The organism is Providencia sp. Me31A, from assembly GCF_050487165.1.
GTDB lineage: Bacteria > Pseudomonadota > Gammaproteobacteria > Enterobacterales > Enterobacteriaceae > Providencia.
Genome location: NZ_JBKQGZ010000006.1, coordinates 57,672 through 173,014, shown reverse-complemented (window position 1 = coordinate 173,014; position 115,343 = coordinate 57,672). Strand labels below are relative to the sequence as shown.

Sequence of the window (115,343 nt, the reverse complement as noted above, 5' to 3'; positions counted from 1 at the left end):
TTAATTAAAAAACTGTGCTTAACTATTGGTCGAGAAATCCCAACCATGTCGCATTCTTGGAAAGCATCATTACCAATTAGCGAGCTAGCAACCTGCCCTGAGAGCACCACCATCGGAACAGAATCCATATAGGCGGTAGCAATACCTGTAATGGCATTCGTTGCGCCAGGGCCTGATGTAACAAGCACAACGCCGACATCCCCTGTTGAACGTGCATAGCCGTCGGCCATATGTACTGCGGCTTGTTCATGACGCACTAAAATGTGTTCTACCCCACCAACGGTATGCAGCGCATCATAAATATCTAATACTGCACCGCCTGGATAACCAAACACGTGCTTTACTCCTTGGTCAATCAATGACTTGACGACCATTTCAGCTCCCGACAACATCTCCATGAGTTTGCCCCCAGACATTATTTGCAAGTAAGAGGTATGAGTGACCTCTTTATTTTTATCGTTTAAATAGATTAATTCGTTCCATTAACATATCGCTCTGGCTGAAACGAAGCAAATATCATTTCAGCATCAAACTCACGAAAATCTCATATTATCTTGAAGAGGGATAAATGGCAGATAGATTGACTATATATAAAAAAAATGAAAGGCTGAATAACTAGTTTGAGTGAAAAAACAGTGAGTTTTTTCCACCTGAATAAAAATGAAAAATGATAGGAATCATCATCATCGAATAACCCAAGTTACATGTTAGACATATAACTTGGGCAACTACAATTGCAAAACCAATTAGTCTTGATACATGGATTCAATTTCTAGTTGGTAGCGTTCAGAAATAATTTTACGGCGTAGCTTTAGTGTTGGTGTTAATTCACCTTTCTCCATAGAGAAATTTGTAGGCAGTAAGGTAAAACGCTTAACCTGATGAAAATTTTCTATATTTTTTTGCAAATCTTTTAAGCGAGACTCGAATAAAGCGACAATATTCGAGTCCTTTAATAACTCTAGACGATCCCGGTACTTTAAGTTAATTGAGTTTGCATATTCTTCTAGACTATCATAACAAGGCACAATTAAAGCTGAAACAAACTTACGAGCATCAGCAATAACAGCAATATGCTCAATAAATGTATCTTGCCCTAAAACCCCTTCAATCATTTGCGGTGCAATATATTTTCCATTAGACGTCTTCATTAAATCTTTGAGTCTATCGGTGATATAAAGATTTCCCTGTGCATCGATTTGCCCTGCATCACCGGTTTTTAACCAGCCATCTGCTGTAAATGTATCTAACGTTTCGTTCGGTCTATTGTAATAGCCTTTCATGACCACAGGACCTTTGACTTGGATTTCATCATCTTTGCCAATACGTACTGATACCCCAGTTAGCGGAGTTCCAATAGAACCTAATGGATATTGCCCCTCTTCCCAACAAGACACTGTGGCGCACGTTTCTGACATGCCATAGCCATATTTGATGTTGACGCCAGCCGATAGGAAAAAAGCAATGACATCATCATCAAGACGAGCGCCTGCTGCTGGCATAAAGCGGATACGCCCACCGAGTCCTGCACGAATTTTACTTAGCACCAGCTTGTCTGCAAGTGGAAACATGGCACGGTTAAGCAACGATGGCTGACGGCCTTTCGCCATTGCGTTAACCCGTTTCTTCCCTAACAAAATGGCCCACTTGAACAGCATTCTATGAGGCCATGAGGCTTTTGCCGCTTTGCTCTGCACTGTGCTATAAACCTTTTCATAAAAGCGAGGCACTGCACACATAACCGTTGGTTTAACATCAGCAAGCGCTTCTCTTACGTAGTTAGTGTCTGTTAAATAAACATTTAGAGCCCCTACATGCATGACATAGAAGCTCCATGCACGTTCAAATACATGAGAAAGAGGTAAAAAACTTAACGAAATATCATCCTCGGTGAGTTTTAATCGTTGATCATGGAGATATAACTGTGCAGCCATGTTGTAATAGTCCAACATGACGCCTTTTGGTTCCCCTGTCGTTCCTGATGTATAGATTATTGTAAATAAATCACTGAGGTTATGAGTAGCAATGCGTTCGTTTAATTCAGATTGGTACTCAGGCTGAGCTTGAGACATAAATGTTGATAAATGTAGCGATTCAACAGCCCCTTCAATAAGTTCGACACTGTCATCCATCACTACTATCATTTTCAACTGTGGACAAAGTGCAGGTAACTGGCTAGCAACTTGGTACTGCGCGTCTTCCCCAACAAATAGCACTTTAATATTCGCATCATTGATAATATACGCAGCCTGCTCAAGACTACTGGTGGCATACAACGGTACAGTAACCGCTCTAATTTGTAGAGCAGCGAAGTCAACAAGTGACCAGTTCATACTGTTATGCGCAAAAAGGCCAATATTTTCCTGTATTGATACTTGTAACGATAAGAGATGACGAGAAATTGCCGAGGTGCGAACACCTATCTCGCTCCATGTTAACGAGCTTTGCTGCCCGTTATTCCATTGACTGAAAGCTATCCGGTTCGCTGATTCGTGAGCATCAACTCTGCTACGTAAGCGATTAACCAAGTGGTATGGATATAGATTTTCAGTAATCAAAGTGAATTCCCTATAGGTCATTATCGATATAAGTTGCTCGGTATATTCACAAGCACTTAACCATTGCAATTATTTCAGCTTACAAGTGTTAGCTGAATATTTGCAGTGTATCGGCTAAAGGGAACTCTGAAAAGTCTTTATATGTAAATTTTCTGCAAATGTTATCTCTATGACAAAACCAATCTGAGTAACTCACCCAAACGAGTGAGTTACCTTGTCATAATATGTGTTCTGCTATAGACAGACTTCTATTTGTTGTAGGCCAAAGGTAGCCATATTCACGAATGCCCTACAGCCCTAGGACCAATATATCCTATGCTGCGACTGCCTGTTCAGATAGCTCAGAGATCATTTGGTTAAACTGGGACTTCATCCATTGGTGGCCTCTATCCCTTACTGTTGATTCATGCCATGTTAAATAACAAGGGCGTGTGTTATTTTCCAAAGGTAAAGCCAATGAACGCACTTTAAGCTGACTTGAGTGGCGCTCAACTAACCATTTAGGTGCAATCGCTACGAGATCAGTCTGTGCAACGATATTTAATACGCTATTTAAATCAGTTCCTTGATAATTAATCGTATGGGATAAATCAGTATTATAATAATAAGGTTTACTAAATGAGCTAATATTATCCATTGCCATTATAGCATGGCGCTCATTATTCATTTCAATATTAGAAATAGTGTCTGAAATACGCGGATGATGATTTGCAACAACTAATACCAATTCATCATTAAATAAAACCTGATGTTGATATTCACTTTTTTCGAGTTGATTATAGCCAAGGAAAAAGTCTATTTCTTGATATTTTAATTGATGAGCAATATTGTCATCGATAAAAGAACGAATGGAGATATTAATATTAGGCGATATTAATTTAAATTTCTCGACAATAATCGCAGCTAAGCGTATGTCTAATGGAGAACAAATAGATAAATTAAACACTCTTTCACTGTGCAGAGGATCAAACCCGGCCCCCGGTAACTCATTATGAACCAATTGCAGTGCTTGCCTAACAGGCCCAAATAATTGTTTTGCGCGAGAAGTTGGCTGAATTCCACGGCCATAACGCACAAAAAGCTCATCATTAAACATTGATTTCAAACGAGAAACTGCATTACTAACCGCAGGTTGTGACATGCCTAATACTTGAGCTGCTTTAGTAACATTCTGCATCTGCATAACAACATCAAAAACCGTTAATAAATTTAAATCAACATTACGTAGATGAATATCACTACCGTCTTTCTTGCCTGTTGAAATCGTATCAAAATCAGTCATTTTTTACTCCACTAAATTTATTTATCATTTTTCATTAACGAAAAGACTCATTCATCTAAAAAACCGATGAATATATAAATTCATTAAATATTATTCTTAAAACAACTTATAGATAATAAGCTATTTCGCTTTCCCTGCATTTATTAAAACGACGTTATAATATTTTACCCATTAATTAGATTTACAGTATAGATATCATCATAAAACGCAAATATTCATCACGGCAATGGATGCCTTTTATTCATTAAGCACAATGTCAGCCTCCGTAAAAATAATAAAGCAATTTGCGCAAGAAATCATAATAAATCGCATGTAGATATCAATAAATATTCTCATAATCAGATTATTTTTTAATTATTCATTTATTAGATAATTAACTTAATTAAAAGAATTGACCAGTGTAATTCCTTTTCCACTTACCGTCTGCCCCACACACAAAAAAACAGATAAAAATCAAAAAAAACAATAAATTACATAAATACAAAACATCAAACATTTCACCGTAAGAATTTTACACTCAATTTTACCAACGAATATAGATAAAAACATCATAAAAAATATCAAAAATAGTCATAACCACCAAATAAAAATGGCAATTCATGATTGGTAAAAATATATGAAAAATCTCCGATTGACATTAACTTGGATATCACGTATCAATAAATACAGTTTAATTAAGTTACCTAGAGAGACAGTTTAAAATGACATTTTCTATCCGCCTACTAAGCCTACTACTACTCGCATTAAATTTGCGCGGTATGCTTATGGACGGAAAATAGAAAGACGCTGTCCACAAACATTAAAAGCCCGCGCAACCCGCGGGTTTTTTTATGCCTGCGGCTTGGGAAGAACATAACATTCGGTTTAATAAATAAAAATTCGAGATGAGGAATACAATATGAGCGACCAAGTCATTATTTTTGATACCACATTACGTGATGGTGAGCAGGCATTACAGGCAAGTTTGTCCGTAAAAGAAAAATTACAAATCGCATTCGCATTAGAGCGTTTGGGGGTTGATATTATTGAAGCCGGCTTCCCTGTGTCGTCACCCGGCGATTTCGAATCCGTTCAAACTATTGCTCGTGAAATCAAAAATAGCCGCATCTGCGCCTTAGCTCGTTGCGTGGAAAATGATATTGACGTTGCAGCGGAAGCATTGAAAATTGCAGAAGCATTCCGTATTCATATTTTCTTAGCCACCTCCAATTTACATATGGAGAAAAAATTAAATAAATCATTTGATGGCGTAATGGATATGGCAATCAACTCAATCAAACGCGCAAGACGCTACACCGATGATGTTGAGTTTTCTTGTGAAGATGCCGGACGTACTGATCCTGACAATTTATGTCGTATTGTTGAAACTGCGATCAATGCTGGAGCAACCACCATTAATATCCCTGATACTGTAGGTTATACAACACCTTATCAGTTTGGCGGTATCATCACAGATTTGTATAACCGAGTTCCAAATATTGATAAAGCCATTATTTCAGTTCACTGCCACGATGACTTAGGGATGTCTGTAGCAAACTCTATCAGCGCAGTTCAAGCTGGTGCTCGCCAAGTAGAAGGTACCATTAATGGATTAGGCGAGCGTGCTGGGAATACGGCATTAGAAGAAGTGATTATGGCTATTAAGTTGCGCGAACAAATGTTAAATGTGCACACCAATATTAATCACCAAGAAATTTACCGCACTAGCCAATTAGTTAGCCAATTATGCAATACCCCTATCCCAGCCAACAAAGCGGTTGTTGGTAGCAATGCGTTCTCTCACTCATCAGGCATCCACCAAGATGGTGTGTTGAAAAACCGTGAAACCTACGAAATTATGACCCCAGAGTCTATCGGCTTAAAAGCAGAGAAGTTGAATTTAACCTCACGTTCAGGCCGTGCTGCCGTTAAACACCGTATGGAAGAAATGGGCTATCATGAAGGTAAAGACTTCAAATTGGATGAATTATATACTGCATTTTTGAACTTAGCCGATAAAAAAGGTCAAGTCTTTGACTATGATTTAGAAGCATTGGCTTTCTTTACTAAGCAGCAAGATGAAACTGACCACTTCGTAATGGACTATTTTAGCACTCAATCAGGCTCTAGTATTGTCGCAACCGCAACAGTCAAAATGCAGTGTGGTGATGAGGTGAAATCGGAAGCTGCTACGGGGAATGGCCCAGTCGATGCGATTTATCAGGCCTTTAGTAATATCACCAATTACCCAATGAAATTAGTTTCTTACCAATTATCAGCCAAAGGCCACGGCGAAAATGCTTTGGGGCAAGTCGATATCGTGGTGGAATGCCATAACCGTAAGTTCCATGGTATGGGGTTAGCCACGGATATCGTGGAATCATCAGCCAAAGCAATGGTTCATGTATTAAATAGTATTTGGCGTTCAGAACAAGTTGAAATAGAAAAACAAAAAATAAACCAAGAATCACAATCAAACACAAAGGAAGCTGTTTAACAATGTCTAGCTATAAAATTGCCGTATTACCGGGAGATGGCATCGGTCCAGAAGTTATGGCGCAAGCGTATAAAGTTTTAGATGCGGTGAGTAAACGCTTTGCCATTGCTATCACCACAACCGAATATGATGTTGGTGGTGCGGCTATCGATAAACACGGTGAGCCATTGCCACAAGCCACCGTGAAAGGGTGTGAAGAAGCCGATGCGGTATTATTTGGTTCCGTTGGTGGCCCAAAATGGGAGCATTTGCCACCTGATAGCCAACCTGAACGTGGAGCATTATTACCTTTACGTAAACATTTTAAATTATTCAGTAACTTACGCCCTGCTCGTTTATATCAAGCATTGGAAGCATTTTGCCCATTACGTGCAGATATCGCCGCACAGGGCTTCGATATTCTTTGTGTCCGTGAATTAACCGGTGGGATTTACTTTGGCCAGCCAAAAGGCCGTAAAGGCGAAGGCCAAGAAGAATATGCGTTTGATACTGAAGTGTATCACCGCTATGAGATTGAACGTATTGCTCGAATTGCATTCGAGTCCGCACGTAAACGTAATAACAAAGTTACTTCAATTGATAAAGCCAATGTATTGCAAAGCTCTGTTTTATGGCGTGAAGTAGTTAATCAAATTGCGAAAGAGTATCCCGATGTTGACGTCAGCCATATGTATATTGATAACGCTACGATGCAAATGATTAAAGCACCATCCCAGTTCGATGTGGTGTTATGTTCAAACCTGTTTGGCGATATTATTTCTGATGAGTGCGCCATGATCACAGGCTCTATGGGGATGTTGCCATCTGCCAGTTTAAATGAAGCAGGCTTTGGTTTATATGAACCCGCTGGTGGCTCTGCACCGGATATCGCAGGGAAAAATATAGCCAATCCAATCGCTCAAATTTTATCGGCATCAATGCTGTTTAGATTTAGCTTGAACCAGGCGGATGCGGCTGATGCTATTGAGCGAGCAGTGAATAAAGCCTTAGAAGAAGGCTATAGAACATCAGATTTAGCTAGCACTGGCAAATCCATTAGTACCAGTGAAATGGGCGATATCATTGCTCGTTATATTGCACAAGGGGTGTAACATGGCCAAAACTTTATATCAAAAATTGTATGACGCCCACGTAGTTCGCGAAGTCGAAAATGAAATTCCTTTGATTTATATCGACCGTCATCTGGTACATGAAGTGACCTCTCCACAAGCTTTTGATGGATTAAGAACTAAAAATCGACCTTTGCATCAACCTAGCAAAACGTTTGCAACGATGGATCATAATGTGTCCACGCAAACCAAAGATATCAACGCGTGCGGCGATATGGCACGTATTCAGATGCAAGAGTTGATGAAGAACTGTAAAGAGTTTGGCGTTACTTTGTATGATTTGAATCACCCATACCAAGGTATTGTACATGTTATGGGGCCTGAGCAAGGAATTACCTTACCGGGGATGACCATTGTTTGTGGGGATTCTCATACAGCAACTCATGGAGCATTTGGTGCCTTAGCATTTGGGATTGGTACCTCTGAAGTTGAGCACGTTATGGCGACCCAAACGTTAAAACAAGCTCGCGCAAAAACGATGAAGATTGAAGTAGTCGGTAAAGCCCCTGCGGGTATTACCGCGAAAGATATCGTGTTAGCAATTATCGGAACCACTGGCAGCGCAGGGGGAACAGGGTATATTGTTGAGTTTTGTGGCGAAGCAATCGAGAACTTAAGCATGGAAGGTCGTATGACCGTCTGTAATATGGCTATCGAGTTAGGCGCAAAAGCGGGGATCATCGCGCCTGATGAAACCACTTTCGCTTATATGAAAGGACGTCAATTCGCACCAAAAGGCCAGCAATGGGATGATGCCGTCGCTTACTGGAAAACATTGAAAACCGATGACGACGCTCAGTTCGATAAAATCATTACTATTCAGGCAAGTAGCATTGCACCACAAGTGACATGGGGAACTAACCCTGGGCAAGTTATTGCCATAAATCAACCAATCCCTGCCCCTGAATCATTTGCTGACCCAGTTGAGCGTGCTTCAGCAGAAAAAGCGTTAGCGTATATGGGGTTACAATCTGGCATTAAGTTGTCAGATGTAAAAATTGATAAAGTCTTTATTGGTTCATGCACCAATTCACGTATTGAAGATTTACGTGCCGCCGCCGCCATCGCCAAAGGCAAAAAAGTGGCTTCTGGCGTTCAAGCTATCGTGGTTCCCGGTTCTGGCCCAGTTAAAGCCCAAGCAGAACAAGAAGGTTTGGATAAAATTTTTATTGATGCGGGCTTTGAATGGCGTTTACCGGGCTGCTCCATGTGTTTAGCGATGAACAATGACCGCTTAAACCCAGGTGAACGCTGTGCATCGACCAGTAACCGTAATTTTGAAGGCCGCCAAGGCCGCGCAGGTCGTACACATTTAGTGAGCCCTGCAATGGCCGCAGCAGCAGCCATTAACGGTCATTTTGCTGACGTTCGCGATATTCAAATTTAAGGGGAGAACCATGGAAAAATTTATTACCCACGTAGGCATTGTCGCCCCATTAGATGCCGCTAACGTTGATACCGATGCCATCATTCCTAAGCAATTTTTGCAGAAAGTCACTCGCACTGGTTTTGGTCAACATTTATTTAATGACTGGCGTTTTTTGGATGAGAACGGGCAACAACCTAACCCTGATTTTGTCCTGAACAAGCCCGTATTCAAAGGAGCGAGTATTTTGCTGGCTCGTGAGAACTTTGGTTGTGGCTCTTCCCGCGAACACGCCCCTTGGGCATTAACTGACTTTGGCATTCAAGTGGTTATCGCGCCGAGTTTTGCCGATATTTTTTATGGCAACTCATTTAATAACCAATTACTCCCTATAAAATTAAGTGAGCAACAGGTCGATCAGTTGTTTAACTATGTGAATAACCATGAAGGTTGCCAGTTTACGGTGGATTTAGAGGCTCAAACAGTCACCGCAGGTGATGAAACCTATCATTTTGAAATTGATAGTTTCCGTCGCCACTGCATGATGAATGGGTTGGATAGTATCGGACTGACATTGCAACACGTCAGTCAAATCAAGGATTATGAGAGTCAGATCCCTGCTTTCATGAACTAATCTCTTGACTACGCCTACTTCGGTGGGCGTAGTTCCGCTTTTAACTCTTATATCCCAATTAAATCGCCTATTTTTCGCCAAAAAATGCGAAATAACCCATCCCTGAAAATTTACAGTCCAAAACTACTTCCCCATTAATTTCTTCCTGTATAATTAACTTAAATATTTTTTGACGACACAAATATCACCACAAATTACAGACTTTTTGCTTTAAGATTTTTTCTAAATAGTTCGCACTGTAGCTAGGCGGTGAGAGAAGATATCTTGGGGAGCATACACCAGTATGTGACCCAAGTAGCTGAGCGAAACCAACAACGCTACAGTGCGAAATATGACGAAAAAACAAAAAAAAGCCGGTAAAAACCGGCTCGGTGATATAACACCATTACTCTAAATGGGGGAGTTGGTCCGCAATATACAGACCAAACGAGCTACTTACTGCTGTTTATTATCGTTAGATTTTAAAATATTAAAATTGATGCATTTTTTGCCGGAGTTCCTCTTTTATGTCAAATTCACGATTACAAACCCAATTTATTCGTCTCTGGCAACATTTTCAGGGGCAAGACAGTGAAACGACGCTGCAAGACATCGCTGATACCCTATTTTGCTCCAAGCGCCATGTCCGTACACTTCTTAATAATATGCAGTCTTGTGGTTGGCTAAACTGGCAAGCAGTATCAGGACGTGGAAAACGCTCAACCTTAATTTTTCATATTAATGGCTTAGAACTGCAACAAGCACAAGCAGAGCAGTTATTAAAAGAAGAAAGTATTGAAAAACTGGTCGCTCTCGTTGGTGATAAAGAAACTATTCGCCAAATGGTGCTATCTGAGTTAGAGCGAAGCTATCGGCAAGGCAAAAACTTATTACGTATCATTTATTATCGTGATTTCCCAACCCTTCTTCCCGGAGCCCCCATGCGCCGCTCTGAAATCCATTTAATGAGCCAAATTTTTAACGGACTCACCCACATAAATGAGGAAAAAGGGGAAGTGGAAGATGGCCTTGCCCATCACTGGCAATCAACCTGTGATACACAGTGGCGCTTTTATTTACGCCCTGCGATTTACTTCCATCACGGTCGGGAAATGGTTGCAGAAGATATTATTTGCTCTCTCATGCGTTTAAAAAATGGTTGGCCGTTATTTTCTCATATTCAGTCCGTCACCTCTCCCCTACCTTATGTCATTGATATCACGTTAAGTAAACCCGATAAGCAGTTACCTTGTCTACTAGGTAGCCACCACGCAGCTATCTTGCCGAAAGAATGGGAAAGCTTAAATAACTTTAGTCGCTGCCCTATCGGTACTGGTCCATATTTAGTTGATAAAAATTTACCTCAAAAGCTTACTATTAGTGCCTTTGATCGCTATTTTGGCTATCGCGCTTTACTTGATGAAGTCACCATTTGGGTGGTACCTGAATTATCAGAACAAATGGTATGCACTACATTAAAAATGGATGGGGATAAACATCATAATAGCGACTCATTGGAAAGCCGTATGGAAGAAGGCTGTTATTTCCTGTTGATCGATCAACGTTCTGAAATTGGTCAGCGACAAGATGTTCGTAAATGGCTGTGCAGCTTTTTAACCCCCGTAAATCTTCTTGCCCATTGTGACCCCTTTTACCAACGTCATTGGGCACCTGCTTATGGTTTATTACTTCATTGGCACCATAGCAAAATGCTCACTTTATACCCTAAACCTGAAGATTTAACTGAACTGACAGTAACTTTTTATCATAATCACCATGAGTTTTATGCCATCAGCCAAATTATGAAGCGTGTATTACAAGCGCAAGGCGTAGAACTTAAAATTAATATTATTGATTATGATGATTGGTTTAATGGTCAAGCTCAAAGCGATATTTGGTTGGCTACCGCCAATTTTTTCAAGCCACTCGAATTTTCAATTTTTGCCACTTTATATGAAATGCCATTACTTCGCCAATGTCTGGGTAATACCTTAGAAAATGAACTTAATTTGTGGCGCAATAAGCAGTTAGATGTTGAGTCATGGTGTGAAAGCCTAATTGACTCGCAACTCTTCCACCCTATATTTCATCACTGGCTAGAATTGCAAGGACAAAAAACCATGCGAGGAGTACGTATGAATACATTTGGATGGTTTGATTTTAAATCGGCTTGGTTTAAACCTGCTGAGGATAACCTTAACGATCTTCAATAGTTATAAACAGCTAAATTGAATAATAAGGATGTTATTCACTTTTTCTGTGGATATCTATGTGAACAACCTTATAGTAATCAGGGTATATCCCCAAATTGCGTTTTTACAAAAAAACAACCCAAGTCAATAAATACTTATAAATCAATAAATTAAAATCAAAAAAACGCGTTTACCCACTGGCTGTTTTTTTTACTAAGTTGTGCAAGACTTTAACTGAGCAAATATCAAACAACGATGTATTTATCCACAACATATGTGCTTAACTTACTCATTTCATGTGATGCGCGTCAAAAAAATCGTTTCGTCAAGGCTGTAAATACACACAGTAATCCCTGTTTTTCATAGTTATCCAGAAATCCTGTGGATAACCTAGTGCATGATCCTGTGATTATCTTGGGATGAACATGAATAACCTCTATTACAAATGATAAAACGAGTGAATAAATTGTTTTATTCGCCTATATATCATAGGGTTAAAAATAATAGGGGAAAAGTGTTATACTAATTAGATGATGTGAATTATTTTTGCTTGTTTTTTATACATTGATTTGCAAACTATTATGCCATTTATACCACCAGCACCACCCGATAACGAAGCCACCTTAATGAGTAGAGCTCAAGCACTCGCAGGCTATACTCTAGGGGAACTCGCGCAAATTGCAGCACTCCCGATCCCCCCAGATCTCAAACGAGATAAAGGCTGGGTCGGTATGCTATTAGAGTATTATTTAGGTGCAAGTGCGGGCAGTAAAGCCGAGCAAGATTTCGCTCATATTGGTGTTGAACTAAAAACCATTCCTATCGATCGTCATGGGACACCGTTAGAAACAACCTTTGTTTCTGTCGCACCATTAACTGGCAATAGCGGTTTGACGTGGGAAAATAGCCACGTACGACGAAAACTGTCCCGCATCTTGTGGTTCCCTATCGAAGGGGAAAGACAAATTCCTCTCGCACAACGCCGAGTCGCTAATCCATTGATTTGGAGCCCTTCAGTGTTTGAAGAACAATTGTTACGGCAAGATTGGGAAGAGTTAATGGATCTGATTGTATTAGGAAAAGTCGAAACCATCACGGCTCGTCATGGCCAAGTTTTACAAATCCGACCGAAAGCCGCAAACAATAAAGCGCTTACCGAAGCCATTGGCGAGTTTGGTCAACCGATAATGACATTGCCACGCGGTTTTTATCTTAAAAAAGATTTTACCGCCCCCTTGCTGGCTCGGCACTTTAACCTTGCTTAGCCTCAAGACTGTCGCCTGTACCAAAGCAGACGATAAATAATTATCCCTGTTTAATCTTTTGATTGATAAGGTACGCAGATGTTTGAGTGGATACTAGACCCGAATGCTTGGATGGCATTGGCGACACTAACCATATTGGAAATTGTATTAGGGATCGACAATATTATTTTTCTGAGTATTGTTGTCAGCAAGCTACCGGCCCATCAACAAAATAGAGCAAGGCGCACAGGACTCATGGCAGCGATGGTGATGCGCCTGATATTATTAGCTTCCATTGCGTGGTTAGCACAACTAACTACCCCTCTACTTACCTTGTTTGCTCACCCTATATCCGCACGCGATTTAATCCTTTGTGCTGGTGGTATTTTCTTAATTTGGAAAGCAAGCCAAGAGATTTTTGATACGATAGAAGGGGAATATGATGATGGTTTAACGCATCGTCACGTGAGTTCATTTTGGGGAGCTATCGCGCAAATTGCACTTTTAGATATTATTTTCAGTCTAGACTCGGTGATCACGGCGGTCGGTTTGTCTGACCACCTATTTATTATGATGGCGGCGGTTGTTGTCGCAGTGTTGATAATGATGATGGCAGCCAAACCAATTGGGGATTTTGTTGAGCGCTACCCATCGGTGAAGATTTTGGCCTTATCATTTTTAATTTTAGTTGGTTTTACTTTGTTACTTGAAAGCGTCCATGTCCATGTATCAAAAGGCTATATTTATTTTGCTATGTTTTTCTCTATGTCCGTGCAGGTGCTCAATATCTTACGCAGCAAAAAATGGAAAACGAAGCATAAAGCAGATTAGCTCCCTGCTTCAATCGCTTGTTTCGCCGCTTGGATAGCACCTTCAACCGCTTTTTTAGCCTGCGGGCTGTTTTTCCAGCAACTTGAGCCGGTTAGTGCAGCCCCAGAAATTAAAATTTCACTATAAGAAGCTTTACTCAATTGCGCTAATGATGCAAACCCCATCTGCTCCAAACGGCTGATCACCATAGGCCCTACCCCCTTAACCGCTAATAGCACTTGTTTTTCTGACTCGGAAAATGCCATATCATCCTCTATAAGCTAATTAACAGGTAATTGTTGAGCTAATATTTTGCAATTTACCTATTTAATACTTTAAAATTACATACATAACAATGCCAGTTTGAATAATAACTAACTGACCTATCTTATCACTCAGTCTGTACTTGCCTGTTGTAGGAATTCACCATGTATAATGCACCACTGTTAAACCCACATCAACACACTATGATGTTAACTGATGGCCGCCAATTTTGTTGGTTTGAGTCAGGCCCTAAAACAGGTTTTCCAGTTGTTTTCTGTACTGGTGCAGGTATGAGTGGCAATTTGGGTTTCGGATTAGATTTACTGGAAAAGCTCAATATCCGTTTGATTGTGCCTGAGCGTGCTGGACTTGGCGATTCAACGTTTGATGCACAGAAATCCCTAAAAAGCTGTGCAATGGATATTCAAGCGTTATTAGAACACCTAGCTATAGAACAATTTTCTGTGATTGGTTTTTCTCAGGGCGCTGTTTTTGCGATGGCTGTCGCACAATATTGCCATCCAGTTTCAGTCTCTATAGTATCTGGTCAAGACCAATTTGAACACGCTGCCACTCGGGCAATTCTGACAGCCGATGTTGTGAATATGCAAGAACAAGCTTTAAACGCCCCCGATAATTTATCTAATTGGCTATTAAAGAATGTGACTAGTGAATGGCTGCTGGCATTTATCCTCAATTGCAGCGCTGAGGTCGACCAACAACTTTACAATGAAGAGCGTTTCCTCGAAGCATACAGTCACTGTATCCGACGTGCTTTCGCCCAAGGTAACCAAGGGTATGTTCAAGACTTATTGATTGCGCTGCAAAAATGGGGTTTCACACCTGAAGATATCCGTGTGCCAGTCACGTTATGGTATGGAAAACTCGATATGAGTACCGTTCATTCCCCTGACTTTGGCAAAACATTAGCTACCCGTTTTCCTAATTGCCAACACCATTTACTAAGCAATGAAGGTGGCTCCCTACTTTGGACACAAGCGGGTGCTATTTTGGCCGATATTCAACAACAAGTTAAGTGATCAAAAAGGCCTCAGTGATACTATTCACTAAGGCCTTATCAAAGTAGAAACATTACTTTTTCGAATTAACGATAGACAATCCCACCGTCAGTCAAAATTGACTGTCCAGTAATGTAGTCAGAATCATCACTGGCTAAGAATGCCACTAAACTAGCAACGTCATCAGGGGTTTGCGCACGACCAAGCGCGATACCTTCGACATATTTTTTGTAAGTCTCGCCTTTTGGTGCCCCAGTAATTTCAGCGAAACGTTCATCAATTTCTACCCACATATCAGTACCAACAATACCTGGGCAATAAGCATTTACAGTGATCCCTGAACTTGCGTATTCTTTAGCCGCCGCTTGAGTTAACGCGCGAACCGCAAATTTTGTTGCAGAATAAACACCTAACATAGCAAAACCATCGTGGCCTGCAATGGAGGATGCATTGATGATTTTTCCTTTATGCTTACGCTCTTTGAATTTCTCGCTAGCCGCTTGAATCCCCCACATGGTGCCGTCCACATTGATTTTGAAGATTAAATCCATATCTTCTTGGCGTACATCAGCGATTGGCTTAACTTGAGCAATCCCTGCGTTGTTAATCATTACATCGAAACCACCTAACTCAGCTTCCGCATGAGCAACCGCAGCAAATACTTGGTCACGTTGACTAATATCCGCAGCAAATGTTGAAACTTTACGGCCTAATGCTGCAATTTCTTTAGCAACATCTTCAAGTTTGTCTTTTTTCAAATCTACCAACGCAATATCAGCGCCTTCTTTAGCTAAACGTAATGCAATACTACGACCAATACCTTGAGCTGCACCAGTAACTAAAACAACTTTATTATTTAACGCCATACTTATCTCCTACGGAATGATAGCCAAAATGACTAGTCCACCAATCTTAATAAGTTAACAATAATAACAATAAGTTACAAAATAATGATTTTTAACTATTATTTCTAACTAATAAAAAACATTTCACTATTGATGCAGTTAATGTATTTTGTTTGCCAAAGAAAAAGGCATGAATAATGAAATTCAAAGACGATCGTTAATAAAAACCATTCTCAATAGAATAAACAAAAAATGCTATTCTTTGGATTTTGTTTAATTAACAAACGACTGAGTGAAATTTAAACTTAAAAAGCCACCATAAATGAAGTGAACCCTATATATTGGACACTTTTCTTTAACTGGTGGCTTTAATGGGAGCATGCAAAATATAGCCGTTATTTCTTCGCTGCTTGGATATACAACATTTCTAATGCAATGGATGCTGCCGCAAGAGCCGTGATCTCAGACTGGTCATATGCAGGAGCCACTTCCACTAAATCCATACCCACGATATTTAATGACTGTATGCCACGCAATAATTTCAACGCGCGATCTGACGTTAAACCACCGATAACCGGTGTTCCTGTACCCGGTGCAAATGCAGGATCGAGACAGTCAATATCGAACGTCAGGTAAACAGGCATATCACCAACAATTTCTTTGATCTGCGCAATCATATCGTCCACGCTACGGTCATTAACCTGCGCCGCATCCAGCACAGTAAAGCCATTATCGCTGTCGTGTTCAGTACGAATACCAATTTGCACTGAACGGGTTGGGTCAATTAATCCTTCTTTTGGCGCATGGTAGAACATCGTTCCGTGGTCAAACTTGCTACCGTTACCATAAGTATCGGTGTGTGCATCGAAATGGACTAACGCCATTTTACCAAAATGTTTTGCGTGAGCGCGTAATAATGGCAGTGTCACGAAGTGGTCGCCACCAAAAGTTAAGCAGCGTTTACCCGACTCAATCAGTTTTTCAGTATGCGCTTGTAGTTTGTCACTCATATCTTGAGCATCACCGAATGCAAACACAAGGTCACCGCAATCGACGACATTTAAACGGTCAGTTAGTTTAAAGTTCCACGGCCAACGATGGCTTTCCCATGCAAGGTTAGTAGATACTTGGCGAATAGCGGCGGGCCCATGACGGCTACCAGCACGGCCAGACGTTGCCATATCAAATGGCACACCGGTGATCACCCACTGTGCATCTGAACTATATGGCTGAAAATTCAGTGGAAAACGTAGAAAACCAAATGCGTTAGAAACCAGTGAATTATCAACTTGATTGCCTAAAGTACTATTAATCATTTTTGTTCCTCAAAATGAGTTTGCTCGTTAGCAAACCCGTTTAATATTCGGTTCAAATAATTTTATCTGATCAACTTCATACAGTTTAAATAATAAACAAACTGCATTTTTTTGCATAAAATTATTATCTCTCCACTATACGATGCTCTATATAGATCGCACTGTCGCTAGGCGACAACAAAGTACGGCCACTGACGCTACAATGCGAAATATGACGATCATTTATTCGTCTTCTAAATAGGTATAACCATATAGGCCATTTTCGAACTCGTCGACAAAGTCTTTTTGCAGTTGCTCACTCAGCCCTGTGCCTTTTACTTGCTCAGTAAAACTTTCTAATAGCTCTTCAGGTACCAGTTTGACATATTGCAGCATGTCAGCCACCGAGTCACCTTCTTCACTTTGTAAATAACGTACGTTGCCTTGGCTATCAACCCAAACATCAATTGCGGCCGTGTCACCGAACAGGTTATGCATATTGCCTAAAATTTCCTGATACGCCCCAATCATGAAGAAACCTATCATTGGTGGGTTTTCAGGATCATACGCTGGCATTGGCATGGTGGTTTCGACACCATCACCATCCACATAATGGTCGATAATACCATCAGAATCGCAAGTGATATCCAGCAAGACAGCTCGCCGATCTAACGGTTTATCTAACCCTTCAATCGGTAAGACAGGGAATACTTGATCAATCCCCCAAGAATCAGGTAATGACTGGAACAATGAGAAATTAACATAGAACTTATCTGCCATACGTTCTTGCAATTCGTCGATGATCGGACGGTGAGCACGGTTGCTCGGGTCTAAATCCTGCTGAATACGACGGCAAATATTAAGGTATAGCTCTTCTGCCCATGCACGTTGTGTCAAATCTAACACACCATGAGCGTACTGGGTATGGGCTTCTTGTAAGTCGAACTGACTATCATGTAACCATTCACGTAATGAACGGCTATTGCCTTGATGCTGCATTGATTCCCATGTTTCCCATAAAGAAATCAGCGAACGCGGTGCATCTTCATCCGGCGCCGACGTTTTCGTGAATTCATTACGCTCAACGCCAATGACATTGGAGACTAAAACGGTATGATGAGCCGTGAGTGCTCGACCAGACTCCGTGATCACCGTTGGGTGCGGTAAATCAAATTCTTCGCACGCATCCCCAATCGCCCAAATCACGTTATTGGCGTATTCATTTAAGCCATAATTGACTGAGCAATCTGATTGAGAACGTGTGCCTTCGTAATCAACACCCAGCCCACCACCGACATCAAAGCATTGAATGTTAACACCTAAATGATGCAACTCAACATAAAAACGGGCAGATTCACGAACCCCGGTTGCGATATCACGGATATTCGCCATCTGAGAGCCTAAATGAAAATGTAGCAGTTGCAAGCTGTCTAAACGATTCGCATTGCGCAATATTTCCACAAGTTGCAGCACTTGTGTCGCAGCCAAACCAAACTTGGACTTTTCTCCCCCACTGGCCTGCCATTTACCAGAGCCTTGGGAAGCAAGGCGTGCGCGCACACCTAAACGTGGAGTCACATTTAAGCTTTCCGATTCTTTTAGCACCATCTCAATTTCAGACATTTTCTCGATAACAAGGTAGACCTTATGACCGAGTTTTTCACCAATTAAAGCGAGACGGATATATTCACGATCTTTATAACCGTTGCAAACAATCACCGTACGAGTACGGCCTGCGTTAGCTAAAACGGCCATAAGTTCCGCTTTAGACCCGGCTTCTAATCCTAAAGGCTCATCTGAGTTAACCAGTGATTCAATCACGCGGCGCTGCTGGTTTACCTTAATGGGATAAACAAGGAAGTAATCCCCTTTGTAGCCATAAGATTCACGAGCACGTCTAAACGCCGCATTTATCGAACGCAGGCGATGCTGCAAGATTTGCGGAAAGCAAAATAAAGCCGGTAAGCGTAGATGCTCCTGTTCTTCTTTAACTTGATTTACGAGATCAGCTAAATCGACAATGGTATCAGGGTGTTCAGGATTAGGGCAAACACAGACATTTCCGCGCTCATTCACCTGATAGTAGCCACCGCCCCAATACGCAATATTGTACGTCTGGCGCATTTTGCGAGCGATATTATCATTCATAATAAACTCCTATTGGAGGGGTGAGCGACGCGTTATCCTTTCTATCTATGTCAACAAATGCATGTCTATGATGACATCACACTGCCAAGCAGTTATGTCGGGGAAACGGTAATACTCAGATTTTAATAAAAAGTGCTTAGAACATCTAAACAGTGACAATATACGGCCTTAAGCTGACAAATTAATGACTTAGCCTTAAAGGTGTATGAGAGATGTGGCGGTAACTTCGTGAAGAAGTAAAAAATGACAGGAAAGTAAATGCCAATGTCACGCGGCGATCCGCATATGACGGTTGGATACTGTTATTCAGTAGATTATGGATCATTTACCATTAACCCCCAATATAACTGTTTATTTCTTTAAAACTTCAATGCGGTAGCACTATTTTGGCAGGTGAACCTGTTGATTTAAGCTATATCACCTTATATTTATTGAAATTTAAAAGTTTATAAACATTCCTGATAGATAGCAGGGTATTTCTTTTTGACCTGCTGGTATATAACGGGAACGAACAACCATCCGTTACGGTCGCAGTTTATACATCTATTGAGCTCAAAAAGCAAAACCAAAATGACAAAATTACGATAAAACTTTTAGAAGTTATTCTAAATTGCCATTTTATGCCCTATTCGACTTTTGTAAAAATACAGGTAGAATTTTTTACCGTATGGGACTAGAATAGCCGTCTAGATGTTAAAACATCCAATTATAAATCTGCGAATTCTTAAGGTATTAATCTCATGGCTACACACCTCTTTACTTCTGAGTCTGTATCAGAAGGGCATCCAGATAAAATTGCTGATCAAATCTCTGATGCAGTACTTGATGCTATTCTTGAACAAGACCCGAAAGCTCGCGTTGCCTGCGAAACCTACGTCAAAACAGGAATGGTAATGGTTGGGGGAGAAATCACGACCAAAGCTTGGGTTGATATTGAAGAAATCACACGCAAAACAGTTCGCGAAATCGGTTATACCAGTTCAGATATGGGCTTCGATGCTAATTCATGTGCTGTTTTAAGTGCTATTGGCAAACAGTCTCCAGATATTAATCAAGGTGTTGACCGTATTGATCCATCAGAACAAGGTGCGGGTGACCAAGGCCTTATGTTTGGTTATGCGACTAACGAAACTGATGTATTGATGCCTGCACCAATTACTTATGCGCACCGCTTAGTTCAACGCCAAGCGGACGTCCGTAAAAATGGCACATTGCCATGGTTACGCCCTGATGCAAAGAGCCAAGTTACTTTTCAATACGACAACAATAAAATTGTCGGTATTGATGCTGTTGTTTTATCTACTCAGCATTCTGAAGATATCCAACAAAAAGACCTGCATGAAGCGGTAATGGAAGAAATAATCAAGCCGGTTCTGCCTGCCGAGTGGTTAAGCTCCGCAACCAAGTTCTTTATTAACCCAACAGGCCGATTTGTGATTGGTGGGCCAATGGGTGACTGTGGTTTAACTGGTCGCAAAATTATTGTTGATACCTATGGCGGTATGGCGCGTCACGGCGGTGGAGCTTTCTCTGGTAAAGATCCTTCGAAAGTTGACCGTTCCGCGGCTTATGCTGCACGTTATGTTGCCAAAAATATTGTTGCTGCTGGCCTTGCTGACCGCTGCGAAATTCAAGTTTCCTACGCAATTGGTGTCGCTGAACCTACATCAATTATGGTAGAAACGTTTGGTACTGGTAAAGTTGATGAATCTCTATTGATCCAATTAGTTCGTGAATTCTTCGATTTACGTCCATATGGTTTAATCAAAATGCTTGACTTACTGCACCCTATTTATCAGCAAACTGCATCATATGGCCATTTTGGTCGAGCACAATTCCCTTGGGAAAAAACGGATAAAGCAGAATTACTACGTAGTGCTGCTGGGTTGTAACTTTGCCATTAAATACAGTACATAAAAAACCCATCAATGATGGGTTTTTTGTTTAATATTATATAGTTAGATTCGTACAGTTAACTTTTTTGACTAAATTGAAAAATCGCCATCCCAGCAATCATCGCTAACATGAATATTATCCCCTGAGTGATCCCCATCCCTGTTAATAGCAACGCCGGCCCCGGACAAATACCAGCAAGCCCCCAGCCAACCCCAAATAAGGCACTTCCTGCCACCAGCTTTTTATCAATTTTTTGATTTGATGGGATCTGTAACGGGCAATTGAGTACACTCACTTTACGCTTTTTAACCGATGCAAAAGCAACGCCACTGATCACCATAGCAACGGCCATTGTCACTAATAAAGAAGGGTCCCAGTTGCCAGTAATATCTAAAAATGCAAGGATTTTTGCTGGATTCCCCATCCCCGCTATCACCAATCCTAAACCAAACAAAATTCCCGAAATGAGAGCAATAATAATTGGCATACTGCTACCCTCTTAACTCAAAATGGTTAACAAGTGCGACGGTTACAAAAGCTATAATCATAAAAATCAACACAGCAACAATCGAGCGACGAGAGAACCTTGCCATCCCGCAAATACCATGACCACTGGTACAGCCGCTACCTAAACGGCTGCCAAACCCCACAAATAAGCCCGCTACAATTAAGATGGGGATACTTGCGTCGATATTAACTTCCGGAGTATAAGCAAACCAAATGAACAATACCGGAGCAATCATCAAACCTATAACAAAAGCAACTTTCCAAGCTGTATCACCTTTTATCGGGTTTAATAAGCTACCTAAAATACCGCTGATACCCGCAATACGCCCATTAAAAATCAATAAAATTACCACAGCTAAACCAATTAATATCCCACCTATCGCAGCAGATATTGGCGTAAAATTAGCCCAGTCAATCGTCATGTTAGTGCTCCTTTATTGGGCAATACAACTGATATAATGTATTAAGCAACGTAAATAACTTTTCATCTGCAATCGCATAATAGATGCGTTTGCCATCACGCCGCGTGGTGACTAACCCTTCGTTGCGCAGTACAGTCAGTTGTTGTGATAACGTGGGTTGTTTAATGCCTAAACGCTCTTCCAACTCGCTAACGCAAGCTTCACCTTGAGTTAATTGGCAAAGTAAAATTAAGCGATCTGAGTTGCCCAATGTTTTCAATAATGAAGCGGTCTGGTTTGCAGCTTGCTTCATCGCTAAAATTTGTTCTTCAGACGTGTTATTATTCATGCAGTAACTTTTTCTTTATATTATATGTAATGATAATATATGTTTTGATATAATGACTGTCAATTATCTCTTGTTTGACTCACTGACCCTCACGTATCTTTAAGCAATGAAAACGACTAGAGTCCCAATTTTTTTACAACAACGCGTTATGCGTACATTGCGAGAAAAACTCGTACTTGCAGAACAAAAGCTGGAGCAAACATTTCCAGAGCCCATTATTAACTATAAACAACGTGGTACAACCGCAGGTAGTGCCTACTTAAAAGAATGGGAAATTCGTATCAACCCCACATTATTAATTGAAAATAAAGAAATCTTCATTGACGAGGTCGTCCCCCATGAATTGGCTCATTTACTTGTTTTTAAAGTATTTGGTCGCCAAGGCATTGCTCCCCACGGCAAAGAATGGAAATGGATGATGCAGCATGTTCTTGAAGTAACAGCGAAACGGACTCATAACTTTGCGGTGGCTACCGTAAAAAGCAAAACATTCCATTATTATTGTGCATGTGAAGCACCCCACGAGCTGACTATACGTCGCCATAACAAGGTTGTTCGAGGTGAAACCCAATATTTGTGTCGCCGATGTAAAGGGATATTAAAACTAAGAGAAGAAACAGTCGTAGCGGCAGAAAATTGATTTTTCTGCCGCATCAGGTTTGAGCTAAACGCTTAAGCAAACTCCGTCATCACTAATTTTGCGATTTCAAAGTAAATAATCAGCCCAGTACCATCAATAAAGGTTGCAATGAAAGGTGCAGAAACAACTGCTGGGTCGACTTTCATTTTCTTTAACACCATAGGAATGATAGAAGAAACTATTGCACTCCATACGGTGATCGCAACAATGGTTAAACTCACCACAATGGTCACTTCATGACCTACACCTAAAATCCAAGCTCTAATTAAAGCAGCGCCACCGATAGTGATTGCAACTAAAAATGAAGTGGACACTTCTTTTTTCAATACTGTACCAAGGTTACGTAAGCTCACTTCACCAAGCGCCATCGCGCGAACTAGCGTCGAGGTAATCTGTGTGCCACTGTTCCCCCCTGTACCAATAAGTAAAGGTATAAAGAATGCCAGTGAAATGGCGGCTTCTAGTTGCTCTTCAAATGCCTTTAAAACAGTGCCGGTATAGGCCTCAGCGACAAATAGCATCAATAACCAAACAACACGTTTACGCCATAATGTCACAGGGCTTGTTGTTAAATAAGGTTCATCAAGCGGTGTGGTTGCGCCTTGTAATTGCGCATCAAGTGTATTCTCATCTTCAATTAATTCAGCGATATCTTGCGGACGCAACACACCCATTAATTTACCAAATTGCACCACGGGGATCATATCTAGACCACTATGATTAATCAGGTCATAAACGTCATGACGTGATTGTTCAGGCGCAACAGAAAAGTAATTGTGTCGCATAATATCTGACACTAATAAATTCTCTGGTGAGGCTAGTAAAGATTTAACTGAAATAATTCCATTTAAATAGTTGTCGTTATCAACAACAAACAAATAAGTGGGGATTTGTTCACCATCAAGATGTTCAATAAGATTTTGTTTTACACAATCTATTGAATCTGTGATAGAAACTGGCAGATATGATTGACTCATATACGCACTGACAGTTGCGTCATCAACTTTTGGTTGTTGTGTATTATTGTCTTTGCGGCGTGAGCCTTTCATCGCGGATTGAGCAATAGCAACTGCTCCCGCTTTGTTTTGGGTAGTGAAAGTCATTTTTATTAGTCCCTATTACTGTTGGTTACTCAAACAGTACTCACATAGGGGCGAAACCAGATGAGAGAATGCAAAAGCTATCTCTTCGTCTCGGTTTTAGCACTATACAACGTATCCTGTTTTTATCAGGAAGTTACATGGGGATATACCTTCGGTCGATATATCCTGTCCTAATCTTGGGCGTCTCTCGACGTCGTCAGATCAGCAACCTATGTTTGTATAGGAGCCTCGCCTAACGAGATACTGCACTTTGGATGCGGCGCGAATTATACCCTCTGCTGAATTAATTACCACCCTATATGTACGGTTTTTTACGCATCGAAAACTTATTGTTTAGGTTCCGTTTAAGTTTATATTTAATATAACTTCACTAGGTAACAAAGTGTAACAAATAATAAATTTCATTATTTTGTTATAAAAACATTATAGTAATAAAAAAATACCAACAATATTAATCTAAAAAACAAAAATTACATTTTAAATATTATTTAACAAAACTAACCAATTAAAAAATGAAAAAAACCGCTTAACCCCAGCTCTCAAAATAAATAAAACGCCACTATAAAAAGACAAAATCAAATATAAACGTTGACACCCTCCAAGGGTATATGTAACAGTATCTCACCCTATATAGTAGTATTTTATATTAAACATAGGTAAATACACCAATCTATAAATAAGAAAAAACACCTACATCGATATTAAATACTAAGCTATTATAGAAAAGTATTTTTTTAATTTTTAATTAAAGTTTTTTTATAACAATTTAGAATTAAATATTACAATAATTACCATACAATAACTCATATTTTATTTAACAGTGAAAATTTTATTATGGATAAAGTAATTGTTGGAATGTTAACCAGTTTAACATTTCGCGTAAATGATGAAATAAAAATCGCTGCAATTTCAGCATTAGGGGATTTTAAAGCAACCATTGAATACAGTGATGCAATCATCCGTATCATTGATTTATGCCAAGATCCAAATAAAGAAGTTGCAGTCTCAGCAATTAATACCCTAAGTAAGCTGTCAGTTTATTTTATGACTGACGTTAAAACAGAAAACTAACCTACATATATTCAGTATAATGAAAATATTTATTCACAAACACTTCGCAGAGCTGTCTCATTATTTTAGTAGTGAGACAGCCTATTTATTTTAAGTAATTATGCTATTTCAGTGTCACTGTGTAATTGGCAACTACAAGCTAAAACATACCCCTCAGCTATTTCTGCCTCAGTTAATGTCATGGTACTGGTTGTTGTATAATTGCCTGATAATATTTTTGTTTTGCAACTTCCACAGACCCCAGCTCGACAAGCCGCAATGACAGGTTGTTTATTCTGTTCTAATGCCGCTAGTAACGTTGTGCCAACAGGTACATTAAAGTTGAGCAAACGTTGACGAATTTTTAATGTAAGTATGTTTTCACTTTCTACCGCTTCTGGCTCTGTCGAGAAACGTTCCATAAAAAAATGCGCTGCGGGTACGCCTAAATTTGCTACATATTGCTGTACATTTTTCATGTAGGGTACGGGGCCGCAGGTCATTACAACACGAGAACGAATATCTGGCACAAGCGCTTTCAGTTTTTCTTCGGTCAGACGCCCTTGCGCTATATCACCATAATCAGGAGTTTCTGCCATCACACATAATTGTAATCTATCTGGATACAAGCTCGCTAAGTGCTGCCATTCCTGCGCAAAAATAACTTGTTTGTCATCACGAACATTGAATAAGACTTTAACGTTAGCTTGGGGACGATTGACCATTAGCCAACGCGTCATTGACATGATTGGCGTTACGCCACAACCAGCCGCTAACATTAAATATTGTTGGCATGTGACATTTGCGCAAGTAAATTCGCCTTGAGCTTCTGATAACCAAAGGTAATCCCCTTCTTTAACTGTACGAGTTAACCAGTTTGACCCTATTCCGTTTTCTAAGCGTCTCACCGTTATTGAGATAAAACGGCTTTGCCCTGGTGATGAGGACAGAGTGTAAGCACGCATGACTTCATCACTATTTTTGATACTAACCAGAGCATATTGACCGGGCGAATACATATAGAAATCGTGATTAATGAGATTGATTGTCCAGACATCCGAGGTTTCTTGGATAATCGAATGAATTTGCATCCTATTGGGACATAAACTCGTTGGCATTGTCATTGCATCACTCCCTTAAAGGGGAATACCCCCTTTTATATCAATATGTTAATCAGGTAAAATCGCTTAACTATTTATGCGGGTAAAATTTCAGCTAAATCTTGTTCAACTGTAGTAATACTGCGCATACCAAACTTTTCATTCAGTACATTCAATAGGTTTTCAGTTAGGAAGCCAGGGGCTGTTGGGCCGGTATAAATATTTTTCACGCCAAGTGCCAACAAGGTCAGTAGGATCACAATCGCTTTTTGCTCAAACCAAGACAAAATCAAGCTCAGTGGTAAATCATTAATACCACAGCCTAATTTTTCAGAGAGATTCACAGCAAGCATAATTGCAGAATAAGCATCGTTACATTGTCCAACATCCAACAAGCGCGGTAAGCCTTCAAGCGTGCCGAAATCCAGTTTGTTAAAACGGTATTTACCGCAAGCTAGCGTTAAAATTAGGCAATCTTCAGGTACACTACGTGCAAAATCAGTATAGTAGCTTCTTTCACCTCGGCTACCATCACACCCACCAACAAGGAAAACATGGCGTAGCTTTTTCTGTGCCACTAAATCAATCACCGCATCAGCTGCACCAAGTAAAGTTTGGCGACCAAATCCCACCGTAATTTTGTGTTCTATTTCTGTGTATGGGAAACCTGCAAGTGACTGTGCTTGAGCAATCATCGCTGAAAAATCATCACCGACTAAATGTTTTGCACCTGGCCAGCCCACAATACTACGAGTCCAAATTCGGTCTTTATATTGCCCTACATCTGGGTCAATAATACAGTTGGAAGTCATTAATACAGGGCCTGGGAATTTGGCAAATTCCACTTGTTGATTTTGCCAACCACTGCCATAGTTACCTACTAAATGCGCATATTTTTTTAGTTCTGGATAACCATGAGCAGGTAGCATCTCTCCATGAGTATAAATATTGATCCCTGTACCTTCCGTTTGCTCTAATAACATCTTCAAATCTTTTAAATCGTGCCCTGAAATCAAAATGCATTTACCCGCAACTGGGCGTACATTAACTTCAGTTGGAACAGGGTGGCCAAATTCGCCCGTTTCCCCTGCATCCAATATTTCCATGATTTTGAAATTCATCAAACCAATAGCCATGGAATTATCGAGTAATTCATTCATATCTGATGGTAATGTGCCTAACCAAGCCATAATTTTATGGTACTGCCCATAAACATCATTATCGTATTGACCTAATACGTGAGCATGTTCCATATAGGCTGCGGCTCCCTTCAAGCCATATAAGCACAACATCCGTAATCCATGAATATCTTCACCGACTTCAGCTTTATCAATGTCTAAAGAAAACTGCGCAGCTTGTGCTTGCAAAGTAGGAATATCTGCACCATTTAACTGTAAATTGATTAATGGATGGTTAAAAACGACCGCACTATTTACTGATTGGCAGTGTTTAATTAATTTATCACGTAAATAAATCGCTTCACGTGCATAACCAATAATGCGGTCTGAGTCGAAATTAACGTTCGTTAGCGTAGAAAAAAACGCACGTGGGGCAAAACTATCAATATCATGGTCAATAATGCCAAGTTCACGAGCCGCCACAGCACTGGCCGATAAACTTTGTAATACGGCGACTAATAAGTCTTGTAGATCTGATGTTTCTGCTGTTTTACCGCACATACCCTGCGCGTATGCACAGCCATTACCAGCCGGAGTTCTAATTGTTTGTTCACATTGCACACAGTACATGTTGTTCGCCTCTTAAAGTTGCATTTTAAATACAACATTAAGATTACGCTGTTTAAAGGAATAAAAAAATGGAATTATCAGCTATCTCACCGTTTATTGATCTAAATTAATATTTACTGAAAATGAGAACTATTCACAATAATTGAACTATGCTATTCGTACTGTTTAATCTCATTACGATATTTCTTTACTAAATAGGTTCCATTTCATATTTAATTTTTTCCATTGTGATGATCCTATGGCAACTCTTGTTATACTTACTTATAAGTGATTGTTCTTCTGTTATAAAAAGAGAGTCTAATAAAGATGACGCAGGTAAACTCAACAAGCCAGTCTGTGGTAAAAAAACGATTACGGATTTTTCAACGATTAAAAGAGTCCGATAAAACACCTCTAAAGATCTTATTGTTAGCTGCTCTCATTGGTGCTGCCGTTGGCCTTGTCGGCTCACTATTTGAACTAGGAACAACTTGGGTCAGCAACTATCGCGTGCAATCAGTGAATGAATGGGTCACGCCTAAATGGTTAATAATCATTGTGATGTTTTTCGTATCTGCCATTCTTGCAATGATGGGCTATTACCTTGTAAGGCGTTTTTCACCAGAGTCAGGTGGCTCAGGTATCCCTGAAATTGAGGGAGCATTGCAAGATTTGCGGCCTGTTAGATGGTGGCGAGTGATCCCAGTTAAATTTATCGGGGGCTTAGGGACATTAGGCTCAGGAATGGTATTAGGTCGTGAAGGCCCCACGGTACAATTAGGGGCTAACTTAAGCCAGATGTTTTATGACCTTTTCCGTCTAAAAGATAACGAATCGCGTCACACCTTACTAGCATCGGGTGCTGCTGCTGGCCTATCGACCGCTTTCAACGCTCCACTGGCAGGAATTTTATTCATAATTGAAGAAATGCGACCACAATTTAAATACAGTTTAATATCTATCAAAGCCGTATTTATTGGTGTTGTTACTGCAACAATTGTCTATCGCTTAATTAATGGTGAGTCTGCCATACTCAATATTGGGCAATTTTCCTCAGCCCCAATAAATACACTGTGGCTTTATTTAATTTTAGGTATGTTATTTGGTGTTATTGGTATTTGTTTTAATCGTTTTTTACTGTACCTACAAAGCTTATTTCTCGCCTTTTATCAAAATAAAATATCGCGTTTCGTATTAATGGGTGGACTTATCGGTGGCTCTTGCGGGGCGATTGGTGTTTATTTGCCAGAAATTGTCGGTGGGGGATACTCTGTCATCCATCAAATGGTCGCAGGACAGTTTACTATTACTTTCTTGTTTATATTCTTTGCTCTGCGCTTTTTAACGTCCACAATTAGCTTTAGCTCGGGGGCCCCTGGTGGTATTTTCTCACCATTGTTGGCTTTGGGTACCTTATTTGGCGGTGTTTTTGGCTATGCAGCTCTTGAGTTGTTTCCTAACTACCAAATTGAAGTGGGAACTTTTGCCATTGCAGGAATGGGGGCTTTATTTGCAGCAACCGTTAGAGCACCTTTAACCGGGATCATATTAGTTTTAGAAATGACCAGTAATTACCAGCTAATCCTACCAATGATCATTACCTGTATTGGCGCGACGATGATGGCGCAATTCTTAGGTGGTAAACCCCTTTACTCTGTCTTATTAGAAAGAACATTAGCACGCAGTGGACAGCAAAAATCGATGACCTCAACAGATACCCCTTAAATTTTAAAGATAAAAAAGCGGGAAAGCATGTTTTTCCCGCTTTTTCAAAAACCTCAAGCGTTGCCATTGACAGCAACGCTTTTTAGCTTCTAAATTATTTCTTTTTCGCTATTAATGTCGCGAAATTCAGTTTAATTCGGTTTCCTTGAGCATCCGTTCGATGTAAATGTCCAGGATTTTCATTATATTTTAAGATGTTCCAATCTTGATAATAACCTTCTAACTCACCAGGTTTTAAAAAGCATTTAAACGGAACTAACTCTAACGGAGCATCAGGTGTTTCGACAGCACAAACAATGACATTAATACCACCTGATACCGTATGTTCTTGCATATTTTTCACAACATCCGCAATTTTTTCACGTTGCAAAAACATCAATACTACCGTCGAGATAATTAATTGATAGTCACCTTGAATTTGATGACTATTAATGTCATAAACCGCAGTATTAATGTTTTCAATCCCCGTCTGTTGCTTCAAAAAATCAATGGCTTGAATATGCTGAGGATTAATATCAACAGATGTCACATCATAGCCTTGTAATGCAAGGTAAAAACTATTTCTACCACGCCCTGAGCCAAGATCTAACGTTTTACACGGCGTCGAAAGATTATTTTCGCACAAATAACGCACTTCTGAATGAGGGATAGTGAGCCCATTTTCTTTATAAAATTTGATTTCAGGATGACATAAAAAAGAAAGTTGGCATTCCATATCATCACTACAATCGGCAATACGATGCCATACCTGTGGTTGGATTATTGGAGGCTGATGATGAATATCAAACGTAAAATGTTGTTCACTGTCATCTTCATTAAAAATAATGAAATCAAGCGAGCCTTTTAGGATTTTTAGTTGGGCGTAAGTGTCTTCTTTTGTGTTATGGCGTTCTTGGAACATCAATGGCAAAGTGGTTTTATTCCAAACTGGCATCGTTTTGTAGCAGACGAGTTCATTCATATCATCACCAATAAGTTGCATTTTAAATACATCTTATATTGTTCATTAACGCACTGCAAAGCATTCATTAATAAAACAACTTATTTTTGACTAAAATCAACCCCTATGAAACGTAGAGGCTGATTGATATAGAAAAAACAACATTAAAAATCAATAAGTTAATTGTTTAGCACTTAGCCCCAAAAATTCAAAAGGTTTTGTCTCAACATAGCTGTTTGTCGCATCCCCTGAATAAATATGGCTTTGCTCTTCGCCCAGGTCGAGCTTTTTCACTTTTCCTGTTTGTTCAGAAAAATCGATTTTTGCTAAATCAGTCCAAAAAATATTTGGCGTTAACGCAGACTCAAAGAAGTATAGCTGACGTTTATGATCCACCAATGTACGCCAGCGGGTTGACGATATTTCAGGCGAGTTTTCTGTTGTCAGACCATAAGGGACAGACACATTACGGATTACACCAAAGACGCTTGCTACCGCTTTATTTGCTGTCGTTTTTTGTGGAATGGCATTAATATAAAACTGCGCTCGAGCAAACCGATCCGCTGAACGGTTGGTTCCCGGTAACATAACCGTTCCACCAATACCTTGCCAATATTCCTGCATCGCCAATTGTTTTTCGTAAGTAGGGGAATTAGTCATTACCTGATATTTACGGCTATGGTGAATGACTTGTTTGCCATCAATATACTCAATAATCGCACTATCACCACTGGCATCTGATAACGATAAATGTAGCGTCGCTAAACGATCTTGACCGGGTACATTATCTGTCGCCACTATCAGTGGATTTTTTTCTAAATCAGCTACCGCTTCTTCAACTGTAGCGTAATTATCCAACATATATTGTGCCCACAAAGAAATGGACAATGCAGGGTGTTTATCAGTGGATTTCGGGTATGTAGATTCAGCAAGCCATAATAAATTAGCCACTAAACCTTTTTCATTTACACCATCAGTGGTTGAAATATCATATCCTGATGCAATCACACTGCCGTATTTCGATTTCCATTTCAATGAATTTGGCCCAGCAATTCCATCACGCTCCATGCCACGAGGAAAAATCCATAGATTGGTACCAATATCATACTTCCAATCCATCGTTCTTCCTGTCATCGTTTGCTCGTTTTCGCCTAAATAAACGACTCGAGTACAAGCCTGACTTACCATAATTGGCATTGATACAGCGGCAATTGTTGCCAGTGCGACGATACTTTTTTTAATAAACCGCACGCTACCTCCAAAATGATTAAAACCGATAGACTAAAGTAGCATACATCTTATATATGCATGCTAGTTAAGTTTGTACTAATTAATAAAGTATAGAAAATTAAAAGAGATGTGAACAAAATAAATGTAATAAATGATAAATTAAATGGCACTGTTTAATATAAGTGCCATTTAACATTCTAAAAGTAACTAATTATTGGTAGAAGAAAATAATGAACGCAGTAATGCCGCTTTTTGCGCATTATCTGGAAGAGACAGAATCTCATCGTAAAAATTAATTGAAACACGACAAGCTAATGCAGGAGTCTTTTTCCATGCATTTAAATCGCTTAGGATAGCCGCATCTTCACCATATTTTATAGAAAGTTCACCTGCTAATTTAGTTAGCATTTCGGTGTATTCCGTTGGTGACATTAGTGTCTGCTTAATACCCGACTCACTGGAAATCAGTAACTCATTGGTAACCTGAATTTGCTTTTGCAGGATCGCTTGGTTTTTTTTAGGTAGAATAAATTCTGCTGTTTCTCTTAATTGAGGGAAAATAGAATAAAAACACGTTTTTCCTGTTGGATCTTCCTCTAATAAAACCTTTAGGTAATCATTGGCCTTACTCGTGAAGTTGATCACAGAATCATCTGACGCATATTCTATCCTCTCTAAAACCAATTTCATAACACTACCAACAATCTGATCAAACAGTTGACGGCGAAGATCTTCATTATTGGGATCATACTGTGTGATAATATGTTCAAGGTTTTGGTAGGTTTCAGGACTTATTTTTTTCACCGTCGCAATAATCGGCAATTCTTTTTCTACTTGAGCAAGCGCTTTTGAATGAACCGTACTGTTATTTTCTGTTGATAATACGTTGTTATCTTTACTTAACCAGTAAAAACCTAATGCGAATGCAATAAATATAATGCTAACGATTAATGCGGTTTTGCGTGAACTATTTGTATTCAAAATTGCCCTGCCTCTTCTCGATAAAACGGGTCACTACGAACATTTAAAGTTATTTGAACACTTAACTTATTGTGCATAATACCGTAAGTTGTTAACACAATAATGGCAGTCCTATTCAATAAAATAACGTCATGAGTTGACCTAAACAAAACTAATGTACATTTTAGCTTGTATTAAAGTCGTCTAGCTATAGGAATAAGAGAAAATACAAGATACCAGCTGGGAAATTACCACAAAAAAACAAATTTCGTCATTCTTAAACAAAAAAGCCCTCGGCTCTAACCAAGGGCTTTAATACAATAAAAATCTTATTTAGTCTGAACGCCTTCAACTGAAATCAGTAATTGTGCTTCTTGAGATTTAGGACCTAAATCAGACTTGATGTTGAACTCCTTCAGTTTGATATTCCCTTGTGCTTCGAAACCAGCACGGTAACCACCCCAAGGATCTTTACCTTCACCCATTAATTTCGCATCTAACGTGATTGGTTTTGTTACACCATTTAAAGTAAAGTCACCCGTGATTTTATAATTTTCACCGTCTTTCTTCACTTCTGTTGAAACAAATTTTGCTTCAGGGAACTTAGACGCGTTCAAAAAGTCTGCACTACGTAAATGTTTATCACGCTCTGCATGATTAGTATCGATACTGCCAGTTTTAATGGTTACTTCGACTTTATCTTTTGATGGGTCTTTAGCATCATAAGTAAAATTACCATCAAAATCTTTGAAACTACCATACACCCAGCTATAACCTAAATGCTGAATACGGAATTCAATAAATGCATGTTGGCCTTGCTTATCAAATTGGTAAGTTTCTGCTAATGCTGAACCCGCAGTTAAAAATAATGCGCCAGTAGCCAGACCAAGAACCGTTTTCTTCAACATAATTATCTCCACGTTACTTATCGGGATTAAAGCCCAATATTCTTTTTAATGTAATATCACGATCAAAGAAGTGATGTTTAAAAGCTGCAAAAGCATGTAAAACTGACAATAAAACTACTGCCCAAGCTAAATATAGGTGAACTTCACCGGCTGTATCCGCTTGTGTTGCAGCACCTGTAAATATTGCAGGTACATCAAACCAGCCAAAGACACTAATTGGCTGTCCATCAGCGGTTGAAATTAAATAACCACTAATCAAAATACTGAATAAAATAATGTAAATTAGAACTTGAACAGTAATAGAACTCACTTTTGTTAATTTACTGTAGCTAGCAAGCGGCTTCGGTGGCGGAGAAATAAATCGCCAAATCACACGAAATGCCATAACAATAAAGAGTAAAATTCCTATACTCTTATGGATCTCTGGAGCTTGGTGATACCAACTATCATAATAGCCTAATGTCACCATCCATAGGCCTAAAGCAAACATTCCATATACGACAATTGCAACTAACCAATGCACGAGCAACGAGACGTGCCCATAACGTGTTGCATTATTTTTCCATTGCATAATAAAACCATTTAGAAGTGAATATGATGTCCAAGTAAGTAAGCCATAATAATCATAAGGTGAAACTAATTTTATTCCTATCCCAAAGTTAAACAAATATTTTGTTGGAGATATTCAAATACGATCACCATGCAAAAAAATAGTTTGATATTCTATTTTGTCTATATTAAAAAATAAAAGTTGAACAAAGATTTATCCAGTTTTGTAAATAGTCGTAATTTAATAATTCTTTCTTCATTTTTTTAATTCTATCTTATACCGAATAGATATAACGATTTTAGTATACAAATAAAATTTGTAGGCTCAATTTTTCATTTTATTTTGATATTCTCTGTTTTCTATTTTTAATCCCACTAGCCGTTTACCTCTATACATAAACTTTGGTTAGTCAGCCTAATAATCGGTTGACCAAATGTTAGATTTACTGACAATAAAAAAATGCTAATAACCCGGTAAACAAAAGCCACATTTCAACTACTAAAAATGCGGTTGGGAACTTAATCACAAGCAATTTATGTCGTAATTAAGTTCTCTGATTTGATTAGGAAAAAATCACCTGTACGAGCATCAAAATTAATAATTAATCAATTTGTATTAAATTCAGTCCACTTTCGCTTAGTTTACCAACAAACTTTGCTTTACAGTTTTTCATCCCAAGGGTCTGCTGTCATGACATCACCAATAGGCGTGTGTAACTTGACTTGGTCATTCTTAAACCATTCCGCTAATGAAAACCCGCCTTTTGGTGTTTCAACATGAATATCAATCGGGCAATAAGGCGTGTTAGCTTTGATAGCAAACTCTGCAAAATCTTCTTTTTGGTGACGGGTTGGGCAACGAAGAACAACATCAAGATCGCAGTCTGATAGCATACTTTGAATATCTGTCGCTAAAGTGTATGCACAGCTGCCTGTAACGCCCCAACTCCAAGGCCATTTGGTCTGTGAGATTATCCATAAAACTTGCACTGGAGGTAATGCGATAAACATAGAACGTTGTAATTCAACTGAATTAGCAACCAGTGACTCAACATTCATGATGTGAGTTACCGCCGATTTTTCAATCTGAGTGGTCACACGTTGATGTGGTTTTATGCCTCGAATAGCAACCGTGAGTTTATTATTATCGGCTTTATTTCGATAAACGGTCAAAGGGAGCGTATTGTTCCACTGTGAGGTGACCCATTCAGGAAGTGTATTTAGGGCAACATCTTCATTACTACCAACCCAAACAAAATCATGCGGATTAATTATTTGCATTTTTTTACCTTTATGATTGCTACGACTGCTCTGTCGTTATTATGCCTTTTTTACCGCATAAAAACATAACTTAGCCAATATCAATCGCTATTATGCCATTTAATCGTAATTTAACTAAATCTCTGCGATAACCTTGAAATATCATCTCAGTTATTATTTAATTACCTTTATAATTAATAAGTTACATATCACATTGAGAGTATCGTATTATGAAAACATACCCAGCAGTTCATGATGGCATTATTTTTACCAGTTGTATGTTTTTCAGCGCCGTCATTGCATTTGCGCTCTTTGATGTCCAAGCTGCAATGTGGGGCGCATTCTCTACGCTATACTCTTTCAATTTATTCAATGCAGCAAAAGAATATAAAAATTACGCTTATACGGCTTTTTGGCTATTTATGATTTTAGTCGCGATCTTTATTGGTGACGCATTGCGATTAGGTACCGCATTTTATATTTACCTTGCGATATTTTCTTTCATTTATTATCAGCTATATGGTACTGACCCCGCGATGGATTTAACCATGAAATTTATGATTATCATGTCAACCATTGGGACTATTTTACCAGATATTTCAAAAAGCTTAGCATTTGGTTTTATTATTGGTAGCACTGTAACTTTAATCACTTATTATGTCTTAAGCCATAAAATGACTCGCCATAGCATTATTACCAGTGCTCTGGTCGAACAGAACTTATTTACGTTACGCAAAAATATTATTCCTCGCTCGATGACTTATGCCATCGGACTCTTATTAGCCTTAGCTATCCCCCGAATGATCGACTTAGGTCATTTTTATTGGACATTACTCACCTTTGTGTTTGTTTTGCATCCAAAATCAGAAGGGATCGTCAAAATTACCCTGCAAAGAGTCTTAGGAAGCCTAATTTCAGTTATTTTGTTGTATTTTTTATTTAACACCCCGCTGATGCCATATATCGGTTTATTTGCGATGGTCGTTTTTGCTTTCTTAATGCCCATGAGCTTTCACCACGGCTATACTTTTATGACGTTTGTCGTGACCAGCTTAATTTTATCCATTCTGGAGCAGGTTGTTTATTGGCGGCATCCTACCTATGTATTATTATTTGATAGAGTACTAGAAACTGCGCTCGGGGGAGCTATCGCAATAGTAACCAGTGTTATTTTAAAGCTATTTAGAGAAGCCAAATAACCACACAAAATAGATACCCTGAAGAATTTAGATCGAAACAGTCGGCATGTGTATGATTCGCTATATGCATTACACCAGCCCACAAATGGCTCCCGTTCTCAATATGCTGTTCACTTTTGCAAGTCGTATTAAATTCAAGTGGTATTTCACGAAAACAAAATTAATACGATTACGAAATGAATAACACTGTTCTATACTTTTAAAGAAATAATAAACACTCAAATCAGCAATATCATTATTGATGAGTATCGAACTCAGGTATAAGGAAGCTGAAAATGAAAATATCGATCATCGGTGCTACAGGGTTTGTGGGTAGAGCATTAGTGGCAGAAGCTTTACTTCGTCACCACCAAGTCACCGCTATTTCTCGCCATAGTAATCAATTACCCCAGCATGCCTATTTGATTACCGCATCGGGTGACATTACCGATGTCACTTGGTTAACATCGCGTCTTAAGGGGCAGGATGTGGTCATCAGCGCTTTCAATGCAGGTTGGCAAAACCCGAATTTATACCAAGATACCGTGGCTGGTAATCAAGCTATTTTACAAGCCGTACAAAAATCGATGGTAAAACGGTTCATCGTGGTAGGAGGAGCAGGTAGCCTTAAAATCTCACCGGACATTGACCTCATTGATTCTCCAGACTTCCCTGCGGAAATTAAACCGGGAGCCCAAGCGATGAGGGAGTTTAAAAACCAATTACAAACGATTGATTCCATAGATTGGACTTATGTTTCTCCTGCGGCAATGCTTGAGGCTGGAGAAAGAACAGAAACATTCCGTTTGGGAGGGGAGCAACTCCTGATGAATGGCGCTGTTCCTGCAAAAATTTCAGTTGAAGACCTTGCCGTCGCTATTCTTGATGAAGTGAATAATTCACAATTTATTCGACAACAGTTCACTGCGGCATATTAATTTTGACAAAAAAGCCGGTAAATTATTTACCGGCAAAAATAGATAACAGATTTGGTGTTTAACTTATTTCATTCACGTATAGCTTGCTTTATTGACTGTCTAACTTACTTTTCACGATGTTTTGCGGCATAAGTTTCGCTATTTACCCAGTTATGGTCTTTTTCCCACGTAAATAGCCACTTACGTGTTGGCCCTGCCATCACATTGAGATAATAGTTGTCATAGCCGGCCATCGTTGCCATTGGATGATACCCTTTTGGTACCATGACGACATCTTTGTTGTACACCGCCATACACTCATCTAATTCACGATCGTCAGTGTAAACGCGCTGCATACAAAAGCCTTGAGGTGGATTCAAACGGTGGTAATAGGTTTCTTCCAAATACGTTTCATTTGGCTCATTATCAGTATCATGTTTGTGGCTTGGATAAGAGCTGGTGCAGCCTTCGTCCGTATACACTTCCACAACCAATAAGCTATCTGCGGCTTTATCATCAGGTAAGATATTATGCACATAGCGTTTGTTGTTGCCATGACCACGCTGCTCAGCACCGATATCATCCGGCCCGATTAAACGCGTTGGATAAGTGCCTTTTCCTTTTGCACAACAAACAGCCAGTTCAAGGTTAGTATTCGCAGTGACTTCAGCAAACTCTTGCGCTGTAACATAAACTGCATAAGGTTTTTTACGTTCGAACGGGTCCATACGATCACCGATATTTTCAAACGTTTGTTCTGGTGTTTTGATCGTCGCTTTACCTGCTACTAAAACTAAGCACATTTCATTTTCAGAAGCAGGTAAGGAAATAGACTCACCTTGTTTTAATTCATAAACATCAAAGTGAACATAACCCCAGTTAGCGATTTGTGGAGTAATGTGCTGAGTACGCTTATGTGCATCTGGAGCATGGTATTTCGACAATAATTTTGACATAACTTTCCTCTGACACTTTTTTTAGGTTCTAGACAATTAAATCGTTTAAGTCACTAACCGTTTTATTGTCTAAATCGTTCAGTTTGTAGCTAGGCGGCGAGTGTTCCAATCCCTAGAGCATACATAACCATATGATTTGGCTAGTAAACGAAGCCAACAACGCTACAAACTGAAACATAATACATAAGTTCAGTATGTGACTAGACGGCGAGTGCACCAATCCCTAGTCACATACATAAGTATGTGACTAGGGTGGGTAAACGAAGCCAACAACGTCACAGACTGAAATATGACGACGATTTAGATTAACCCGGCATCCTTAGCTAACTTATGCAAATTACTATAACCCAATGTGGCATAAGTCAACGGATGTGCAATCGCAGGGTCTTGCTCTGCTTCAACCACGAGCCAGCCATTTTCATACTGGCAATTTTTCAATACTTTAAAAACTTCAGGGTAATTCACACAACCATCACCTGGTACAGTAAAAACTCCTGCTAATACTGCGTCTAAGAAGCTCGTTTTACGGTTTTTAACATCCTTCAGTACATCGGCACGAACATCTTTGCAATGTACGTGATTGATGCGTTTAGCCCAACGTTTTGCCACTTCAACGGGGTCTGCCCCTGCAAACGTTAAATGACCAGTATCTAGCAATAAGCCAACTTCATCCCCTGTGTGCTTCATTAAGTTATCAACATCTTCTGCTGACTCAATAACGGTTCCCATATGATGGTGATAGGCGATTTTAACCCCTTGAGATAAGGTATATTTTGCAAACTCGGTTAATTTCTTACCGTATTCTTCCCATTGATCCGCTGGGAACAACGGTCGCATGTGAACAGGTTTATTTTGATCGCCGTGGATGCAATGGGTCACTTCTGCAAACACCATCACTTTAGCGCCTAAATCACGCAGTAATGCTAAGTGCCCTTGTACTGCTGCAATTTCCTCTTCCACGCTGCGAGTTAATAACTCCCCCGAATACCAGCCTGAAACGAGTTGTAAATCATGCTGCTTTAAAATTGGCCCTAAGATTTCCGCTTTACGTGGAAATTTATTGCCTAACTCAAAACCAGCGAAACCTGCCTTGCGGCCTTCTGTTAAACATGTTTCTAGAGACGTTTCTGCCCCTAAAGTGGGTAAATCATCATTGGTCCACGTCAAAGGGTTGATGCCAAGTTGGATTGCCATGATGAAGCTCCTATATAGGTAAGAGTAAATATTATTTACGCTGACGCCATAAAGCGATCAGGTTTAAGTAATTGGTTTTAATTTTTTGAACCAACTCGTCATCGTTGATTTCCCCCTTCATCCACTCAAGTGAAGGCTTACCAAATAAGGTTCGGCCGACAGCAAACCCTTTGACGATTGATTTTCCTGCTGCTGCATTGAAACCCGCTTGCAGCTCTGCTTGAGGTGCATCAAGCCCTAATAGCACCACACCACGGCAGTATGGGTCACGCTCTTGGATGAGTGCGTCTACTTCATCCCAATTTTCAGCTTGTAGAGGCGGTAGTTTCCACCAATCTGGTTTGATGCCTAAGTTATAAAAGCGTTTAATCGCACGTAAATACAGCTCATCATTGCGTTCCATATCGGCGGGCAATATCACTTCGAGTAATAATTCATGTCCTGATTGGCAACATGCGCCATACACTTCTTGAACGGTTTTTTCTTGCTCTAAACGTAGCGGGTGGTTATCTTCTGGATGGAAGAATACCAGACATTTTACAATGTGCTCTTTTGGCCAACTAATCAGTTGGGAACCAATGTTGCCATGCTCTAAACACAATGGTCTGGATGCAGGTAGCTCAATTGGACGACCTATCCACCAGCCTCTTCCCGTCACATCATTCAATACATCTTGACCAAAGGTACTGTCACACAGCAACCCTGCTTTACCTTGCAGATTGGCCTCTTGAGCCACTTCATTGCTGGCACGGAAAATTAATTTTTTCAGATAAGGAATACACGATATATCTGCGCCTGTATGACGTGCCATATCGACAAATTGAATTCGATGGTCAAATGCCATGACACAAAGTTCATTCCATTGCGTGCTACGTGAAGTCACACGATGCAAATGGTTGAGTACAGGATCGAGGTCTGGGCGTGGAACTGCCGCTGCGCGCTCAAGATAATTATCCAACTCAACTTTTGTTGGCATTGCGGGTGCACAACCGTGGCGAGAAACCACTAAAGCACCACACGCATTGGCATAAGCACACGCTTTTTCCCAGCCCTCGCCATTCAAATAACCGCGTAATAAGCCAGACATGAAAGCATCGCCAGCGCCTAATACGTTGAGAACATCAACTCTTACTCCATGAACCGTAATCCCTTCGTCCAGTGTTTCTGGAATCGCTCCACTAAATACAGAGCACCCCAGAGAGCCGCGCTTACATACTAATTCTGCATCTGTTAATTGTCGGATATTTTTCAGGGCTTGAATGGTATCAGTCGTGCCGCCAGCAATATGAAACTCTTCTTCAGTTCCTACAATCAGATCAAACTGCGATAACACTTCTTGCAGCTGAGTTGTCACGCTGTCAGAGGCAATAAAACGAGTTTCACCATCACCGAGGGAGGTTAGCCCCCATAAAACTGGACGATAATCGATATCAATGGCTGTTTTAACATTATTACGCTTAGCATATTCCAACGCTTTTAATACGGCCGCGCGGGTTTTCGGGTTAGATAAATGCGTTCCTGTAATAGCGAGGCAACGTGCTGATGCAATATATTCCTCAGTAAAATCATCTGGCGTAATCGCCATATCTGCACAGTTATCGCGATAGAAAATTAATGGGAACGTGTCTTGGTCCTTGATCCCTAAGATAACTAGTGCAGTTAATCTGTCTTTATCTGTAATAAGGTGACTGGTATCGCATCCCACACGCTGTAGCTCCTCACGTAAGAAGCGCCCCATGTGTTCATCGCCAACACGGGCAAGCATTGATGATTTCAATCCTTGTATAGCTGTACCAAATGCAACATTACCCGAGGAACCGCCTAGGTATTTTGCAAACGTACTCATATCTTCTAGGCGAGAACCTATCTGCTGCCCATACAGGTCAACGGCAATACGGCCCATACAGATAACATCTAACTTCTTCTGCTTATCCATTAATTACCCCTTAACTGCAACAGAATTAATTGATTTCTTTGACTTTAACCCACCGCTGCTCTTCATATGAGCGCGCGATAGCATCTAAAATACGCGAGACTTTCCAGCCCTCTTCAAAGTCGGGCCACATTGGTTTACCTGTTGCAACACCATCAATTAAGTCGCGTACCTCAACGGTTTTCTGGTCATTAAAGCCAATACCGTGGCCCGCACCATTACAAAACGGTGCGTAATCTGGATGTTGAGGTCCTACTAAAATTGTTTTGAAGCCTTGACGATTAGCGGGCTCATCATGGCGATACAGTTTTAACTCAGCCATTCGTTCTTGCGTGAAAGACAGTGTTCCTTTGGTGCCGGTCACGACGTAAGTCAGCCCCATTTTACGTCCAGCGGCAATACGAGATGTTTCGATAACACCCATCGCACCGCCAGCAAAACGAACCATCGCATGAGCCTGGTCTTCATTTTCCACAGGCACCATCACAGAAGACCCTTCTTTCTCTGGACGTTGTTTAATGACAATTTCCATGTCACCACAGACGGTTTCAATATCACCAACTAAAAATTGTGCCATATTGATAATGTGAGCCGATAAATCCCCCAATGCACCTAAGCCCGCTTTTTCTTTAAAGCAGTGCCAATGAATCGGTGCATTGGGGTCTGCCATATAATCTTCATTGTGAGTACCATAGAAATGGATAACCTCACCAATTTCACCATTTGCAATAATTTCTTTTGCCAATTGCGATGTTGGGTTTTTCATATAATTAAAACCCACTAAAGTTAAAACACCGGCTTTTTTAGCTGCTTCGACCATTTCTTTGGCATCATCAGAATCGAGCGCTAATGGTTTTTCGCAATAAACATGTTTTCCATGTTTAATGGCTTCCATTGCCATTTCTTTATGTAGAAAGTTAGGAGAACAAATGTCAACCACATCAATATTTGGGTCAGCAACTAATTTGCGCCAATCATCAGTTGAGCGATTGAACCCCATTTCTTGGGCGCGCGCCTTCGCTAACTCAGGTGTAATTTCAGCGATCATTTCACGCACCAGCTTCCCTTGTAGTGGAAAAACAGTGGGTGCTTGTGCATAAGCAATGGCATGAGCTCGCCCAATATAGCCAGTACCAATCATACCGATACGGATTTCTTTCATTTGTTCTACCTCTCGCTCATTCTATGGTGCAATGGCTAACCACTGCTTTCCCTGTTATTCAAAAGCTGATGACAATGTTATACGGAATATTCATTTCATTTTCAATTAAATTGAGAATATTAGTTTCATTCTGTGATCTGGCGTTAATTTTTTGTGTAATCATCTAATATATAAAGGATTAACTAAACAAAAAGGAAAGCACAAAAAGATAATTCACACATAAAAATGAAATGAAAGAGTTAGAAATGGAATAAAAAAACAAAAAATGAAATGTAGATGAAATATAAATGATGTTCTGATGAAAACCGCCATAAAGCATTTTGCATTGATGGCGGTATTGTTATCTTGCTAAATATTAACGATGCAGAATACTTAAAAACTCGTCCTTGCTAGATGTCAAAGACAATGCATTGGCAATAAACTCATCACTAAAAATCAAAGCAATTTCTCTCAGTACATCAATATGTTCTCTTGATTTTGCAATTACACCAATAGCAATGAACATCACATTAGTTCTGTCCCAAATAACGCCATCCGGGAATTGAAAAATTTCAACGCCAGAGTGTAAGATAATATCGTTAGCTGACTTAGGTAAATGAGGTAATGTGATCCCATTACCTAGAAATGTCGAAATCTGCTGTTCCCGTTCATTCAAAAAATGCACGCAGTCCCTATCAACATAACCTTTATTCTTAAACTCCGCTCCTACCATCTGTAATACTTCAGCTTTATTTCTTGCCTGACAACCTAAATGCAGATTACTGGTGGTTAGTTGTTCAATCATATCCAACCCTCTATTAAGTTCATTAAGTGCATTCATGCCATGAAGGCACTGCAATAACTACATTGATGACAGTTCTTCCTCTAACTGCTCTAATGATTTATTTGATGTTTCTGGCAGTAATTTCACCACAAAAATAATAGCCAAGTAGTTTATCACGGCAAAAATCAAGAATACTGGACCTAAGCCAAGTTCGGCTTGCAAAACTGGGAACAAGTAACTGACGATAGCATTCATGATCCACATAAAGAATACAGAGATCCCCATAGACAAACCACGAATTTTAAGTGGGAATAGCTCGGCCAATACCACCCAAGTTAAAAACCCCATCGTCCCTTGCATGACACCAACAAACACCGCACCTAATAACCAAATTAGCGTCGCTTTGACATCCCCCGTTAAGAAATAGTCAGTGGCGGCGATAAGTAAATGCAAAGATGCCATTAATGCAAAACCGCCCACAATTAATGTCTTACGTTTAAAGCGATCAACTAAGAAAAGAACCCCGATGACCATACCGCCGACTGAAAAAACACCATTTAATACGTTGAAAACTAAAGATGTTTGCTCAGAAAAACCCGCCGTTTTTAGGATTTCTGTACCATAGTACATAATCACATTAACCCCGGTAGTTTGCTGTAAAGCGGCCCAGACAATCCCAATTAATACCAATTTAAAAATCCAAGGTGTATGAAAAATTAAAGCTAAGTTGCGTTTGTTCGCATCTGGGTTTTTCTTTGCTTCTGCGGCCTCGACATCTAGCAGAGTCACAATATCATCAAATTCTTGCAATGCGCGTTTTTCTGGGCGAATTTGCTTGAGGATTTTGAGTGCCTCTTCACGGCGGTTTTTACTCATTAACCAGCGCGGACTTTCGGGGGCTTTCCACATACCAATCAGTAAGCACAAAGCAGGAACCGCTTGCACTAGCAACATATAACGCCAGACATCAGGCAAGTGTCCCCAAATAGAGCCGATGATCGCATTAATAGCAAATGCGGCTAACTGACCGATAACAATGGCAACTTCATTTAGCCCTGTGAGTTTCCCCCGCATTTCTGTCGGGGCTACTTCAGAAATAAATGTAGGGGCCGTCACAGAAGCACCGCCAACCGCAAATCCAAGTAGGAATCTGGCAATCAATAAAACTTCAATATTGGGTGCAGCAGCTGATAAAAATGCACCAATTAAAAATAAGAAAGAAAGGTAAAGCAAATAAGTACGTCGACCCACAAAGTCAGCAATACGTCCACCACAAACACTTCCTAACGCAGCACCAACCAACAGAACGCTCATTACAAGTCCTTCAGTGGTTGGCGTTAGCCCCATGTTTTCTTTCAGTGATGAAAATGCTCCATTAATTACACCGGTATCATAACCAAAAAGTAATCCGCCAAAGGTGGCAACTAAGGTTATTTGGTGCAACCTTTTTCTCTGTTGTGGATTGAGATTCATTATTAATGACATATTATTACCTTATTATTTGAATCATTATGTCTACCAAAAAATGATCTTTTAGTATTTAAATAAATTTCTTAATGTTGAGTATTAAATAATAAAATTTTTTGGCACTCTGATTTGAATCGCTACTTCGCTCACTTCAAGACTGACCTATAGTTTGTTAAAATTAATCACTGAGAAATTAAAACAATAAACACATCAACTTAAATTAATAAAAAAGTAAGATTTTAAAAAAGCTTCAATTTAAATCGGGATATTGAAAGCCTGTAGAGTATTAATTAAAAATAAGGCCAGTAATTATATATACTGCTCACTCAGGAATAGAATGAATATATTAATTTTTTATGGTGAGAGATAAATCCGTTTTCACTCACCATTTTTATCAAATTTAAGATATTTTTAGCCAGATAAGTTACAGCTTAATTTCTTTACCCGTTTTTAATGACTCTAATGCTTTATCTGCTAGATACAACGCGAGTTCACCATCTGTACCCGTTGTTTCAGATTCTGCTCGCCCCGCTAAGATATCAACAAAATGTTGCCATTCTGCTTTATAGGCCTCGTGGTAACGCTGCAAGAAGAAATACTCAGGTTTTGCAGATAAACAACCTACTTCACTTAATAATGCAACGCTGTTTTCTTTAATATTTCCGGCGGTTAATAAGCCTTTTTCACCGTGTAATTCAACACGTTGATCATAACCATAACCAGAGCGACGGCTATTCACGATGGTTGCCATTGCTCCTGAAGGGAATTTCAAAATGATAAATGCAGTGTCAATATCACCGGCTTCGCCTATCGCAGGGTCTACGACATTACTGCCTTGCGCAAATACAGAGCAGGGTTCTTCGCCAATCATAAAGCGAGCCATATCAAAATCATGAATGGTCATGTCTCTGAACATTCCACCTGAGACTTTGACATATTCTGCGGGTGGTGGTGATGGGTCACGCGATGTAATAATTAAAGATTCAGCCTTCCCAATAGCGCCTTGTTGGAATAAATTTTTCAAGTGGCGAAATTGTGGGTCATAGCGGCGGTTAAAACCAATAAACAGTGGAACATTGTGCTCTTTCACGCTTTTTAAACACTGTTTCACGCGCTCAAGGTCGAGGTGAACAGGTTTTTCACAGAAAATAATTTTTTTATGTTTTGCTGCCAGTTCGATTAAATCAGCGTGCGTGTCTGTAGCAGAAGCTATTAAAACGCCGTGTACATTAGGGTCTTGCATCGCTTCTTCTGTTGTCTGCACTTTAGCTTGGTATTTTTCAGCCAAAGCAACCGCATTGGGTTGATAAGGGTCGATAACAGAATAAAGTGTGGTTTCTTTATGGCCGGCAATATTAACAGCATGAACCTGTCCGATACGTCCTGCGCCGAATAGTGCTATGTTGAACATTCAAATGCTCCTTGATTCCTTGAATCCACTATTTGGATATTACGAAATATACCAAATAAAACATTCATTTCAATTTATAATTTTTTGGAAATTATATTTTTGGGCTCTAGCTAACAAATGTTACATTAAAGTGTATTTTTAGTGTTATTCAGATCATAAAATGACAATGTAAGCCATCAGCATTTAACAATAAAGTCTGTGTTTTATTGCACATTAGTTTCGTATCTCTGTCTTTTTCAACCCACTCTCACCACGAAATAAAACATATGTTTCAATAAAATATTTTTTAAACCATAGAAACCAAAAAACCCAGCTAACGCTGGGTATAGAACGACAAATGATAGCCACTATGTAACTTTAAACGGAGGCAATCCTTACCAAATATCCAATAACTACCCTACCTGACGATATCTGGCTCATTGATAAAAGCATAAAACATCCCTCGACGGTTGAACACCGTCGAGTTATTTCGATAACCCCTAATTCAAAGAGAATACCTTGGCTAATAAAGGCGAACGTTATTCTCAACCATCTCTTTGATTTTTTCAGCCGCAGCAACAACCTTAGGCTTTTTAGACACTTGTGCAGTTCCTGTACGCCACCAAGCCTCATAACCATCAGTCATAGTTTTAGGAAGCACTTTAATATCAATCAATACACAGCCTGAATGAGATTTAGCCTCTTTCAGTGCTGCAATCAATTGTTCTTCTTCATGCACCCGATAGCTTTTACAACCATAACTTTCGGCATTTTTAGCAAAATCTACCTTAACTAAAGGCCCATCCATTAAGCCTGTTAGAGGGTTTCTGTGGCGATTTTCTGTGCCGAAACTCCCCATACCTTGACTCATTTGCAGGTTATTAATACAACCAAACCCTGCATTATCGAACAGTAAAATGGTTATCTTGATATTTTCCTGAATTGCGGTTTGTAGCTCACTGTGTAGCATCAAGTAAGAGCCATCGCCTACCATCGCATAAACGGGTTGTTTAGGAGCCGCTATTTTAGCCCCAACCGCCGCCGCAATTTCATATCCCATACAGGAATAGCCATATTCAAGATGGTAAGTATCACGTTGTTTTGGTAGCCAAATACGTTGCAAGTCCCCCGGAAGTGAACCCGCAGCACCAACAATAATCGCATCATCTTCCATATGTTCTTGCATCAAACCCAATACCCGAGTCTGCGCCAGTTCTGTCCCTAATGTTTTACTGTATTCTTCAAGCTTATCATCAAGATGGCCTGCAATTTCAGGTACAAAATCCAATGGTCGGTACTGAATGCTGAACAAACGGTCGAGTTCATTTTTCCATTGTTGCTTAGCCTGTTGGATTTCCTCTCCCCATTGAGTTTGGTAATGGGAGCCTTTCATTTTTATATCAATTGCTTGCAAAGCTTCTTTCGCATCTGCAACCACTTTCAATGCATCCAACTTACCGGCATCAAACTCTGCAACGTTGATATTTAAGAATTTGACATTTGGATGACTAAACAACGACTTAGATGCCGTGGTAAAGTCCGTAAAACGGGTACCTACACCAATGACTAAATCGGCTTCTTTCGCCAGCAAATTAGCGGCGAGTCCCCCAGTGGTACCAATTCCGCCCATATTCAGTGGATGGTTAGCCACAATGGCACTTTTGCCTGCTTGAGTTTCACCAAACGGAATATGGTAATCTTCGGCAAATTGTAAGAAGGCATCATGAGCTTCGGAATAACGCACACCGCCGCCACACACTAACAATGGTTTTTTCTTACTGCGGATCAGATTAACGGCCTCTTCGATACTCACCTTAGTTGGTGGTCTGCGCTCAATACGATGAACCCGTTTTTCAAAGAAATAATCTGGGTAATCCCATGCCTCACCTTGAACATCCTGCGGTAAACAAATGGTTACCGCCCCGGTATCCGCAGGGTCAGTGAGTACTCGCATTGCGTTAACCATCGCAGCCATCAGTTGTTCTGGGCGTGAAACTCGATCCCAATAACGCGAAACAGGACGAAAACAATCGTTAGTGCTAATTGTTCCATCACCGTACTGTTCAACCTGTTGTAATACTGGATCTGGCTGACGAGTCGCAAAGGTGTCTCCCGGCAGCAATAATAGTGGGATACGATTGGCTGTCGCCGTTGCAGCTGCGGTGATCATATTCGCAGCACCGGGACCGACAGAAGAAGTCACAGCAAAAATTTGTTTACGTTTTTTTTGTTTCGCAAAGCCCGTCGCAATATGCGCCATTCCTTGCTCATTACATCCTTGATAAACGCGTAGATGACCAGGCGCTTCTTCCAGCGCCTGACCTAAACCCACAACATTACCATGGCCAAAAATCGTAAATACTCCCTGAATAAACGGATACTGCTCACCATCGACATCAACATATTGTTGGTTGAGAAATTTAACCAACGCTTGAGCTGTCGTCATTTTCTGCTTATTCATACGGGTCTCCATTTATTCCATGGTTGGCATTGTGAAACTACTTTCATGGTGCTCTAAACGAACACTGGCAGGCCAGCGGCTTGTCACTGTTTTCATGCGAGTATAGAAACGAACACCGTCATTTCCATGTACATTTAATGGCCCAAAAATAGAACGTTTCCAGCCACCAAAACTGTGGAATGCCATCGGTACTGGAATTGGAATATTGATGCCAACCATTCCTGCTTGAACATTTTCTTGGAATTCACGAGCCGTTTCCCCATCACGGGTGAAAATAGCCGTTCCGTTACCATACTCGTGTAAATTAATCAGCTTCAAACCTGTTTCGAAGTCGGGTACACGCACCACCGCTAACACAGGGCCAAAAATTTCTTCTTTATAAATGTCCATTTCAGGCGTGACATTATCAAAGAGTGTTGGTCCGACAAAATACCCGTTTTCGAAACCTTTAACGTTAAAATCACGGCCATCAACCAGTAAAGTCGCACCTTGTTTTTCACCGCTGGTAATATAGTCACAGATTTTGGCTTTATGCTGTGCCGATATCACAGGCCCCATATCATTTTCTTTGCCTTCAGTAATACCCGGCCCCACGGACATTTTAGCAATTTGCCCTTTCAAGTTCGCTATTAATGCATCCGCGGTTTCATCACCTACAGCTAAAACCACTGACAATGCCATGCAACGCTCACCTGCTGCACCAAATGCCGCCCCCATGATAGCATTTGTTGCCTGACCCATATCCGCATCAGGCATTAAAATACAATGGTTTTTAGCTCCACCGAGCGCTTGGCAACGTTTACCATGTTCTGATGCAGTCTTGTAAATATATTCTGCAATTGGCGTTGAGCCAACAAAACTTACGGCTTGAACTTCTGGCGCAGTTAATAGTACATCTACCGATTCTTTATCTCCCTGAACAACGTTAAATACGCCATCAGGCAAACCCGCTTCTTTTAATAACTTGGCTAATGCTAAAGCTAAAGAAGGGTCTTTTTCTGAAGGTTTTAAAACAAAGGTATTCCCTGTCGCAATAGCTACTGGGAACATCCACATAGGCACCATTGCAGGGAAGTTAAATGGTGTGATACCCGCACAAACGCCTAATGGCTGCATTAATGAGTGGCTATCAACCCCCGTCGCCACATTGGCTGAATGTTCACCTTTTTGTAAATGAGGGATACCGCAGGCAAACTCAACGACTTCCAAACCCCGTGTTAATTCCCCCACCGCATCAGACAAGACTTTGCCATGTTCTTTAGAAATAAGACGCGCGAGATCATTCATATTATCTTCAAGCAATACTTTAAATTTAAATAAGATCCTCGAACGTTTTAATGGTGAAAGTTTTGACCATTTAGGAAATGCTTTATGAGCAATTGCTACAGCTTGTTTAGTTTCATCCGCGCTGCTAAGTCCCACTTGTGCAATCTGCTCACCTGTTGCAGGATTGAACACAGGTGCAAAACGCCCACTTTTACTGGATACTATTTCACCACCAATGAAATTCTGAATCTGTTCCATATTGCCTCTCTTTAACTGACAAAATTACGTTGTTAATTAATGTATATGAAATATTTGTTTCATTTACAACTTATTTTGAAATAACATTCGATTTATGTGATCCAGCCAAAGTTTTTATGCAATTTTTTATCTTAGTTAAAGAAAGTCACTTATCGATAGCATATATCAGCATCTAGCTTGAAAAATTCGCTAAACTATCACTAAAAATCGGCAAGCGTTGATGTCTTGAGTAACATAAATTATCTATGTAACTCATTCAATTTGCTAATTGAAGTTCGAATTATTTATGTTATTTAAATGAGAAAAACATGAAATTATGAACTAATTGTTTCAAAAAGATTCGACTAACGGAAGAAAACCACTACAATTAGAGCCAAATCATGGAGGTTATATGTCAAGTGCATCAAATTTAAATGAGTTTCAAGAGCAAGTTCGCTCTCGCTATGACGAATTGAGCAAACGTTTACAACAAGTTGCTCGATATGTATTAGATAACACCAACAGTGTCGCTTTTGATACCGTTGCCGTCATTGCCAAAGAAGCTAATGTCCCCCCTTCGACGTTGATCCGCTTTGCGAATGCATTCAATTTCAGCGGATTCAATGAAATGAAACAATTGTTTCGTATGAACCTAGTCGAAGAAACAGCAAGCTATACCGATAGGGCAAGAATGTTTCGAGAAATGGATGCGGCGCAAGAACTCAGCGATGACCCAACCCAAATTTTGAAAGAATTTGCGCATTCTAATGCACAGGCTTTACAACAGATGGCGGCAAGGACCCCTGCTGAAGATATGGAAAAAGCAGTTACCCTGTTAGCGAATGCACAGACTGTTTATATTATTGGATTACGCCGTTCATTTAGCGTTGCAAGCTATTTGAGTTATGCATTAAGCCACCTAGAATGCCGTCCTGTTCTTATCGATGGGCTTGGCGGTATGTTTAAAGAGCAGATCAGTCGGATCAGCGAAAATGATGTTGTCATTTCTATTAGCTTCACCCCCTATGCTGCTGAAACTGTTATGGTTAGCGAAAAAGCTGCACAAACTGGTGCGCAGCAAATTGTCATTACCGATAGCCAAATTAGCCCATTGGCCAGTTTCAGCGATGTTTGTTTTGTTATCAAAGAAGCACAAGTGGATGCCTTCCGTTCCCAATCAGCCACCTTGTGCTTAGCACAATCATTAACTGTGGCTTTAGCCTATCGTCAGGGTAGCAAACTCGTTTAAGGTTTTAGGCTCTGTAATTCATCACCTCCATTAATTCAGAGCCCACTTCCTATATTTATTCGTTACAGATCTGTCCTACCTATTTCACCTTTAAAGCTGACAGCTCAAATGTCACTTTGGTCGAATATTCTCTCCAAATTGTGAGTTCTATCAGAAAATACAAATTCTAAAAAAACATTCAAATGAAATTATTATTTCATCCTGCTATGTTGTCATTATGTAAACGTCTAAGCGTAAGCCAAGGTTAAGGGATAAGCATGTTAAACACACACTTTCTTTATTTACTCGGTCATCTTCGTTTAATTGAAGAACAGCACTCCGTGACCTCCCTTAATCGCTCAGGCATTGGCTTAATTGGTCCTGTCGAGCATAATCAACTTTATATGCGTGCGGTTAAGCAAAGCGCCCATCATAGTCAGTTGAAATCAGCCTGCAATCTCTCGTCACCATACCCCTCTTTAGACTACTATTCAGAGCAAAAGAAAAAAATTGAACAGCTTATCAGTCATGAAGAAATTGACTCTATCATTGTCACTGAGATCTGTAGTGACGAAATTTTAAGATATACCTTAAATATGGCGATAGCCGCAGGAAAGGATGTATTGCTCAGTAATATTCCTAATTACAGCAATGAGGAACTTGAACAATTACAAAGGCAGGCAACAAAGAATGATGTTTTAATTGATTATAGCCAACCTCTATACTTTGATAAGCAATTCGCACAAATCAAAAGAACTCTACAAAATGAACAGCTACTAGATACGGGTTTATTACGTTTATCTGCACACCGAATGATCGAGGCTCAAAATAGATTATCTTTAAATATACTACGGGCAATGTTGGCTCAAAAAGTGGAGTTGCTCATCACACTGCTATCTGATGTGACATTCTCCGCATTATCAATTCAATACTCGCATCCTCTTAAACAAATGGAAGATGGAGATGTATTGATCATCAATTTTAAACATAAAGGAGGGCTATTAGTATCACTAGAATTATTTTTTAATACTGGGGATGTGTCAGATAAACTATCTCTAAAACAGTGCAATAACAGCTATGAGATTGAAAACAAACGCTATATTAATCAGTCCATTGATGAAGACAATGTTGTTTTCAAACAACTGGACCAATTTGTTTTGAAGATACGTAATGATATCAAGCTGCCCCCCACCTCACATTGGGAACACACGAATAGACTTACCAATGAGTTACTGAAACAATTAAGCCAATCAGGATTTATTTGATTTCAATAAAAACAGCATGATAGGCAATTTTATCAACGTTATTCCTGCAAGTAATGATGCATAAGACGAAACCAATATTGTTAATACTTAACGAATAACCTCTATAAGATAATAAAGTTATTTTGAAACAATACGATTGTTATCCCTATGATTAGCTAACATTTTAATTTATAAATATCATTGTATGACTTACATCATACGCTAATTATAAAATCCGTTAGCCATTAAAATTAGTGTATTGTGCTACGAACCCCACCATTAAAATTCACTACACCATATAAAAAGGTCGTAGGTTCAACGTTGAATAAATAAGCGAACTGAAATAATGAATCTACATCAATACAACTTTCACCATTCTCAAAACGAGTTATTTCATCTTCAGTGATACCAATTAAATTTGCAGTTTGCTTAACCGTCATCTTATGACTCTCTCGTTGCTTACGGATTTTTATTCCTAGCATTTTAGCTATATTAGCTTTACTCATGATAGCCTCTTTTACATATTAAATTAAATATAATTAATTGATGTATAAATTAACACCACCTATCAATTTGCAAATTGACCTAAGATAATAAATTTGCATTAAAACTCATCAAATTAAGACTAACATCTACTCACAAAACACCTAACTCATTGAAATATACTAATTATATCAGTTTCATTGTTACATTTTAAAGTTGAACTAAATCACACTAAAAAATGTAACGTCACCTAATTTAATAATCAAATAAAGAATTTGCCTTATATGAATTTCATCTAAAATTCTAGCTTATATTTTTCATTTTATAAAATACATATAACCTAGTTTAATGTTATTTACTTAGATAAATCGTGACGATTTGTTGTTAAGCGTATCAATAAGTTTCAAAAAAAACCACTACTCCATTTTGGAGTTACCACATAATAAGTATATTCAATATTTTCATAATCAACTATAAATTTAATGCTTTTTTTTAAAATATTTAGCCTAAAAATAGCACTAATACCACTAGAGATATTTTATTTTTTGATAAATTAATAAGTTACTAATCCAAAAATACCATCAGTCTATTATAGAGTGTCTTAAACCGATTATTAAAAAATACTAAAAATAACAAGCCAGCTTTATTTAGTGACGAAAATTTATATTTCACAGGAAATATATAAAGTTATTTATTAATACTAATTAAGTATATTCCCTTCTTTTATTGCTATGTTCACAAAAGAAAAAACTTACCTAACTTCACATCTTTTTAATAAAATTGTCAGTATACATGGTATTATATTAGGAGCATCCATGAATATGTGCCTAGCATCAACGATGATAATTACTCATTCCTGATTTTATTGATGTTTTAGGTAAAAGCGATTTGAAAGGATAATCATGCTACAAGAAAGTGTTATAAGGGAAATTATTCTCTGGATAGAACAAAATTTAGAATCTCGCCTATCCCTAGATACTGTTGCCGAAAAATCAGGGTACACAAAATGGCATTTTCAGCGTTTATTCAAGAACCAAACAGGTTTAGCACTGGGTTCTTATATACGTGCAAGGCGCCTCTCTTGTTCTGCTGTCGCATTGCGTCTCACCAATGATAGCATCATGGATATTTCCCTAAGATATCGTTTTGACTCGCAACAGACCTTTTGTCGCGCCTTCAAAAAACAATTCAACCTTACACCCTCGGAGTATAGAAAGCGTGAAGGCTGGACTGTTGAAGGCTTTTGCCTGCCTATTCGAGAAAACAAAGAATTACAAGTTCAAGTCAGATTAACACAGTTACCCGCAAAAAATCTGCTTGGCGTAAAACATCGTTATACTAAAGATATCAATGAATGGAACCTTAAAACTAAAGAGTTACGGCGACAATACTGGCGAAATTTTCTCGATAAAAGCCAATACGTAACACAAGTTTTATACGCTATCCATGGTGTCGACCACTGTACTAATGAAGAGGGGCACTTCTCATACACTACGGCTTTAGATGAAAATGACGTTGATATTATCCCAACTCAAGCCACTAGCCTACAGCTACCTGCGGGAAATTATTTAGAAATTAAATTTACGAGTAGCTTACAGGGTATTGATTATAATGATATTATTTATACTGCTTATGGAAAAGTCTTAGCAGAGATGGATATTGTCCGAGATGATGGCTCAGATATTGAACAATATGTTCTAAAATCTAAACCAACATATGAAGCGTTCATCAATGACCCTCACCACTTTATTAAAGAATTGAATTATTACATCCCTGTGATTATTTAAAATCCCCAAACAACCCGCTTCTAAATTGCGGGTTGTTTAGTACGATTCATTAATTATTAGAACGTTACATTCACTTTAGCCCAGAATGTTCTACCCGGTTCATTAACGGGAACATTTGATGAATAACCAAACCCACTATTCCCTGCTAAATTTAAGTGTTCACTGTAAGTTTTATCAAATAAGTTATCAACGCCTGCACTTAATTTCATATTTTCGTTAACCGTATAAGCTGTATTTAATGAAAAAATAGTAAAACCTGCACTCTTACTAAAATCCTTGCCGACTACATTACCATCATTAATGGCCACACGATTTTGGCGACTCACAATGCGTACTAACCCCGTTGTTGTCCAATCACCTTTTTCCCATGATAATCCTAAGCGGCTTTCAAGTGGAGGCATTTGCGGGAGTGCTGTACCATCTGTACGATTTTCACCCCATGCATATGCAAGGCTTGCATCAGCCTTCCATTCATCACTTAATTTTTGGGTAATACCGAGCTCCCCCCCCATAATAAGCGCATTAATATTTTCTACTTGGCTCATTTTGGGAGCCGTCGCGCTGTAACGGAATAAAATGAAATCATCAACACGCCCAATATAAGCAGATACCCATGCATTGGTGTTTTCGTGGCTATATTTAGCGCCGACATCTAACTGAGTTGTCTTTTCTGTTTTGACTTTATTGAATACATTTTCCGTACCATCAGGCCCTATTTTCGGTGAAAATAGCTCCCAATAATCAGGGGATCGTTCTGTATACCCCACCCCTGCATATAACATAACAGATGTGTCAGATAACGAGTGCTCATAACGTGCAAAACCTGCTGGCATCACAGTATTACGCCCAGAAGCCCCAACCCCAGTGTTGTTATCAATAATCACACGATCTACACGAGCCCCACTGACCACTTTCCCTTGCTCCGTTGCATGCCAAGTTAACTCACTAAATACCCCATAATCTTGAAACTGAGCGTCTTTTTTCCAGCGATTACTCGTGTTTTTGCGGTGCTTATTCGTTTGCATATCAGCCCCTGCACGCAGTTCATAATCTGTCCATAACCACGTACCCATTGCACGGCCGCCCATCGTTTCACGGTCAACTCGCATTTTCATTGGCATATTCATCATTCCATGACCACCATGTCCCATATGACCAGCGCCCATTCCACCTCCTGATGGAGAGCGAAGCGAGTAGTTATCCATAATATGGTCTGCATAATTGTAGTAAATATTGGCTTCAACTTTATCAAGTACATCACCAATATTGGTCTTTTCAAAACGTAGACCTAAACTTTCGCGCTTAAATTGCGAGCCATCCATTCCCCTTCCCGCATAACGAGCCTCCCCATCCCCTTTGCCCGCGGTCAGTTCTAACCATGTGTATTCGTCTGGAGTCCACCCCACGGCAACATCTGCATTCCATTTATCCCACTTAGAGGGCACTTTATCTCCATTACCATCTTTATAATCATTGGAACGTGATTTATTACCAATAACCCGAATGTAGCCAGTTCCATTACCTAAACTCACATCTGCATTGCCGTCCCAACGGTGGTTTGATGCCGCTAGCCCACTCGTATTTCCTTTGATGCCTGCTTCGGTAAATATAGGCTTTTCACGTTCAAAACGAATCGTTCCTGCCGAATTTCCTGGCCCCCATAGCACCGTTTGAGGGCCTTTGATCATATTCAGTACATCAAAGTTTTCCGGAGAAATATAAGATGTTGGCGCATCCATACGTGAGGGACAGGCGCCTAACATCTCACTATCATTAGTCAAAATACGCAAACGTGAACCAAACATACCGCGAAAAACAGGGTCACCGTTAGTCCCACCGTTACGTATTTGTGAAAAACCAGGAATGGTTTTGAGATAATCAGAACCGTCACTTGCGGGGACAGGTTGCCTTGGTGTCTTTGGCGAGGTGCTAATTGTCAATGGTGAATCAACTGGCGCCGTCACTATCATCACTGAGTTTTCAGATATAGGGCTTTGATTATTTTCATTTTTAGCAGATATTGAAGTTGAAAAAATCGCGCTAATAACCAATGTCGCAATAGGAGCAACATTAAAAACTGATGTGTTCATTTTTTACCTGTTTCTTAGAAAAAGGATAGACTGCCTTCATCGCTTAGATTGCAAACACATTTCTGCTCCCATAAATGAATCTCTTAAAAATTGAAGAAACTCAAGATGAGCAAAAGGGTTTTGCGCAATGAAGGCAAAATTACAATTAATTGATTTGTAAAATTCATAATGTTAAGAAATCAGGAAACTGGTGGGGCTCGAGCGAAATGTAATGACCAAGACCTAAAGAACCAAGTTTGTACGTAACGCTCAAAAGGAATAATGAGAGTCAGTGTCGTTAATTGACGAATAACCGTAGCAATAAATAAGATAAGAAACGGAAAGTGAATCAATAACTGGCAGTAGCCACAGGCAATATCTTCCATAGGAGATTGCCCAACGCCCGTCATTAGCATGTGTCCCACAGCACGGCCGTCTTCACACTCTTCATGCATCGGCATGCCTTGATGTGAGTGCATCGAATGGCCTGCCATTGATGAATGCTCAATTGTACTGTTAGGGCTGATGCAATGTTCCATCTGCCCCATCGATTTAGAAATCAGTGGAGCAATAAACAGCATAGCCACAGCCAATAATGCAAGATAGGCAGCTAGTTGTCTGATTGAAGTGCGCAGGTGCAACGTTATTCCGTCATCTATGTACGTATTTATAACGTGAAATTGTATCTTATTTGGAAGGGGGTTGTTATTGCTTTTCACCATAAATGTTAAGCAAAGCGCAATAACACTTGCGATAGATGAAAAAAAAGCCATTACCAATGAAAATCAATCTATTGATTAATTTAGCTCTCTTAAGATAACAAGTTAAAATTAAAACGAATGATAAACTCAAAACAATATTAAAAAGAATGGGTATCAGCCTTCTTTAATAAAACGAAGCAATCAAAATCGTGAATTATCATATTAAAGATAGTGTTATACAGATAAATACCTGTATAACACTCGTCGTGAGGAAAGCTATTTATCCGATGGTAAGCCTTTCTTTTCATGCACCATCATTAATGCCTGTTCAACGCTACGCTCGATAATCGCTCGACGTTGGTCATTTTCAGGTAACAGCTTCAACATCATTTGCCACGCTGAAATCGCCTCTGCGTAGCGCTCTTGTTCAAACGCGTTAAAAGCAAAAATACTTAACGCTTTTACGTTAGTACGGTCTTTCGCAATCAATTTTTTCAGTAGTTCAGCACCTTGACGATTATCTTCAGGGTCTGATGAACGTGTTAGCACCTCCGCATAACCCATAACGACGTTTTCATCATTAGGGGCAAGACGGTAAGCTCGCCCATAGGCATCTGTCGCCATTGTTGCATTATTCAAAACCATACCAATGCGCCCTAGCATCACCCATGCTTCTATATTTTGCGGATCTTCTTGTAAACGTGTTCGTAACCCTAGCGCAAGATGTTCCATTTCTGCATTATTCAACGGGGGCTCAGAAGGATCTAATGCCCTATCCAGCAAAGCTGGGGCTTGTTGGTATGCATTATTCCAGTCAGCAACTTTGGCATAACTACCCACTTGATAATAAGCGCCACCAGCAACGCCAAGAGCAATCACTAAACCAGGCAAGTAAACCCAATTACTAGCACGGGTCGCTTCAGGTAAGACTTCAACGTCCCCTTGCTCCGCTTGTTTAATGCGTATCCGTTTTCTTGAGCGTGCAAAAATAATCCACCCACCTAATACAATAGCCGCAAAAGGCAACCCCCATAACAAGATGGTCAGCGGGGTTAATGGCGGGTTATACGTTACAAAATAACCATAACGAGCAACCATATAGTCAACGATTTCATCACGGCTTTTGCCTTCTTTCATCAATTCATACACTTTTTGTCGTAAGTCGAGTGCAATCATTGAGTTAGAGTCTGCAATACTGTTATTTTGGCATTTTGGGCAACGTAATTCTTCTGTTAATTTACGAAATTGTTGTTCTTGTTGCTCGCTATCAAAGGTAAACACTTCCGTAGCCGCATATGTCACTGTTGTGCTAAGCACTAACATGAATAAGCCCAGTACATACCTCATTGGTTCGCCTCCTGATTATAGCGCTCCCAAAGGGGCTTGAACTCTTCTTCCCATACGCGCTCATCCATCGCTCCTGCGTGGCGATAGCGGATCACCCCACTACCATCAATTAGAAAAGTTTCAGGTGCTCCATAAACCCCGAGGTCGAGTCCGAGCATTCCTTCTCCATCAAATAAACTAAGTGCATAAGGATTACCCAATTCTTTTAACCACACAATGGCTTTGTCACGTTTATCTTTATAGTTTAGCCCTACAACTCGGACACCTTGTGCTGACAGTTTATTCAGATATTGATGTTCAGCACGGCAAGTTGGACACCATGTCGCCCACACATTGAGTAAAATAGGTTGCCCTTGGGTTAATACATCCGATTCATAATGCTGCCCCGGATTTTCTAATGATTCGAGCCGAAATACAGGAACCGGTTTCCCGATTAGCGCGGATTCCAGTAAGCGCGGATCATCTCCTTGCGCATTACGCATCAGTTGCCATAATAAAATGGCGGCTATTCCAACAAAGACAATAAAAGGGATTAAGAAAACTTTACGGTTCATGCCGTTTCCCCTTGTAATTTACGGCGGCGGTAACGAGGGTCAAATAAACAAAATAGCGCGCCAATGGCCATTAAGACACCACCTGACCAGATCCAACGGACAAACGGCTTATAATACAATCGCATACTCCACGTATTTTTGGCAATTTCCTCGCCCAATGCCGCGTATAAGTCACGGGTAAAACCACCATCAATAGCCGCCTCTGTCATCACCGCACGACTAACGTTATAAAAACGTTTTTCAGGCATTAAGATGCCAACCACTTTGTCTTTTTTGGTGACGGAGATACTGCCAATAACCCCTTGGTAGTTCGGGCCATCTGCTTCACGAACACCATTAAAGGTGAAGGTGTAACCGTGAATAGCGATATTGTCTCCCGGCTTCATTTTAACGTCGCGTTCGACACTGTAATTCTGGCTAAAGGCAATCCCAACAATCGTGACAGCTAAACCTAGGTGAGCGCATACCATGCCCCAATAACTTGGGGTAAGTTTGATTTTTTTACTGATACGGACTTTCATTTCAGCGAACGCTAAAATGGCAATCCATATCGCCATCATTAAACCGACAACGGTTAGTGCTTCAACACGGTCTTCCATCAACATGGGTAATGCGAATGACAGAATCAGCGTCATCACTGTGGCAACAATGAGCATTTTTTTAATCGCCGCAGGACGGTCACGTCCCCAACGTACAAGCGGTCCAATCCCCAGTAACAAGGCGAACGGTACCATCAATGCAATAAACATGGTGTTAAAGAAGGGTTCCCCGATGGAAATCGTCCCTAACCCAATTTGCTTATGTACCAGTGGCAATAAGGTTCCCAATAGAACAACCAGCATTGCCGCCGTCAGAATAACGTTATTGCCCAGTAGCATAGACTCACGTGACCACAATGCGTTGTTGACTCTTGAACGCACTTTGTGTCCGCGCAGTGCAAAAACCAACAAAGAGCCACCAATCACTAACACCATAAAGGCGAGGATGAATAGCCCACGAGATGGGTCTGAGGCAAAGGCGTGTACTGAAACCAGCACCCCTGAGCGCACCAAGAAGGTGCCGAGTAGACACAATGAGAAGGCAAAAATCGACAACAACAGCGACCATGCTTTAAAGGTGGCGCGTTGTTCTGTCACCGATAACGAGTGAATGAGTGCGGTACCCACTAACCAAGGCATAAAGGATGCATTTTCAACAGGGTCCCAGAACCACCAGCCTCCCCAGCCGAGTTCATAATAAGCCCATGCAGAACCTAGCATGATGCCAAGCGTTAAGAAGAACCATGCTGCCATCGTCCACGGGCGAGCAAAACGAGTAAAAGAGCTATCTAAACGCCCACTGAGTAAGGCCGCAATGGCAAAAGCAAATGCAACGGAGAAACCAACGTACCCCATATATAACAATGGCGGGTGGAAAATTAACCCAGGATCTTGTAATAGCGGGTTAAGGTCTCGCCCTTCAATCGGGAATGAAGGCAGAGTACGAGAGAATGGGTTAGAGGTAAAAATAATGAACAGTAAAAAGCCGACACTGACCATTCCCATTACCGCTAACACCCTTGCCACAATATCGAGAGGCATACGATAACTGCAAATGGCAACGGCAAACGTCCAACCACTCATTAATAAAACCCAGAGCAACAAAGACCCCTCATGGGCGCCCCATGTAGCCGCAACGCGATACCAAATCGGTAATTGTGTATTTGAGTTATTCGCAACGTAAGTGACAGAGAAGTCGTTGACCACAAAGGCATTCACCAATACTAAGAATGCCCCTGCCACACATAAAAAAAGTAACCATGCTAATGGGCGGGATGATGCCATTAAGCGTGTATCATTACGTGCGACGCCCCATAAAGGATAGAACGACAATAAAACTGCAATACCTAATGCCAAGCACAGCAGAACGCTACCAATTTCCGGGATCATGAGGCATTGTCCTTGTAGGCAGCCGCTGGCCTGCGGTGGTTTTCTTGCATCGCTTTTTCAACTTCAGGTGGCGTGTAGTTTTCATCGTGTTTAGCTAAGACTTCTTTCGCCAAAACATGATTATTTTCTTGCAGTTCACCTTGAACAACCACCCCTTGTCCTTCTTTGAATAAGTCAGGTAGGATGCCATCATAACTCACATCAACTTCACCTTCTGCATCATAAATGGTAAAGGTGATTTTGAGTGAGTTCGGGTTTGAATCATCACGGACAACGCTGCCCGGCATCACCATGCCACCGACACGTAAACGTTGTCCAACCTCAGGAATTTGCTGAGTTTCCCGTTTACCGTAAATAATTTCTCCGGGAGTATAAAAAAGGTCAATACTTGAGCGCAGTGCATAGAGGATCAATGCCAGCGTTAAACCAACCCCGACCAGTATGGAACAGATTAACCATAGTCGGTTACGACGACGAATATTCACATGCCCTCCCTACGCGCTCTTGCCGCTTTTTGTCTCACTTCACGAGCTTGCTGTTTAATAATTGCGTTTATAATCATTTTTCTTTGAACAAATGTATGTAAACAGAGTAATAAAATAGGAATTAAAGTCAGCACAACAGCAAGCCAAACATAAAAGCCATAGCCACCCATTGCAATAAAATCACTCCAAGATGCAAATGCACTAGTCATGATTAACGACCTCTCTTATTGACAATATCTAATACCCACGGGCGGTTGCGTTCTAACATCAACAATTGATTACGTAAACGAATCAATGTTAAAGAAATAAACAAAAATAAGTAACCCAAGATAGCAAGACGCAGCGGTGTACGCATAGCAGGATTAATGCTCTCTTGCATACGAGTTGATGGCTGGTGTAGTGTTTGCCACCATTCTACAGAGTAATGAATGATAGGTAAGTTAATCACACCGATTAAAACTAAAATCGCAGCGGCTTTCCCTGCCATGCGACGATCATCAAAGGCATGCCATAACGCAATAATACCGACATACAGAAAAAATAAAATTAATTCAGAGGTTAAGCGTGCATCCCACACCCACCAAGCTCCCCACATTGGTTTCCCCCAAGTGGCACCCGTGACCAGAGCAATAAACGTAAACACGGCGCCAACCGGAGCCATCGCTGCAATCGCTAATTCAGAAACTTTCATCTGCCAGACTAAACCAACAAAAGCCGTGATGGCCATAAAAGCGTAAATCCCCATTGACCACATTGCAGCAGGAACATGAATATACATAATACGATAACTTTCGCTTTGGACTTTATCGGTGGGCGCAAAACCAAAACCCCAGACCCAGCCAACAGCCAAACAAACAACACTCAATATAATAAACCACGGTACTAGACGGCCACATAACCGATAAAGGTTCACAGGAATGGCAAGTTGATGAAGCTTTTTCCACATAGTTTAATTACCCTGGTTTATTATATTGTTAGTAAATACTGCGTAACAGCATCATACAATACACGTTAAAAAAGCAAATTTATTGATTTAACACAAATATAACTTAGGCTGATCATACTCAAGAGCACAACCAGCCTATTTATTCTTCATTGCTTATAATTCATTGGCAAAGCTCATCATAAAATGATCACCTTAAATTAAAAGCCCGGTTCAACCTCTCGCATATCCGGCAATTTATGTGCAATCCCTTTATGGCAATCAATACAGGTTTTCCCTTCAGCGAGTGCCTGATCATGCATTTTTGCTGCAACACCTTTTTGGGCAGTAAAATCCATATACTCAAAGTTATGACAATTACGACATTCCTGAGAGTTATTGTTTTTCATACGCCGCCACTCATTTTGCGCCATTGCTAAGCGATGGTCTTCAAATTTTTGTGGAGTGTCAATGATGCCAAAAATTTTGCCGTATAATTCTTTACTGGCCTGAATTTTACGTACCATTTTGGGGCCAAATTCATGAGGCACATGGCAGTCAGGACAAGTTGCTCGCACACCACTACGGTTAGTATAATGAATAGTATCCATATATTCTTCATAGACATTTTCACGCATTTCATGACAGCTAATACAAAACGCTTCGGTATTCGCCATTTCCATGCCCGTATTAAAGCCGCCCCAGAAAATCACGCCACTCACAAAACCGATTAACAGTAAGGTTCCCAACGCTAAGCGACTTGGCCTACGCCACCAGCGCCATATGCGGCCAATCAAACCAAAGAGTCCTTTACGTGGCTGTTTTTCACCATTGACCTGCTTATCATTGTTATTTGCCATATCCCCCCCTTATTTCCCAAAACCTTTAGATGGGGTAAATGTGTTCTCAATGATTGGCGCAGCATCTGATTGCGGCACATGGCATTGTAAGCAGAAATAGCGGTTTGGTGCCACTTCACCCAGTACTTTACCCGTCGCATCCATAAAGTGGGTAGGACTCACACGTGGCGCACCTGTTGTACGGTAGTTTTCCACACCGTGACATTGTAAACAGCGGTTAGTATTAGTGGTAATTTGATAACCTTCAACACTATGTGGGATCATCGGCGGTTGATTCACATAGTTGAGAGCCATTTTTTCTTGTTCTTTCGGAATATGAATACTACCTTCTGAAGCACTTGAGACTTCTGGTGATTGATTTAGGTCTACACCATTAGCAGCCCAAACAAGACTACTTACAACAAAGGCCATACTCGCCACCCAACGGCTTAGCGTCTTTTTCAGGACAGGATTTTTCATGATTTCACTCCCGAACTCCATCTTAGTGTTATTTTAAAAACATCCTCAGCGCAGACATCGATACAGCGACCACAAGTAATGCAATCTTTATCTGAGATCTGTGCTGGGGCTTGTTTATCTAGGACCGGGGCTCGCAGCACTTGCGGCTCCGGACAAACGTGGAAACAATCCATGCAACGGCTACAATCTTCTTTATTTTCCGCTGTAACCACTAATGCGCCTTTACACCCGGCAACACCGTACAATGCGCCAAGAGGGCAAAGGTGACCGCACCAGCCATGTTCCACGACCAATAAATCGAATAAAAACAGTGCGACAAGCACTAATGCGCCACTGCCAAAACCAAAAATTAGACTTCGCCCCATTAATGAAACTGGATTTAGCCATTCCCACAGTAACGTGCCCGTTAGCGCCGAGCCGATGAGGATCACTCCGAGCAATACATAGCGAAGATAACGCGGTATGGTCGCTGATTGATTGAACTCAAACTTCCGACGTAGCCATGCCGCTGCATCCGTAACAGGATTGACAGGGCATACCCAACTGCAAAAAATACGCTTACCCAGCAAGGCATAAACACCGAACACGATACCGGCACCGATTAACGCGGAGATCCCCGGTAAGTAACCACTTGCAAGGCTCTCTAAGGTAATCAACGGATCAGTCAAAGGCACTGCATCTAACAATAAACTGCTGCTGTAGTTGCCATGTAAGATCCAAACACCAAACCATGGGCCACTGAGAAACATCGCTAGCACCAGTAATTGGCTTGTACGCCTAAACACCAACCATTTATGGCTTTGCCACCAACCTTTTTTTGCCTGAGCTTCACGTCCGGCATCACGTTTACGATTTGCCATTGTTTCCCTCCAGCCAACCAAAACGGTAGTGGTGGCCTAACTCACCTTTTGCTAACGATCTCGGCAATACTTTGATAGCCGCCTCTTCTAACACACAAGCCTGTTCACACTTACCGCACCCTGTGCAGTCGTTGCTATTGACCGTCGGTAAGAACCTAGCGTGTTTACCTGTTCGGTGGTTTTGTTCAAGTTCTAATGTGATAGCTTCATCAATTAGCGGACAGACGCGATAACAGACGTCACACCGCAACCCTTGAAAGTTCAGACAGTTTTCTTGATCGAGTAACACTGCCAGCCCCATACGAGCGTCATTAATCGACTCTATGTCTTTATCCAACGCACCACTTGGACATACTTTGGCGCAAGGGATGTCTTCACACATTTCGCATGGGTTTTCTCGGGCGATGAAGTACGGCGTACCCGCGGCCAAACCCGATGCCAATGTGGCTAATTTCAACATGTCATACGGGCAGGCTTGTACACATTGACCACAGCGCACACAAGCACTTGAAAATGCTTTTTCATCTAGGGCTCCCGGTGGGCGAAGTCTGACTCCGCTTGCACGGGATGTTTGTTGCTGAAGCCCCAGTACCACACCAACAGCCGCTACACCGCCAGCTGCGCGAGCAACATCACGCAGGAAACGACGACGACTGTTCTGGGACTTAGCCTTTTGAGCTTTCTGGGGCATTCGCAATTACACCTTTTCTAATTTAACGGCACATTTTTTGTAATCCGTTTCTTTCGAAAGCGGATCTGTCGCATCCAGTGTCAGGTTATTCACGAGTTGCGCGGCATCGAAGAATGCCATGTACACTAGGCCTTTTGGTGGTCTATTACGGCCACGCGTTTCCACAATGGTGGTAACATCACCACGACGTGAAACCACTTTGACTTTATCACCACGGCGTAAGCCTCTATCCTTCGCATCCAGTGGGTGCATAAACACTAATGATTCAGGGAAAGCACGGTGTAATTCAGGAACACGGCGAGTCATACTACCGGTGTGCCAGTGTTCCAATACACGCCCTGTTGATAGCCATAAGTCATATTCTTTATCTGGTGATTCCGCAGCAGGTTCAAATGGCAGTGCGAAAATAACCGCTTTACCATCCGGTTTTCCGTAGAACTGATAACCCGTGCCCGCTTTCACATAAGGGTCATTCCCTTCGCTATAACGCCACTGTGTTTCTTTGCCATCAACAACAGGCCAACGAATGCCACGCGCTTTGTGATAATCATCGAAGTTGGCAAGGTCATGTCCATGACCACGGCCAAACCCTGCGTATTCTTCAAATAAACCTTTTTGTAGATAAAAACCCAGCTCACGGGATTCGTCGTTGAGTTGGTCGTTGGCTAATTCACTGAGAGGGAATTTAGTCACGGCTTCATTAGCGAATAACACGTCATACAAGGTTTTGCCGCGTAGCTCCGGTTTTTTCGCTAATAGCTCTTCAGGCCAAACGTCATCCGTTTTAAAGCGACGAGAAAACAACACCATCTGCATTAAATCTGATTTTGCTTCCCCCGGTGCCTGAACTTGTTGGCGCCAGAATTGCGTACGGCGTTCCGCGTTACCATATGCCCCTTCTTTTTCTACCCACATAGCCGTAGGTAGGATCAAGTCGGCAGCTAACGCACTGACGGTTGGATAGGGGTCCGACACCACGATAAAGTTGCGAGGGTCACGCCAACCAGGCATACGCTCTTGGTTAATGTTTGGACCTGCTTGCATATTGTTGTTACACATAACCCAGTAAAAGTTCAGCTTACCGTCTTTCAGTGCACGGTCTTGCGCCACTGCGTGTAAACCCACTTTTTCTGGAATAGTACCTGCAGGCAATCCCCAAACACCTTCCACTTTTTCACGGTGTTTTTCGTTAGTCACCACCATGTCCGCGGGTAAACGGTGAGCAAATGTCCCTACTTCCCGCGCGGTACCACAGGCAGAAGGTTGCCCTGTTAATGAAAACGGACCACAGCCTGGTTGAGAAATTTTACCGGTTAATAAATGTAAGTTATAAGCAAGGTTATTTGCCCAAACACCACGAGTGTGTTGGTTAAAGCCCATTGTCCAGTAAGAAACGACCTTCGTTTTTGGATCTGCATACAGTTTTGCTAACGCTTCTAACTGGTCTTTTGGTACACCAGTCATTTCTGCTGTTTTTTCTAAAGTATATTCCGCAACAAACGCTTTATATTCATCCCATGTCATCGGTTCTGATGCATCAGAGCCTGGGTTTTTAGCGCTTTTTTCTAATGGATGAGTCGGACGAAGGCCATAACCAATATCCGTAGCGCCGCGGCGTAAATTAACATGCTTATCAAGGAAATCCTGATTAACTGCATTATTTTGAATAATATAGTTTGCTATATAATTCAGGATCACCAAGTCAGACTGTGGCGTAAATACGATCCCATTATCAGCTAATTCAAAACTACGATGTTTAAAGGTTGATAGCACCGCAACACGCACATCTGGGTTAGTGAGGCGACGATTAGTAATACGTGACCACAAAATAGGGTGCATTTCTGCCATATTTGAGCCCCAAAGGACAAACGCATCCGCCTGCTCAATATCATCATAACAGCCCATTGGTTCATCCATACCAAATGTACGCATGAAGCCAACCACCGCAGACGCCATGCAATGACGAGCGTTCGGGTCTAAGTTATTAGAACGGAATCCCCCTTTAAACAATTTAGATGCAGCGTAGCCTTCCCAAACTGTCCACTGACCCGAACCGAACATGCCGATCCCTTCAGGGCCTTTGTCTTTCAAAGTGGTTTTTACTTTTTCTTCCATGACATCAAAGGCTTGTTCCCAACTAATTGGAGTAAACTCACCATTTTTGTCATATTCACCGTCTTTCATTCGCAGCATTGGCTGTGTTAAACGGTCTTTTCCGTACATAATCTTCGGTAAAAAATACCCTTTAATACAGTTCAAACCACGGTTAACTGGCGCTTCAGGGTCACCTTGGCTTGCCACTATGCGGCCATTTTGAGTCCCTACAAGTACACCACAACCCGTACCGCAAAAACGGCAAGGGGCTTTATCCCATTTAATACTTTCTTGTTGACCAACCACCGCTTTTGCGATGCTTGGTGTGCCAATACCTGCCGCCGCAGCAGCGGCCGCTATCGCATTGGCTTTCATAAAGCTACGACGACTGAGTTTCATAATTTTCCTCACCTTGATCATCCTGCTGGTGGTAAACCAGCGAAACATCTAGCACGCCTTCAATATCACGTACTAAATCAATAGTATCTAATAACGCTCTACTGCCTTGCCCTTCTACAACAACGATTAATTTTCCGTTTTCTGGAGAACTTATCGCCACTTCACAGTTCGAAAATCGAGCTATTTTTTCGCTCACAGCAGACATTCGTTCACTTTTTACTTGTACAATCAAACTGCACACTTGGTAATTACTGTGCATGTTTATGCTCCACGGTAATGGCTGATACAGGGCACCCTGCAACACAAGCACCGCAGCCTGTACAGCCTTGCGTTTCTATTTTTGGCTGGTAAATACCTGCCAGTGAGGGACGAAAAGAGATGACTTCGGGTTCACAACTGTCTTGGCAACGACGACATTCAATCGATAAATAAGCTAGACAATGTTGACCAATAGAAATTGAGATATCCCAAGGTTGGGCATGTTTAGGTAGGAAAATAGGTTGCGGGCACACCTCTGCGCACGAGTAACAAAAAGTACATTCTCCGCGCTTAAAATTGACAACCGGATAGCCACCCGCACCCACTTGCAAAATCGCTGTTTCACAATTTTCAACGCAAGCATTACAACGGGAGCACAATTCAATAAATTGCACTTCACTACCACTCCATGGCGGTCGAACCACTGGGGCTGCACTACGCCACGCACCAGTTAATACTCCCCGGCGGGTGAGATCAACCATGTTTCTTTCCTTTACATTGCCAACAAAAATCTAAAAAAGTTGATAAACCGCATTTTTTATATGTGTATTGTGCGGGAAATATTAACGAGACAGCTTTTAAAAATACATACTACCAAGTAGGTAAAAGTGGTAATTATTTATCTACAACTTAAAATAATAATCCTCCAAACTATTTGTTACCTTACTCACGAAAAAATGCTTAAATAATGAATAAATTATAATTTTTAATTATTATTTAACATCTTTTAACATAATTCATTAAATTAAACCCAAGTTTTAGTTTTCACCACGTTAAATAACCACAAAAAAATACCACTAAAGTGGTATACGTAATATCATTTATCCGAAAAATATATGACCTTTTTTTGACATTACGCAAACTTTATTTCCGAGTTTATTTTAAAAATAACAAATGAAGTTCACAAACCAAAAATAACAATAAAAATCAATGAAATAAAAACAAACCTGCATCAAATAAAAAATAACAACTATTGTTTTTTATAATTAAAAAATAACAGTTTAAAACTAGTGGAATATAACCATATCAATTTTAATAATAACTATTATTTATTATTTTCCGCCTTCCGTTCCCTTAATACAAATTAACTTTTGATCAAAAACAATATTTTTAGTGTGGTTTTTTGTTAAAGATATAAGTTGGCAATGTCCTGATAGCAAAAGTGCGCTTGCTGTTAATCCTATATAACAAAAATATACCCAACATATTTCGAGTTAGTTCCCATCGCCTTAAATAACTCGAAAAATCAAGGAATGGTTGGCTAACATTACTCGAGGCCCCTTTTATGGCAAATATAAGAAATAATGCACTGTACTTATTGAGTTTGGTTGCAGGAATATTTCTATTTACCTCTGTTCATGCACAAACCCCCAATAATGACAATACATCCACCATTAACGCACGAAATGAAACCTTCGAATCGGCTCACCCTGATCAATACCACTCTTGGCGAGCGACTTCCGAGCAATCAAAGCGCGAAGATGCTCTAGCGGAAGATCCTCGCTTAGTTGTGCTTTGGGCAGGATACCCATTCTCTCGCGACTATAACAAACCACGCGGTCATGCTTACGCTGTCATTGACGTGAGAGAAACACTGCGAACTGGGGCACCTAAAGATGCCCAAGACGGCCCATTGCCAATGGCATGCTGGAGCTGTAAGAGCCCTGATGTCGCAAGATTAATTCAAGAACATGGTGAAGATGGTTACTTTGAAGGTAAATGGGCAAAAGGCGGCCCTGAAGTTGTTAACGTTTTAGGCTGCGCGGATTGTCATAAAACAAACTCACCTGATTTTGCCAAAGGAAAACCTGAACTAACGCTTTCCCGCCCTTATGCCGAGCGTGCAATGGAAACGATTGGCAAGCCATTCGATAAAGCAAGTCGTTTTGACCAACAGTCTATGGTGTGTGGCCAATGCCACGTTGAATACTATTTTTCTGGCGATAAAAAAGCCGTGAAATTTCCTTGGGATAACGGAACAAAAGTCGAGCAAATGGAAGTTTATTACGACAATATCGATTTCTCTGACTGGACCAATACATTATCTAAAGTGCCTATGTTAAAAGCGCAGCACCCCGAATATGAAACTTGGAGTGCAGGTATTCATGGTAAAAATAATGTGACCTGTATTGACTGCCACATGCCAAAACTGCAAAACGAGAAAGGCGAATTGTATACCAGTCATAAAATTGGTAACCCATTTGATAACTTCGAACAAACCTGTAGCAATTGCCATACCCAAAGCAAACAACAGTTGCAAGACATTGTTGCTGAAAGAAAACAAGCCATCCAAGAAATGAAGATCAAAGTAGAAGACCAGTTAGTTCGTGCTCACTTTGAAGCAAAGGCAGCTTGGGATGCAGGTGCAACCGAAGAGCAAATGAAACCAATCTTAACCGATATTCGCCATGCACAATGGCGCTGGGACTTAGCCATTGCATCTCATGGTATTCACATGCATGCGCCGGATGAAGGCTTACGTATGCTTGGTGGTGCGATGGATAAAGCGGCTGATGCACGCGCTAAACTGGCTCGCTTACTCGGTTCGAAAGGCATCACAAATGAAATTGCGATTCCAGATATCTCAACCAAAGAGAAAGCACAACAGGCCATCGGTTTAGATATGCAAAAAATCAATGCGGAAAAACAAGAGTTCTTAAAAACGATTGTACCGCAATGGGATGAACAAGCCCGTAAAAATGACCTATTAGCCAAATAACCTAAACTCGCCCGTGACTTAAGGGCGATTTAACCAATGGAGTGAATATGAGCGTACTACGTTCGTTATTAACTGCTGGGGTGCTGGCAACAGGCTTATTATGGGCAGCAGCGGCATCCACAACACCTCAAATAGCACAAGAAAATGCAGGTGACCGTTGGGTTGTTACACAACAACGTAGCGCAGACACTGCCTGCTTAGATTGTCACAAGCCTGACAAAGAAGGCATGCACGGTACCCATGCAGAAGTCGTCAACCCCAATAATAATTTACCCGTGACTTGTACTAACTGCCACGGCAAACCGGGACCGAAACATCGTGAAGGCATCAAAGATGTGATGCGCTTTAATGACCCTATGTATACCGTAGAGCAACAAAACAGCGTGTGTTTATCATGCCACCTGCCTGAACAGCTACAAAAAGCCTTCTGGCCACACGATGTACACGTCACAAAAGTCGCTTGCGCTAGTTGTCACGACCTTCACCCTAAGCAGGACACGATGAAGGTACTGACTGATAAGGGGAAAGTGAAAATTTGTGTCGATTGTCACTCTGAACAGCGCAATAACCCTGATTTCAATCCAGCAGCGGTTAAATTGCGTAAGGAGCAGCCATGAGTTGTTCTCGTCGTCAATTCATTATCTATTCAGGAGCACTGGCGGCGGTAGGAGGGATAGCTGGTCACACGCTAGCTAACACAATGAAAATTGATGGCGTTCGCTACGGTATGATCCACGATGAAAACTTGTGTATCGGCTGTACGGCTTGCATGGATGCATGTCGTGAAGTTAACCAAGTCCCTGAAGGCGTTTCGCGCTTGACTATTATTCGCAGCGAGCCGATTGGCCAATTTCCTGACGTTAAATATCGTTTTTTCCGTCATTCTTGCCAGCATTGTGAAAGAGCCCCATGCGTTGACGTCTGTCCAACGGGTGCCTCTTTTATTGATAAAACTACCGGTATTGTGGATGTGAACCCTGACTTATGTGTCGGTTGCCAATATTGCATTGCAGCCTGTCCATATCGTGTCAGGTTCATTCATCCAATCAATAAAACCGCTGATAAATGTGATTTTTGTCGTAAAACCAATCTAAAACAGGGTAAGCAGCCTGCCTGTGCCGAGTCTTGCCCAACCAAAGCACTGACATTTGGTAATTTAGATGACCCTAATAGCGATATTTCGTTGATGTTAAAAGAAAAACCCACATATCGATTCAAAATCGCACTCGGCACTCACCCCAAAATGTATCGAGTTCCATTCAAATATGGGGAGGTTAGCCAATGACAACAGCTTCAGCTTTCCATTTTGAATCCTTAGTTTGGGACTGGCCGATTGCCGTTTACCTGTTTTTAATTGGTATTTCGGCAGGGCTAGTGGTACTGGCAGTATTGTTGCGTCAGTACTATCCCAATGAAGCTAACAGTAACAGTACGCTAATGCGCACGACCTTAGTTTTAGCGCCAACTACCGTCGTTCTTGGATTACTGATCTTAATTTTCCATTTAACCCGTCCGTGGACATTTTGGAAATTAATGTTTCATTACAGCCCGACCTCCGTTATGTCGATGGGGGTCATGCTATTCCAAGTGTATATGGCGGTACTCGTCGTTTGGCTGGCTAAAATTTATGAAAATGAACTGGTTGCTTTACAACAAAAATGGCTACCAAAATTCAATATTATTCCGCGCCTATTAGCCGTATTAAACCGCGCAATGCGTTTTCTCGATATTGTGATGCTCGTTCTTGCAGTATTGCTGGGAGCTTACACGGGATTTTTACTTTCTGCGCTAAAATCGTACCCATTCTTGAACAACCCACTACTACCCGCTTTATTTCTATTTTCAGGAATTTCTTCAGGAATTGCGGTAGCACTTATTGCATTAGCACTGCGCTATCGCAAAAATATTCATAACAACGAAACAGCCTTTTTACATCGTATTGAAGGCTTTGTCATTTGGCTAGAAATCTTCCTATTGACGGCTTTTTTTGTCGGTTTAGCTTTGGGGGATGACGGAAAAATCCGCTCGTTAATCGCTGCACTAGGTGGGGGATTCTGGACATGGTGGTTTTGGATAGGTGTTGTAGGCTGCGGCTTTATTGTGCCGTTACTCCTAAAAAAATGGATGGATAAAGGCCAAGGGGCAGCGAGAGTCTTCATTGTTAGCGGTGCCAGTCTGCTAGGCGTTTTTTGTTTACGTTTCTTTGTGTTATATGCCGGCCAGCTCACTGTTGCCTGACTCATTCGATAAGAAAGGTGATAATTGGAACTCATACTCCCTGAAATTGGCTTTATCTGCCTGATATTGGCACTGTGTATCGCTAGTTTTCATGCGTTGATCGGGTTTATTAGTCTCTTCCTACATGTTCCGGGGCATATGCCTCGGAGCGTGGTTTGGACTTACTTACCGTTTATTTTTCTCCTTATCGCTTATCTGTGTTTAACCATCAGCTTTATTCAAAGTAATTTTTCTGTCGTCTACGTGGCTCAGCATAGCCATCGTTTATCCCCTTTGTATATTAAAATTGCCGCAGTTTGGGGGGGACACGAGGGGTCCATATTTCTATGGTCACTGCTTATTTCGGGTTGGAGTGCTATCTTTGCTTGGCGCTATCGCCAACAACGTCACCATTTTTTCCCACTGACGCTATCCATGCTCGCGCTGTTCAATGCTGCCTTATTACTATTTATTATTTTCTATTCCGATCCATTTGTCCGAATTTTCCCACCCGCTATCGAAGGACGTGACCTCAATCCTATGTTGCAACATTGGGGGCTTATTTTGCATCCCCCATTATTATATTTAGGCTATAGCGGATTTATGTTGGTAACAGCCATAGCGTTGGCTTCTGTGCTAACAGGTCAATTTAATCAAACCACTGCATGGCTATGTTGGCGCTTTACTGTGCCAAGTTGGTGCATACTTACTATCGGAATTACACTAGGCTCGTGGTGGGCATACAGTGAATTAGGTTGGGGAGGTTGGTGGTTTTGGGACCCTGTTGAAAATGCCTCTTTACTCCCTTGGTTAAGTGCTAGCGCCCTACTTCATAGCCTAGCCGTTTCTAGACGTTCTGAGCAATTTAGCCACTGGTCAATTTTACTGGCCATGATGACGTTTATTTTATCCTTACTAGGTACCTTGATTGTACGCTCAGGGATCTTAATGTCTGTGCATGCTTTTGCCCTTGATAATGTTAGAGCTGTTCCCCTCTTTTTACTGTTTAGTTTTCTCAGTTTAATGACCTTATTGATTTATGGCTGGAAAGCGAAATACATCAATGCGCCATCATCAAGAATGAATAAACGTGAAATTTACTTATTACTCACGTTAATCCTATTTGTCACGGTCTTATTTATCGTGTTAACGGGTACACTTTACCCAATGCTGTACACCTTATTAGGCTGGGGGAAAATTTCTGTTGGTGCCCCTTATTTTAATCAATCACTGCTGCCGTTCGGCATATTGATGCTCTGTATTCTCGCATTTAGTGCATTTAATCCCCCATTTAAAAATAAATTAATGGATAAATGTCGGGGACTATTTATTATTTTATTTTGCGTAATCTTAAGCTTTATTCTGTGGGGACAAGGCTATGTGATTGCCTTTTCCTGTGGTTTCTTAATGGCTATTTTGCTTCTATTTTGGTTGCGCCCAATGACTACAATCCGCCAGCAACTGCCTGCTCTTCTTGCTCATACTGGCGTGATTATTTTTGCCGCAGGTATAGCCCTTTCCATCGGCAGTCGGCAAGAAACCAGTGTTAACCTTCCAGTAGGGCAATCAGTTTCTTTGGCCGGTTATCAATTTCAATTTACAGAGCTTAAATTGGACGCTGAATCTAATTACACAACCGAAAAAGCCATCATACACATTAGTCAAAGTAATCAATTACTGCATAACCTCGTCACCGAGCGGCGTTTTTATACTGCTCGCCAACAATTAATGATAGAACCAGGTATTTATTGGGGATGGATGCGTAACTGGTATGCGGTTTTAGGTGAAAAAACAGGCCCCGATAGTTATGCAATCCGTTTTTATGTGCAAGATGGTATTCAGTGGATTTGGGGAGGTGCATTGTTTATGTGCCTCGGCCTATTAGTGAACTGGCTAATAGGGAGACAAAAACATGTTTAGAATGCTATGTGCCATCTTCCTAATGACATTTTCTTTTATCGCAAATGCGCAGATTGTCGACACTTGGCAATTTAACTCAACGGCAGAGCAAGAGTATTCTTTGCAGATTGCCTCACAGTTGCGTTGCCCTCAGTGCCAAAACCAAAACTTACTAGAATCCAATGCTCCAACGGCGGTCAGCATGCGTCATCAAGTCTTTAAAATGGTGGCAGAAGGCAAAAAACAAGAGCAAATCTTGCAATATATGACCGAACGTTATGGTGATTTTGTTCTTTATAACCCGCCAGTTACACCCGGTACTGCGTTACTTTGGGGATTACCCTGCATTGCTCTAATCGGAATTTTATATTTCATGTTGCGGTTAGCTCGCTTACGAAAACGCCATGTAAGTTATAATAATCCACATGTTGCCAAAACCACTGAACAATTATTTCCTACAAAAATGGGCACTCCCCTGCCACCTAAAAACTATCGTATCAATATTCTACTTTTATTTTTATTGATTCTAGCCACCGTTAGCTACTTCTTTTTTCCTCGTTTTAAACTGGCTTATTTAGAATATCAACGCATTTCCGATCCTCTTTTATCATTTACACCATTACAACAAGAACAAAGTGACTTACTGCGCCTACAAAATGACATTCGTCAATCACCTAAAAACAGTGAACTATGGGCTATACTGGGTGAATATTATTTATATCAAAATAGCTATGACAATGCGCTGATAGCGTATCAAAGGGCACTTAAGTATCGTGGTGAAAATGCACAAATTTACTCTGCCATTGCAACCGTTTTATATTATCAAGCAGGACAACACCTCACTGATGATGCTCATGCTGTAATTAATAAAGCACTTAGTCTTGATAACAATGAAGTGACTGCACTCATGTTAATCGCTTCTGATGCCTTTATGAATGCAAATTACGAGAAAGCAATTAATATTTGGCAAAAGCTATTAGATAGTAATAGCCCTAGAATTAATCGCACCCAATTAATTGAAGCCATAAAAATGGCAAAAATAATGAATAATAAGAATTAATCACATATTTTTTGTATTAATATTTATCACGTACGGAATAAATACAAATTAAACGATCACCATAGTCATAACCCCATCAAGCTCTAATAGTGTCAATTCATTTAAATATGTAATTTTTCGTTTCTTATTGATTACCATTATTTCCTTTCTATATTACATCAAAAAAATTTATGTTAGATTGTCCTGTACAGAAGCCCAAAAGTGAACCTAAAACACATCAAACTAAGTGAAATTAGCGTAAATACTTTTGTTTATGAAAAGCTTAAACGTCATTTTACTTGAGTTAATTGGCCTTATAGGGTCACTAAAATAATCACATAAGAAATAAACACTATGAGAAATAAAATATTTTCAATCTTAGTCATTGGGCTTATTGCTGGTGCTTCCTTTATTGGAGGCGTTGCAAGTAACTACACTCCAGATTTGGGTATTGTTAAAAAATCACAAAAAGCAGTTGAAGACTTTTTAGCTTATCCTAAAACAGCCGAGTATAAAAATGTTAAATATCATGAAATAAGGGAAACGCTAGATCATGGTACGTTAGGCTATGTATGCGGTGAAGTTTTAATGTTTACAAGTCAAAACTCATATTCCTTTAAGCGTTTTATTGTTAAAACTTATCAGCATACTGATGGCCGCAACGTTGTTTCCATACCATTAATTGACACTAACGATAAAGAGTTCCCAGATAGTAATTTTAATGTCATTTGGTATAAATACTGTAATTAATAAAACCATTTAGTTTTTGCGAAACAATAACTATATTTCCTCATATATACATAAAATCATTTTAAATATTATATTTATATTTAATAGCTTCGCCATGAGCTAATATTTTTTTGTAGTTCTGATTAATTCAATGAACGAATAAGCTAAGACAGTATTAAGCAGTGTTTGATGAACAATGGTCAGGTGATTCCCCTATTTCCTTAAGCTACGGCATGTTTAGATAAAATATCGGCTTTTTATACCTTTTCCGCCATAACTTCATACTCTCAATAAAAATAACTATTCTGATAGCAATTCATTGTGGCTTGATATAAAGTCACAGCCTTTTTTCAAGGTACTGTTTTAGGAGGTAAAATGTTTATTGGTTTTGATTACGGTACATCCAACTGTGCAGTAGCTATTATGAGGGATGGGATACCGACGCTATTACCATTAGAAGGGAACAGTCATTATATTCCCTCCACGTTATGCGCTCCTACAAGAGAATCAGTATCAGAGCACTTATTTCGCTATTGTAAGATTTCACCATCAGATGATATTGGTCAACAATTATTAAAAAGATCTATCGCATTTAATCATGATGAAGGTATTGATTTAATGCCTGAAGATATTGTTTTTGGCCAGGCAGCTTTAGATTTATATCTCAGCGACCCAAGAGATGTTTATTACGTTAAATCACCTAAGTCATTTTTAGGTGCATCAGGCTTACACGAAACACAAATCAGCTTTTTTGAAGATCTTGTATGTGCCATGATGAAAAATATCAAAGATACTGCGGAACAGTCTTTACAAGATACCATCAGTGATACAGTAATTGGCCGTCCTATAAACTTTCATGGTCGAGGGGGCGAATTAGCAAATCAGCAAGCAGAGTCCATTTTATACCGAGCAGCAAAGCGTGCTGGTTTTAACAATATCATTTTCCAATTTGAGCCTGTTGCTGCTGGCCTTGAATATGAATCAACTTTAAATAGTGACCAGATAATCCTAGTTGTCGATATTGGAGGAGGAACAACAGATTGTTCTCTCATTCAAATGGGTCCGACCTACCGTAGCACGCAAGATAGAACGCCATCTTTATTAGCTCATAGTGGGCAACGAGTTGGTGGAAACGACCTGGATATTTACATTGCATTGAAACAACTAATGCAACTTTTTGGAATGGAAAGCCAATCTATTTCTGGTATAAAAATGCCTTTTTTACAATTTTGGAATCCTATTGCCATAAATAATGTTGAGGCTCAAAAAGAATTTTACTCAAGGCAAAATCTTTCTGCATTGACGCGTTTAAAACAAGAAGCCAAAGAACCTGAAAAGTTAGCTCGTTTACTCGAAGTTTATCATGAAACGCTAGGTTATAGTCTTGTACGTAAAGCAGAAGAAGCTAAAATTGCCTTATCTGACGACGTAAATTATCTCGCCCAAGTGAACCTGCTAAATGAAACTCTGGAAGTGAATATTCAACGAGATCATTTAATTGAATCAATCGAATCGCCAAAACGTAAAATGATTCAACTCGTAAGAGAAGCGGTTAACCAAGGTGGGGTACAACCTGATGCCATCTACATAACAGGAGGTAGTGCTCGTTCACCAATACTGCACCAAGCAATTGCCCAAGAATTACCAAATATTCCGATAGTGCGCGGAGATGACTTCGGCTCTGTCACAGCAGGGTTAACTCGCTGGGCTGAAGCGTGTTTCAAATAAAGTACACCATTTTCTAAGTCCAGCATCCAATAAAAGGTCATGTTTATCATTGCCTTTTATTGTATTTACATCTAAAAGATGTTGGTCGTAATCTAAAAATAAACAACCCTTTATTTATGTCCTAACGATATGATTTATATTCCGAGAATATTTGATTTAACATTAACACTATTACGCCTTTATAGAGTAATGAAAATAGATTCATATCCTATATTAATCGTAGACGAATAAGAATGTTCTTCCTTGGCCACTCCATATATACCTTCCTGAGTGATTTTTTAAAATCCTGTCGGTAGTAAACCACTAAGTGTTTATTTCTAAATGGAGTTCTTTGACTATTTAAAATAAATGCCGCACAAGGCGGCATTGAAGAAAACTATTTTTTAACTTTATGAACGATATCGAAGAACTTATCTTTATTATCTTGCTCCGGATAAATACGATAAGTATATTCTTCAGGCGTTACGGTGACATTTTCAACGACACGCGTAAATAACACTTCACCTTTATCATTTTTTGCAGTTAACGAACGGCTCTTACCATTCTCATCAAATGACCAATCACCTTTCATTTTAGGTTTGCCATCAAATGTGGTCATGTTAAAAGTGCCATCAGGATAATATTCTGCTAATCCAAAAAAGTTAGCGACTTGTTTATCATCCGCATTAACTACTTTTTTATCTTGATCTAATGCTTCTGTCGTTGTCCAAACTTTACCTACCATAATTTCTTCATAGGCATTTAGTTTATGTTCTGCATTTTGTGTTTGGCTTGCAGCTGAAGATGTAGCAGCTTGAATACCAAATGACATAGTAGATGCAACAGCAAATAATGTAGGTATCAATAATTTTTTCATTTTATTCCTCTTTATAAATTATAACAGCAAATCAATTTACTTTAAGGTAGATTAACCAGATGAGACTTATTATCAAAATGTTATTACGTTTATTTACACGAAAACATTTCGTTACAACTTAAATTTATAGTTTAATTAGCCGCTAAATGCAAATAAATACAAATAAACATACTCAACTCTTAGAACTGAGCAATTTATTAATTAGCCAATATCCCGCTTTACCTGGTGGATTATTCTTAGACCAAACTAAATCAACATCAATTTTACGGGGCCATAAATCATAATTAAGGCTAACTAATAAATCATGCCCGAATTGTTTTACTAACCAAGTTGGCAATATCGCCCACCCTGTACCTTGTTCTGCCATTTCTAACAATAATAAATAGTTAGGGGCTAACCAATTTTTTTCACTATTAATTATCGTTTGGCTACTGCTATTTAATCGTAACTGGCGCGTCATCGTTAAATGTTGATATGTCACCTTAATTTCTTTTGCCAGAGGATGGCTTTTTAAAACATATAATCCTAATTCCCCTTGGACAGGTAAACGAGAAAATGAAATATCCGCAGGATACTCCGTACGAGACTCCATCATTCCCACATGAGCTTGTTGGTTTTGGATCATGTCAATGACAGCATTATTTTCCGCAATTAAAAATTCAAACTCAATATGCGGAAACTGCCGATCTAATGTTTTCAGGATATGCTCTGCATGAGGAGGCTGGTAAATATCAGAAAAAGCACAACTTAACCTCGGTTCAATATCTGGTGATAATTCGACACGTAAAGCTTGTAAGCGCTCATCCGCTGATAAAATATCCTCAACTAAACTTAATACTTTTCGTCCTGCAAAGGTTAATGTTGACTCACGCCCTTGCCTATCGAACAGAGCAAATCCCATATCATCTTCAAAGCCACTGATGGTAGCACTAACTGTCGATTGGCTTTTATTTAGTTTTCGAGCTGCTGCCGAGAAAGACTTTAGCGATGCAGCTTCCACAAAGGTACGCAATGTTTCTATAGAATAACTCATAAGGTATCGGTTTTTTCGATGGCAGTCATTTTGTATATATATAAAAAAAAGCAAATAATTGCACTCGTTTTTTATCAATATATTAATTTATCATGTAGTTGAGGTAGTTATGAGCAGGTATACAAAAACATTAACTGAACGAATTTTTCATGCAGTTTCATTTGAAGTCATCGCGATAGCAATAACTGCACCGATCAGTGCGTGGCTTTTAGGACGCTCAATCTTTCAAATGGGTACTGTTGCTATTGTATTATCAACGTTGGCTATGCTATTGAACTTATTCTATAACCTGCTGTTTGACCGCTATTGGCCCCTGTCTAAAGGTCCCCGACCGGCTAAAGTTCGAGTCGCTCATGCGGTTGGATTCGAATTAAGTTTCGTAATCTTAGGCGTACCTATGCTTGCATTTTTATTAAAAATGTCTCTATGGGATGCATTTATCTTAGAAGTCGGCTTTTTTACCTTCTTCTTATTCTATACCTATGCATTCAACCTACTATATGACATTTTGCGCGATCGCTGGTTTGCGAACCAAGAAAAACAAATTAGTGCGACAAAAGCACAATAAATTATTCACAACACCGCACGTATCACAAGTGCGGTGTTGCTCAGAAAAATAATTTACGGCTTCAACTATAACGACTGACTTGACAATTTCGGCCAACAATAGCGACCTCATTTTCCATTCACTTCCATTTTAGTTACCCTTTTTTAATCACGAATGCGTTTTATGCATTTATCGTTTGCACAGATATCAATTTTACCCTGCAACACATTAGCCTATATTGTCGCTATTCCAATAAGTGCTCGTCATATTTCAGATTGCAGGAAGGTACTGATGCAATGTGGCTTCTCCACATTGCTATTAAACCAACTCGGTTCCTATTATTGAGCTCCTACCTGCAAATTGAATTGTTTTGAGTATTGATAGCCTACTTAAAAGTATTCAAAGGTATTTAAATGAACAAACTAATGATTTCCGCTGCACTTTTGCTGATCTGCAGTATAAGCGCGCAGGCTGATATCACAGCCCATCAAAATGCAATTATTTCATTGAGCTTTACTGAAAATAATACTTCTCACGCTAATGAAGCCGCTATTGCAGCACATGCTAAAGCCGCTAATTTAGAAAAAAGTGAAATTAAAGATATTGCTAAATCTTTTTCACAAATGACACCTCATGAAAAAGCAGTAGCCGCATTAAACTTTACAGAAAATAATACGTCACATGGGACTCAGTTAGCAATAAAATCCCATATTAATGCAGGCCAATTACCTACGAGTAAAGTTAATGGGATGGCTAAACACTTTTCTGCAATGGATAACCATGAAAAAGCTGCAGTGGCATTAAGTTTTACTGAAAATAACCAATCTCCAGCAATAATTTATGCTATTGAACAACATTTAAAACAGAGTCAAACAAAGTAACTAAGAAGGTTATCACGATTTATCACACAGTTAACCTCTCCAAGGCTTGGTATTTACTAAGCCTTTTTTTAGCAATCATCCTAAATTCATTTTTATTATCAGCAGCCCTTCAAATGATGATATTAAATTTAATTAGTGCTAAATGAAAATAATAATTATTTATAATAATAAATAACGTTCCATAAACCATTAACAATAATATGTTTTACAGGTGATAATATCATATATCATTAAAACAAAGTTAATATACAATGAAAACAGTTAATTTTTCAGAATAATAAATATCAAAGTAGAAAAACTTAATTAAATTCCAATCAAATTCTAAAAAAAATCTCTTTACTCACTTTAAAAAGCCAAATATAGAGAAATATTTTCCAAATGAAACATAAAATTAACATGATATATTTTCAAAATATAAACGGGTTAATTTTAAAATCAATAAAATCAATATCTTTATATAAATTCAATTCTTAAGGATAACTATTTATTATAAAAAAGTTATCAATTCAATAATTATATATTCATTGATGTGACGCAAAAAATGATGATAAACCAAGAGTAATATGGCCAGTGAAACCCATATATTTAATATGGTTATAAAGGGTCATTTCAATGAACACAAAAAATAAATTATTAAATAGCCCAATTTCAAGGCGTCATGTTCTGAAATCAGGTGCTGCTGGAGGACTCATTACCGCTGTAGGTGGTTTGTCTCTCCCTTTTAATGCAAAAGCAATCGATGACATGTCAAATTCAACAACACCGGAAGATAAAGTTGTCTGGAGTTCATGCACTGTCAACTGTGGTAGTCGCTGTTTATTGCGCCTCCATGTCCGAGATGACGAAGTTTATTGGGTAGAATCTGATAATACTGGCAAAGACGAATATGGGAAGCATCAAGTTAGAGCATGCTTACGTGGTCGCTCAATTCGACGTCGAATGAATCACCCTGATAGATTGAAATACCCAATGAAAAGGGTTGGTAAACGTGGTGAAGGCAAGTTTGTTCGCATTTCATGGGAAGAAGCTCTCGACACCGTCAGTGATAGTCTACGCAATACGTTAAAGAATTATGGTAACGAATCTGTTCATGTTCTCTACGGTACAGGGGTCGATGGCGGTAATATTACTAACTCCAATGTGCCATACCGTTTGATGAATTCATGCGGTGGATTCTTAAGTCGCTATGGGAGTTATAGTACAGCACAGATCCAAGCAGGTATGGAATATCTTTATGGCTCACAAGAGGCTAATAGTCCCGATGATATTGCCAATACAAAACTTGTTGTGATGTTTGGTAATAATCCAGCAGAAACACGTATGAGTGGGGGCGGCGTTACCTATTATGTTGAGCAGGCTCGCGAACGTTCAAACGCACGTATGATAGTTATTGACCCTCGTTATAATGATACCGCAGCAGGCCGCGAGGATGAATGGTTACCAATCCGTCCAGGAACAGACGGTGCACTCGCTGCGGCATTAGCCTATATTATTATTACCGAAGATATGGTCGACCACGCATTCGTTAATAAATATTGTGTTGGCTACGACGAAAAAACACTACCAAGTTCGGCGCCTCGTAACGGTCATTATAAAGCATATATCCTCGGTGACGGTGCAGATGGTATTGCTAAAACACCACAATGGGCGTCGAAAATTACAGGTATCCCCACCGATAAAATAATCAAGCTGGCTCGTGAAATAGGTCAAGCCAAACCCGCCTATATCGTACAAGGATGGGGACCTCAACGTCATTCAAATGGCGAGCAAACTGCCCGTGCAATCGCAATGCTGGCAATTATTACTGGCAATGTCGGGATCAGCGGAGGAAATTCAGGCTGCCGAGAAGGCACTTATGATTCAGGCGTAGAGTGGTTTCCAATGCTCAATAATCCTGTAAAAACACAAATCTCTGTTTTTACTTGGACAGATGCCATTGAACGCGGAGCAGAAATGACCGCCATCCATGATGGCATTAAAGGCAAAGATAAGCTAGATGTCCCTATTAAGTTTCTCTGGTGCTACGCGAGTAATACTCTCATTAACCAACACAGTGAAATTGCTCGCACGCATGAAATCCTCCAAGATGACACCAAATGTGAAATGATTGTCGGCATCGACCACTTTATGACCGCATCTGCCAAGTACTGCGATATTTTACTGCCTGATTTAATGCCTACGGAACAAGAAGACCTTATTCCAAGTGAATCTGCTGGTAATATGTCCTATATGATACTTGGTCAACCTGCCACCAGTGCTAAATTTGAACGCCGCCCCATTTATGAAATCCTGTCAGAAATAGCAAAACGTTTAGGGCCAGATATTGAACAAAGATTCACCGAAGGCCGCACTCAACATGAATGGATTAAATATTTATGTGAGAAAAGCCGTGAACGCTTCCCTGACATGCCGACTTATGAAGAAATGAAAACCATCGGTATTTTTAAACATAAATGCCCTGATGAACATGTCATTGGCTTCAAAGCATTCCGTGATGATCCACAGCATAATCCTCTAAATACACCATCAGGAAAAATCGAAGTTTATTCTGAAAGGCTAGCTGAAATCGCCCAAAACTGGCAATTAGCCCCTGATGATGTGATTGACCCCTTGCCTATTTATGCCGAGGGTTTTGAAAGCTATCACGATAAATTACGCGAAAAGTATCCATTACAAATGACTGGGTTTCACTATAAGGCTCGAACTCATTCAAGTTACGGCAATATTGATATTTTAAAACAAGCCTGCCGCCAAGAAATTTGGATAAACCCAATTGATGCGAAAGCGCGGGGGATTGAGCAAGGTGATTTAGTGAAGGTGTTTAATGACCGCGGAGAAGTGCATATTCCAGCGAAAGTTACCCCGCGGATCATACCGGGTGTAACCGCGATGGGACAAGGGGCTTGGCTTGATGCCGATATGTTTGGGAAAAAAATAGACCAAGGTGGATGCATTAATGTCCTGACAACTCAGCGGCCTTCTCCACTTGCAAAAGGTAACCCACAACATACTAATTTAGTGGAAATAGTCAAACTGTAAGGAGCCCGACATGTCACAACAATATGGTTTTTATATTGATATACAACGTTGTACGGGCTGTAAAACTTGCGAACTTGCCTGTAAAGACTTTAAAAATTTATCGACTGACGTGCATTTTCGCCGGATCTATGAATATGCAGGTGGTGATTGGGCTGAACAAAATGGTGCATGGCACCAAAATGTTTTCTCATATTATCTTTCTATTTCATGTAATCACTGTGAAGACCCTGCTTGCGTAAAGGTTTGCCCGAGCGGCGCTATGCATAAACGCGAGGACGGGTTCGTCATTGTTAATGAAACTGTTTGTATCGGTTGTCGATACTGCCATATGGCGTGTCCATATAGTGCCCCGCAATTTGATGCGGCTAAAGGACACATGACGAAATGTGATGGGTGTTATGAACGCGTCGCTGAAGGTAAAAAGCCAATTTGTGTTGAATCTTGCCCATTGCGTGCGCTCGATTTCGGCCCTATCGATGAATTACGCGCTAAACACGGTTCAATCAATGAAATAGCCCCCTTACCCGCTGCGCATTATACCAAGCCCAATATCGTCTTAAACCTCAATGCAAATTGCCGCCCTGTTGGTGACACCACAGGTTATTTAGCTAACCCGGAGGAAGTTTAAAATGGGAGCAGGTTTACATGAATATCCTTTAATACTCTTTACCGTTATAGGCCAAAGCGTCGCTGGTGCATTTATCTTAATGGCGCTGGTTCTATTGGTTAAACCCTCCCCTGAATACCACCATAAAATTGTGATGAGTATGTTCGGTTTATGGGTATTGATGGGAATTGGCTTTTTGTTGTCAATGCTACATATGGGCTCACCATTACGTGCCTTTAACTCAATGCTACGCTTTGGGCATTCCGCGCTCAGTAACGAAATTGTTGCAGGTGCAACCTTTTTTGCTTTAGGCGGCCTCTACTGGCTATTCTCTTTTTTAAAAAAAATGCCCAAAGGACTCAGTATAATTTGGCTAATAGTCACAATTATATCAGCCGCGCTATTTGTTTACGCAATATCGCGGGTTTATCAAATTGATACTGTACCAACTTGGTTTAACTCCTACGGTAGTTTGCAATTTATCCTAACAAGTTTAATTACAGGCCCCATTCTGGCTATTTTTTTATTACGCATCGCAAATTATGATGTTAATAGTATCCGTTTTTTCGCTTTAATCAGTATTGTCGCCGTTATTGCTAGTAGCATCCTAGTAACTGCTCAGGGATTTGAATTAGGTTCTATTCAAAGCTCTGTTCAAAAAGCATCACAACTTGTTCCTGATTATGCCGCTTTAATGGGGTGGCGTACGGTCTGTTTATCACTCGGTTTAGCTTTTTGGATTTACCCATATTGCAAAATGAAAAAACCTTCAATTACAGGATTGCTAGTTGCTGTTCTACTGGTCATCTTTGGGGAATTTATTGGTAGAGGTATTTTTTACGGATTGCATATGACGGTTGGTATGGCGATAGCAGGTTAATCGTTATTCAATACTATTTATTCGCGATGATAAGGAGAGACTCTCTTCTTATCATCGACAAAGATAAAATGTTTCGTTACGATCGTATTAAAAATCGTATTTAATATACCCAGTGGATAAGTATGGAACAAAAATTATTGGCAGATTTTTCACTTTGCACACAAGCTTTAGGTGCATTATTTTACTATGACCCCGCCGATCCTCGTATTAGTAATCTCATTCACTTATTCAGCTCCAGCGAATGGTTAGTGGAGTGGCCATTTACTCATGATTATGATTGTCTACAAATTGACAAACGCTTTCAAGAAGGCCTAAATAATTCTGAATTATTACAAGATGCCTATCAACGCTTATTTATCGGCCCTTATGCACTGCCAGCACCACCTTGGGGCTCTGTTTATCTCGATAAAGAAAATGTTCTTTTTGGTATTTCTACTCTTGAATTGCGGGCATGGCTACGTAATAACCAAATCAATATTGAATTAAATCAAAATGAGCCTGAAGACCATGTCGGCTTGTTATTCTTACTGACTGCGTGGATTATTGAAAATAAACCCGAGTTGCTACGTGAGTTTTTAGAAATTCATTTTTTACCGTGGGTCTATCGTTATTTAGAAAAAATGCAATTACAAAGTGGTCATGAGTTTTATGAAGCGGCATCATTATTAGCCACTGAAACTTTAAAACACATCCAACAAGCCGCACAACTAACCCCTGTGAGTAAAGAAATTTGTCTTTAGCCTTTTTGATTAAGTACTAGAGAGAAAGGGACTACTCATGATCAAATCAGGCGGTTACTAACCACGGCCTAAAAGCAGTGCACCTATAACTTGGCTTTTAGATGATAATTTAGCCAAATAGGTGCTATCATGGGTGGGTGAGGATAAAACTGCCTGAATGTAATGGGAGCATAAATATCCCATAACATTAATGCGTCTCTCTATTGATTGACATACCTAACCATCAAGACATACGATTTCGAAAGTATCAAAATCGATAAAAGCCACGAAATAAATTAAACGCTTACTCTTCAATAAATCTTAGTTTAAAAGAGCGATGATCGGTGGGTAAATAGCAATTTATGCAAGAAAAGAGGCATATTTTATCCTACGACAATGAGGCACACCTGAAGATTATTTTCTAATATCACAATAAGGAGAAAAATGCGCTAAACTACACGGGTAAGTAAAAATAAATATTTTAATTTAGTCGTTTTTCTCATTTAACAAGCTAAGATAAAACATCATGACAGCATCTAATAAAAAGAACTTAACAATCAATGATATTGCTATGTTATGTAATGTTAGCAAGTCAACAGTTTCTCGTGTCTTAAATAAAGATCCTATGGTAAATGAAGAGACACGGCAAAAAGTCACAAAAGTAATTGAAAATTATCAATTTACTCCTTCAAAGTCAGCACGAGCAATGCGTGGTCATTCAAACCGTTCCTTTGGTATCATAATGACTCGACTTGATTCCTACTCAGAAAATCAAGCGGTTAGCTCAATGCTACCTATTTTCTATCAAAATGGCATTGACCCAATTATTTTAGAGAGCCAATTTAAAGTGGAAAAAGTAGAAGAACATTTAGCAATGCTATCAAAACAAAAATTAGACGGCGTTGTTCTTTTTTCTTTTTCAGGCATTGACGCTAATATGTTAGCCAATTGGCGACAAAAAATGATAGTGATAGCACGTCCATTAGAAGGCTTTGTGTCTGTCTGCCATGACGATGAAAAAGCAGTTAAAAATTTGATGACGTATTTTCATCAGCAAAAAAAATATCAAAAAATCAGTTATGTTGGTATACATACGAGTGATGAAACGACAGGGCTTCGTCGCTATCAATCTTATCTAGAGTATTGTCAGCAGCATCACCTCGCCCCTCAAGCGCAATTGGGGGAAATGAGTTATCAAAGTGGTTATTTATTAGCAAAAGGGGCAGTAGAAAGCGAGCCAGATGCTATTTTATGTGCCACAGACTCTCTTGCATTTGGCGTGCAAAAGTTTTTATATGAACACAATATCATGAATATTGAAGTCGCATGCATAGGCCGTAATGACCTCCTTTCTTTTTTATTTCCACAGACAAAAATCTATCGTTTAGGTTTCCGTGAAACGGGAAAAGAAGTCGCTAATTTGTTGATCAAAATGATGAAATCGGAAATAAAACCACAAAAAATCATTATTTCTAGCGATGAACTCAATATATAATTTTTAATCATCATTGATTATATATTGTGACTTACTTCAATTTATGGGAACGTTCCCGTTGATGAAGATAAATAAGAGGATATATTAAAAAAACAAATCCACTATGAGATAAAAAATATGCCTGAACTCAAAAATGAAAAGGTCATTGATGAGCTAATAACTCTGCTTGGAGGTAATAGCAATATTGTTAGCCTTTCTCATTGCTTAACAAGATTACGATTTGTTCTTAATAACCCTAGCATTGCTGATATAGACAAAATTAAAGAAATTCCCTTTGTTAAAGGGTGTTTTAATAATGCCGGGCAATTCCAAGTTATTATTGGAATGGATGTTGATGCTTATTATAAAATAATAACAAAAAAACTCGCATTAGAACCCAAAAGTAAAGATGAAGTTAAATCTGAAGCTAAAAGAAACATGGGGTTTTGGCAACGATTAATTGCAAATTTAGCTGAGATATTCGTCCCATTATTACCTATATTAATTAGTGGTGGCTTACTCTTAGGGCTGCGTAACATTATTGGTGAAATGCCAATATCCGATAATAAAACTTTAACCGATTTCTATCCTTGGTTAAAACCAATCTATGATTTCTTATGGCTGCCTTGTGAAGCCATATTCCATTTCTTACCTGTCAGTATATGTTGGTCTTGTACTAAAAAAATGGGAGGAACACCATCCCTTGGATTAGTTCTTGGGATAACATTAGTTTCGCCACAATTAATGAATGCGTATAACTTAGGAACTCAAATTCCAGATGTTTGGGACTTTGGATTATTCACTGTTGCTAAAGTTGGTTATCAAGCGCAAGTTATTCCATCTATATTAGCAGGGTTATTCCTTGGCTGGATTGAAACAAAATTACGTCGTTATATTCCTGATTATTTAAAATTAGTTATTGTACCTATCGTTGCACTCGTTTTTTCGGTTGCAGTTGCACATATTATTTTAGGGCCTTTAGGAAGATCGATAGGTAATGGAATTGCTGAGGTTATTAAACTATTGATGCTAGGTGATTTCGCACCAATAGGTTCCGCTATTTTTGGTTTCTTTTACTCACCGATGGTCATTACAGGCTTACATCATACAACTTTAGCTATTGATTTACAGATGACACAAAGCTATGGCGGAACACCTATTTGGCCAATTATTGCATTATCGAATATTGCACAAGCATCCGCGGTTGTCGGTATTATTATTGTCTCACGTAAACACAGTAAAAATGAAAAAGAAATCACCGTACCTGCTGCTATATCTGCATATTTAGGGGTAACTGAACCTGCCATGTATGGGGTTAATTTAAAATATGGTTTTCCTATGTTATGCGCAATGATAGGTTCCGCGCTTGCTGGATTGATTTGTGGCTTAAATCATGTTCTATCTAATGGAATTGGTGTTGGCGGGCTACCTGGCATTCTGTCAATACAACCTACCTATTGGATAGTCTATTTATTTGCAATGCTTGTTTCTATTGTGGTTCCTATTGGGTTAACGATTGCAGCTTATCGCTATAAAGAAAGAAAAGGCACATTACAAGTTAATTAATCTACTATCGAGTTAAAGGTTTAATATGAAATATTTATTGATTTTTTTTTCTAGCACAGACGTATCCATTGAATGTGAAAAGAAAAAATATAGTTATTCATTTAATACAGCGAATAGTACGTATAAAGATTGGCTAGCCTTAATGGATAAGTTGAAACACGATTTCCAATCGATTAAAGGTGGTGTGATATTTTTATCCGAAAGTGAATATCAACCTAGTGTAATTAAGACGAAAGATAATAAATTTATTGAATTAGCGTCTATATTCACGGAGTCGTTAAATCACCCCTTTATTTATAGTACGAAAACATCACTAGATAATTATTTAGAACTAGAGAAACAATTAGAGCATAAAGAAAATGAATTAACATGGAGTATTGAGTATTCTGGACTACCATCAGGAAAAGATGAATATTGTCAGGAATCTTTACTCACGGTGGGTAATGGATATATTGGGTTACGTGGTACATTGCCTGAAATGACTATCAGCAATGATTATTATCCTGCTACCTATATTGCGGGACTATATAATCAAGCAGAGTCCCAAATAGAAGACCATAACGTTATTAATGAAGACTTTGTGAATGCACCAAATGGTCAATATATCACTTTGCAAATTGATGGAGAGGAAGCAATTCATCCCAGTAACGTTAAGACATTAAGCTGCCAACGTCATCTCAATTTAAAAACAGGTGTCATGTCTTCAGAATGGACTGTAGAAACAGCTAAAGGAAAACAAATTCGTATTCAGAGCTATAAATTTACAAATATGGAGAGTATGTCTTATTACTGTATCCAGTATCAATTCACACCGCTAAATTTCTCAGGTGAAATAAAGATTATTACCAAGTTAGAAGGTAATACATATAATTCTGGTGTAGAGCGTTATCGGAGCCTAAACCCTCATCATTACCATGTGTTAGCTTGTGAATCATCTAAGCAACGTGCACATATATTAGCAAAAACCAATCAATCTCAAATTAATATTGGTATTGCTTCAATAATTAGTGGTGATTTCTTTTCACCGCAAGATATTGTTTGCAATTTAACTGAGTCTGTTGTGGAGCAATCTATTGTCGTAATGGCTAAGCAAGATGAGGTCTATACGCTTGAAAAGAGTGTCGCGATAGCCACATCAACGGCTTACCCTGACAGTTGGCAAGATGTTGTAAATTGGCAACACCCTTCTGTACAGTCTCAATTAACACAGAGCCAGCAAGCGTGGAATACGCTATGGGATAGTGCAGATATTGTAGTAAAAGGTGATTTAATGACGCAGAAATTATTGCGTTTGCATACTTATCATTTACTCTCTTCGGCATCACCTTATAGCAATGAAAAGAATCAACTAGATGTCTCCGTCACAGCACGAGGACTGCATGGTGAAGCATATCGTGGCCATATATTTTGGGATGAAATATTTATTTTCCCATTTTATATCATGCATTTCCCTAAAACGGCTCGTCAGCTTTTATGTTACCGCTACTTAAGGTTAGACGCTGCACGTGCAGCGGCGAAAGCAGAAGGTTGGCAAGGCGCAATGTTCCCATGGCAATCAGGTCACGATGGTAGTGAACAAACACAAGTTCTGCATTTAAATCCACTTTCTGGGCAATGGGACCCTGATTATAGCTGTCGACAACGCCATGTTTCTTTAGCCATTGCTTATAATGTTTGGCTATACTGGCGTAATACCCATGATCATGCATTTATGGAGGATTACGGGCTAGAGCTATTAAAAGAGATTGCTGAATTTTGGATTAGTATGTGTCAGTGGGATGAAAAAGACCAACGATTCCATATTAGTGGAGTAATGGGACCTGATGAGTTCCATGAAAAATATCCTGATGCAGAAGACGGTGGTTTAAAAGACAACGCATATACCAACTTGATGGTTGCTTGGTTATTTAATGAAATGATTGATTTTTATCATAATAATCATTTTACTACTCGTCTTAAAAAATTAGGTTTTAACCAATCAAAATTGAATCAAATTCAGCAAATTAAAACACATATTGCTATTACACTTGATCATAATGAAATTATTGAGCAGTTTGCAGGTTACTTTGAACTTGAAGATCTAGATTGGGATAGTTATCGACAAAAATACGACAATATTTATCGAATGGATAGAATATTACGTAAAGAAAATAAATCTGCGGATGACTTTAAAGTGGCTAAACAAGCAGATACTTTAATGTTGTTTAATAATTTAGATAAAAAGACGGTGAAGTCATTAATTGAATCTCTTGGTTACCCTCTATCAGATAAGTTTGCACAAAAAAACCTACATTATTATCTTGAACGTACTTCTCACGGGTCTACATTATCTCGGATTGTCCATGCGTATTTAGCAGAGCAAATAAGCTTACATGATTTATCATGGACGCTATATAAGGACGCATTGTATTCTGATTATAATGACATTCAAGGAGGAACAACCGCTGAGGGTATTCATACCGGTGTAATGGCTGCAACTCTAAATACAACTATTATGGCTTATGCAGGGGTCGACATTCGCCATTGCACATTAAAGGTTAACCCATCCTTACCTAAAAAATGGGATAGACTCAACTTCAAATTAACACATAAAAATATTGTATATCACTTAGATATTACCCATGAAAAAGTATCAGTAGTGAGTGATAGATCGAGCAATATATATATTAACAATAACAATTATAGTTTGGATAAAAATATTATTTTTTCTCTTAATTATAATAAAGGTAAATAAAGATGGTTAAAGGACTGATATTTGATCTTGATGGCGTTATTGTTGATACAGCAGGATATCACTATTTAGCATGGAAACAACTTGCTGGTGAGATAGGTATATCTATTGATAAAGAATTTAATCAAAGTTTAAAGGGAATTAGTCGAATAGAGTCATTAGATAAAATTTTGATTTATGGTAATAAGGAACACATATACTCTGCTGATGAAAAAAACAGGTTGGCGATGAGAAAGAATGAGTATTATCTAAAATTATTAGATAAAATTAGCCCTAATGATATTTTACCTGGCGTATTGGAATTAATAACTAAAGCTAATGAATATCATATACCTTGTGCAATTGCTTCAGCATCTCAAAATGCACCTGCGATATTAAAGAAACTCGGTATCGATAATTACTTTGCAGCTATCGTTGATCCAACGACCTTAAAAAAAGGGAAACCTGACCCAGAAATTTTTTTAAAAGCTGCCGAGCTTATTCATGTTCCCCCCGAATACTGCATTGGATTTGAAGATGCCGAGGCTGGAATTCAAGCATTGAAAAAGTCGAACATTTACTCTATCGGCATTATCGCGGAAGGGCCATTACCTGAAGCTGATCAGGTTTATTATTCATTATCAGAAATTGACTTAAACATGCTATTTAAATAAAAAATATAAAATATATTTTGTTGATATTAAAAAATAAAGAAAGGGATAATTTGATGAATATTAAAAAGCTAGCCATTGCTATTAATTTAGGAATAATTGTATCTATTTCTGCCCAAGCAAATACAAGTACACTATCAATAGAGGAACGTTTAGCACTTTTAGAAAAAAGAACACTTGCGGCAGAGAAACGAGCTGAACTTGCTGAGCAAAAAGCCGCAAACTTAGAAAAAACATTACAAAATAATACTGCTTTTAAACAACAGAAAAACGCTCAGCCTGCTCAAGGTCAATTAACCACAGCCGTAGTGGAATCATCATCGATAAATAATTCACCGCATCTTATAGAGACAAATAGCCAATATGGAAAATTGAAACTGTATGGTGATGTTGAGTTCAATACAGATATGAGTAGTAAAAAGGGACAATTAACCTCAATTAATACTCAATCAGGTAAAGATAAAGATTTTGGTGATTATGATAAATGGGGTATTAATGGGCGAATTTTAATTGGATTAGATGGTGAACGTGTTCTAGATAATAAAAACTATGCAGGATTTAGCGTCCAACCATTAGCTAATATTGATGGTAATGTTAATTTGGATGATGCCGCATTCTTCTTCGGTAAAAAAGAAAGCTGGCAAATAAAATTAGGGCGTTATGAAGCCTATGATATGTTCCCTCTAAACCAAGATACTTTTATTGAGTATTCTGGAAATACTGCAAATGATACTTATAGTGATGGATTCGGCTATATTTATATGATGAAAGAAGGTAGAGGTCGAACAAATAGCGGTGGTAGCATGATGTTTAATACCAGTAATGATAATTGGTATTTTGAAACAAATTTCCTAATTGAAGATGGTACAAGTATTTTCACCGACAGTGAGTACCATGGACGCAAACAAACAAATAAGAAAAATGTTGTCTATGTTCGCCCTGTCATTGCTTGGAATAAAAATAATGTTAAAATCGCAGCCGCATTAGAAAGTAATGTTATAAATAATGCATATGGATATGAAGATAAAAACACAGGTAAATTTAAAGACCAATCTAAGCGTAATGGTTATGGCTTAACATTAGGTTGGGATAGCTTACAAGATGACCCATTAAATGGCCTCGTAGTAAATTGGAATACCGCATACTTAGATGCTAGCTCAGAGAAAGATTTTACCACAGGTGCGAATATTTTATGGCGTCGTTTACAATTAGGTTATATCTATGCTCATAATGATATTAAATCATATGCGTTAAACGATTCAAACAATGTAAATAACGAAGTTATATTTGGCCCAGGGAAATATGATATTCATACGATTTATTCATCTTATGAGCTGCCAAATATACTAGATATGAATAATTTCAAAATTTACTTAGGTGCATATTATTCTGTTATTGACGGTAAAGATATTGATGTGAAAAGTAGTGATAAAAATAGATATGGCGCACGTGCGAGATTTAAATATTTCTTTTAATATAGGCTATTAAGCTTAGGTGAAACAAAAAAGCTACTGGCACTAGTCAGTAGCTTTTGCATGGTAAAACATCAAATATTTGGGAACAGCCTTAAGCGACTACGTATCTTAGCTTATCAACTGAAACACTGTAGCGGTAGCGCAATAGTTCATCATTATAATGATCGCCCCAGTCAGCAAGACGACATCAAAAATACCTCATTAATGTATCTCTCTACTGTTCGAGGTTTCTAACCATGAGCAAAAAGCATACTGAGACCTTGGAATAGGTTGTAGTTCATAAATCAATTTATTATTAATAATAATATTTGACCCCATCGATGAATGTCACTCAAAGTGAGTATTCGCGGTAGCAAAGCTGTATCCGTTTTAATGTAAATGTATTATCGAGTTTAATTGCGTATTTATTCAAAATAAAAGTCGAAAATTAACACCTTTCTGCACAAAACGCTTTTTTATATCGTTCTAAAGCTAGCTAATAATGAAACAACCAAACTCACCATGAGCCCGTCGTGTTCCCCCTAACTAAACCTTTCGCTCTGATTAAACGTTGTTCTTCTGTGTACTGCATGAAAAAGAGAAAAAATCTTCTAGGTATCTAGAAAATAATTAAATCCCCCCTTTACATTGATAAAAAATCAAAAAATAAAAATTAAATAGTAGAAAATTATCATCTAATCCATAGAAAAAACACAATTTAACAACTCACCAACATATTAATTTGACATAAATCTATATTTACAATTAAATAATTAATTTTTCTTAATAAAATAAATTTTTCTATAATTTAATATAAAAACCAGATAGTTAGATAAAATTAGCATTCAGACTTGTAAATAAATTATTTACTATGATACAGTCAAAAAATACCTATAGTACTAGGTATTCAATTTATTAACTTCTCGCTCTTCTGAGTAAAAATATATCGTAGAATTAAACTCGATAAAGTTAATTAATGACATTAGAAAACCATAAGAATGATAAAATTTTTTTACAGTTTTTATTGGTTTTTTTTAATTTAATGCGTTTTAGCTAAAAACTATGACATTTAAAGAAAAGGAATAATACTTAAATTTCACTTATCACCTTCATTATATTCTAAACAAAGAAAAAGCAAACCAATCACAATGAATATATTAAATTTACAACAAACACAATGTTAGGAAGCCATAATGACTAATCATTTTTTAGTGCATGAATCAGCCATGCTAGAACTGTTGGAAACTGTCGTTAATATCGAATCAGGCTCTTATGATAAAATCGGTGTTGATAACCACGCTGCATTTTGGTGCGAAAAATATAAGCAAATGGGCTTTGAAGTTGAAGTTATTAAAAATGAAACACTGGGTAATAACTATCGTATTTATTATCCATCAGAGCAAGCGGATATATTAATTTTATTGCACTTAGATACCGTATTTCCTAAAGGTACGGTTGCAGAACGCCCATTTAGCATCGAGGGCGACCGTGCTTATGGCCCTGGAGTCATCGATATGAAAGGCAGCCATGTCATGGTCTACCAAGTCATGAAACAATTGTACGACAACCAAGATAGCCGTTATAAAAAAATTGAAGTCTTACTCAACTGTGATGAAGAAATTGGTTCTATTTCATCTCGAGGCATCATCGAAAAATGCGCATTAGGCAAACGTTATGCTCTAGTTATGGAACCTGCTCGTGCTAATGGCGCTATTGTCAGTGCTCGTCGTGGCGTGGGAACTTATGTGTTGAATATCGAAGGAAAAGCCTCACATTCAGGGATTGCCCCTGAAGCGGGTATTAGCGCAATTCAAGAGTTATCGCATAAGATTCAAAGCTTACACGCACTTTCCGCCCATGACCAAGGCCTGTCCGTTAACGTGGGTTTAATTTCAGGTGGCACTTCTGTCAACACCGTAGCCCCTAATGCCAGAGCCGAAATTGATGTTCGTATCTCTTCTGATGAACAAGGAATCGAGATCGACAAACAAGTCAGGGATGTTTGCTCTCAGCCTATATTAGATGGCATCAAACTCACCTTAACGGGGGGGATCAATCGCCCACCAATGGTGAAAACAGAAGAAAGTAGCGTCCTTATTAGCATCATAAAAGAAGAAGCAGCCCGTTTAAATATAGACTTACAAGATGTCTCTACGGGCGGGGGATCTGACGCCTCATTTACCGCAGGTGTCGGTACTGCCACAGTCGATGGACTAGGTCCAATTGGTGGCTATCAGCACAGTGACAAAGAATACCTAGAAATCCCTTCGCTCACTGAACGTGCCCAGCTATTTTTCAATGTGTTACAACGTATAACACAATAAAACAACAGGACAATTTTATGACAACGATGTCAACAAATACAACACCACCTAAAAAGCGTTCTGAGGGGCTAAACCCTTATGTTTTATTATTCTTTATTTTAGTTATAGCAGGTATTGCAACATGGGTAGTACCAGCAGGGCAATACGCATCAGAAACTAAAGTTATCACTATGGTAAAGGATGGGATAGAAACGAAAGTTTCCAGTTCTTATACCATCCCAGGGAGTTATGCTAGGTTGCCTGAGCAACATGGTATTTTACCTGGACAAATTTTCACCTCAATCGCTGATGGATTAATTAAAGCGGCTCCTATTATCTTTCTGATTATCTTTACCGGTGGCGCTTTACACTTATTGGAAGAAACAGGGGCAATTAAAAAGGTTCTCAATAATATTTCTCGCAGTAAAAGACTTAATGACTTTTTGCTGATCAGCATTTTCTTTGTTGTATTCTCAATTTTAGGTACAACAGGGATCGTCGTTAACTCAATTATTGCATTTGTTCCTATAGGGCTATTAGTCGCCAAATCGGTTGGAATGGATGATAAGTTTGGTGCAGCTTTAGTGTATGTTGCGGCCTATTCTGGTTTTAATGCCTCAATAATGGCTCCAATGACAGTCGGCCTTTCTCAAGGTTTAGCGGATGTTCCATTATTATCAGGTCTGGGATTTAGGATGGCGATTTATATCGCTTTCGTGATAGCCGGTATTTTATTCTTAACTTTCTACACCAAAAAATGCCGCATTCAAGGTATGGTACGCCCTGAAATTACTAATGATGACAGTGAACAGCAAGCGTCTAAGATCTCGGCACTGCATATTATTACTCTTTTCTATAGTGCCTTTTGCTTAGTGGGTTTTATTTTTGGTGCAGTTGAGTGGGGCTGGGGTGAAAAAGAGATGATGGCTATGTTTATCATCTTAGGTGTTGGTGTTGGTGTATTAAACCGTATGTCACCTAACACAATAGCCACTGGCTTCCTCAAAGGTTGTGCTGGTATGGTCGGTGGTGCCTTCATTGTCGGTATGGCGCGCGCAATTGCCATTGTTTTATCTGATGGGATGATCTTAGATACTATCGTTAATGCCATTATTTCAATGATGGATGGTTTACCGAAAACATTATCTGCCCTATCGATGTTTGCCACCGCAGCTATTATGCACTTCTTTATTTCATCCGGGTCAGGTGAAGCGGCAGTATTAGTGCCTATCTTCACCCCAATGGGGGATTTATTAGAAATTACTCGCCAGACTACCGTTCAAACGGTGTTATTAGGAGAAGGCGTTGTTAACTGTATTAATCCAACATCTGGCATTTTAATGGCGGTACTTGCCACAGCCAAAATCCCTTATACTAAATGGGTTAAATTTATCTGGCCATTAGTCTTTGCATGGGTAATGATTTCGATTGTCGCATTAGTTTATGCCGTCATGACAAATTTAGGCCCTATTTAATTTAGACGCCATCTCTGATAACACTGCCTGATTAGGTAGTGTTATCTTTCACTGACACATTTCATCAAATCGCTTCGATGACACGTAATTACCATTTATTTGTGACCTCTATTTCCTCTTTTTCACATCACTTTTTCTTTAGCTTTATCACGAAAACATCGTTTATCCAAAATATAAAAAATACCTTTTTTACTTATTAATCAGTCTACTAATACCACCATATTATTGAGCAAAAAAAACACATCAACATTTAAAGTCAATCCATTAACTGACCTCCTTGTGTTATTTTGTGAATATAGTGATGAATATCACAAATATTTTCACATTTCCCTGTGAAGAGTAATTAATTCAACAAAAATTTAATTTCATTATAAAACAGCCAATTATTGCTTTTCTACGCATTTATTAAATTAAAATTTATGTGATTAACATCATTCGAATGTGAATTTTATCGTGTAATCATGTCCCACAATAACAAAGATTCACAACATCAGGAGAGTACGATGAAAACAGTTAATCACGTTGCCGTTATTGGACTCGGTTCAATGGGGATGGGTATCGCTAAGTCTCTGATAAGAAATAACGTGCCAACTTACGGATTTGATATTAATAACGCGGCCTGCGATGAGCTAAAAACCTGTGGTGCTAAAGCTGTGGGTAGCAATGCCGCCGAATATGCCAATGATATTGATGCGGTTTTACTCGTCGTCGTCAATGGTAAACAAGTTGAACAGATTTTATTTAATGGTGAAGCGCCTCTTGCTGCGGCACTACGTCCTGGCACCATTGTTGTTCTACACAGCACATTAGCGGCTGAACAAGCAAAGCAGATTGAGAAAAAATTAGAACAATATCAAATCAGTATGCTCGATGCCCCTATTTCAGGTGGTGCGATTAAAGCTAATGATGGCAAATTAACGGTGATGGCTTCCGGTAAACCTGAATTATTTAGCGCACTTAAACCTGTTTTTGATGCGACCACCGAACGTCTGTATCAAGTGGGACAAGAAATCGGCATGGGCTCCACCGTAAAAACCATCCACCAGCTATTAGCCGGTGTCCATATTGCTGTTGCTGCTGAAAGCATGGCATTAGCCGCAAAAGCAGGTATTGATTTAAATCTCATGTATGACGTCGTAACCCATGCTGCGGGGAATTCATGGATGTTTGAAAACCGTATGCAACACGTGCTAGATGGGGATTATTCACCAAAATCATCCGTGAATATTTTTGTTAAAGACCTTGGACTGGTGATGGAAACAGCTAAAGCGTTGAACTTCCCTCTTCCACTCGCTTCAACCGCGCTACAAATGTTTACTGCGGCAAGTAATGAAGGATTTGGTGGTGAAGATGATAGTGCAGTGATCAAAACCTTTAAAGGCATTGAGTTACCGACTAAGGGGGATAAATGAGTATTCAGCTAGGCGTGATTGCTGATGACTTTACGGGGGCAACTGATATTGCTGGCTTTATGGTGCAAAGCGGCTGGAAAGTCGTGCAACTCCTCAATGAACCCGACGGCAACACGGAGATCCCTCAAGATGTCGATGCCATTGTGGTCAGCTTAAAGAGCCGCTCTTGCCCTGTTGATGACGCAATTAACTCATCGATTAAAACTTGCCGCTGGCTAAAAGAGAAAGCCAACTGCAAACAAATCTTTTTTAAATATTGCTCCACTTTCGACTCAACTGAAAAAGGCAACATTGGCCCAGTGACAGATGCACTGATGAAAGAACTTAACGCTAACATCACCGTTCTCACTCCAGCTTTACCCGTCAATGGTCGCACGGTGATTCACGGGCATTTGTTCGTCAATGGCACACTATTAAACGAAAGTGGTATGCAGCACCACCCTGTGACCCCAATGGAAGATGCCAACCTTTTAAGAGTGATGGAAAAACAGTCAAAAGGCAAAGCAGGATTAGTGGACTTAGTGACCGTTGAAAGTGGTCAAGAGGCTATCAAAAAACAGTTATCTGCACTGCAAAGCCAAGGTGTGAATTATGCGGTAACAGATGCAATCACCATGGAAAACTTACTGCCTATCGCTCAAGCCTCTTCTGAATTTCCTTTATTAACAGGAGGTTCCGGTTTAGGCGCAGCAATTGCTACGGTGCAAACAGGCATAGCATGGCAAAGAAATACCACTCGAGGAGAGAAACCTGAATCAACTGCGCGTAAAACCGTTATTTTATCAGGTAGTTGCTCACAGATGACCAATGCTCAGGTCAATGCCTACAAAGCCATTGCACCTAGCCGCCAAGTCGAGGTGAGTGAGTGCTTGTCTAACCCTCATTACGCCAATGAACTGTCTACATGGGTGGTAGAAAACCAATCAACCACCTTAGCCCCCATGTTATATGCCACACAACCTGCGGACAAATTGAAGCAAATTCAGCAGCAGTATGGCACGCAACAATCAAGCGAAAGCGTCGAAAAACTGTTTGGCGAAGTGGTTAATTTGTTGAAACAGCAAGGGTTTAATACTTTTATTATTGCCGGTGGTGAAACCTCCGGAAAAGTCGTGCAGAGCTTAGGGACACAACAACTTAGTATTGGTGCGCCTATCGTCCCTGGTGTGCCTTGGGTAAAAGATCGACAAAGTGGTGACTGGCTGGCCTTAAAATCAGGCAACTTTGGTCAAGAAAACTTCTTTCGCGAAGCGCAGGAGATGTATTTATGAGTGAAGAACAAACACTGCGTGTTGAATTGTGCGAATGGGCTAAATCAATGTTCATGCGGGGCTATAGCAGTGGCGGTGCAGGAAATATCAGTGCCAAACTGCCCGATGACACAATTATTGTTACCCCCACGAATTCAAGTTTCGGCGACCTTGTTCCTGAGCGCTTAAGTAAATTAGATGCAATGGGAAATTGGATTGATGGCGACAAGCCAACTAAAGAAGTGTCTATGCATATGGCAATGTATGAACAACGCCCTGATTGCCAAGCGGTTGTTCATTTACATTCTCCTTGGCTAACCGCCCTGTCTTGCTTAGAAAACGTAGATAAAAACAATTGTTTACCGCCCATCACGCCTTACTATGTGATGCGAGTTGGGGAGTTGCCTTTAGTGGAGTATCTCCCTCCAGGAGATCCTAAAATTGGTGACGAAATAGCTAAGTTAGCGAAAAAACATTCGGCAATTTTACTCTCTAACCATGGTCCCGTAGTGGGCGGAAAAACCCTCAGGCAAGCCTTTTTTAATGCAGAAGAGCTAGAAGATACCGCACGTCTATATCTAACATTGCTACCACTCGGGTTTAAAACATTGACAGAATCCGATGTACAAGAACTCAAAAACCGTTATCCACAAAAATAACGTTATAACGAGGAACATAGAATGGCAAAGTTTGCAGCAAATCTAAGTATGATGTTTAACGAAGTTCCCTTTATTGAGCGTTTCGCTAGAGCCGCTGATGCAGGATTTCGTGGTGTGGAATATCTTTTTCCTTATGAAGAGCAAGCCACTGATATTGTTGAACAGCTCAATAAACATAATTTAACCCAAGTGCTGTTTAATATGCCTGCTGGAAATTGGTCCGCAGGCGAACGAGGAATGGCGTCAATACCAGGGCGCGAAAAAGAGTTTAAACAAGGGGTTCAAAAAGCGTTGGAATATGCCCTCGCCTTAAACTGTAAACAAGTTCATGCCATGGCAGGGAAAATAGATAGCGCATTTACTCCAGAGCAACAGCAGGCCTGTTTTATCAAGAATATCCAATATGCCGCAGATATTATGGCGGAGCATGGTATCAAAGTATTGATTGAACCTATCAATACTCGTGATATGCCAGGTTATTTTCTGACAACACAAAAGCAAGCTGAAGCACTGTTACCAGAAATAAATCGTGATAATGTATTCATTCAGTTAGATCTCTATCATTGCCAAATTATGGAAGGCGACTTACTGAAAACGATTGAACGGTTATGGGGTAAATTCAATCATATTCAAATTGCTTCTGTTCCATTTCGCCATGAACCTGACACTGGAGAAGTTAATTACCCATGGATATTTAATCAGTTAGATAAAATGGGTTATACCGGATGGTTAGGATGTGAATATATTCCGGCTGGCAAAACAGAAGATGGATTGGCTTGGTTTAAGAAAATACGGACTTAATTAGGAGGGAAGATGATCCCATCAGAGCGCAGGGACTTTATTTATCGTTATCTTCATGAATATCAAACTGTTTCTATTAGCAGCTTGGTTGAATTAATGAATGTCTCACATATGACGGTTCGCCGTGATATTAGCGCTTTGGAAGAAGAAGGAAAAGTCATCAGTATCAGCGGTGGAGTTAGGCTCAACAACGCTCTGCACCAAGAGTTACCTTGGAATGAGAAGGCACGTCTTCACTACCAAAGTAAACGCGAAATTGGTCGTTTTGCCGCTTCATTGGTTGAAGACGGCCAAGTCGTTTACCTTGATGCAGGGACTACCACGTTTGAAATCGCCAGAGTACTCGGTGAACGGTTTAATTTAACCATCGTGACGAATGACTTTTCTATTGTCCAATATTTGATTAACAAGCCTCAATTGAATTTATTTCACACTGGAGGAAAAGTGGATAAACGCAATCACTCCAGTGCCGGTAATATTGCAGTAATGATGCTAAAAAGTCTTAATATCGATGTTGCTTTTATGAGTACCAGTTCTTGGGATTTTGAACATGGTGTTTCAACTCCCCATGAAGAAAAGGTTTTATTAAAGCAAACTTTATTAGAGATTTCCCGCCGGAGTATTTTAGTATCGGACAGCAGTAAATTTGGTAAATATGGCATGTTTCGCGTATGTGCTTTGGAACAACTGGATGACATTATTTGTGACAACCATTTGCCAGAAAACATAATTAAAAAATTAAAAGAAACAAATATAAATTTCTATCCGATTGACGTTTAGAAAAGGTTAAAAGCCAAAGAACAATAACCCTTGATAGAGAACACAATATGACAACTTTTTCTTTATTAATGATCGCATTAATAGGGATTCTTATACTCCTATTAATGATAATTAAATTTAAAATTCACCCATTTGTTGCTTTATTAATTGTTAGTTTATTTGTTGCCATCACAACGGGTATTCCACTAGATAATGTTGTTAAAGTTGTTACTGATGGGCTAGGCGGTGTCCTAGGCTCCGTGGCAATTATTATCGGTTTAGGAGCCATGCTGGGGCAACTTATTGAACGCTCTGGAGGTGCAGAAAACCTCGCAATTAAAACAGGGCAATCTTTAGGGGCGAAAAAAACCATCGCCGCTTTAACTATTGCAGGATTTATTTTAGGTATTCCTGTTTTCTTTGACGTCGGCTTTATTATTTTAGCCCCCATTATTTATGGTTTTGCTAAAGTAGCTAAAATATCACCGTTAAAATACGGATTACCTATTGCTGGTGTGATGTTAACCGTGCACGTAGCATTACCACCACATCCAGGCCCCGTCGCCGCCGCAGGTATTTTACACGCAGATGTAGGTTTATTAACCTTAATTGGTTTCATTATTTGTATCCCTGTTGCTATTATTGGTTATTATATTGCCAAATACATTAACCGTAAAAACTACCATTTATCTGTCGAAGTATTAGAACAATTACAATTAGCAAAAGATGAGCCTCAAAAGGGGGATGTGGTTTATACCGATAAAATAAACCCGCCAAAACCAGGAACAGTTATTGCGATGATTGTTATCCCAATTCTTATTATTATGTTGGGAACCGTATCATCAACTTTATTAGAAAAAGGCGATCCCGTTAGGACTTTCTTTACCTTTATTGGCTCCCCTATTATTGCATTATTAATCGCATTAATACTGGCAGTATATTTCTTAGCCTTGAGACGTAATTGGACATTACAGCATACCAATAATATCATCGGCGATGCGATCCCTGCGGCGGCTGTCGTCATCATGATCACGGGTGCGGGTGGTGTATTTGGTAAGGTGTTAGTCGAATCTGGCGTAGGTAAAGCCCTATCAGACGCCCTCGCAATGATTGACATGCCAATTATTGTCGCTGCATTCATTATTTCTTTAGTCCTGCGCGCATCACAAGGTTCAGCAACCGTTGCCATTTTAACAACTGGTGGGTTACTCAGTGAGGCTGTCATGGGGTTAAGTGGTACCCAGCTAGTCTTAGTGACACTGGCTTCTTGTTTTGGTGGCCTTGGCTTATCCCACGTCAACGACTCTGGTTTCTGGATTGTGACGCGTTACTTAGGGTTATCTGTGAGTGATGGCTTAAAAACTTGGACTGTTTTAACCACGCTATTAGGGTTACTCGGCTTCCTATTTACAGGGTTAATTTGGATGATGATATAATTATCTAAACTCAAAGCTTCCTTAACTTAAAGGAAGCTTTCCTATTTCGTCATGATGACTTTATTGTTTTACTATGTTCAATGATATTTGCATCACTGATGAATATTCTTGTTATCCTGAACCATTTTATGCCATAAAGCAGCGTATTATATTCAGCATATGATGATTTAAAACAATACCAAACCACATCAAGTAAAGGTTACAAATTTTCCGAACCTCCCTTCAAGATATGTTGCTTAAAATACGATCCAAACGCCATTCATCGAACATTAACACCGAATTAAAAAACAGACAGCATAAGGCAGGAATAGTATCATTAGCACCATTCGCCTTTTTATTTTATTTGAGACTTTATTGTGACTTCATTTGCAGACCTTAATGTCCTTAGCGCAGAACAGCTATCTAACCTTCAAGAGTTAGGTTACCTCAGCATGACACCTATTCAAGCTGCGGCACTTCCTGCTATTTTGGCTGGAAAAGACGTTCGAGCACAGGCTAAAACAGGAAGCGGAAAAACTGCAGCTTTTGGCCTCGGTCTACTGCAGCATATTGATGCTAAATTATTTAAAACTCAATCACTCGTTTTATGCCCCACCCGTGAACTTGCAGAGCAAGTTGCTAATGAACTGCGTAGGTTAGCTCGTGCGATTCCTAATCTAAAAATTCTAACCCTATGTGGTGGTGTTCCTTTCAGCGTGCAAAGAGATTCCCTCGTGCATGCAGCGCATATTATTGTAGCCACTCCGGGACGTCTATTAGATCACCTAAACCGCGAAACCGTACAATTAGATGCACTACAAACACTGGTGTTGGACGAAGCAGACAGAATGTTAGATATGGGTTTCATGCCGGATATTGAAACTGTGATTGATTATGCGCCAGCCAACCGCCAAACATTATTATTTTCAGCCACTTGGCCTGATGAAATTGCACGTATTAGCCAACAAATTCAACACGAACCTCAAACGATTGAAATCAATAGTGTTGATGAATTACCTGCCGTTGAACAACAGTTTTATGAAGTTTCCCGTCACCATAAAATCGAATTATTGCAGAAATTATTAAGCCGAGAACAACCCGCATCTTGTGTGATTTTCTGTAATACCAAAAAAGATTGCCAAGCCGTATTTGATGCACTAACAGACAGCAAACAAAGTGTCTTGGTACTGCACGGTGACCTTGAACAACGTGACCGCGACCAAACGTTAGTGCGTTTCGCCAATGGAAGCAGCAGAGTGCTTGTTGCAACCGATGTCGCCTCTCGTGGCCTTGATATTAAAGCACTCGAAATGGTGATTAACTATGAGTTGTCATGGGACCCTGAAGTACATGTTCACCGCATTGGCCGAACAGCGCGTGCGGGGGAAAGTGGTTTAGCAATTAGTCTATGTGCCCCAGAAGAAGCACAACGCGCTAATGTGCTCGAAGAAATGCTTAATATGAAACTTCATTGGCATACAGAGCCTGAAAACCAACCTATTACCCCGTTAGAAGCAAATATGGTCACTTTATGCATTGATGGTGGTAAAAAAGCGAAAATGCGCCCCGGTGATATTTTAGGTGCACTAACTGGTGATGTCGGTCTCGACGGTGCTGACATTGGTAAAATTGTTATTCACCCTACTCACGCTTATGTGGCCGTTAAACGTTCCGTGGCTCAACAAGCTTGGAAACAACTCCAACAAGGCAAAATTAAAGGTAAAACGGTTAAAGCCAGACTCCTGAAATAATTCATCTTAATTTTTATGAGCCTGAGTGTTAGTCATTGCAAACATTCAGGCTCACCCTTTCTATTTTATTTCATTGAAGACTAAAACTTGTCGATGATATTCAATCCCCTACTCGATATTTAGTTGGTGGCAAGAACTCCCCGAGAATTCTTTCTGGGCAAATGGTTTCTCAATGCCTGACTAATACCCATCAGGTAGACTTATTTATTCGTTATTAACACCATCAGAAAAAACTGTTTCAGCCCCCTGAACTTGAAACAATATCTATTTCAAATATAACAACATCAAAGTGATATACTGCATGGCACGAATTTCTCCAGCAGCACATTCTCTCGCTTCTTACTTATTACAGGCTGAATCACAACAGTTTTTTATTCAAAATAGCTTTGTTTTTCTTCGCTAAAATACTCAAAAAGCCAAATTCAGACGAATAATTTAAAAATATTTAACTATCGACGAAATCGTTTGCTTTTAATTTTGATGGCTATAAAATGCGTCGGATTTTTTGGCCTGAGAAAAATAACTGGAGATAATCGTGTCTGAAGATAAAAATTATAGCCACGGCCCCGTGCCCATATCCGCACGAAAAGGCGGGCTAGCGTTAACCTTTGTGATGCTAGGTTTAACGTTCTTTTCCGCCAGTATGTGGACCGGAGGCGCTCTCGGTACCGGTCTTAGTTTTAATGATTTCTTCCTCGCAGTTCTTATTGGTAATCTTCTTCTTGGTATCTACACCGCTTTTCTTGGTTTCATTGGTTCTAAAACTGGCTTAACTACCCACCTTCTCGCTCGTTACTCCTTCGGTATCAAAGGCTCATGGCTCCCATCATTCTTATTAGGCGGTACACAAGTTGGCTGGTTTGGTGTGGGCGTTGCAATGTTTGCTATCCCTGTAGGCAAAGCAACAGGCTGGGATATCAATTGGTTAATAGGTATTTCAGGGATCTTAATGACCATCACCGTTTTTTTCGGTATTTCTGCACTTACCCTCCTTTCAATCGTTGCCGTTCCCGCTATCGCCATACTGGGTAGCTATTCTGTTTATCTTGCGGTCAATGACATGGGGGGGATGAGTGCTTTACAAGCGGTAATACCGGCAAAACCGATTGATTTTAATCTTGCTCTCGCGATGGTCGTCGGCTCTTTTGTGAGTGCCGGTACCTTAACAGCTGACTTTGTTCGTTTTGGCCGTAAACCTAAAATTGCCGTACTTGTGGCAATTATCGCATTTTTCTTAGGCAATTCATTAATGTTTATCTTTGGTGCAGCAGGCGCGGCTTCTTTAGGTATGGCCGATATTTCAGATGTGATGATTGCACAAGGGCTTTTATTACCAGCAATTATTGTTTTAGGTTTAAATATATGGACAACCAATGATAATGCACTCTATGCCTCCGGCTTAGGATTTGCCAATATCACAGGCTTATCCAGTAAAACCTTATCTATCGTCAATGGCCTTATAGGAACGCTATGCGCCCTGTGGTTATATAATAACTTTGTCGGTTGGTTAACCTTCTTATCCGCTGCTATCCCACCTATTGGTGGTATTATCATTGCCGATTACTTAATGTATCGCCACCGCTATGAAACCTTTGATCGCAGCAAAATGCGCGATGTTAACGTCAGTGCTTTAATTGCCGTTGCTGTCGGTGTGATAGCGGGTAATTGGTTACCAGGTATTGTACCTGTCAATGCCGTTATTGGCGGCGCACTGTGTTACGCTGTACTAAACCCATTATTAAATCGCCGCCGCACTACTGATTCGGAGATGACCCGTGCTTAATCAAACTATCAAACATATCCATAATATCCGTTTACCAGAACGTGATGGCCTTTGGCGCATCGACATTGAAGATCAAAAAATCCAAGCTATCGTGCCGCAGCCTGATGGGCAGGTTTTACCCGAAAGTCTGGACGGTGAAGGGGGCTTAGTTACTGCCCCCTTTGTTGAACCTCATATTCATTTAGACACCACGCAAACCGCTGGCCAGCCTAGCTGGAACCTGTCAGGAACATTATTTGAAGGTATTGAGCGTTGGGCTGAACGTAAAGCCATGTTGACTCATGACGATGTTAAAAGCCGTGCTTGGCAAACATTAAAATGGCAGATCGCTAATGGTATTCAACATGTCCGTACCCATGTGGATGTTTCTGACCCCACGTTAACCGCACTCAAAGCCATGTTAGAAGTTAAAGCAGAAATTGCTCCGTGGATTGACCTGCAAATTGTTGCCTTTCCCCAAGAAGGAATTTTATCCTATCCAAATGGTGAGGCACTGCTAGAAGAAGCATTACGTTTAGGTGCTGATGTGGTAGGGGCAATTCCACACTTTGAATTCACTCGTGAATATGGCGTTGAATCTCTTCATAAAACCTTTGCCCTCGCTGAAAAATATGATCGTTTAATTGATGTGCATTGTGATGAAATCGATGATGAGCAATCTCGCTTCGTGGAAACTGTCGCTGCATTAGCGCATGCTAAAGGAATGGGAGCTCGTGTGACGGCTAGCCACACCACGGCAATGCATTCTTATAATGGCGCTTATACTTCGCGCTTATTCCGCTTATTAAAAATGTCTGGGATCAACTTCGTCGCTAACCCACTAGTGAACATTCACTTACAAGGCCGCTTTGATACCTATCCTAAACGCCGTGGGATCACTCGAGTTAAAGAGATGCTCGCAGCCGATATCAATGTGTGCTTTGGGCACGACGATGTTTTCGACCCTTGGTATCCTCTTGGCACAGCAAATATGCTGCAAGTACTGCATATGGGATTACATGTTTGCCAGTTAATGGGCTACCAGCAAATTAATGATGGATTGAAACTCATTAGCCAATACAGCGCCCGTACACTAAATTTACAAGACTATGGTATCGGTGAAGGGAAACGAGCAAGCTTGTTGATCCTACCCGCTGAAAATGGCTTTGATGCTGTACGCCGCCAAGTCCCTGTACGTTACTCTATACGTGATGGCCGAGTCATTGCAAATACCCAACCGGCGGTAACACAAATTCACCTTGTGGAACCCGAAACCGTCCATTATGGATATACTCCTAACCATTAACTCTACAATATGGCTTGCTGTTAAGATTAGTGAGCCATATTTATCTAAACTCTGCTTGTTTTATCTTATTTATCGCATACCATTTTCACACTTCTGTCATTTATATAAACTAAACTTATCTCAATAACTATATTTATGATTTATAACCAATTTTGATGCTCACTAAACGCTTTTATTTCACTTTTTTTGGTCATACGTGCTCTTTATATTAGTTAAATGTGATTTTTATTGAAATTCGCACCGAAGGTTCTATATTTTTTAAATAGTTAATTAAAACTGGATTTGGGCTTTATTTATAGCAATAACGCTAGTGTACTGACTGTCATGCTGTGGTGGTCAATATTACTGTATTTCTGTACCGCCAATACGTCAAAAATAAAGTTCTCTGAATCCCACTTTGAAAAAATTTGGAGATCAGATGAGTATTGAACATGTAGTTAATCAAAAAAATGCTATCGACGCTTGGCAACGTATTGCCTCTGAGCTGTTAGATGAAGCCGGTATTGAAATTAATGGCTCCCGCCCTTTCGATATTCAGGTTCACAATAACAAATTCTTTAAGCGCGTCCTGCAACAAGGCTCAATGGGGCTAGGCGAAAGCTATATGGATGGCTGGTGGGATTGCGAGCGTTTAGATATCTTTTTTCAACGAGTATTAAGCTGCAGCCTAGATAAAAAACTGCCTAATAATCTCCGAGATACACTAAGAATTGCAGTTTCACGTATGCGTAATTTGCAATCGCTAAAACGCGCCCGCATAGTTGGGGAAGAACATTATGACCTTGGAAATGATTTATTTTCTCTGATGCTTGACCCTTATATGCAATATTCATGTGGTTATTGGAAAGGGCTAGAAAATACTCCTGAAAACTTACCTCTAGCCCAAGAACAAAAACTAAAACTGATTTGCGAAAAACTGCAATTAAAGGCGGGCATGCGGTTATTAGATATTGGCTGTGGCTGGGGGGGATTAGCGGCCTATGCAAGCCAAAATTATGGAGTCAGTGTCATTGGAGTCACTATTTCAGCAGAGCAACAAAAATATGCTCAAGCACGCTGCAAAAATTTGGACGTCGATATCCGATTGGAGGATTATCGTAACCTTAATGACCAGTTTGACCGTATTGTTTCTGTCGGTATGTTTGAACATGTCGGACCAAAAAATTACGCAACCTATTTTGACGTTGTGCAACGCAATTTAAAACAAGATGGACTGTTTTTGCTTCATACCATCGGTTCGAATCACAATAAAGTGAACGTGGACCCTTGGACTAATAAATATATATTTCCAAATGGCTGTCTTCCTTCTATGCAAAATATCGGTGAGAGCAGCGAAGGAAAAATGATTATGGAAGATTGGCATAATTTTGGTGCTGACTATGACCACACTTTAATGGCCTGGTTTACTCGTTTTCAAGCAGCTTGGCCTGAATTAGAGCAGTCTTACACACCTCGTTTCAAGCGCATGTTTTCTTACTACCTTAATTCCTGCGCTGGCGCATTCAGAGCTCGTGATATTCAATTATGGCAAATACTTTGGAGCCCAGATGGTGTAGAGGGTGGAATTAGAGTTGCTCGATAGGCCATTTATTGCACTTTGCAAAGTACTCATATTAAATAAGAGGGGTTGCTATTTATATAGCTAACTCTCTTATTTTTTAGATCACTAGCTGCCACTTGATAAACTGTAAACTTGGCAATATTTATACATTTAATGGCAAAATTGATATTGATTTTTCGCTAAAATCATAAAATATCCAATACCATTTGGAATACACGACTAAATTTTAGTAACTTGCTATCAATTAATAAAATCTCCATGAATATAATATGAACTGAAGAATTATAATTTCTCTATCTGTAACGAACGTTTCATAGATTGTTGAGCAGTCTTCAAATGATTACGTAGCTCATTCATCGCCTGCAAATCATTATGGCTTATAATGGCACTCAAAATCGTCATATGCTCTTCTATTGCCAAAACGTTTCGTTCACGAAGATCACTGTCATCCCACTGATAATGAAAATGAAAAATGATTGTGACCATATTTAATGATTGTTCAAAGAAAGGATTATTTGCAGCAGAAAGTAGCAATGAATGAAACTTGCGGTCTAGCTCAGAAAAAGTGCGATAATCATCAACAATCGTTTCTCTTAATTGGCGATGTTGGAATAATAACTCTTTTGCCTGCACCCAACGCTTATCATCAAGAGGTAAATTCATAAACCGTGTTAACGCATAAGTTTCAAGTAACTCTCTCAACTCAAATAGTTTTTCAGCATAATCTTGTTCAAACGTTTTTAAACTCCAGAACCCACGCCGTAAGTTCTCAATTAAATTATACTGTGAGAACTGAAGTAAAAACTCCCGCACAACAACTGGACTCACATTCGCTCGGTGAGCAAGTTGCAATTCAGTAAAACTATCACCTGGCTTAAGTTCTCTTTGTTGAATTAAATTATAAAAAAAAGATTCAAACTCAGTTAACTGTATATCTGGAAGTTCAATGATTGTATCAAGAAGGTCAGCATCATTAGGCTCCCTAAGAATGACGTAATCATTATTTATCTTTTCTAAGATTTGCTGTTCAACAAGATAATTTAATACATGCCGTACAGTTGTTCGGCTAACATTATACATCTCTGCAAGTAGCGACTGAGAAGGTAAAGGGGAACGAATATATTGATGACGAATTGCATCTATAAATTGATTAATGACCTTATGACGTAAGTTTTGAGTTCTTGCCATGGTTATATTTTAAATTTCCATTTATTAGTTATCAATTATAATTACCTTATGGAATGATTATAATGAAATAGGGTAACAAAAAATGTCTGTGTGCACTCATTAAAAATAAAGTGACACAACAGACAAGATGTAAACATTAGTTAAGTTGTTTTAATGCACTACGCATACCATTATTTAGAATTGAATCAATATGTAAAGTGACTTTCTTGACTAATTCTGAATATAAGCTGAGATTTTGTTCCCAATGAGGTTCATTCGAAAGGATAAGATTAACAAATGCTTCTGTTGTTAACGTTTTACCTACTTGAGGCCACATTTGAGCAAAGCAAGTTAGCCATATTTCATCATCTTGTAATGGGTAAGACTCATTAAAACGTTGCCCTCGATAGAAAACAAGTAATGCGGCGAGTGCAAAGCTCAAACGATCTGAAACATAACCTTTCTTCATACCTGTAATTAGCTGAGGCAGAATTCGAGTTTTAAATTTCGTCATGCTATTTAATGCAATTGAAAGAAGTTGATGCTGAATATATGGGTTCTGGAAACGCCCAATAACCGCTTTTGAAAATTCACGTAATTGTGATTCTGGCAAGTCAAGAACAGGAATAATATCCTCATTCAATAGACTTACAACAAACTTTTGGATATCCTCATCTTGCATTGACTCGCCAACTGTATTTAGACCACAAAGCCAAGCAATAGGCACCATAGCAGTATGGGCTCCATTTAAAATAGCAACCTTACGTTCTTTATAAGGTTTAATATCATCAACAATTTGAATATTCATAGGATGCTTATCCAAGTATAATTCTTGAGCTAACCACTTTGGCCCTTGAATAACAAAAAGATAAAAATACTCCGCAGTATCAAGGAAAGCATCATGATATCCCTGTTCTTGTTCTAACTTTTGAGCCTCTTCTTTTGGATAGCCTGTCACGATACGATCGACCAGAGTCGAACAAAAAGTATTTGCTGATTCAATCCATTGGATGAATTCCTTGGATAATTGCCATTCCTGTGCATAACATAGAATAAGCTCTTTCAAGGCTTCCCCATTATAGTCAATTAACTCACAAGGAATAATAACCCACCCTTTACTAATATTACCTTTAAAGTATTTAAAACGCTCAAATAAAAGTCGTGTTATTTTTGCAGGAAAGCTTACTGCGGGTCTATCATCAAATTTATCATTTTTATGATAACTAATCCCAGCTTCTGTTGTATTTGAAAATACAAAACGTATATTTTCATCATGAGCTAAAGCAAGGAATTCTTCATAATCTTGATAAAGGTTTATTTCATTATTCACCGAGTAGATAATACGAGAATCGCTAACTTCTTCTCCCTTTTCATTTAAGCCTCGAATAACTGTCGTATATAGCCCATCTTGAGTATTTAATGATGGAGGAAAGTCTGTATCGATCGGGCGAACAATTGTAATTCCAGCATTTAGAGGCGTTTTTTCATTTAGAATATCAATAACCCAATCAACAAAAGCGCGTAAGAAATTTCCTTCGCCAAATTGGATCACTCGAGTAGGATATTTTTTTCCTGGAAACTCACTTCGGTTTAATGTTTTCATTGTATCTCCAGATATTAAAAATGAATAACGCCTTTGATTAATTCTCGGTTATTAATAACATCTTGCTCATAAACTTCAGCAAGCGAAGAGAATTGATAGTGATGTGTTAGCATCATTTCAGCATTTAATTTATTTTCAGACATTAAACGACTAACTTTCATAAAATCTTCAGGTGTTGCATTCCTGCTACCCATCATTGTCGTTTCTTTTTTATGAAAATCCGGATCAGAAAACTGTAGATTACCTTTAAATAACCCAACAAAGACGATTGTCCCTCCATGGCGAATTAGGTTTACTGTATTATTCATCGCGTACTGGTTCCCTGTTGCATCGATAACTTTCAGTGGTAAAACACCAGAAAATTGCTTTTTCAAGTGTTCTTCAAAATCGTCATCTGACGGGTTAACGGTTGGCAGTGACAAGTATTTTGCGACATGTTCGCGTCTTTCAGCACTGGTGTCTGCAATAACAACTTGAGCACCATCAGCATAC

At 39.6% G+C, this 115,343-nt stretch carries 97 protein-coding genes and 1 riboswitch (2 of these 98 cut by a window edge); of the genes, 48 read left to right on the top strand and 49 right to left on the bottom strand.

The features are described 5' to 3' along the window. From ilvI to leuO, 3 genes are all read right to left on the bottom strand, one after another. Nucleotides 1-398, bottom strand: partial view of an acetolactate synthase 3 large subunit gene (gene ilvI / locus ACLPIE_RS06835; protein ID WP_430260774.1) — the start only. Its footprint begins 1,330 nt before the window's first position; only the first 398 of its 1,728 coding nucleotides appear in the window; it begins with the start codon at nucleotides 396-398; its stop codon lies off the left edge, out of view. Between the two features lie 348 nt (nucleotides 399-746). After that, entirely contained in the window at nucleotides 747-2,579 is a 1,833-nt protein-coding gene (locus tag ACLPIE_RS06830) for an AMP-dependent synthetase/ligase (protein WP_430260802.1), read from the bottom strand. 292 nt (nucleotides 2,580-2,871) lie between these two features. Next, entirely contained in the window at nucleotides 2,872-3,840 is a 969-nt protein-coding gene (gene leuO / locus ACLPIE_RS06825) for a transcriptional regulator LeuO (RefSeq protein ID WP_430260773.1), read from the bottom strand. 898 nt (nucleotides 3,841-4,738) lie between these two features. On the opposite strand from leuO, the gene leuA reads away from it, so the two are divergent. The 7 genes from leuA to ACLPIE_RS06790 all read left to right on the top strand — a co-directional run bounded on the left by leuA (nucleotide 4,739) and on the right by ACLPIE_RS06790 (nucleotide 13,671). Further along, nucleotides 4,739-6,316 carry a 2-isopropylmalate synthase gene (gene leuA / locus ACLPIE_RS06820; protein ID WP_430260772.1) on the top strand — a complete coding sequence of 526 codons (1,578 nt, stop codon included), beginning with the start codon at nucleotides 4,739-4,741 and terminating at the stop codon, nucleotides 6,314-6,316. Nucleotides 6,317-6,318: 2 nt separating this feature from the next. Next, a complete protein-coding gene (gene leuB / locus ACLPIE_RS06815) occupies nucleotides 6,319-7,407 on the top strand; it encodes a 3-isopropylmalate dehydrogenase (protein ID WP_430260771.1) in 1,089 nt (362 codons plus the stop codon). Nucleotide 7,408: 1 nt separating this feature from the next. Then, the gene (gene leuC, locus ACLPIE_RS06810; protein ID WP_430260770.1) at nucleotides 7,409-8,812 is read left to right on the top strand and encodes a 3-isopropylmalate dehydratase large subunit; all 1,404 of its coding nucleotides are present in this window, start codon (nucleotides 7,409-7,411) and stop codon (nucleotides 8,810-8,812) included. Nucleotides 8,813-8,822: 10 nt separating this feature from the next. Next, nucleotides 8,823-9,425 carry a 3-isopropylmalate dehydratase small subunit gene (gene leuD, locus ACLPIE_RS06805; RefSeq protein ID WP_430260769.1) on the top strand — a complete coding sequence of 201 codons (603 nt, stop codon included), beginning with the start codon at nucleotides 8,823-8,825 and terminating at the stop codon, nucleotides 9,423-9,425. 506 nt (nucleotides 9,426-9,931) lie between these two features. Beyond that, entirely contained in the window at nucleotides 9,932-11,617 is a 1,686-nt protein-coding gene (gene sgrR, locus ACLPIE_RS06800) for an HTH-type transcriptional regulator SgrR (RefSeq protein ID WP_430260768.1), read from the top strand. A 560-nt stretch (nucleotides 11,618-12,177) separates the two neighbouring features. Next, nucleotides 12,178-12,861: a DNA mismatch repair endonuclease MutH gene (gene mutH, locus ACLPIE_RS06795; protein WP_430260767.1), complete on the top strand. Its 684-nt coding sequence runs from the start codon at nucleotides 12,178-12,180 to the stop codon at nucleotides 12,859-12,861. A gap of 78 nt (nucleotides 12,862-12,939) precedes the next feature. Beyond that, the gene (locus ACLPIE_RS06790; protein WP_430260766.1) at nucleotides 12,940-13,671 is read left to right on the top strand and encodes a TerC family protein; all 732 of its coding nucleotides are present in this window, start codon (nucleotides 12,940-12,942) and stop codon (nucleotides 13,669-13,671) included. On the opposite strand, the gene ACLPIE_RS06785 is transcribed toward ACLPIE_RS06790, so the two are convergent. Beyond that, nucleotides 13,668-13,916 carry a helix-hairpin-helix domain-containing protein gene (locus tag ACLPIE_RS06785; RefSeq protein WP_430260765.1) on the bottom strand — a complete coding sequence of 83 codons (249 nt, stop codon included), beginning with the start codon at nucleotides 13,914-13,916 and terminating at the stop codon, nucleotides 13,668-13,670. The genes ACLPIE_RS06790 and ACLPIE_RS06785 overlap by 4 nt on opposite strands. Before the next feature lie 162 nt (nucleotides 13,917-14,078). Here ACLPIE_RS06785 and ACLPIE_RS06780 point away from each other — a divergent pair, with 162 nt between their 5' ends. Then, a complete protein-coding gene (locus tag ACLPIE_RS06780) occupies nucleotides 14,079-14,954 on the top strand; it encodes an alpha/beta fold hydrolase (RefSeq protein WP_430260764.1) in 876 nt (291 codons plus the stop codon). 65 nt (nucleotides 14,955-15,019) lie between these two features. On the opposite strand, the gene ACLPIE_RS06775 is transcribed toward ACLPIE_RS06780, so the two are convergent. The 3 genes from ACLPIE_RS06775 to speA all read right to left on the bottom strand — a co-directional run bounded on the left by ACLPIE_RS06775 (nucleotide 15,020) and on the right by speA (nucleotide 19,221). Further along, complete coding sequence (locus ACLPIE_RS06775) at nucleotides 15,020-15,799, bottom strand: acetoin reductase (protein WP_430260763.1); 780 nt, start codon at nucleotides 15,797-15,799, stop codon at nucleotides 15,020-15,022. 374 nt (nucleotides 15,800-16,173) lie between these two features. Continuing rightward, the gene (gene speB / locus ACLPIE_RS06770; RefSeq protein ID WP_430260762.1) at nucleotides 16,174-17,094 is read right to left on the bottom strand and encodes an agmatinase; all 921 of its coding nucleotides are present in this window, start codon (nucleotides 17,092-17,094) and stop codon (nucleotides 16,174-16,176) included. A 222-nt stretch (nucleotides 17,095-17,316) separates the two neighbouring features. Further along, nucleotides 17,317-19,221 (bottom strand): biosynthetic arginine decarboxylase, encoded by a 1,905-nt coding sequence (speA, locus tag ACLPIE_RS06765; protein WP_430260761.1) that lies wholly within the window; start codon nucleotides 19,219-19,221, stop codon nucleotides 17,317-17,319. 740 nt (nucleotides 19,222-19,961) lie between these two features. Between speA and metK the strand changes: the two genes are divergently transcribed. Beyond that, nucleotides 19,962-21,113: a methionine adenosyltransferase gene (gene metK, locus ACLPIE_RS06760; protein WP_430260760.1), complete on the top strand. Its 1,152-nt coding sequence runs from the start codon at nucleotides 19,962-19,964 to the stop codon at nucleotides 21,111-21,113. Nucleotides 21,114-21,193: 80 nt separating this feature from the next. On the opposite strand, the gene ACLPIE_RS06755 is transcribed toward metK, so the two are convergent. From ACLPIE_RS06755 to ACLPIE_RS06745, 3 genes are read right to left on the bottom strand one after another with little or no spacing between them, the layout of a single operon-like run. Next, a complete protein-coding gene (locus ACLPIE_RS06755) occupies nucleotides 21,194-21,604 on the bottom strand; it encodes a DUF6691 family protein (protein WP_430260759.1) in 411 nt (136 codons plus the stop codon). A gap of 4 nt (nucleotides 21,605-21,608) precedes the next feature. Further along, nucleotides 21,609-22,046 (bottom strand): YeeE/YedE family protein, encoded by a 438-nt coding sequence (locus tag ACLPIE_RS06750; protein ID WP_430260758.1) that lies wholly within the window; start codon nucleotides 22,044-22,046, stop codon nucleotides 21,609-21,611. 1 nt (nucleotide 22,047) lies between these two features. Beyond that, nucleotides 22,048-22,374, bottom strand: a complete 327-nt coding sequence (locus ACLPIE_RS06745; RefSeq protein ID WP_430260757.1) for an ArsR/SmtB family transcription factor — start codon at nucleotides 22,372-22,374, stop codon at nucleotides 22,048-22,050. A 106-nt stretch (nucleotides 22,375-22,480) separates the two neighbouring features. Here ACLPIE_RS06745 and ACLPIE_RS06740 point away from each other — a divergent pair, with 106 nt between their 5' ends. After that, the gene (locus ACLPIE_RS06740; RefSeq protein ID WP_430260756.1) at nucleotides 22,481-23,014 is read left to right on the top strand and encodes a SprT family zinc-dependent metalloprotease; all 534 of its coding nucleotides are present in this window, start codon (nucleotides 22,481-22,483) and stop codon (nucleotides 23,012-23,014) included. 32 nt (nucleotides 23,015-23,046) lie between these two features. On the opposite strand, the gene ACLPIE_RS06735 is transcribed toward ACLPIE_RS06740, so the two are convergent. Continuing rightward, the gene (locus ACLPIE_RS06735) at nucleotides 23,047-24,117 is read right to left on the bottom strand and encodes a magnesium transporter (protein ID WP_430260755.1); all 1,071 of its coding nucleotides are present in this window, start codon (nucleotides 24,115-24,117) and stop codon (nucleotides 23,047-23,049) included. Between the two features lie 74 nt (nucleotides 24,118-24,191). Next, nucleotides 24,192-24,364, bottom strand: a riboswitch (M-box (ykoK) riboswitch). A 587-nt stretch (nucleotides 24,365-24,951) separates the two neighbouring features. Between ACLPIE_RS06735 and ACLPIE_RS06730 the strand changes: the two genes are divergently transcribed. Next, a complete protein-coding gene (locus tag ACLPIE_RS06730) occupies nucleotides 24,952-25,188 on the top strand; it encodes a HEAT repeat domain-containing protein (protein WP_430260754.1) in 237 nt (78 codons plus the stop codon). 98 nt (nucleotides 25,189-25,286) lie between these two features. Here ACLPIE_RS06730 and hcr read toward each other — a convergent pair whose 3' ends face one another. Together hcr and hcp are read right to left on the bottom strand one after the other, a co-directional pair. Further along, nucleotides 25,287-26,291, bottom strand: a complete 1,005-nt coding sequence (gene hcr / locus ACLPIE_RS06725; protein WP_430260753.1) for an NADH oxidoreductase — start codon at nucleotides 26,289-26,291, stop codon at nucleotides 25,287-25,289. A 71-nt stretch (nucleotides 26,292-26,362) separates the two neighbouring features. Next, nucleotides 26,363-28,015 carry a hydroxylamine reductase gene (gene hcp, locus ACLPIE_RS06720; protein ID WP_430260752.1) on the bottom strand — a complete coding sequence of 551 codons (1,653 nt, stop codon included), beginning with the start codon at nucleotides 28,013-28,015 and terminating at the stop codon, nucleotides 26,363-26,365. 306 nt (nucleotides 28,016-28,321) lie between these two features. Here hcp and clcA point away from each other — a divergent pair, with 306 nt between their 5' ends. Continuing rightward, nucleotides 28,322-29,719 carry a H(+)/Cl(-) exchange transporter ClcA gene (clcA, locus tag ACLPIE_RS06715; protein ID WP_430260751.1) on the top strand — a complete coding sequence of 466 codons (1,398 nt, stop codon included), beginning with the start codon at nucleotides 28,322-28,324 and terminating at the stop codon, nucleotides 29,717-29,719. Nucleotides 29,720-29,813: 94 nt separating this feature from the next. Here clcA and tehB read toward each other — a convergent pair whose 3' ends face one another. From tehB to ACLPIE_RS06685, 6 genes are all read right to left on the bottom strand, one after another. Next, the gene (gene tehB / locus ACLPIE_RS06710; RefSeq protein WP_430260750.1) at nucleotides 29,814-30,701 is read right to left on the bottom strand and encodes an SAM-dependent methyltransferase TehB; all 888 of its coding nucleotides are present in this window, start codon (nucleotides 30,699-30,701) and stop codon (nucleotides 29,814-29,816) included. Nucleotides 30,702-30,830: 129 nt separating this feature from the next. Then, nucleotides 30,831-31,910, bottom strand: a complete 1,080-nt coding sequence (locus ACLPIE_RS06705; protein ID WP_430260749.1) for a linear amide C-N hydrolase — start codon at nucleotides 31,908-31,910, stop codon at nucleotides 30,831-30,833. A gap of 186 nt (nucleotides 31,911-32,096) precedes the next feature. Continuing rightward, the gene (locus tag ACLPIE_RS06700; RefSeq protein WP_430260748.1) at nucleotides 32,097-32,870 is read right to left on the bottom strand and encodes a topoisomerase IV; all 774 of its coding nucleotides are present in this window, start codon (nucleotides 32,868-32,870) and stop codon (nucleotides 32,097-32,099) included. 308 nt (nucleotides 32,871-33,178) lie between these two features. Then, nucleotides 33,179-33,757: a YceI family protein gene (locus tag ACLPIE_RS06695; RefSeq protein WP_430260747.1), complete on the bottom strand. Its 579-nt coding sequence runs from the start codon at nucleotides 33,755-33,757 to the stop codon at nucleotides 33,179-33,181. Nucleotides 33,758-33,770: 13 nt separating this feature from the next. Then, nucleotides 33,771-34,328, bottom strand: a complete 558-nt coding sequence (locus tag ACLPIE_RS06690) for a cytochrome b (RefSeq protein WP_430260746.1) — start codon at nucleotides 34,326-34,328, stop codon at nucleotides 33,771-33,773. Nucleotides 34,329-34,966: 638 nt separating this feature from the next. Then, nucleotides 34,967-35,587, bottom strand: coding sequence for a malonate decarboxylase holo-ACP synthase (locus ACLPIE_RS06685; protein ID WP_430260745.1), 621 nt, complete (start codon nucleotides 35,585-35,587; stop codon nucleotides 34,967-34,969). A gap of 209 nt (nucleotides 35,588-35,796) precedes the next feature. On the opposite strand from ACLPIE_RS06685, the gene ACLPIE_RS06680 reads away from it, so the two are divergent. Continuing rightward, entirely contained in the window at nucleotides 35,797-36,765 is a 969-nt protein-coding gene (locus tag ACLPIE_RS06680; protein ID WP_430260744.1) for an FUSC family protein, read from the top strand. Nucleotides 36,766-37,040: 275 nt separating this feature from the next. Next, nucleotides 37,041-37,682: an NAD(P)-dependent oxidoreductase gene (locus tag ACLPIE_RS06675; protein WP_430260743.1), complete on the top strand. Its 642-nt coding sequence runs from the start codon at nucleotides 37,041-37,043 to the stop codon at nucleotides 37,680-37,682. Between the two features lie 104 nt (nucleotides 37,683-37,786). On the opposite strand, the gene iolB is transcribed toward ACLPIE_RS06675, so the two are convergent. The 9 genes from iolB to ACLPIE_RS06630 form a co-directional block, all read right to left on the bottom strand. Then, entirely contained in the window at nucleotides 37,787-38,617 is an 831-nt protein-coding gene (gene iolB / locus ACLPIE_RS06670) for a 5-deoxy-glucuronate isomerase (RefSeq protein ID WP_430260742.1), read from the bottom strand. Nucleotides 38,618-38,917: 300 nt separating this feature from the next. Next, nucleotides 38,918-39,811 carry a myo-inosose-2 dehydratase gene (gene iolE / locus ACLPIE_RS06665; RefSeq protein ID WP_430260741.1) on the bottom strand — a complete coding sequence of 298 codons (894 nt, stop codon included), beginning with the start codon at nucleotides 39,809-39,811 and terminating at the stop codon, nucleotides 38,918-38,920. Nucleotides 39,812-39,842: 31 nt separating this feature from the next. Further along, nucleotides 39,843-41,747, bottom strand: coding sequence for a bifunctional 5-dehydro-2-deoxygluconokinase/5-dehydro-2-deoxyphosphogluconate aldolase (locus tag ACLPIE_RS06660; RefSeq protein WP_430260740.1), 1,905 nt, complete (start codon nucleotides 41,745-41,747; stop codon nucleotides 39,843-39,845). 25 nt (nucleotides 41,748-41,772) lie between these two features. After that, nucleotides 41,773-42,906 (bottom strand): Gfo/Idh/MocA family protein, encoded by a 1,134-nt coding sequence (locus ACLPIE_RS06655; protein WP_430260739.1) that lies wholly within the window; start codon nucleotides 42,904-42,906, stop codon nucleotides 41,773-41,775. Nucleotides 42,907-43,261: 355 nt separating this feature from the next. Further along, nucleotides 43,262-43,690 (bottom strand): PTS sugar transporter subunit IIA, encoded by a 429-nt coding sequence (locus ACLPIE_RS06650; protein WP_430260738.1) that lies wholly within the window; start codon nucleotides 43,688-43,690, stop codon nucleotides 43,262-43,264. Nucleotides 43,691-43,747: 57 nt separating this feature from the next. Further along, nucleotides 43,748-45,154 (bottom strand): sugar porter family MFS transporter, encoded by a 1,407-nt coding sequence (locus ACLPIE_RS06645; protein ID WP_430260737.1) that lies wholly within the window; start codon nucleotides 45,152-45,154, stop codon nucleotides 43,748-43,750. 406 nt (nucleotides 45,155-45,560) lie between these two features. Further along, nucleotides 45,561-46,547: an inositol 2-dehydrogenase gene (gene iolG, locus ACLPIE_RS06640; protein WP_430260736.1), complete on the bottom strand. Its 987-nt coding sequence runs from the start codon at nucleotides 46,545-46,547 to the stop codon at nucleotides 45,561-45,563. A 502-nt stretch (nucleotides 46,548-47,049) separates the two neighbouring features. Next, nucleotides 47,050-48,987 (bottom strand): 3D-(3,5/4)-trihydroxycyclohexane-1,2-dione acylhydrolase (decyclizing), encoded by a 1,938-nt coding sequence (gene iolD, locus ACLPIE_RS06635; RefSeq protein ID WP_430260735.1) that lies wholly within the window; start codon nucleotides 48,985-48,987, stop codon nucleotides 47,050-47,052. 12 nt (nucleotides 48,988-48,999) lie between these two features. Next, complete coding sequence (locus ACLPIE_RS06630; protein WP_430260734.1) at nucleotides 49,000-50,511, bottom strand: CoA-acylating methylmalonate-semialdehyde dehydrogenase; 1,512 nt, start codon at nucleotides 50,509-50,511, stop codon at nucleotides 49,000-49,002. 391 nt (nucleotides 50,512-50,902) lie between these two features. Between ACLPIE_RS06630 and ACLPIE_RS06625 the strand changes: the two genes are divergently transcribed. After that, nucleotides 50,903-51,739: a MurR/RpiR family transcriptional regulator gene (locus tag ACLPIE_RS06625; protein ID WP_430260733.1), complete on the top strand. Its 837-nt coding sequence runs from the start codon at nucleotides 50,903-50,905 to the stop codon at nucleotides 51,737-51,739. Between the two features lie 257 nt (nucleotides 51,740-51,996). Continuing rightward, the gene (locus ACLPIE_RS06620) at nucleotides 51,997-52,983 is read left to right on the top strand and encodes a hypothetical protein (protein WP_430260732.1); all 987 of its coding nucleotides are present in this window, start codon (nucleotides 51,997-51,999) and stop codon (nucleotides 52,981-52,983) included. 230 nt (nucleotides 52,984-53,213) lie between these two features. Here ACLPIE_RS06620 and ACLPIE_RS06615 read toward each other — a convergent pair whose 3' ends face one another. Next, the gene (locus tag ACLPIE_RS06615; RefSeq protein ID WP_430260731.1) at nucleotides 53,214-53,468 is read right to left on the bottom strand and encodes a helix-turn-helix domain-containing protein; all 255 of its coding nucleotides are present in this window, start codon (nucleotides 53,466-53,468) and stop codon (nucleotides 53,214-53,216) included. A gap of 879 nt (nucleotides 53,469-54,347) precedes the next feature. Here ACLPIE_RS06615 and ACLPIE_RS06610 point away from each other — a divergent pair. Continuing rightward, on the top strand, nucleotides 54,348-55,232 hold the full coding sequence (locus tag ACLPIE_RS06610; RefSeq protein ID WP_430260730.1) for a helix-turn-helix domain-containing protein: 885 nt from the start codon (nucleotides 54,348-54,350) through the stop codon (nucleotides 55,230-55,232). Nucleotides 55,233-55,288: 56 nt separating this feature from the next. Here the strand turns inward: ACLPIE_RS06610 and ACLPIE_RS06605 are convergent, their stop codons facing one another. The 15 genes from ACLPIE_RS06605 to napF all read right to left on the bottom strand — a co-directional run bounded on the left by ACLPIE_RS06605 (nucleotide 55,289) and on the right by napF (nucleotide 69,341). Next, on the bottom strand, nucleotides 55,289-57,322 hold the full coding sequence (locus ACLPIE_RS06605) for a TonB-dependent copper receptor (protein WP_430260729.1): 2,034 nt from the start codon (nucleotides 57,320-57,322) through the stop codon (nucleotides 55,289-55,291). Between the two features lie 179 nt (nucleotides 57,323-57,501). Further along, on the bottom strand, nucleotides 57,502-57,942 hold the full coding sequence (locus tag ACLPIE_RS06600) for a DUF2946 domain-containing protein (protein WP_430260728.1): 441 nt from the start codon (nucleotides 57,940-57,942) through the stop codon (nucleotides 57,502-57,504). 336 nt (nucleotides 57,943-58,278) lie between these two features. Then, nucleotides 58,279-59,349, bottom strand: coding sequence for a cytochrome c-type biogenesis protein CcmH (locus ACLPIE_RS06595; RefSeq protein ID WP_430260727.1), 1,071 nt, complete (start codon nucleotides 59,347-59,349; stop codon nucleotides 58,279-58,281). Continuing rightward, entirely contained in the window at nucleotides 59,346-59,903 is a 558-nt protein-coding gene (gene dsbE, locus ACLPIE_RS06590) for a thiol:disulfide interchange protein DsbE (protein ID WP_430260726.1), read from the bottom strand. The genes ACLPIE_RS06595 and dsbE overlap by 4 nt, the downstream gene beginning before the upstream one ends. Further along, on the bottom strand, nucleotides 59,900-61,831 hold the full coding sequence (locus ACLPIE_RS06585; protein ID WP_430260725.1) for a heme lyase CcmF/NrfE family subunit: 1,932 nt from the start codon (nucleotides 61,829-61,831) through the stop codon (nucleotides 59,900-59,902). Before ACLPIE_RS06585 ends, dsbE begins: the two co-directional genes overlap by 4 nt. Continuing rightward, complete coding sequence (gene ccmE, locus ACLPIE_RS06580) at nucleotides 61,828-62,316, bottom strand: cytochrome c maturation protein CcmE (protein WP_430260724.1); 489 nt, start codon at nucleotides 62,314-62,316, stop codon at nucleotides 61,828-61,830. Before ccmE ends, ACLPIE_RS06585 begins: the two co-directional genes overlap by 4 nt. After that, a complete protein-coding gene (gene ccmD, locus ACLPIE_RS06575; protein WP_430260723.1) occupies nucleotides 62,313-62,525 on the bottom strand; it encodes a heme exporter protein CcmD in 213 nt (70 codons plus the stop codon). The genes ccmE and ccmD overlap by 4 nt, the downstream gene beginning before the upstream one ends. 2 nt (nucleotides 62,526-62,527) lie before the next feature. Continuing rightward, nucleotides 62,528-63,262, bottom strand: coding sequence for a heme ABC transporter permease (locus tag ACLPIE_RS06570; protein WP_430260722.1), 735 nt, complete (start codon nucleotides 63,260-63,262; stop codon nucleotides 62,528-62,530). 197 nt (nucleotides 63,263-63,459) lie between these two features. Further along, the gene (gene napC / locus ACLPIE_RS06565) at nucleotides 63,460-64,098 is read right to left on the bottom strand and encodes a cytochrome c-type protein NapC (protein WP_430260721.1); all 639 of its coding nucleotides are present in this window, start codon (nucleotides 64,096-64,098) and stop codon (nucleotides 63,460-63,462) included. A 9-nt stretch (nucleotides 64,099-64,107) separates the two neighbouring features. After that, on the bottom strand, nucleotides 64,108-64,557 hold the full coding sequence (napB, locus tag ACLPIE_RS06560; protein ID WP_430260720.1) for a nitrate reductase cytochrome c-type subunit: 450 nt from the start codon (nucleotides 64,555-64,557) through the stop codon (nucleotides 64,108-64,110). Then, nucleotides 64,554-65,417: a quinol dehydrogenase ferredoxin subunit NapH gene (gene napH, locus ACLPIE_RS06555; RefSeq protein WP_430260719.1), complete on the bottom strand. Its 864-nt coding sequence runs from the start codon at nucleotides 65,415-65,417 to the stop codon at nucleotides 64,554-64,556. Before napH ends, napB begins: the two co-directional genes overlap by 4 nt. Continuing rightward, on the bottom strand, nucleotides 65,404-66,108 hold the full coding sequence (napG, locus tag ACLPIE_RS06550) for a ferredoxin-type protein NapG (protein WP_430260718.1): 705 nt from the start codon (nucleotides 66,106-66,108) through the stop codon (nucleotides 65,404-65,406). The genes napH and napG overlap by 14 nt, the downstream gene beginning before the upstream one ends. Before the next feature lie 6 nt (nucleotides 66,109-66,114). Continuing rightward, entirely contained in the window at nucleotides 66,115-68,601 is a 2,487-nt protein-coding gene (gene napA / locus ACLPIE_RS06545; protein ID WP_430260717.1) for a nitrate reductase catalytic subunit NapA, read from the bottom strand. Next, nucleotides 68,582-68,860: a chaperone NapD gene (gene napD / locus ACLPIE_RS06540; RefSeq protein WP_430260716.1), complete on the bottom strand. Its 279-nt coding sequence runs from the start codon at nucleotides 68,858-68,860 to the stop codon at nucleotides 68,582-68,584. The genes napA and napD overlap by 20 nt, the downstream gene beginning before the upstream one ends. Beyond that, nucleotides 68,850-69,341 (bottom strand): ferredoxin-type protein NapF, encoded by a 492-nt coding sequence (gene napF / locus ACLPIE_RS06535; protein WP_430260715.1) that lies wholly within the window; start codon nucleotides 69,339-69,341, stop codon nucleotides 68,850-68,852. Before napF ends, napD begins: the two co-directional genes overlap by 11 nt. A gap of 803 nt (nucleotides 69,342-70,144) precedes the next feature. Here napF and nrfA point away from each other — a divergent pair. From nrfA to yegD, 8 genes are all read left to right on the top strand, one after another. Continuing rightward, nucleotides 70,145-71,578 (top strand): ammonia-forming nitrite reductase cytochrome c552 subunit, encoded by a 1,434-nt coding sequence (nrfA, locus tag ACLPIE_RS06530; RefSeq protein WP_430260714.1) that lies wholly within the window; start codon nucleotides 70,145-70,147, stop codon nucleotides 71,576-71,578. 47 nt (nucleotides 71,579-71,625) lie between these two features. Beyond that, on the top strand, nucleotides 71,626-72,195 hold the full coding sequence (nrfB, locus tag ACLPIE_RS06525) for a cytochrome c nitrite reductase pentaheme subunit (protein ID WP_430260713.1): 570 nt from the start codon (nucleotides 71,626-71,628) through the stop codon (nucleotides 72,193-72,195). Further along, nucleotides 72,192-72,863 carry a cytochrome c nitrite reductase Fe-S protein gene (nrfC, locus tag ACLPIE_RS06520; protein ID WP_430260712.1) on the top strand — a complete coding sequence of 224 codons (672 nt, stop codon included), beginning with the start codon at nucleotides 72,192-72,194 and terminating at the stop codon, nucleotides 72,861-72,863. Before nrfB ends, nrfC begins: the two co-directional genes overlap by 4 nt. Continuing rightward, nucleotides 72,860-73,816: a cytochrome c nitrite reductase subunit NrfD gene (gene nrfD / locus ACLPIE_RS06515; RefSeq protein ID WP_430260711.1), complete on the top strand. Its 957-nt coding sequence runs from the start codon at nucleotides 72,860-72,862 to the stop codon at nucleotides 73,814-73,816. Before nrfC ends, nrfD begins: the two co-directional genes overlap by 4 nt. Nucleotides 73,817-73,840: 24 nt before the next feature. Beyond that, nucleotides 73,841-75,715, top strand: a complete 1,875-nt coding sequence (locus ACLPIE_RS06510) for a heme lyase CcmF/NrfE family subunit (protein WP_430260710.1) — start codon at nucleotides 73,841-73,843, stop codon at nucleotides 75,713-75,715. After that, on the top strand, nucleotides 75,708-76,754 hold the full coding sequence (gene nrfF, locus ACLPIE_RS06505) for a heme lyase NrfEFG subunit NrfF (protein WP_430260709.1): 1,047 nt from the start codon (nucleotides 75,708-75,710) through the stop codon (nucleotides 76,752-76,754). The genes ACLPIE_RS06510 and nrfF overlap by 8 nt, the downstream gene beginning before the upstream one ends. Nucleotides 76,755-77,087: 333 nt before the next feature. After that, the gene (locus ACLPIE_RS06500; protein WP_430260708.1) at nucleotides 77,088-77,483 is read left to right on the top strand and encodes a hypothetical protein; all 396 of its coding nucleotides are present in this window, start codon (nucleotides 77,088-77,090) and stop codon (nucleotides 77,481-77,483) included. Nucleotides 77,484-77,837: 354 nt separating this feature from the next. Further along, nucleotides 77,838-79,190 (top strand): molecular chaperone, encoded by a 1,353-nt coding sequence (yegD, locus tag ACLPIE_RS06495; RefSeq protein WP_430260707.1) that lies wholly within the window; start codon nucleotides 77,838-77,840, stop codon nucleotides 79,188-79,190. 376 nt (nucleotides 79,191-79,566) lie between these two features. Here yegD and ACLPIE_RS06490 read toward each other — a convergent pair whose 3' ends face one another. After that, the gene (locus ACLPIE_RS06490) at nucleotides 79,567-80,046 is read right to left on the bottom strand and encodes a DUF4822 domain-containing protein (RefSeq protein WP_430260706.1); all 480 of its coding nucleotides are present in this window, start codon (nucleotides 80,044-80,046) and stop codon (nucleotides 79,567-79,569) included. A gap of 172 nt (nucleotides 80,047-80,218) precedes the next feature. Next, complete coding sequence (locus ACLPIE_RS06485) at nucleotides 80,219-81,079, bottom strand: LysR family transcriptional regulator (RefSeq protein ID WP_430260705.1); 861 nt, start codon at nucleotides 81,077-81,079, stop codon at nucleotides 80,219-80,221. A gap of 109 nt (nucleotides 81,080-81,188) precedes the next feature. Between ACLPIE_RS06485 and ACLPIE_RS06480 the strand changes: the two genes are divergently transcribed. The 23 genes from ACLPIE_RS06480 to cfa all read left to right on the top strand — a co-directional run bounded on the left by ACLPIE_RS06480 (nucleotide 81,189) and on the right by cfa (nucleotide 112,102). Then, complete coding sequence (locus tag ACLPIE_RS06480; RefSeq protein WP_430260704.1) at nucleotides 81,189-81,647, top strand: multidrug/biocide efflux PACE transporter; 459 nt, start codon at nucleotides 81,189-81,191, stop codon at nucleotides 81,645-81,647. Between the two features lie 392 nt (nucleotides 81,648-82,039). Continuing rightward, nucleotides 82,040-82,507, top strand: coding sequence for a hypothetical protein (locus ACLPIE_RS06475; protein ID WP_430260703.1), 468 nt, complete (start codon nucleotides 82,040-82,042; stop codon nucleotides 82,505-82,507). A gap of 612 nt (nucleotides 82,508-83,119) precedes the next feature. Beyond that, nucleotides 83,120-85,546, top strand: a complete 2,427-nt coding sequence (locus tag ACLPIE_RS06470; protein ID WP_430260702.1) for a DMSO/selenate family reductase complex A subunit — start codon at nucleotides 83,120-83,122, stop codon at nucleotides 85,544-85,546. Between the two features lie 10 nt (nucleotides 85,547-85,556). Beyond that, nucleotides 85,557-86,174, top strand: a complete 618-nt coding sequence (locus ACLPIE_RS06465) for a DMSO/selenate family reductase complex B subunit (RefSeq protein ID WP_430260701.1) — start codon at nucleotides 85,557-85,559, stop codon at nucleotides 86,172-86,174. Nucleotide 86,175: 1 nt separating this feature from the next. Further along, a complete protein-coding gene (locus ACLPIE_RS06460) occupies nucleotides 86,176-87,033 on the top strand; it encodes a DmsC/YnfH family molybdoenzyme membrane anchor subunit (RefSeq protein ID WP_430260700.1) in 858 nt (285 codons plus the stop codon). Nucleotides 87,034-87,155: 122 nt separating this feature from the next. Continuing rightward, complete coding sequence (gene dmsD / locus ACLPIE_RS06455; protein ID WP_430260699.1) at nucleotides 87,156-87,773, top strand: Tat proofreading chaperone DmsD; 618 nt, start codon at nucleotides 87,156-87,158, stop codon at nucleotides 87,771-87,773. Between the two features lie 505 nt (nucleotides 87,774-88,278). Next, nucleotides 88,279-89,247, top strand: coding sequence for a trehalose operon repressor TreR (treR, locus tag ACLPIE_RS06450; protein WP_430260698.1), 969 nt, complete (start codon nucleotides 88,279-88,281; stop codon nucleotides 89,245-89,247). A 117-nt stretch (nucleotides 89,248-89,364) separates the two neighbouring features. Continuing rightward, nucleotides 89,365-90,792 (top strand): PTS trehalose transporter subunit IIBC, encoded by a 1,428-nt coding sequence (gene treB / locus ACLPIE_RS06445; protein ID WP_430260697.1) that lies wholly within the window; start codon nucleotides 89,365-89,367, stop codon nucleotides 90,790-90,792. Between the two features lie 25 nt (nucleotides 90,793-90,817). Further along, nucleotides 90,818-93,526: a glycoside hydrolase family 65 protein gene (locus tag ACLPIE_RS06440; protein ID WP_430260696.1), complete on the top strand. Its 2,709-nt coding sequence runs from the start codon at nucleotides 90,818-90,820 to the stop codon at nucleotides 93,524-93,526. 2 nt (nucleotides 93,527-93,528) lie between these two features. Continuing rightward, nucleotides 93,529-94,176: a beta-phosphoglucomutase gene (pgmB, locus tag ACLPIE_RS06435; RefSeq protein WP_430260695.1), complete on the top strand. Its 648-nt coding sequence runs from the start codon at nucleotides 93,529-93,531 to the stop codon at nucleotides 94,174-94,176. Between the two features lie 53 nt (nucleotides 94,177-94,229). Beyond that, nucleotides 94,230-95,648: a carbohydrate porin gene (locus tag ACLPIE_RS06430; RefSeq protein ID WP_430260694.1), complete on the top strand. Its 1,419-nt coding sequence runs from the start codon at nucleotides 94,230-94,232 to the stop codon at nucleotides 95,646-95,648. 1,172 nt (nucleotides 95,649-96,820) lie between these two features. Next, a complete protein-coding gene (locus ACLPIE_RS06425) occupies nucleotides 96,821-97,951 on the top strand; it encodes a M20 family metallopeptidase (protein ID WP_430260693.1) in 1,131 nt (376 codons plus the stop codon). Between the two features lie 17 nt (nucleotides 97,952-97,968). Further along, nucleotides 97,969-99,405 (top strand): YfcC family protein, encoded by a 1,437-nt coding sequence (locus ACLPIE_RS06420; protein ID WP_430260692.1) that lies wholly within the window; start codon nucleotides 97,969-97,971, stop codon nucleotides 99,403-99,405. Between the two features lie 503 nt (nucleotides 99,406-99,908). Then, the gene (gene ltnD, locus ACLPIE_RS06415; RefSeq protein WP_430260691.1) at nucleotides 99,909-100,817 is read left to right on the top strand and encodes an L-threonate dehydrogenase; all 909 of its coding nucleotides are present in this window, start codon (nucleotides 99,909-99,911) and stop codon (nucleotides 100,815-100,817) included. Next, nucleotides 100,814-102,088: a 3-oxo-tetronate kinase gene (otnK, locus tag ACLPIE_RS06410; protein ID WP_430260690.1), complete on the top strand. Its 1,275-nt coding sequence runs from the start codon at nucleotides 100,814-100,816 to the stop codon at nucleotides 102,086-102,088. Before ltnD ends, otnK begins: the two co-directional genes overlap by 4 nt. Next, nucleotides 102,085-102,726, top strand: coding sequence for a 3-oxo-tetronate 4-phosphate decarboxylase (gene otnC, locus ACLPIE_RS06405; protein WP_430260689.1), 642 nt, complete (start codon nucleotides 102,085-102,087; stop codon nucleotides 102,724-102,726). Before otnK ends, otnC begins: the two co-directional genes overlap by 4 nt. 21 nt (nucleotides 102,727-102,747) lie before the next feature. After that, nucleotides 102,748-103,527: a 2-oxo-tetronate isomerase gene (gene otnI, locus ACLPIE_RS06400; RefSeq protein ID WP_430260688.1), complete on the top strand. Its 780-nt coding sequence runs from the start codon at nucleotides 102,748-102,750 to the stop codon at nucleotides 103,525-103,527. Between the two features lie 12 nt (nucleotides 103,528-103,539). Continuing rightward, nucleotides 103,540-104,307 carry a DeoR/GlpR family DNA-binding transcription regulator gene (locus ACLPIE_RS06395; RefSeq protein WP_430260687.1) on the top strand — a complete coding sequence of 256 codons (768 nt, stop codon included), beginning with the start codon at nucleotides 103,540-103,542 and terminating at the stop codon, nucleotides 104,305-104,307. A 47-nt stretch (nucleotides 104,308-104,354) separates the two neighbouring features. Then, nucleotides 104,355-105,722 carry a GntP family transporter gene (locus tag ACLPIE_RS06390; protein WP_430260686.1) on the top strand — a complete coding sequence of 456 codons (1,368 nt, stop codon included), beginning with the start codon at nucleotides 104,355-104,357 and terminating at the stop codon, nucleotides 105,720-105,722. Between the two features lie 356 nt (nucleotides 105,723-106,078). Beyond that, the gene (gene dbpA, locus ACLPIE_RS06385) at nucleotides 106,079-107,452 is read left to right on the top strand and encodes an ATP-dependent RNA helicase DbpA (protein ID WP_430260685.1); all 1,374 of its coding nucleotides are present in this window, start codon (nucleotides 106,079-106,081) and stop codon (nucleotides 107,450-107,452) included. A 535-nt stretch (nucleotides 107,453-107,987) separates the two neighbouring features. Continuing rightward, nucleotides 107,988-109,235: a cytosine permease gene (codB, locus tag ACLPIE_RS06380; protein WP_430260684.1), complete on the top strand. Its 1,248-nt coding sequence runs from the start codon at nucleotides 107,988-107,990 to the stop codon at nucleotides 109,233-109,235. Next, nucleotides 109,228-110,520 carry a cytosine deaminase gene (locus ACLPIE_RS06375; protein ID WP_430260683.1) on the top strand — a complete coding sequence of 431 codons (1,293 nt, stop codon included), beginning with the start codon at nucleotides 109,228-109,230 and terminating at the stop codon, nucleotides 110,518-110,520. The genes codB and ACLPIE_RS06375 overlap by 8 nt, the downstream gene beginning before the upstream one ends. A 418-nt stretch (nucleotides 110,521-110,938) precedes the next feature. After that, nucleotides 110,939-112,102, top strand: a complete 1,164-nt coding sequence (gene cfa, locus ACLPIE_RS06370; RefSeq protein WP_430260682.1) for a cyclopropane fatty acyl phospholipid synthase — start codon at nucleotides 110,939-110,941, stop codon at nucleotides 112,100-112,102. Between the two features lie 261 nt (nucleotides 112,103-112,363). Here the strand turns inward: cfa and ACLPIE_RS06365 are convergent, their stop codons facing one another. The 3 genes from ACLPIE_RS06365 to ACLPIE_RS06355 form a co-directional block, all read right to left on the bottom strand. Beyond that, nucleotides 112,364-113,269, bottom strand: a complete 906-nt coding sequence (locus ACLPIE_RS06365) for a GntR family transcriptional regulator (RefSeq protein ID WP_430260681.1) — start codon at nucleotides 113,267-113,269, stop codon at nucleotides 112,364-112,366. Nucleotides 113,270-113,405: 136 nt separating this feature from the next. Next, entirely contained in the window at nucleotides 113,406-114,851 is a 1,446-nt protein-coding gene (locus tag ACLPIE_RS06360) for a tagaturonate reductase (protein WP_430260680.1), read from the bottom strand. 14 nt (nucleotides 114,852-114,865) lie between these two features. Beyond that, nucleotides 114,866-115,343: the final stretch of a zinc-binding alcohol dehydrogenase family protein gene (locus ACLPIE_RS06355; protein WP_430260679.1), read on the bottom strand. Its footprint extends 545 nt past the window's final position; 478 of the gene's 1,023 nt are visible here — the last part of the coding sequence; its start codon lies off the right edge, out of view — the gene reads right to left on this strand; its stop codon occupies nucleotides 114,866-114,868.

Excerpts from the sequence above, each read along its gene's own strand:
- ACLPIE_RS06830 (WP_430260802.1), bottom strand. The coding sequence starts at position 2,579 with ATGACCTATAGGGAATTCACTTTGATTACTGAAAATCTATATCCATAC.
- leuO (WP_430260773.1), bottom strand. The coding sequence starts at position 3,840 with ATGACTGATTTTGATACGATTTCAACAGGCAAGAAAGACGGTAGTGAT.
- leuA (WP_430260772.1), top strand. The coding sequence starts at position 4,739 with ATGAGCGACCAAGTCATTATTTTTGATACCACATTACGTGATGGTGAG.
- leuB (WP_430260771.1), top strand. The coding sequence starts at position 6,319 with ATGTCTAGCTATAAAATTGCCGTATTACCGGGAGATGGCATCGGTCCA.
- leuC (WP_430260770.1), top strand. The coding sequence starts at position 7,409 with ATGGCCAAAACTTTATATCAAAAATTGTATGACGCCCACGTAGTTCGC.
- leuD (WP_430260769.1), top strand. The coding sequence starts at position 8,823 with ATGGAAAAATTTATTACCCACGTAGGCATTGTCGCCCCATTAGATGCC.
- sgrR (WP_430260768.1), top strand. The coding sequence starts at position 9,932 with ATGTCAAATTCACGATTACAAACCCAATTTATTCGTCTCTGGCAACAT.
- mutH (WP_430260767.1), top strand. The coding sequence starts at position 12,178 with ATGCCATTTATACCACCAGCACCACCCGATAACGAAGCCACCTTAATG.
- ACLPIE_RS06790 (WP_430260766.1), top strand. The coding sequence starts at position 12,940 with ATGTTTGAGTGGATACTAGACCCGAATGCTTGGATGGCATTGGCGACA.
- ACLPIE_RS06785 (WP_430260765.1), bottom strand. The coding sequence starts at position 13,916 with ATGGCATTTTCCGAGTCAGAAAAACAAGTGCTATTAGCGGTTAAGGGG.
- ACLPIE_RS06780 (WP_430260764.1), top strand. The coding sequence starts at position 14,079 with ATGTATAATGCACCACTGTTAAACCCACATCAACACACTATGATGTTA.
- ACLPIE_RS06775 (WP_430260763.1), bottom strand. The coding sequence starts at position 15,799 with ATGGCGTTAAATAATAAAGTTGTTTTAGTTACTGGTGCAGCTCAAGGT.
- speB (WP_430260762.1), bottom strand. The coding sequence starts at position 17,094 with ATGATTAATAGTACTTTAGGCAATCAAGTTGATAATTCACTGGTTTCT.
- speA (WP_430260761.1), bottom strand. The coding sequence starts at position 19,221 with ATGAATGATAATATCGCTCGCAAAATGCGCCAGACGTACAATATTGCG.
- metK (WP_430260760.1), top strand. The coding sequence starts at position 19,962 with ATGGCTACACACCTCTTTACTTCTGAGTCTGTATCAGAAGGGCATCCA.
- ACLPIE_RS06755 (WP_430260759.1), bottom strand. The coding sequence starts at position 21,604 with ATGCCAATTATTATTGCTCTCATTTCGGGAATTTTGTTTGGTTTAGGA.
- ACLPIE_RS06750 (WP_430260758.1), bottom strand. The coding sequence starts at position 22,046 with ATGACGATTGACTGGGCTAATTTTACGCCAATATCTGCTGCGATAGGT.
- ACLPIE_RS06745 (WP_430260757.1), bottom strand. The coding sequence starts at position 22,374 with ATGAATAATAACACGTCTGAAGAACAAATTTTAGCGATGAAGCAAGCT.
- ACLPIE_RS06740 (WP_430260756.1), top strand. The coding sequence starts at position 22,481 with ATGAAAACGACTAGAGTCCCAATTTTTTTACAACAACGCGTTATGCGT.
- ACLPIE_RS06735 (WP_430260755.1), bottom strand. The coding sequence starts at position 24,117 with ATGACTTTCACTACCCAAAACAAAGCGGGAGCAGTTGCTATTGCTCAA.
- ACLPIE_RS06730 (WP_430260754.1), top strand. The coding sequence starts at position 24,952 with ATGGATAAAGTAATTGTTGGAATGTTAACCAGTTTAACATTTCGCGTA.
- hcr (WP_430260753.1), bottom strand. The coding sequence starts at position 26,291 with ATGACAATGCCAACGAGTTTATGTCCCAATAGGATGCAAATTCATTCG.
- hcp (WP_430260752.1), bottom strand. The coding sequence starts at position 28,015 with ATGTACTGTGTGCAATGTGAACAAACAATTAGAACTCCGGCTGGTAAT.
- clcA (WP_430260751.1), top strand. The coding sequence starts at position 28,322 with ATGACGCAGGTAAACTCAACAAGCCAGTCTGTGGTAAAAAAACGATTA.
- tehB (WP_430260750.1), bottom strand. The coding sequence starts at position 30,701 with ATGCAACTTATTGGTGATGATATGAATGAACTCGTCTGCTACAAAACG.
- ACLPIE_RS06695 (WP_430260747.1), bottom strand. The coding sequence starts at position 33,757 with ATGTTGAAGAAAACGGTTCTTGGTCTGGCTACTGGCGCATTATTTTTA.
- ACLPIE_RS06690 (WP_430260746.1), bottom strand. The coding sequence starts at position 34,328 with ATGCAATGGAAAAATAATGCAACACGTTATGGGCACGTCTCGTTGCTC.
- ACLPIE_RS06685 (WP_430260745.1), bottom strand. The coding sequence starts at position 35,587 with ATGCAAATAATTAATCCGCATGATTTTGTTTGGGTTGGTAGTAATGAA.
- ACLPIE_RS06680 (WP_430260744.1), top strand. The coding sequence starts at position 35,797 with ATGAAAACATACCCAGCAGTTCATGATGGCATTATTTTTACCAGTTGT.
- ACLPIE_RS06675 (WP_430260743.1), top strand. The coding sequence starts at position 37,041 with ATGAAAATATCGATCATCGGTGCTACAGGGTTTGTGGGTAGAGCATTA.
- iolB (WP_430260742.1), bottom strand. The coding sequence starts at position 38,617 with ATGTCAAAATTATTGTCGAAATACCATGCTCCAGATGCACATAAGCGT.
- iolE (WP_430260741.1), bottom strand. The coding sequence starts at position 39,811 with ATGGCAATCCAACTTGGCATCAACCCTTTGACGTGGACCAATGATGAT.
- ACLPIE_RS06660 (WP_430260740.1), bottom strand. The coding sequence starts at position 41,747 with ATGGATAAGCAGAAGAAGTTAGATGTTATCTGTATGGGCCGTATTGCC.
- ACLPIE_RS06655 (WP_430260739.1), bottom strand. The coding sequence starts at position 42,906 with ATGAAAGAAATCCGTATCGGTATGATTGGTACTGGCTATATTGGGCGA.
- ACLPIE_RS06650 (WP_430260738.1), bottom strand. The coding sequence starts at position 43,690 with ATGATTGAACAACTAACCACCAGTAATCTGCATTTAGGTTGTCAGGCA.
- ACLPIE_RS06645 (WP_430260737.1), bottom strand. The coding sequence starts at position 45,154 with ATGTCATTAATAATGAATCTCAATCCACAACAGAGAAAAAGGTTGCAC.
- iolG (WP_430260736.1), bottom strand. The coding sequence starts at position 46,547 with ATGTTCAACATAGCACTATTCGGCGCAGGACGTATCGGACAGGTTCAT.
- iolD (WP_430260735.1), bottom strand. The coding sequence starts at position 48,987 with ATGAATAAGCAGAAAATGACGACAGCTCAAGCGTTGGTTAAATTTCTC.
- ACLPIE_RS06630 (WP_430260734.1), bottom strand. The coding sequence starts at position 50,511 with ATGGAACAGATTCAGAATTTCATTGGTGGTGAAATAGTATCCAGTAAA.
- ACLPIE_RS06625 (WP_430260733.1), top strand. The coding sequence starts at position 50,903 with ATGTCAAGTGCATCAAATTTAAATGAGTTTCAAGAGCAAGTTCGCTCT.
- ACLPIE_RS06620 (WP_430260732.1), top strand. The coding sequence starts at position 51,997 with ATGTTAAACACACACTTTCTTTATTTACTCGGTCATCTTCGTTTAATT.
- ACLPIE_RS06615 (WP_430260731.1), bottom strand. The coding sequence starts at position 53,468 with ATGAGTAAAGCTAATATAGCTAAAATGCTAGGAATAAAAATCCGTAAG.
- ACLPIE_RS06610 (WP_430260730.1), top strand. The coding sequence starts at position 54,348 with ATGCTACAAGAAAGTGTTATAAGGGAAATTATTCTCTGGATAGAACAA.
- ACLPIE_RS06605 (WP_430260729.1), bottom strand. The coding sequence starts at position 57,322 with ATGAACACATCAGTTTTTAATGTTGCTCCTATTGCGACATTGGTTATT.
- ACLPIE_RS06595 (WP_430260727.1), bottom strand. The coding sequence starts at position 59,349 with ATGAGGTATGTACTGGGCTTATTCATGTTAGTGCTTAGCACAACAGTG.
- dsbE (WP_430260726.1), bottom strand. The coding sequence starts at position 59,903 with ATGAACCGTAAAGTTTTCTTAATCCCTTTTATTGTCTTTGTTGGAATA.
- ACLPIE_RS06585 (WP_430260725.1), bottom strand. The coding sequence starts at position 61,831 with ATGATCCCGGAAATTGGTAGCGTTCTGCTGTGCTTGGCATTAGGTATT.
- ccmD (WP_430260723.1), bottom strand. The coding sequence starts at position 62,525 with ATGACTAGTGCATTTGCATCTTGGAGTGATTTTATTGCAATGGGTGGC.
- ACLPIE_RS06570 (WP_430260722.1), bottom strand. The coding sequence starts at position 63,262 with ATGTGGAAAAAGCTTCATCAACTTGCCATTCCTGTGAACCTTTATCGG.
- napC (WP_430260721.1), bottom strand. The coding sequence starts at position 64,098 with ATGGCAAATAACAATGATAAGCAGGTCAATGGTGAAAAACAGCCACGT.
- napB (WP_430260720.1), bottom strand. The coding sequence starts at position 64,557 with ATGAAAAATCCTGTCCTGAAAAAGACGCTAAGCCGTTGGGTGGCGAGT.
- napH (WP_430260719.1), bottom strand. The coding sequence starts at position 65,417 with ATGGCAAATCGTAAACGTGATGCCGGACGTGAAGCTCAGGCAAAAAAA.
- napG (WP_430260718.1), bottom strand. The coding sequence starts at position 66,108 with ATGCCCCAGAAAGCTCAAAAGGCTAAGTCCCAGAACAGTCGTCGTCGT.
- napA (WP_430260717.1), bottom strand. The coding sequence starts at position 68,601 with ATGAAACTCAGTCGTCGTAGCTTTATGAAAGCCAATGCGATAGCGGCC.
- napD (WP_430260716.1), bottom strand. The coding sequence starts at position 68,860 with ATGCACAGTAATTACCAAGTGTGCAGTTTGATTGTACAAGTAAAAAGT.
- napF (WP_430260715.1), bottom strand. The coding sequence starts at position 69,341 with ATGGTTGATCTCACCCGCCGGGGAGTATTAACTGGTGCGTGGCGTAGT.
- nrfA (WP_430260714.1), top strand. The coding sequence starts at position 70,145 with ATGGCAAATATAAGAAATAATGCACTGTACTTATTGAGTTTGGTTGCA.
- nrfB (WP_430260713.1), top strand. The coding sequence starts at position 71,626 with ATGAGCGTACTACGTTCGTTATTAACTGCTGGGGTGCTGGCAACAGGC.
- nrfC (WP_430260712.1), top strand. The coding sequence starts at position 72,192 with ATGAGTTGTTCTCGTCGTCAATTCATTATCTATTCAGGAGCACTGGCG.
- nrfD (WP_430260711.1), top strand. The coding sequence starts at position 72,860 with ATGACAACAGCTTCAGCTTTCCATTTTGAATCCTTAGTTTGGGACTGG.
- nrfF (WP_430260709.1), top strand. The coding sequence starts at position 75,708 with ATGTTTAGAATGCTATGTGCCATCTTCCTAATGACATTTTCTTTTATC.
- ACLPIE_RS06500 (WP_430260708.1), top strand. The coding sequence starts at position 77,088 with ATGAGAAATAAAATATTTTCAATCTTAGTCATTGGGCTTATTGCTGGT.
- yegD (WP_430260707.1), top strand. The coding sequence starts at position 77,838 with ATGTTTATTGGTTTTGATTACGGTACATCCAACTGTGCAGTAGCTATT.
- ACLPIE_RS06490 (WP_430260706.1), bottom strand. The coding sequence starts at position 80,046 with ATGAAAAAATTATTGATACCTACATTATTTGCTGTTGCATCTACTATG.
- ACLPIE_RS06485 (WP_430260705.1), bottom strand. The coding sequence starts at position 81,079 with ATGAGTTATTCTATAGAAACATTGCGTACCTTTGTGGAAGCTGCATCG.
- ACLPIE_RS06480 (WP_430260704.1), top strand. The coding sequence starts at position 81,189 with ATGAGCAGGTATACAAAAACATTAACTGAACGAATTTTTCATGCAGTT.
- ACLPIE_RS06475 (WP_430260703.1), top strand. The coding sequence starts at position 82,040 with ATGAACAAACTAATGATTTCCGCTGCACTTTTGCTGATCTGCAGTATA.
- ACLPIE_RS06470 (WP_430260702.1), top strand. The coding sequence starts at position 83,120 with ATGAACACAAAAAATAAATTATTAAATAGCCCAATTTCAAGGCGTCAT.
- ACLPIE_RS06465 (WP_430260701.1), top strand. The coding sequence starts at position 85,557 with ATGTCACAACAATATGGTTTTTATATTGATATACAACGTTGTACGGGC.
- ACLPIE_RS06460 (WP_430260700.1), top strand. The coding sequence starts at position 86,176 with ATGGGAGCAGGTTTACATGAATATCCTTTAATACTCTTTACCGTTATA.
- dmsD (WP_430260699.1), top strand. The coding sequence starts at position 87,156 with ATGGAACAAAAATTATTGGCAGATTTTTCACTTTGCACACAAGCTTTA.
- treR (WP_430260698.1), top strand. The coding sequence starts at position 88,279 with ATGACAGCATCTAATAAAAAGAACTTAACAATCAATGATATTGCTATG.
- treB (WP_430260697.1), top strand. The coding sequence starts at position 89,365 with ATGCCTGAACTCAAAAATGAAAAGGTCATTGATGAGCTAATAACTCTG.
- ACLPIE_RS06440 (WP_430260696.1), top strand. The coding sequence starts at position 90,818 with ATGAAATATTTATTGATTTTTTTTTCTAGCACAGACGTATCCATTGAA.
- pgmB (WP_430260695.1), top strand. The coding sequence starts at position 93,529 with ATGGTTAAAGGACTGATATTTGATCTTGATGGCGTTATTGTTGATACA.
- ACLPIE_RS06430 (WP_430260694.1), top strand. The coding sequence starts at position 94,230 with ATGAATATTAAAAAGCTAGCCATTGCTATTAATTTAGGAATAATTGTA.
- ACLPIE_RS06425 (WP_430260693.1), top strand. The coding sequence starts at position 96,821 with ATGACTAATCATTTTTTAGTGCATGAATCAGCCATGCTAGAACTGTTG.
- ACLPIE_RS06420 (WP_430260692.1), top strand. The coding sequence starts at position 97,969 with ATGACAACGATGTCAACAAATACAACACCACCTAAAAAGCGTTCTGAG.
- ltnD (WP_430260691.1), top strand. The coding sequence starts at position 99,909 with ATGAAAACAGTTAATCACGTTGCCGTTATTGGACTCGGTTCAATGGGG.
- otnK (WP_430260690.1), top strand. The coding sequence starts at position 100,814 with ATGAGTATTCAGCTAGGCGTGATTGCTGATGACTTTACGGGGGCAACT.
- otnC (WP_430260689.1), top strand. The coding sequence starts at position 102,085 with ATGAGTGAAGAACAAACACTGCGTGTTGAATTGTGCGAATGGGCTAAA.
- otnI (WP_430260688.1), top strand. The coding sequence starts at position 102,748 with ATGGCAAAGTTTGCAGCAAATCTAAGTATGATGTTTAACGAAGTTCCC.
- ACLPIE_RS06395 (WP_430260687.1), top strand. The coding sequence starts at position 103,540 with ATGATCCCATCAGAGCGCAGGGACTTTATTTATCGTTATCTTCATGAA.
- ACLPIE_RS06390 (WP_430260686.1), top strand. The coding sequence starts at position 104,355 with ATGACAACTTTTTCTTTATTAATGATCGCATTAATAGGGATTCTTATA.
- cfa (WP_430260682.1), top strand. The coding sequence starts at position 110,939 with ATGAGTATTGAACATGTAGTTAATCAAAAAAATGCTATCGACGCTTGG.
- ACLPIE_RS06365 (WP_430260681.1), bottom strand. The coding sequence starts at position 113,269 with ATGGCAAGAACTCAAAACTTACGTCATAAGGTCATTAATCAATTTATA.
- ACLPIE_RS06360 (WP_430260680.1), bottom strand. The coding sequence starts at position 114,851 with ATGAAAACATTAAACCGAAGTGAGTTTCCAGGAAAAAAATATCCTACT.